115 protein-coding genes, 1 pseudogene and 1 riboswitch (2 of these 117 running past the window's edge) are annotated in these 115,343 nt (G+C 34.9%); of the genes and pseudogenes, 85 read left to right on the forward strand and 31 right to left on the reverse strand.

The features are described 5' to 3' along the window. Window positions 1-889: the 3' portion of an NAD(P)H-hydrate dehydratase gene (locus FHP05_RS06470; RefSeq protein ID WP_147666430.1), read on the forward strand. Its footprint begins 599 nt before the window's first position; the window shows 889 of its 1,488 coding nt (coding positions 600-1,488); its start codon lies off the left edge, out of view; it ends in the stop codon at window positions 887-889. A gap of 24 nt (window positions 890-913) precedes the next feature. Next, a complete protein-coding gene (locus tag FHP05_RS06475) occupies window positions 914-1,180 on the forward strand; it encodes a hypothetical protein (protein WP_147666431.1) in 267 nt (88 codons plus the stop codon). 22 nt (window positions 1,181-1,202) lie between these two features. On the opposite strand, the gene FHP05_RS06480 is transcribed toward FHP05_RS06475, so the two are convergent. After that, on the reverse strand, window positions 1,203-1,964 hold the full coding sequence (locus FHP05_RS06480) for a MerR family transcriptional regulator (RefSeq protein ID WP_147666432.1): 762 nt from the start codon (window positions 1,962-1,964) through the stop codon (window positions 1,203-1,205). A 132-nt stretch (window positions 1,965-2,096) separates the two neighbouring features. On the opposite strand from FHP05_RS06480, the gene FHP05_RS06485 reads away from it, so the two are divergent. Beyond that, window positions 2,097-2,651, forward strand: a complete 555-nt coding sequence (locus FHP05_RS06485) for a GNAT family N-acetyltransferase (protein ID WP_147666433.1) — start codon at window positions 2,097-2,099, stop codon at window positions 2,649-2,651. A gap of 245 nt (window positions 2,652-2,896) precedes the next feature. Here FHP05_RS06485 and FHP05_RS06490 read toward each other — a convergent pair whose 3' ends face one another. The 3 genes from FHP05_RS06490 to FHP05_RS06500 form a co-directional block, all read right to left on the reverse strand. Continuing rightward, window positions 2,897-3,457 (reverse strand): TetR/AcrR family transcriptional regulator, encoded by a 561-nt coding sequence (locus tag FHP05_RS06490; RefSeq protein ID WP_147666434.1) that lies wholly within the window; start codon window positions 3,455-3,457, stop codon window positions 2,897-2,899. A gap of 115 nt (window positions 3,458-3,572) precedes the next feature. Beyond that, complete coding sequence (locus FHP05_RS06495) at window positions 3,573-4,961, reverse strand: efflux RND transporter permease subunit (RefSeq protein WP_147666435.1); 1,389 nt, start codon at window positions 4,959-4,961, stop codon at window positions 3,573-3,575. Then, window positions 4,954-6,801, reverse strand: coding sequence for an MMPL family transporter (locus FHP05_RS06500; protein ID WP_191126273.1), 1,848 nt, complete (start codon window positions 6,799-6,801; stop codon window positions 4,954-4,956). Before FHP05_RS06500 ends, FHP05_RS06495 begins: the two co-directional genes overlap by 8 nt. A gap of 351 nt (window positions 6,802-7,152) precedes the next feature. Between FHP05_RS06500 and psiE the strand changes: the two genes are divergently transcribed. Beyond that, complete coding sequence (gene psiE / locus FHP05_RS06505) at window positions 7,153-7,599, forward strand: phosphate-starvation-inducible protein PsiE (protein ID WP_147666437.1); 447 nt, start codon at window positions 7,153-7,155, stop codon at window positions 7,597-7,599. 181 nt (window positions 7,600-7,780) lie between these two features. After that, a complete protein-coding gene (locus FHP05_RS06510) occupies window positions 7,781-8,344 on the forward strand; it encodes an LOG family protein (RefSeq protein WP_147666438.1) in 564 nt (187 codons plus the stop codon). A gap of 76 nt (window positions 8,345-8,420) precedes the next feature. On the opposite strand, the gene FHP05_RS06515 is transcribed toward FHP05_RS06510, so the two are convergent. Beyond that, complete coding sequence (locus tag FHP05_RS06515) at window positions 8,421-9,329, reverse strand: EamA family transporter (RefSeq protein ID WP_147666439.1); 909 nt, start codon at window positions 9,327-9,329, stop codon at window positions 8,421-8,423. Window positions 9,330-9,671: 342 nt separating this feature from the next. Here FHP05_RS06515 and FHP05_RS06520 point away from each other — a divergent pair, with 342 nt between their 5' ends. The 5 genes from FHP05_RS06520 to FHP05_RS06540 all read left to right on the forward strand — a co-directional run bounded on the left by FHP05_RS06520 (window position 9,672) and on the right by FHP05_RS06540 (window position 13,249). Beyond that, window positions 9,672-10,028, forward strand: coding sequence for a lmo0954 family membrane protein (locus tag FHP05_RS06520; RefSeq protein ID WP_147666440.1), 357 nt, complete (start codon window positions 9,672-9,674; stop codon window positions 10,026-10,028). A gap of 86 nt (window positions 10,029-10,114) precedes the next feature. Continuing rightward, complete coding sequence (locus FHP05_RS06525) at window positions 10,115-10,744, forward strand: PspA/IM30 family protein (protein WP_147666441.1); 630 nt, start codon at window positions 10,115-10,117, stop codon at window positions 10,742-10,744. 111 nt (window positions 10,745-10,855) lie between these two features. Then, window positions 10,856-11,584, forward strand: a complete 729-nt coding sequence (gene liaF, locus FHP05_RS06530) for a cell wall-active antibiotics response protein LiaF (RefSeq protein WP_147666442.1) — start codon at window positions 10,856-10,858, stop codon at window positions 11,582-11,584. After that, window positions 11,581-12,624 (forward strand): sensor histidine kinase, encoded by a 1,044-nt coding sequence (locus tag FHP05_RS06535; RefSeq protein ID WP_147666443.1) that lies wholly within the window; start codon window positions 11,581-11,583, stop codon window positions 12,622-12,624. The genes liaF and FHP05_RS06535 overlap by 4 nt, the downstream gene beginning before the upstream one ends. After that, complete coding sequence (locus tag FHP05_RS06540; protein ID WP_147666444.1) at window positions 12,617-13,249, forward strand: response regulator; 633 nt, start codon at window positions 12,617-12,619, stop codon at window positions 13,247-13,249. The genes FHP05_RS06535 and FHP05_RS06540 overlap by 8 nt, the downstream gene beginning before the upstream one ends. A 174-nt stretch (window positions 13,250-13,423) precedes the next feature. Here FHP05_RS06540 and FHP05_RS06545 read toward each other — a convergent pair whose 3' ends face one another. Further along, entirely contained in the window at window positions 13,424-13,669 is a 246-nt protein-coding gene (locus tag FHP05_RS06545) for a hypothetical protein (RefSeq protein WP_147666445.1), read from the reverse strand. Window positions 13,670-13,941: 272 nt separating this feature from the next. Here FHP05_RS06545 and FHP05_RS06550 point away from each other — a divergent pair, with 272 nt between their 5' ends. Further along, window positions 13,942-14,481, forward strand: coding sequence for a YkoP family protein (locus tag FHP05_RS06550; protein WP_147666446.1), 540 nt, complete (start codon window positions 13,942-13,944; stop codon window positions 14,479-14,481). 46 nt (window positions 14,482-14,527) lie between these two features. Here FHP05_RS06550 and FHP05_RS06555 read toward each other — a convergent pair whose 3' ends face one another. Beyond that, complete coding sequence (locus FHP05_RS06555; RefSeq protein ID WP_147666447.1) at window positions 14,528-15,337, reverse strand: metallophosphoesterase; 810 nt, start codon at window positions 15,335-15,337, stop codon at window positions 14,528-14,530. 89 nt (window positions 15,338-15,426) lie between these two features. On the opposite strand from FHP05_RS06555, the gene FHP05_RS06560 reads away from it, so the two are divergent. Beyond that, window positions 15,427-16,509: an MGDG synthase family glycosyltransferase gene (locus FHP05_RS06560; RefSeq protein WP_230973947.1), complete on the forward strand. Its 1,083-nt coding sequence runs from the start codon at window positions 15,427-15,429 to the stop codon at window positions 16,507-16,509. A gap of 31 nt (window positions 16,510-16,540) precedes the next feature. Here FHP05_RS06560 and FHP05_RS06565 read toward each other — a convergent pair whose 3' ends face one another. Genes FHP05_RS06565 through FHP05_RS06575 form a run of 3 tightly spaced genes read right to left on the reverse strand, consistent with a single transcriptional unit; the run spans window position 16,541 to window position 18,423 of the window. Further along, entirely contained in the window at window positions 16,541-17,764 is a 1,224-nt protein-coding gene (locus FHP05_RS06565; RefSeq protein ID WP_147666448.1) for an NAD(P)/FAD-dependent oxidoreductase, read from the reverse strand. A gap of 1 nt (window position 17,765) precedes the next feature. Further along, window positions 17,766-18,161: a (2Fe-2S)-binding protein gene (locus tag FHP05_RS06570; protein WP_147666449.1), complete on the reverse strand. Its 396-nt coding sequence runs from the start codon at window positions 18,159-18,161 to the stop codon at window positions 17,766-17,768. Next, the gene (locus FHP05_RS06575) at window positions 18,151-18,423 is read right to left on the reverse strand and encodes a (2Fe-2S)-binding protein (protein ID WP_147666450.1); all 273 of its coding nucleotides are present in this window, start codon (window positions 18,421-18,423) and stop codon (window positions 18,151-18,153) included. Before FHP05_RS06575 ends, FHP05_RS06570 begins: the two co-directional genes overlap by 11 nt. A 188-nt stretch (window positions 18,424-18,611) precedes the next feature. Between FHP05_RS06575 and FHP05_RS06580 the strand changes: the two genes are divergently transcribed. Beyond that, window positions 18,612-19,787, forward strand: coding sequence for an NAD(P)/FAD-dependent oxidoreductase (locus tag FHP05_RS06580; protein ID WP_147666451.1), 1,176 nt, complete (start codon window positions 18,612-18,614; stop codon window positions 19,785-19,787). A gap of 338 nt (window positions 19,788-20,125) precedes the next feature. Further along, window positions 20,126-21,601, forward strand: a complete 1,476-nt coding sequence (gene putP / locus FHP05_RS06585) for a sodium/proline symporter PutP (protein ID WP_147666452.1) — start codon at window positions 20,126-20,128, stop codon at window positions 21,599-21,601. A 74-nt stretch (window positions 21,602-21,675) separates the two neighbouring features. On the opposite strand, the gene FHP05_RS06590 is transcribed toward putP, so the two are convergent. Continuing rightward, on the reverse strand, window positions 21,676-21,984 hold the full coding sequence (locus tag FHP05_RS06590) for a hypothetical protein (RefSeq protein ID WP_147666453.1): 309 nt from the start codon (window positions 21,982-21,984) through the stop codon (window positions 21,676-21,678). 568 nt (window positions 21,985-22,552) lie between these two features. Between FHP05_RS06590 and FHP05_RS06595 the strand changes: the two genes are divergently transcribed. The 4 genes from FHP05_RS06595 to nagE all read left to right on the forward strand — a co-directional run bounded on the left by FHP05_RS06595 (window position 22,553) and on the right by nagE (window position 26,184). Continuing rightward, window positions 22,553-22,828, forward strand: a complete 276-nt coding sequence (locus tag FHP05_RS06595) for a GNAT family N-acetyltransferase (RefSeq protein ID WP_147666454.1) — start codon at window positions 22,553-22,555, stop codon at window positions 22,826-22,828. A 436-nt stretch (window positions 22,829-23,264) separates the two neighbouring features. Then, window positions 23,265-23,756: a PTS sugar transporter subunit IIA gene (locus FHP05_RS06600; RefSeq protein ID WP_147666455.1), complete on the forward strand. Its 492-nt coding sequence runs from the start codon at window positions 23,265-23,267 to the stop codon at window positions 23,754-23,756. A gap of 25 nt (window positions 23,757-23,781) precedes the next feature. Then, window positions 23,782-24,609, forward strand: a complete 828-nt coding sequence (locus FHP05_RS06605) for a PRD domain-containing protein (protein ID WP_147666456.1) — start codon at window positions 23,782-23,784, stop codon at window positions 24,607-24,609. 132 nt (window positions 24,610-24,741) lie between these two features. Beyond that, on the forward strand, window positions 24,742-26,184 hold the full coding sequence (gene nagE / locus FHP05_RS06610; protein ID WP_147666457.1) for an N-acetylglucosamine-specific PTS transporter subunit IIBC: 1,443 nt from the start codon (window positions 24,742-24,744) through the stop codon (window positions 26,182-26,184). A 116-nt stretch (window positions 26,185-26,300) separates the two neighbouring features. On the opposite strand, the gene FHP05_RS06615 is transcribed toward nagE, so the two are convergent. Further along, the gene (locus tag FHP05_RS06615) at window positions 26,301-27,287 is read right to left on the reverse strand and encodes a DmpA family aminopeptidase (RefSeq protein WP_147666458.1); all 987 of its coding nucleotides are present in this window, start codon (window positions 27,285-27,287) and stop codon (window positions 26,301-26,303) included. A gap of 357 nt (window positions 27,288-27,644) precedes the next feature. On the opposite strand from FHP05_RS06615, the gene FHP05_RS06620 reads away from it, so the two are divergent. Beyond that, window positions 27,645-28,103, forward strand: a complete 459-nt coding sequence (locus FHP05_RS06620) for a hydrolase (RefSeq protein WP_147666459.1) — start codon at window positions 27,645-27,647, stop codon at window positions 28,101-28,103. A 689-nt stretch (window positions 28,104-28,792) separates the two neighbouring features. On the opposite strand, the gene FHP05_RS06625 is transcribed toward FHP05_RS06620, so the two are convergent. Further along, window positions 28,793-29,311, reverse strand: coding sequence for a YusW family protein (locus tag FHP05_RS06625; protein ID WP_147666460.1), 519 nt, complete (start codon window positions 29,309-29,311; stop codon window positions 28,793-28,795). Window positions 29,312-29,628: 317 nt separating this feature from the next. Between FHP05_RS06625 and FHP05_RS15315 the strand changes: the two genes are divergently transcribed. The 28 genes from FHP05_RS15315 to FHP05_RS06765 all read left to right on the forward strand — a co-directional run bounded on the left by FHP05_RS15315 (window position 29,629) and on the right by FHP05_RS06765 (window position 62,599). Beyond that, the gene (locus FHP05_RS15315) at window positions 29,629-30,279 is read left to right on the forward strand and encodes a hypothetical protein (protein WP_191126274.1); all 651 of its coding nucleotides are present in this window, start codon (window positions 29,629-29,631) and stop codon (window positions 30,277-30,279) included. Further along, window positions 30,280-31,023 (forward strand): cytochrome c biogenesis CcdA family protein, encoded by a 744-nt coding sequence (locus FHP05_RS06635; RefSeq protein ID WP_147666461.1) that lies wholly within the window; start codon window positions 30,280-30,282, stop codon window positions 31,021-31,023. Window positions 31,024-31,038: 15 nt separating this feature from the next. Continuing rightward, complete coding sequence (locus tag FHP05_RS06640; protein WP_230973948.1) at window positions 31,039-31,665, forward strand: peroxiredoxin family protein; 627 nt, start codon at window positions 31,039-31,041, stop codon at window positions 31,663-31,665. A 51-nt stretch (window positions 31,666-31,716) separates the two neighbouring features. Then, complete coding sequence (locus tag FHP05_RS06645) at window positions 31,717-32,406, forward strand: response regulator transcription factor (RefSeq protein WP_147666558.1); 690 nt, start codon at window positions 31,717-31,719, stop codon at window positions 32,404-32,406. Then, complete coding sequence (locus FHP05_RS06650) at window positions 32,387-33,478, forward strand: sensor histidine kinase (RefSeq protein ID WP_147666462.1); 1,092 nt, start codon at window positions 32,387-32,389, stop codon at window positions 33,476-33,478. Before FHP05_RS06645 ends, FHP05_RS06650 begins: the two co-directional genes overlap by 20 nt. 131 nt (window positions 33,479-33,609) lie before the next feature. Beyond that, window positions 33,610-33,756, forward strand: a riboswitch (FMN riboswitch). 275 nt (window positions 33,757-34,031) lie between these two features. Next, entirely contained in the window at window positions 34,032-35,144 is a 1,113-nt protein-coding gene (ribD, locus tag FHP05_RS06655) for a bifunctional diaminohydroxyphosphoribosylaminopyrimidine deaminase/5-amino-6-(5-phosphoribosylamino)uracil reductase RibD (protein ID WP_147666463.1), read from the forward strand. Further along, window positions 35,125-35,775, forward strand: coding sequence for a riboflavin synthase (gene ribE, locus FHP05_RS06660; RefSeq protein WP_147666464.1), 651 nt, complete (start codon window positions 35,125-35,127; stop codon window positions 35,773-35,775). The genes ribD and ribE overlap by 20 nt, the downstream gene beginning before the upstream one ends. Before the next feature lie 13 nt (window positions 35,776-35,788). Next, a complete protein-coding gene (locus FHP05_RS06665; protein ID WP_147666465.1) occupies window positions 35,789-36,988 on the forward strand; it encodes a bifunctional 3,4-dihydroxy-2-butanone-4-phosphate synthase/GTP cyclohydrolase II in 1,200 nt (399 codons plus the stop codon). A gap of 11 nt (window positions 36,989-36,999) precedes the next feature. Next, complete coding sequence (gene ribH / locus FHP05_RS06670; protein ID WP_147666466.1) at window positions 37,000-37,470, forward strand: 6,7-dimethyl-8-ribityllumazine synthase; 471 nt, start codon at window positions 37,000-37,002, stop codon at window positions 37,468-37,470. A gap of 271 nt (window positions 37,471-37,741) precedes the next feature. Beyond that, the gene (locus tag FHP05_RS06675) at window positions 37,742-37,951 is read left to right on the forward strand and encodes a hypothetical protein (protein WP_147666467.1); all 210 of its coding nucleotides are present in this window, start codon (window positions 37,742-37,744) and stop codon (window positions 37,949-37,951) included. A gap of 21 nt (window positions 37,952-37,972) precedes the next feature. Then, complete coding sequence (locus FHP05_RS06680; RefSeq protein ID WP_147666468.1) at window positions 37,973-39,847, forward strand: ABC-F family ATP-binding cassette domain-containing protein; 1,875 nt, start codon at window positions 37,973-37,975, stop codon at window positions 39,845-39,847. A 171-nt stretch (window positions 39,848-40,018) separates the two neighbouring features. Next, window positions 40,019-41,065: a C45 family autoproteolytic acyltransferase/hydolase gene (locus FHP05_RS06685; RefSeq protein WP_147666469.1), complete on the forward strand. Its 1,047-nt coding sequence runs from the start codon at window positions 40,019-40,021 to the stop codon at window positions 41,063-41,065. A gap of 63 nt (window positions 41,066-41,128) precedes the next feature. After that, window positions 41,129-42,070, forward strand: a complete 942-nt coding sequence (locus FHP05_RS06690) for a DMT family transporter (RefSeq protein WP_210766927.1) — start codon at window positions 41,129-41,131, stop codon at window positions 42,068-42,070. Window positions 42,071-42,145: 75 nt separating this feature from the next. Beyond that, the gene (locus FHP05_RS06695; RefSeq protein WP_147666471.1) at window positions 42,146-42,727 is read left to right on the forward strand and encodes a DUF4256 domain-containing protein; all 582 of its coding nucleotides are present in this window, start codon (window positions 42,146-42,148) and stop codon (window positions 42,725-42,727) included. Window positions 42,728-42,873: 146 nt separating this feature from the next. After that, complete coding sequence (locus tag FHP05_RS06700; protein WP_191126275.1) at window positions 42,874-43,560, forward strand: TerC family protein; 687 nt, start codon at window positions 42,874-42,876, stop codon at window positions 43,558-43,560. Between the two features lie 286 nt (window positions 43,561-43,846). Beyond that, window positions 43,847-45,028: an LL-diaminopimelate aminotransferase gene (locus tag FHP05_RS06705; protein WP_147666472.1), complete on the forward strand. Its 1,182-nt coding sequence runs from the start codon at window positions 43,847-43,849 to the stop codon at window positions 45,026-45,028. Continuing rightward, complete coding sequence (locus tag FHP05_RS06710) at window positions 45,025-46,689, forward strand: thiamine pyrophosphate-binding protein (RefSeq protein WP_269144272.1); 1,665 nt, start codon at window positions 45,025-45,027, stop codon at window positions 46,687-46,689. The genes FHP05_RS06705 and FHP05_RS06710 overlap by 4 nt, the downstream gene beginning before the upstream one ends. Before the next feature lie 98 nt (window positions 46,690-46,787). After that, window positions 46,788-48,287 (forward strand): aldehyde dehydrogenase family protein, encoded by a 1,500-nt coding sequence (locus FHP05_RS06715; RefSeq protein WP_147666473.1) that lies wholly within the window; start codon window positions 46,788-46,790, stop codon window positions 48,285-48,287. Between the two features lie 159 nt (window positions 48,288-48,446). Then, window positions 48,447-49,628 carry a saccharopine dehydrogenase family protein gene (locus FHP05_RS06720; RefSeq protein WP_269144273.1) on the forward strand — a complete coding sequence of 394 codons (1,182 nt, stop codon included), beginning with the start codon at window positions 48,447-48,449 and terminating at the stop codon, window positions 49,626-49,628. Window positions 49,629-49,707: 79 nt separating this feature from the next. Continuing rightward, window positions 49,708-50,469, forward strand: coding sequence for an IclR family transcriptional regulator (locus tag FHP05_RS06725; RefSeq protein WP_147666475.1), 762 nt, complete (start codon window positions 49,708-49,710; stop codon window positions 50,467-50,469). Between the two features lie 103 nt (window positions 50,470-50,572). After that, entirely contained in the window at window positions 50,573-50,890 is a 318-nt protein-coding gene (locus tag FHP05_RS06730) for a DUF3870 domain-containing protein (RefSeq protein WP_147666476.1), read from the forward strand. A 336-nt stretch (window positions 50,891-51,226) separates the two neighbouring features. Next, window positions 51,227-53,254, forward strand: coding sequence for a hydantoinase/oxoprolinase family protein (locus FHP05_RS06735; RefSeq protein WP_147666477.1), 2,028 nt, complete (start codon window positions 51,227-51,229; stop codon window positions 53,252-53,254). A 349-nt stretch (window positions 53,255-53,603) separates the two neighbouring features. Then, window positions 53,604-55,568 carry a hydantoinase B/oxoprolinase family protein gene (locus tag FHP05_RS06740; protein WP_147666478.1) on the forward strand — a complete coding sequence of 655 codons (1,965 nt, stop codon included), beginning with the start codon at window positions 53,604-53,606 and terminating at the stop codon, window positions 55,566-55,568. Between the two features lie 307 nt (window positions 55,569-55,875). After that, window positions 55,876-57,324 (forward strand): APC family permease, encoded by a 1,449-nt coding sequence (locus FHP05_RS06745; protein WP_147666479.1) that lies wholly within the window; start codon window positions 55,876-55,878, stop codon window positions 57,322-57,324. Window positions 57,325-57,628: 304 nt separating this feature from the next. Then, window positions 57,629-58,561, forward strand: coding sequence for a glutarate dioxygenase GlaH (gene glaH / locus FHP05_RS06750; protein WP_147666480.1), 933 nt, complete (start codon window positions 57,629-57,631; stop codon window positions 58,559-58,561). An 89-nt stretch (window positions 58,562-58,650) separates the two neighbouring features. Continuing rightward, the gene (lhgO, locus tag FHP05_RS06755) at window positions 58,651-59,889 is read left to right on the forward strand and encodes an L-2-hydroxyglutarate oxidase (protein WP_147666481.1); all 1,239 of its coding nucleotides are present in this window, start codon (window positions 58,651-58,653) and stop codon (window positions 59,887-59,889) included. Further along, window positions 59,890-61,191 (forward strand): 4-aminobutyrate--2-oxoglutarate transaminase, encoded by a 1,302-nt coding sequence (gabT, locus tag FHP05_RS06760; protein WP_147666482.1) that lies wholly within the window; start codon window positions 59,890-59,892, stop codon window positions 61,189-61,191. A gap of 16 nt (window positions 61,192-61,207) precedes the next feature. Continuing rightward, a complete protein-coding gene (locus FHP05_RS06765; protein WP_147666483.1) occupies window positions 61,208-62,599 on the forward strand; it encodes an NAD-dependent succinate-semialdehyde dehydrogenase in 1,392 nt (463 codons plus the stop codon). A 160-nt stretch (window positions 62,600-62,759) separates the two neighbouring features. Here the strand turns inward: FHP05_RS06765 and FHP05_RS06770 are convergent, their stop codons facing one another. From FHP05_RS06770 to mreBH, 4 genes are all read right to left on the reverse strand, one after another. Beyond that, window positions 62,760-62,984 (reverse strand): hexameric tyrosine-coordinated heme protein, encoded by a 225-nt coding sequence (locus FHP05_RS06770; protein WP_147666484.1) that lies wholly within the window; start codon window positions 62,982-62,984, stop codon window positions 62,760-62,762. A 304-nt stretch (window positions 62,985-63,288) separates the two neighbouring features. After that, entirely contained in the window at window positions 63,289-64,494 is a 1,206-nt protein-coding gene (locus tag FHP05_RS06775) for an acyl-CoA dehydrogenase family protein (protein WP_147666485.1), read from the reverse strand. Window positions 64,495-64,713: 219 nt separating this feature from the next. Next, window positions 64,714-65,862: a CaiB/BaiF CoA transferase family protein gene (locus tag FHP05_RS06780; protein ID WP_147666486.1), complete on the reverse strand. Its 1,149-nt coding sequence runs from the start codon at window positions 65,860-65,862 to the stop codon at window positions 64,714-64,716. Between the two features lie 552 nt (window positions 65,863-66,414). Further along, complete coding sequence (gene mreBH, locus FHP05_RS06785; RefSeq protein ID WP_147666487.1) at window positions 66,415-67,422, reverse strand: rod-share determining protein MreBH; 1,008 nt, start codon at window positions 67,420-67,422, stop codon at window positions 66,415-66,417. Window positions 67,423-68,005: 583 nt separating this feature from the next. Between mreBH and FHP05_RS06790 the strand changes: the two genes are divergently transcribed. From FHP05_RS06790 to FHP05_RS06840, 11 genes are all read left to right on the forward strand, one after another. Beyond that, a complete protein-coding gene (locus FHP05_RS06790) occupies window positions 68,006-68,830 on the forward strand; it encodes a CAP domain-containing protein (RefSeq protein ID WP_147666488.1) in 825 nt (274 codons plus the stop codon). 169 nt (window positions 68,831-68,999) lie between these two features. After that, window positions 69,000-69,737: a lysophospholipid acyltransferase family protein gene (locus tag FHP05_RS06795; protein ID WP_147666489.1), complete on the forward strand. Its 738-nt coding sequence runs from the start codon at window positions 69,000-69,002 to the stop codon at window positions 69,735-69,737. A gap of 229 nt (window positions 69,738-69,966) precedes the next feature. Continuing rightward, window positions 69,967-71,208, forward strand: coding sequence for an ATP phosphoribosyltransferase regulatory subunit (gene hisZ / locus FHP05_RS06800; protein ID WP_147666490.1), 1,242 nt, complete (start codon window positions 69,967-69,969; stop codon window positions 71,206-71,208). A gap of 11 nt (window positions 71,209-71,219) precedes the next feature. After that, window positions 71,220-71,849 carry an ATP phosphoribosyltransferase gene (gene hisG / locus FHP05_RS06805; RefSeq protein WP_230973949.1) on the forward strand — a complete coding sequence of 210 codons (630 nt, stop codon included), beginning with the start codon at window positions 71,220-71,222 and terminating at the stop codon, window positions 71,847-71,849. Next, window positions 71,846-73,123 carry a histidinol dehydrogenase gene (gene hisD / locus FHP05_RS06810; protein WP_147666492.1) on the forward strand — a complete coding sequence of 426 codons (1,278 nt, stop codon included), beginning with the start codon at window positions 71,846-71,848 and terminating at the stop codon, window positions 73,121-73,123. Before hisG ends, hisD begins: the two co-directional genes overlap by 4 nt. Then, window positions 73,116-73,700, forward strand: coding sequence for an imidazoleglycerol-phosphate dehydratase HisB (gene hisB, locus FHP05_RS06815; protein ID WP_147666493.1), 585 nt, complete (start codon window positions 73,116-73,118; stop codon window positions 73,698-73,700). Before hisD ends, hisB begins: the two co-directional genes overlap by 8 nt. A gap of 32 nt (window positions 73,701-73,732) precedes the next feature. Then, window positions 73,733-74,455 (forward strand): 1-(5-phosphoribosyl)-5-[(5-phosphoribosylamino)methylideneamino]imidazole-4-carboxamide isomerase, encoded by a 723-nt coding sequence (gene hisA, locus FHP05_RS06820; protein ID WP_147666494.1) that lies wholly within the window; start codon window positions 73,733-73,735, stop codon window positions 74,453-74,455. Then, entirely contained in the window at window positions 74,445-75,197 is a 753-nt protein-coding gene (gene hisF, locus FHP05_RS06825; protein ID WP_147666495.1) for an imidazole glycerol phosphate synthase subunit HisF, read from the forward strand. The genes hisA and hisF overlap by 11 nt, the downstream gene beginning before the upstream one ends. Window positions 75,198-75,210: 13 nt before the next feature. Next, window positions 75,211-75,852: a bifunctional phosphoribosyl-AMP cyclohydrolase/phosphoribosyl-ATP diphosphatase HisIE gene (hisIE, locus tag FHP05_RS06830; protein ID WP_147666496.1), complete on the forward strand. Its 642-nt coding sequence runs from the start codon at window positions 75,211-75,213 to the stop codon at window positions 75,850-75,852. Continuing rightward, window positions 75,845-76,933, forward strand: coding sequence for a histidinol-phosphate transaminase (gene hisC / locus FHP05_RS06835; RefSeq protein ID WP_147666497.1), 1,089 nt, complete (start codon window positions 75,845-75,847; stop codon window positions 76,931-76,933). Before hisIE ends, hisC begins: the two co-directional genes overlap by 8 nt. A gap of 73 nt (window positions 76,934-77,006) precedes the next feature. Further along, a complete protein-coding gene (locus FHP05_RS06840) occupies window positions 77,007-77,672 on the forward strand; it encodes an SOS response-associated peptidase (protein WP_147666498.1) in 666 nt (221 codons plus the stop codon). 307 nt (window positions 77,673-77,979) lie between these two features. Here FHP05_RS06840 and FHP05_RS06845 read toward each other — a convergent pair whose 3' ends face one another. Beyond that, complete coding sequence (locus FHP05_RS06845; RefSeq protein WP_147666499.1) at window positions 77,980-79,341, reverse strand: alanine/glycine:cation symporter family protein; 1,362 nt, start codon at window positions 79,339-79,341, stop codon at window positions 77,980-77,982. Between the two features lie 218 nt (window positions 79,342-79,559). Here FHP05_RS06845 and FHP05_RS06850 point away from each other — a divergent pair, with 218 nt between their 5' ends. From FHP05_RS06850 to FHP05_RS06860, 3 genes are all read left to right on the forward strand, one after another. Next, complete coding sequence (locus FHP05_RS06850; protein WP_330998080.1) at window positions 79,560-80,024, forward strand: low molecular weight protein-tyrosine-phosphatase; 465 nt, start codon at window positions 79,560-79,562, stop codon at window positions 80,022-80,024. Window positions 80,025-80,038: 14 nt separating this feature from the next. Further along, window positions 80,039-80,332 carry a YtxH domain-containing protein gene (locus FHP05_RS06855; protein WP_147666501.1) on the forward strand — a complete coding sequence of 98 codons (294 nt, stop codon included), beginning with the start codon at window positions 80,039-80,041 and terminating at the stop codon, window positions 80,330-80,332. Window positions 80,333-80,467: 135 nt separating this feature from the next. Next, on the forward strand, window positions 80,468-81,295 hold the full coding sequence (locus tag FHP05_RS06860; RefSeq protein WP_147666502.1) for a YihY/virulence factor BrkB family protein: 828 nt from the start codon (window positions 80,468-80,470) through the stop codon (window positions 81,293-81,295). 454 nt (window positions 81,296-81,749) lie between these two features. Here FHP05_RS06860 and FHP05_RS06865 read toward each other — a convergent pair whose 3' ends face one another. Then, window positions 81,750-83,684, reverse strand: a complete 1,935-nt coding sequence (locus FHP05_RS06865) for a heavy metal translocating P-type ATPase (RefSeq protein ID WP_407923425.1) — start codon at window positions 83,682-83,684, stop codon at window positions 81,750-81,752. 285 nt (window positions 83,685-83,969) lie between these two features. Here FHP05_RS06865 and FHP05_RS06870 point away from each other — a divergent pair, with 285 nt between their 5' ends. The 15 genes and pseudogenes from FHP05_RS06870 to FHP05_RS06940 all read left to right on the forward strand — a co-directional run bounded on the left by FHP05_RS06870 (window position 83,970) and on the right by FHP05_RS06940 (window position 96,912). Continuing rightward, complete coding sequence (locus FHP05_RS06870; RefSeq protein ID WP_330998078.1) at window positions 83,970-84,368, forward strand: OsmC family protein; 399 nt, start codon at window positions 83,970-83,972, stop codon at window positions 84,366-84,368. Between the two features lie 142 nt (window positions 84,369-84,510). Beyond that, window positions 84,511-85,320: a YfkD famly protein gene (locus FHP05_RS06875; RefSeq protein ID WP_147666505.1), complete on the forward strand. Its 810-nt coding sequence runs from the start codon at window positions 84,511-84,513 to the stop codon at window positions 85,318-85,320. A 101-nt stretch (window positions 85,321-85,421) separates the two neighbouring features. Beyond that, on the forward strand, window positions 85,422-85,928 hold the full coding sequence (locus tag FHP05_RS06880) for a hypothetical protein (protein WP_147666506.1): 507 nt from the start codon (window positions 85,422-85,424) through the stop codon (window positions 85,926-85,928). A gap of 280 nt (window positions 85,929-86,208) precedes the next feature. Next, window positions 86,209-87,519: a Na+/H+ antiporter family protein gene (locus FHP05_RS06885; protein ID WP_147666507.1), complete on the forward strand. Its 1,311-nt coding sequence runs from the start codon at window positions 86,209-86,211 to the stop codon at window positions 87,517-87,519. Between the two features lie 170 nt (window positions 87,520-87,689). Continuing rightward, window positions 87,690-88,181 (forward strand): annotated as a pseudogene (locus FHP05_RS06890) (LUD domain-containing protein); the annotation flags it as partial. A 13-nt stretch (window positions 88,182-88,194) separates the two neighbouring features. Next, window positions 88,195-88,644, forward strand: a complete 450-nt coding sequence (locus FHP05_RS06895) for a LutC/YkgG family protein (protein WP_330998079.1) — start codon at window positions 88,195-88,197, stop codon at window positions 88,642-88,644. Window positions 88,645-88,921: 277 nt separating this feature from the next. Then, the gene (pdaA, locus tag FHP05_RS06900; protein ID WP_147666509.1) at window positions 88,922-89,710 is read left to right on the forward strand and encodes a delta-lactam-biosynthetic de-N-acetylase; all 789 of its coding nucleotides are present in this window, start codon (window positions 88,922-88,924) and stop codon (window positions 89,708-89,710) included. A 282-nt stretch (window positions 89,711-89,992) separates the two neighbouring features. Beyond that, on the forward strand, window positions 89,993-90,451 hold the full coding sequence (locus FHP05_RS06905; protein ID WP_147666510.1) for a c-type cytochrome: 459 nt from the start codon (window positions 89,993-89,995) through the stop codon (window positions 90,449-90,451). Between the two features lie 12 nt (window positions 90,452-90,463). Continuing rightward, entirely contained in the window at window positions 90,464-92,332 is a 1,869-nt protein-coding gene (gene nosZ / locus FHP05_RS06910; RefSeq protein WP_147666511.1) for a Sec-dependent nitrous-oxide reductase, read from the forward strand. Window positions 92,333-92,404: 72 nt separating this feature from the next. Beyond that, window positions 92,405-92,977 (forward strand): hypothetical protein, encoded by a 573-nt coding sequence (locus FHP05_RS06915; protein ID WP_191126276.1) that lies wholly within the window; start codon window positions 92,405-92,407, stop codon window positions 92,975-92,977. Next, window positions 92,974-94,305, forward strand: coding sequence for a nitrous oxide reductase family maturation protein NosD (nosD, locus tag FHP05_RS06920; RefSeq protein ID WP_147666512.1), 1,332 nt, complete (start codon window positions 92,974-92,976; stop codon window positions 94,303-94,305). The genes FHP05_RS06915 and nosD overlap by 4 nt, the downstream gene beginning before the upstream one ends. Beyond that, window positions 94,278-95,078, forward strand: coding sequence for an ABC transporter permease (locus FHP05_RS06925; RefSeq protein ID WP_147666513.1), 801 nt, complete (start codon window positions 94,278-94,280; stop codon window positions 95,076-95,078). The genes nosD and FHP05_RS06925 overlap by 28 nt, the downstream gene beginning before the upstream one ends. A gap of 36 nt (window positions 95,079-95,114) precedes the next feature. Then, window positions 95,115-95,786 (forward strand): ABC transporter ATP-binding protein, encoded by a 672-nt coding sequence (locus FHP05_RS06930; RefSeq protein ID WP_147666514.1) that lies wholly within the window; start codon window positions 95,115-95,117, stop codon window positions 95,784-95,786. 44 nt (window positions 95,787-95,830) lie between these two features. Then, the gene (locus FHP05_RS06935) at window positions 95,831-96,193 is read left to right on the forward strand and encodes a FixH family protein (protein WP_191126277.1); all 363 of its coding nucleotides are present in this window, start codon (window positions 95,831-95,833) and stop codon (window positions 96,191-96,193) included. Further along, window positions 96,190-96,912 (forward strand): hypothetical protein, encoded by a 723-nt coding sequence (locus tag FHP05_RS06940; RefSeq protein ID WP_147666516.1) that lies wholly within the window; start codon window positions 96,190-96,192, stop codon window positions 96,910-96,912. The genes FHP05_RS06935 and FHP05_RS06940 overlap by 4 nt, the downstream gene beginning before the upstream one ends. 119 nt (window positions 96,913-97,031) lie before the next feature. Here the strand turns inward: FHP05_RS06940 and FHP05_RS06945 are convergent, their stop codons facing one another. Genes FHP05_RS06945 through FHP05_RS06955 form a run of 3 tightly spaced genes read right to left on the reverse strand, consistent with a single transcriptional unit; the run spans window position 97,032 to window position 100,965 of the window. Next, the gene (locus tag FHP05_RS06945) at window positions 97,032-98,321 is read right to left on the reverse strand and encodes a sensor domain-containing diguanylate cyclase (protein ID WP_147666517.1); all 1,290 of its coding nucleotides are present in this window, start codon (window positions 98,319-98,321) and stop codon (window positions 97,032-97,034) included. A gap of 35 nt (window positions 98,322-98,356) precedes the next feature. After that, entirely contained in the window at window positions 98,357-99,637 is a 1,281-nt protein-coding gene (locus FHP05_RS06950; RefSeq protein ID WP_147666518.1) for an EAL domain-containing protein, read from the reverse strand. A gap of 38 nt (window positions 99,638-99,675) precedes the next feature. Further along, the gene (locus tag FHP05_RS06955; RefSeq protein ID WP_191126278.1) at window positions 99,676-100,965 is read right to left on the reverse strand and encodes a sensor domain-containing diguanylate cyclase; all 1,290 of its coding nucleotides are present in this window, start codon (window positions 100,963-100,965) and stop codon (window positions 99,676-99,678) included. Between the two features lie 155 nt (window positions 100,966-101,120). Here FHP05_RS06955 and mbcS point away from each other — a divergent pair, with 155 nt between their 5' ends. From mbcS to FHP05_RS06985, 6 genes are all read left to right on the forward strand, one after another. Next, window positions 101,121-102,698: an acyl-CoA synthetase MbcS gene (mbcS, locus tag FHP05_RS06960; protein ID WP_147666520.1), complete on the forward strand. Its 1,578-nt coding sequence runs from the start codon at window positions 101,121-101,123 to the stop codon at window positions 102,696-102,698. An 803-nt stretch (window positions 102,699-103,501) separates the two neighbouring features. Beyond that, a complete protein-coding gene (locus FHP05_RS06965; RefSeq protein ID WP_147666521.1) occupies window positions 103,502-105,643 on the forward strand; it encodes an ATP-dependent Clp protease ATP-binding subunit in 2,142 nt (713 codons plus the stop codon). Between the two features lie 451 nt (window positions 105,644-106,094). After that, window positions 106,095-106,970, forward strand: coding sequence for a ComEC/Rec2 family competence protein (locus tag FHP05_RS06970; RefSeq protein ID WP_230973950.1), 876 nt, complete (start codon window positions 106,095-106,097; stop codon window positions 106,968-106,970). Window positions 106,971-107,173: 203 nt separating this feature from the next. After that, complete coding sequence (locus FHP05_RS06975) at window positions 107,174-107,539, forward strand: GntR family transcriptional regulator (protein ID WP_147666523.1); 366 nt, start codon at window positions 107,174-107,176, stop codon at window positions 107,537-107,539. Window position 107,540: 1 nt separating this feature from the next. Then, a complete protein-coding gene (locus FHP05_RS06980) occupies window positions 107,541-108,398 on the forward strand; it encodes an ABC transporter ATP-binding protein (RefSeq protein ID WP_147666524.1) in 858 nt (285 codons plus the stop codon). Between the two features lie 2 nt (window positions 108,399-108,400). Then, entirely contained in the window at window positions 108,401-109,102 is a 702-nt protein-coding gene (locus tag FHP05_RS06985; protein ID WP_147666525.1) for a hypothetical protein, read from the forward strand. A gap of 35 nt (window positions 109,103-109,137) precedes the next feature. On the opposite strand, the gene FHP05_RS06990 is transcribed toward FHP05_RS06985, so the two are convergent. The 6 genes from FHP05_RS06990 to FHP05_RS15650 all read right to left on the reverse strand — a co-directional run bounded on the left by FHP05_RS06990 (window position 109,138) and on the right by FHP05_RS15650 (window position 112,752). After that, window positions 109,138-110,253: a DUF1648 domain-containing protein gene (locus FHP05_RS06990; RefSeq protein ID WP_147666526.1), complete on the reverse strand. Its 1,116-nt coding sequence runs from the start codon at window positions 110,251-110,253 to the stop codon at window positions 109,138-109,140. After that, window positions 110,250-110,648 carry a GntR family transcriptional regulator gene (locus FHP05_RS06995; protein ID WP_147666527.1) on the reverse strand — a complete coding sequence of 133 codons (399 nt, stop codon included), beginning with the start codon at window positions 110,646-110,648 and terminating at the stop codon, window positions 110,250-110,252. The genes FHP05_RS06990 and FHP05_RS06995 overlap by 4 nt, the downstream gene beginning before the upstream one ends. Before the next feature lie 121 nt (window positions 110,649-110,769). Further along, window positions 110,770-111,084 (reverse strand): DMT family transporter, encoded by a 315-nt coding sequence (locus FHP05_RS07000; protein ID WP_147666528.1) that lies wholly within the window; start codon window positions 111,082-111,084, stop codon window positions 110,770-110,772. A gap of 2 nt (window positions 111,085-111,086) precedes the next feature. Continuing rightward, a complete protein-coding gene (locus FHP05_RS07005; RefSeq protein WP_147666529.1) occupies window positions 111,087-111,437 on the reverse strand; it encodes a DMT family transporter in 351 nt (116 codons plus the stop codon). A gap of 255 nt (window positions 111,438-111,692) precedes the next feature. Beyond that, the gene (locus FHP05_RS07010) at window positions 111,693-112,244 is read right to left on the reverse strand and encodes a GNAT family N-acetyltransferase (protein WP_147666530.1); all 552 of its coding nucleotides are present in this window, start codon (window positions 112,242-112,244) and stop codon (window positions 111,693-111,695) included. Window positions 112,245-112,632: 388 nt separating this feature from the next. Further along, window positions 112,633-112,752 carry a DUF1731 domain-containing protein gene (locus FHP05_RS15650; protein WP_147666563.1) on the reverse strand — a complete coding sequence of 40 codons (120 nt, stop codon included), beginning with the start codon at window positions 112,750-112,752 and terminating at the stop codon, window positions 112,633-112,635. A gap of 163 nt (window positions 112,753-112,915) precedes the next feature. Between FHP05_RS15650 and recX the strand changes: the two genes are divergently transcribed. Beyond that, window positions 112,916-113,737, forward strand: coding sequence for a recombination regulator RecX (gene recX, locus FHP05_RS07020; RefSeq protein WP_147666531.1), 822 nt, complete (start codon window positions 112,916-112,918; stop codon window positions 113,735-113,737). 14 nt (window positions 113,738-113,751) lie between these two features. Here the strand turns inward: recX and FHP05_RS07025 are convergent, their stop codons facing one another. Continuing rightward, on the reverse strand, window positions 113,752-113,964 hold the full coding sequence (locus FHP05_RS07025) for a hypothetical protein (RefSeq protein ID WP_147666532.1): 213 nt from the start codon (window positions 113,962-113,964) through the stop codon (window positions 113,752-113,754). A gap of 28 nt (window positions 113,965-113,992) precedes the next feature. Between FHP05_RS07025 and FHP05_RS07030 the strand changes: the two genes are divergently transcribed. Beyond that, entirely contained in the window at window positions 113,993-114,202 is a 210-nt protein-coding gene (locus FHP05_RS07030) for a hypothetical protein (protein ID WP_147666533.1), read from the forward strand. On the opposite strand, the gene FHP05_RS07035 is transcribed toward FHP05_RS07030, so the two are convergent. Then, on the reverse strand, window positions 114,178-114,837 hold the full coding sequence (locus FHP05_RS07035) for an SDR family NAD(P)-dependent oxidoreductase (protein ID WP_147666534.1): 660 nt from the start codon (window positions 114,835-114,837) through the stop codon (window positions 114,178-114,180). The two genes, FHP05_RS07030 and FHP05_RS07035, sit on opposite strands and share 25 nt — an antisense overlap. Before the next feature lie 101 nt (window positions 114,838-114,938). On the opposite strand from FHP05_RS07035, the gene FHP05_RS07040 reads away from it, so the two are divergent. Further along, the gene (locus FHP05_RS07040; RefSeq protein ID WP_147666535.1) at window positions 114,939-115,286 is read left to right on the forward strand and encodes a YfhH family protein; all 348 of its coding nucleotides are present in this window, start codon (window positions 114,939-114,941) and stop codon (window positions 115,284-115,286) included. A gap of 41 nt (window positions 115,287-115,327) precedes the next feature. On the opposite strand, the gene FHP05_RS07045 is transcribed toward FHP05_RS07040, so the two are convergent. Next, window positions 115,328-115,343: the final stretch of a metal-dependent hydrolase gene (locus tag FHP05_RS07045; protein ID WP_147666536.1), read on the reverse strand. Its footprint extends 971 nt past the window's final position; only the last 16 of its 987 coding nucleotides appear in the window; its start codon lies beyond the right edge, outside the window; its stop codon occupies window positions 115,328-115,330.

Below are 115,343 nucleotides of genomic sequence, written 5' to 3' on the forward strand. Positions count from 1 at the left end.
AAAATACTTTGGGAAAACAGATGTTGTTTCTATTGGATTAAAACAGACAAGTAATGTGAATCTATTAACAGAAGAATCTGTATGGAAAACATTCCCTAAACGAAATGATGCAGCCCATAAAGGCACATTTGGAACAAGTTTACTTGTTGCAGGCAGTGACGAAATGCCTGGGAGTGCGGTCCTTGCAGCAATAGGAGCGATAAGAAGTGGAACAGGTAAATTAATCATGGCTACATCTCACCTAGCTGCAACAACCATTGCATCCAGGGTTCCAGAGGCGACATTCATGCTAAATGGATTAGAAACAATAAGTGAAGGAGAAGTGCCAGAAAAAATAATCGCAGCAGGGATTGGACCAGGAATAGCCGATATAACAAAGGCACAAAAAGCAGTGGATGAATTGATGAAATTAGATATTCCACTCGTGATTGATGCTGGTGCATTACGGGAACGAAAAGATTGGCATGCAAGAGGACCGGTTATCATCACACCTCATCCAGGTGAATTTAGTCGATTGACTGGAAGAAGTGTCAAAGAGATTCAAGCAAATCGAATCAAGTTAGCACGAAAATTTTCCAAAAAGTATGATCTGGCAGTTGTTTTGAAAGGTAAGTATTCTATTATTGCTTTTCCGAATGGAGAAACATTTGTAAATCCTACTGGAAATAGTGGTCTCGCAAAAGGTGGTAGTGGGGATGTACTAACAGGAATGCTTGTTAGTATGCTGGCAACACACGATAATTATCAAGACGCTGTAAAAAATGCTGTTTATATCCATGGGTTATGTGCAGATATTTGGATAGAAAAATATAGTGAAACAAGTATGGTTGCCAGTGATTTTGCTCAATTGTTACCAGAAGTGTTAGGCAAAATAGAAGGAAATCGTTAATACTTTTGTATTGGTAAGACTTTTGTGGCTAGGGATGCAACTTTTGCTGATGGATTTGTGTTTTGGGCGGTGTACTTTCTCAAGTTCACCGCCACAAACGCAAATCCTATAATCGTCCCCAATTCTGTAAAAAACGGCAAAACTGGGAATGAATATGGTTTAATCGTCCCCAATTCTGTAAAAAACGGCAAAACTGGGAATGAATATGGTTTAATCGTCCCCAATTCTGTGAAAAACAGCAAAATCGGGAACGAATATCATTTAATCGTCCCCGGTTCTGTAAAAAAATAGCAAACTCGGGCACGAATATTATTTAATCCATCCCTAAAAAATATAATATTGCATCCCGCAAAAATTCTGTTCCACCTCTCACATACTGGTCATAATGTGCAGTGAACCGTTCATCTGCTACATACATTTCAGCAAGGTTTGCGTGTGCTTCTTTCGTGTAATTCGGCCATGTGTACATAAGCCACTCTTTATGTTTTCTAGCGAGTTTTTGAGCAATATCACTAGTTGGGTCTTGTGTTTCATATGCTTTTGGTAGTAGTTCCCCGATTTCTTCTCCAATTTTTTCCCAATTAGCAAAATCTGCTTGCGATAGCCCCAACATTTTTGCGTTACTTGTATTCACTTGATCATCCCCGTATTTCTCACGAACTTCCTTACCATATTTCGCTTCATTTCTATCTATTAGTTGCTTTTTTAATCCGATAAACTTTTCGTTATCTTTCATCGAAATACCCCTTTCTTTATTCGAAATTGTTTTTTCCACGGTCGCAATAATCTTGTCAAGTCGGATACGTTTCTCTTTTAATTGATGATAATGTTGTTTTAAAGCGGAAACTTGATCAAAAGAAGGCACATGGACAATTTCCTTGATATCCTCTAAACGAACATCTAATTCCCGATAAAACAATATTTGTTGTAGTAAATCAACCTCTTGTTGACCATAAATACGATAACCAGATGAATTAACTCGTGTGGGTTTAAGTAATCCAATTTGGTCATAATAACGAAGTGTGCGACCAGAAACACCTGAAATTTTTGCTAATTGACTAACGGTATATTCCATTGTATCCCTCCTGACATATTCATCTTAAACCTATACGTAACGTAAAGGTCAAGGAATTTTCTAAAAAAATCTTGCCCAATAGCTATTTTTGCTATATTATAGTAGAAATTTACTTAAATGGGGGAGAAAGATATGGAGATTGAGGAAATTTATGGGAATTTACCGATACTAGAAACAGAGCGACTCATTTTAAGAAAAGTAACAGAAGCTGACACGGAAGCGATCTTTGAATACGGATCAAGTGAAGAAGTAACACGGCACGTACTTTGGAATCGACATGTAACAGTAGATGATACAAAAGCATTTATGGATTATATTCAAAAACGATACAAAGAAAAACAAGTAGCACCATGGGGAATGGAATATAAGGAAAATGGCAATTTCATTGGTACAATTGATTTTGTTTGGTGGAAGCCAGAGCATAAAGTAGCTGAAATTGGCTACGTACTGTCATCAGACTATTGGGGGAAAGGATTGACAACTGAAGCAGCGAAAGAAATCATCCAATTTGGATTTAAACAGATGGATTTAATACGCATTCAAGCAAAATGTTTTTCAGAAAATATCGCCTCTGAACGAGTGATGCAAAAATGTGGCATGTCATTGGAAGGGACGATGAGAAAAGCAATGTTCATTAAAGGAAAACACCAAGATTTAAAAATGTATTCGATAGTAAAGGATGAATAATCTATAACACTAGAAGACATTTATTTATTGCTCGGTTAGTTCAGCTAACAATCAGTGGGGATAAAAGAAAATCCCACTGATTGAAGCTTTATTTTATCTGAAATTATCCCATATTTTTACTTCAACGGTGAGAAAAGATAAGGGTCATAAAGGGAATTAGTATCTATTCCATGCGTATTCTGTAAAGGATGAAATTACCCCTTCTGGAATGGAAATGATGATAACTTCTAATAATAATTCCAGTCCTATAAAGTGGCAAGTATTGACTTTGCATGTTTTTTCGCTATTTCTTTTTTCTCTTGCGTTGTCAATTTATTAAAATCTTTGTTATTTGGCAGAACAATATAACTTAAAAATATTCCACCCAATTGTCTTGCACAAAAGTCTATATCAATCGGATGATTTATAAGTTTAAAATGGTAGTCCAAGCCTTTTTTTAAACTTGAAAAAATAATTTCTGGTAAATTAAGATCATTTCCCAAATTTCCCCTTAAATTTTCGGATAGAAGCATTTTTATTAAATCCTTATTTTTCTCTAAAAGATCTAATCTATTTTCTATAATATGAATGAGGAAAGTTTTGGTATCTGTTTCTTTTGCAATTTCCAAAATTTGGGAATCGAACTTTTTTTCTAGTACATTTCTAATTGCTGTAAAAAAAAGGTTTTCTTTAGTAGAATACCGGCGATATAAGGTTACTTCCGCGACATCTGCTTCCTTAGCAACTTCTTGGGTTGTCGCTTGTAATCCCTTTTTTATAAAAACAGAAATTGCTCCTTTAAGGATTCTATCTGTTGTATCACGCAAGCTTTTTCACCCCTGCTTCATTATTTTTATTCATCGATAGTAAATCCTGAGTGGTAGGGACTATTAAATAGTAAACTAAGAATAAAATTTTGTTAATGAGATATACCTAGTGTACCTATTCTATTTTGACAAATCTATCTAAGATAATCAAGATGGATGGCATAACAACGATTGTTGAAATCAACGCAAATGATATGTTGATTAAAGTCATTTTACCGAAATTATTTAAAATGACAAAATCAGATGCGAGTAGTGCACTGAAACCACCAATGGTAGTCAATGCGGATGTGAAAATTGCTTTACCAATTTTTTTATTCGTAATCCGAATAGCATCTATAGCTAGACGACCATTTCTTCTTTCCTCATAGAATCGTTCCATCACTAGTACAGTAAACTCTGTACCTATACCAATAATTAAGGCACCTAATGTAGCTGTTAATGGTGTGTAACTGATATCCAAAAAGTACATTGCTAAACCAGACCAACCAACAATAAACAGAATCGGTAGCAATGGAATAAAGGCTTTAATTGGGTGACGGTAAATGAATAGCAGACCGAAAAATACAAGCCCCATGCCAAGTAAAGTCATTTGATATCTACCAGTCGTTAATCCCTTAATCATCTCAATATCTAGAACAGATTTTCCTGTGATAATTGTTTCCATTTTATCCAATTTGTTTTTCTTAAGGAAAGTATCCAAATCATCTACAAAAAGCTGTAATTCTTCCGTTTCCAAGTGTTTGATGCCGACTGTAATAACTCCTTTTGTTTGGTCCTCGTTCATAAATAATTTTAACTGTTCTTCTGGTAAATCGGTGATTTGTTCATGAAAGGATTTCTGATCGGGTAGTTTCCCATCATTCATTTGTTTCACAACACTTGTAATAGATTTTGTATCAACAATGGCTTCCGGAAATTCAAGTGCAAGTGTTTCTGTCAGATTATCCACCCATGAGATGACTTTATCTGAAACAATATCGTTCCCATGATATACAATGGAGACTTGATCTGTTGACCCGACTACATCACGTAATTTGTGTATATCTTTTAATGCCTGTGTATCTTGAGGCATAAATGTTTCTACATCTGTTTCTACTCCAGCATCTATATCTAGCCAAATACCAAATACTGCCGCTACTAATGCTAATCCTATAATCAACCAACGAAAAGCAATTGTTTTCCTCGTAAACCAATCAAGAATTAAATCTACTTTTGAAGGTTTTCCTTCCTTTTCTTTCAGTTTGTTTTGTACCTTTTTGTTTGAACTACTAAAAAAGTAGTCTCTAGTAAATAGAAGTGGAATTAAGAAAAATATACCTAAAAAGAAACTGACTATTAAACCAATGGTTAACATTTTACCAAAATCCTGAATCATTGGTACAGGTGATGTATATAATGCAATAAATCCAAGTCCTGTAGCAACTAACGCAGTGAAAACGGCTGGAACCATCTTTATAATTGTTTGATATAAACTTTTTTTCACTCTATCCTTTTGATTACTCATTGATATCCTCCTTAGCCATTTCTTCTGCATAGCGATTTTGAAATTGAATGGCATAATCGATACCAAGCCCAATTAAAATTGGAAAAACAGCCATCGAAACCATTGTAATTGGTATTTGTAGCCAACCCATTAAACCTACCGTTCCAATAACCGCTATTAAAACAGTAACTAACGGCATTATGCGCCAACGAACCTTAAAGACGAAGAATAAAACAATCACCATAATCAATAACGCAAGTCCCATCATTTTTTGCATACTATTCTTCATCGATGATCGAATGGAATCATCAAGAACTGGCTTTCCCGATACAATTGTAGTTAAGTCGTCAGACTCCTCCATATTTAAATATGATTGAATGGTACGAACCAACTCACTTTTTGTAGCGTCATTTGTACCACCTTTAAATTTAATCATCATTAACATATGTTGTTCATCCACAACAACCTCATCAAATATAGAGCGAAGTTTCCCATCATCATAGATCATGTTATTCAGTGTAGCTTGTTTCTTAGGTAATCCTGGCGTCATAATATCCGAATATTCATGAATGGATTCCAAATTTTCACTAATCGTTTGTGTTTTTTCACCCATTTCCACTAAACCTTTACCGAGTGTAAGTAATTTTTCTTCTTGTTCTTCCTGCTTACCTTTCATCTTTTTTTGAAAATCTTGCATTTGTTTTTCTTTTTCAGCCTGTTGCGCAAGCATCTGTTCTTTCACCTGTGCTTCTTTCTGTGCTTGTTGTTCTTCCATTTTTTTCTTCATTTCTTCTTTCTTCGCTACTTGTTCCTCTTGAGTTTTTTGCTTTATCTGTTCTTCTTTCTTTTCCTGTTCTTTTTGCAATTTCTCCTTCATTTGTTCCTGAGTGTGCTTTTGCTTTTTTTGTATTTGTTCCTGTTGCTCATTTTGTTCTTTTATCTGTTCACTTAGTTTCTGTTGTATAGTTTCCAATCCATTAATCGTTTGGGAAGGAATCCCTGGAAGGGTGGAGGTGTCCTCAGATATCTGTGTCATTTGTTTGGAAAGTTGACTCAAACCTTTGCTAACTTCCTGTAACTGTTTTTTCTCGGGATTATCTTGTAATTGTTCGGCTAAAGCATGTAAATTTTCTCCCAACAACTTGGTCTCATTTCCAAATTTGGCATATCCATCGACAAGATTTTTTGTACCACCTTCCAAGTTTTTCTGAGCATCGATTATGTTTGAGAATCCCTTATTTAACTCAGTCATTTGTCCTTCCATATCTGGGAGATTGATTTCCTCAAATTCAGGAAGTTGTGTTCCTTCAAATTCGGGAAAGGCAAATTCGCCAGGCTCAGGAATTTCCGTCTTACCTAATTCGGGAGCCTGTAGGTTTACTTGTTCTGGAAAATCAATCGTTTGATTATTTTTTGCATTAACCTCAAGCTCCGCGCCAATCTCGGTTAGCTTACTTCCCATTTGATTTAATCCATCAATTATTTCTAATATACCTTCATTAAACCTACCCGACTGCTTATTAGCAATCTCTTCCACAAGGGTGACCGGACTCATAATACTGTAAATAGCATCATTTGTTTGTATGGCTTCTTCTAATCCTTTCATATGTGTCAAATTATTAGGGGTTAGTAAATTTTCTGACTCATATAGTACAATGATAGACTCTCCGCCAAATTCCTCTTCTAACATGACGTTATCCTTATATACATCTGTATTATTTTTTACCAATGTATCGTTTCCTGTAGCCATGTATACATATTGAGTACCAATTGCTAGTAGAATAATTATAATAAGTGTGACAAAGATTGACTTTACTGGGTATTTTTTCAATAGCTTGCTAAGCTTATTTAACATACTCATATAGTTCCTCCTCATACTACTGTTATATTGAAAGTTAGTAATAACTAACATATTAAATAAAAAAATTCTCTTATTTTATAGGAATATAATGTTTCTAATAATGTAAGTTATCACTAACACACATCATAACAGCGAATGTTTTTATTGTAAAGGAAACTTTATTATTAGTGGAGTTTCTTAAAGTGGAACCTCTACATCCTTATTCAAATTGTCATTATACAGATGAAACACATTCGAATTTGGTCTTTTGTTTCCGTAAAATTTATCATTCCAATCGTATTATTTACGACAAACATGTTATGATAAACTTGTTCAAAGATATAAATTTAATGACTGGGAGTGATACTGTCTATGGATCAATTAAAAAAACACTACCAAGTATTTATGCAACTATTGCCGAAACTCTTACAGATCATCTTAAATATCTCCTTAGTGTTTTTAGCTATGATCCTTTCATTTTTATTAATGAAAGAACTGCTTGATTTTAGTCAAATTCTTCTTGTTGATGAAAAAGCAAATTATCAATTATATTTAGCCAATATCCTCATTTTCTTTCTATACTTCGAGTTTATCGCGATGATTGTAAAGTATTTTAAAGAAGACTATCACTTTCCATTACGTTACTTCCTATATATTGGTATTACAGCCATGGTGCGTCTAATCATTGTTGAGCACGATGATGCATTGAAAACGTTATATTACTCCATTGTAATCCTCATTTTAATTATCGGTTATTTTATTATGAATCTGACTCCACGAGAACGGCCAGAGAGTAAGTGGTTTTTTCGGAGAGAGTGAATGATAAACGATGATATTTTCGATGAAAATTAGATTTTGAACTACTATTGACAAATAAGTATATGAATATAGAAATGTAATTTGGAAAGAAACGCTTTGTTTATTTGAGGTGTTTTTTTCTTTTTTTAATCTTATAAAACGATATAATGGACAAAGACATTTTAGTAGGGAGAGAATGATAATGAAGAGATTAGCAGTTTTTTGTGGTTCGCATAATGGGGTTTCAGATGTATATAGAGATGGAGCAATTGAGCTTGGAAAAGAATTAGCCAAGCGAGACATCACCTTGGTTTATGGTGGAGCAAGTGTGGGAATTATGGGGGTACTTGCCGATACCGTACTTAAAGAAGGTGGGCAAGTGATCGGTGTCATCCCAAGGGTTTTAGAGGAAAGGGAAATCTCACATTCACATTTAACTGAGCTTTACACCGTGGACACGATGCATGAACGAAAAGCGAAGATGGCAGAATTAGCGGATGGATTTATTACGTTACCAGGTGGACCAGGAACAATGGAAGAATTTTTTGAAGTATTCACTTGGGCACAAATCGGATTGCATCAAAAACCATGTGGCCTATTAAATATCAATCATTACTATGATTTGTTAATTTCCATGTTTGACCACATGATGGGGCAAGGATTTTTGCAAGAAAAGAACCGTTCCATCATCACTGTAGATTCTAATGCATCCGCCTTAATTGATAAATTTCAAACATATAAAGCGTCACCGATAAAGACATATTAATAATGACTTAAGAAACTAAAAATCTTCTATGTAGATTCATAGAAGATTTTTAGTTGACACTATATATATGTGAGTATCATAATTCCCCTGTTACTCCAAGTAAGATAATCCCTAGCATAACGACACCGACCATAATATACTGCCTTTTTGTTAGTACTTCTTTCAGGAAAATTCGCGAGAGAATGACCGAAAATATACCATGTGCAGCAATAAGTGGTGCTGCAATAATTGCATTACTGGCCATTGCAAAGACATAGAAGAATTGCCCGACCGTTTCTAAAATAGCAGCAAATCCTTTATCCTTTTCTTTAAAAATATCGAATTTCTGCTTTTTGATAAATTTCACATAGATATAAGCAAGAATCGCACAAATAAGGAAAGTAAACTCATAAGCTAGAAGTGCAGCATCTTCGCTAATCAGTTTTAATTCATCTAAGTAAATCCCGTCAGCGAAACTTCCTAATCCATCAATTAATGCGTAGAGAATTGGAAATGTAATTGCTAGAAAACTAATTTGATACTTTTTGTCAATAACGACATTTTGTGCATGTAACTCCTTTGTCTCTGCTTTTCTCTCCAACATCGCAAGTCCAATGACCCCAGCCGTTACAATAATAATCCCTAAAATATCTAAAGGATGCATTTCTCTTGGGAAAAAGATGAATAATAGGATGGCACTCACTGCACCTGCAGAGTTTTGCACTGGTGCTGCAATAGACAGTTCGATGTACCGTAACCCAATATATCCGATTGTCATCGATAAAATATACATTGCTGAGACTGGGAAATATCGAACCATATCAAATGGATCAAACGTAATATCTTTAACAATCATATAAGTGATTGCATGGACTCCCATGACAAGTCCAACCATTGTCACGATTTTCAAATGACTGTATGGATCATTACTATCTGTACCCTTTTTATAAAAGAGATTCGCTCCACCCCAGGCTAAAGCTGTAAGAATCGAAAATATAAACCACATATCATTGCTCCCTGTTCTTTAAAAAATAATTAATCAAGTTTCTATTATAAACGATGCAGGGTGATAACGGAATAGGGAGTAAAAATATTCCATCCTAAAATTTGCCTAAACCCATAAAATAATCTGATTTTCAAAGATAACTACTGCCTAAAGGTGTTAAAATTGTGTACTTCTCGCCCGGTGGAATCACCACGGGCGAGAAGCACACATCGCAAATTACTCGTCAATCCTAAAGTGAGAAAATACGTCTTAAGTCTTAGTCTGAAATATATCTGAAGCTCATTATAAAAATGCTAGATCCTCGTTACAATAAAGTTAAGCTTAAGAAAGGGGGACAAACACGTGAGGAAATTTTTATTATTTATTGCTGGTTTAGCAGCATTAATGATTTTGTTAATTAACCTTGGACCACTCGTCCTATTAGGTCTTGGGGTTTGGTTGTTGTATGTGGTGTTTAAGAAGTTTTTAAAGAGTGATTCGATAGTAGGTAAAATTGCTTGGGTGATTGTAGGTTTAATTGTCTTAAGTTTCACTGTGGTAAATGTGTATGCAGTTATTGGTATTGCCGCTGCCTATGTACTATATCTAATCTTTAAAAATTGGAGAACAGATCAAACAGACCCAGTCGTTAAAACCACAACAGAGGATGAGGATCCATTTACCAATTTTGAACGTCAATGGGCGGAATTAAATCGTTAATAGAAAATACGATACAAGAAATAAGTTGAACTGGACATAGCTTTAGGTGACTTAGAACATAAATATGATTAAAGGAGCGAAACATTATGGCAAATATTTTTACACGTATAAAAGATACCATTTCAGCAGATTTACATGATCTATTAGATAAAAAGGAGCAAAAAAATCCAATCGCATCATTAAATCATTACTTAAGACAAAGTGAACAAGAAACAGAAAAGGTGCGTAAGTTAATCAAAAGACAATATCGTTTAAAAGACGAGTTTACCAAGGAATTTCACCAAGCACAAGATATGGCGGACAAGCGTTTGAAACAAGCGACTATTGCTGAAAAAGCTAACGAAGAACAAATGCATGCTTTTGCAGTAAAAGAACATGAGGAATATCAACATCGTGCCGATCGAATGAAACAATCTCGTGAGGAAGCTGTACAACAATTAGAATTGTTAGAACAGAAATATGAAGAAATGAAGCATAAATTAAAGGACATGCATTTACGTCGAATGGAGTTAATGGGACGTGAAAATATCGCGCGTGCTAGTCATCAAATGAATCGTGTACTTCATGATACTGCCGACAAGCCATATGCACGTTTTTCCGAAATGGAAAGATATATTGAGGACTTAGAGTATAAAGTGAATAGTGCTTATTACCGGAGTACATTTGATAGTAAAATCGCGCAGCTAGAAAAAGAAATGGAAGCAAAAGAACAGTAAAATACACAATAATTAAGCGATGTAGCTAGAAGAAAAAAGTGATATACTAGACAGGCGTATATATAGGTACGTCTGTTTTTTACATCATCAAGAGTAAAGGAGGGCTATCTCTTGTTTCAACGACTTTCAACAGATACAGTAAACTGGATAATTATTATCGGAGTGATTCTCTTCGTTGTAGAGATAGCTTTTTTCCATGGTGGCATGTTAATTCCTGCGATGTTTTTTGGAGTGCTCGTTTACTTCGGTTGGAAGAAATACCATCGACTATGGGGAAAAATTTTATTCTGGATAGGAACGATTAGTCTCTTATTTGCTGTATTGAATTTAATGGCTGTGCGTTTTTTATTAGTAGTCAGTATACTTTTATTTTTATGGGATTATTTAAAAAAGAGAAATGAAACAATGTATATTCAGCCCAAGCCAATTCACGATGAAACATCTCAATCATCTTTAATCAAATTAACGCCGATTTTTAAACACCAATTATTTAAAGACCAAGAAACACCAGATGAAGCCTATCGGTGGACAGATATTAATATTCATTCTGCATTTGGTGATCAGGTAATTGATTTAAGTCAGACATTCTTACCAGATGATACAGCAATCATTTCGATTCGGCACTTAGTAGGAAATATAGAAGTGTATGTACCATATGAAGTAGAAGTATCGATTCACCATAGTTCTGTTTTTGGTAGGGTGCATATTTTCGATCAACATCATATTCGATTAGTGAATCAAACATTGTCATATGAAACAGAGGGGTACCAGACAGGAAACTTACGTGTCAAAATTATCACCTCGATTTTTTCTGGAGATATTGAGGTGAAGCGGATATGAAGATTATCTTAAAAAATATGATAACTTCTAGTATGTTGTACCTGTTGTTAATTCTCCTTACTCTTGGGGTTACCTTTTTTGCCTTTCCACTTGATGATTGGACAAAGCTTTGGAAACAAGAAGTGTATGATGTTCCTTTTTGGGTGTATATCATTAGTATTCCTGTTGTATTAGGGATGATTACTGGATTTACAGCAGGATTATTTTGGAGACAACGTTTTAAGTATGTTGAACGTCAACTAGAAACTTTAGTGAAAGAACAAAAGCTCCCATCTGTGAAGGCTAACTATAAAGAAGTAATAATGATTGAAAATTATATAGAAAAATTATATAGAAAATTACGTCATCAAGCAGAATTATCGCAAAAACTCGTTACCGAAAGAACAACGGAACGTGAGCAAAGCTTACAAGAAATCGTTGTCCAAGAACGAAATCGTTTAGCACGGGAATTACATGATTCGGTTAGTCAACAATTGTTTGCAGCATCAATGATGATGTCTGCTATCAATGAAACAAATCCACCTAAAAATGCAAATTTGAAAAAGCAATTATTCATGGTAGAAAAAATGATTCATCAATCCCAATTAGAAATGCGTGCACTTCTCTTACATTTACGTCCGGTTGCTTTAAAGGGAAAGTCACTACAAGAAGGTACAGAAGAATTACTCCATGAATTAACACAAAAAGTGCCAATTGAAATTGATTGGAAAGTGGAGGATTTTCATGCAGATAAAGGAGTAGAAGATCAACTGTTCCGGATTTTACAGGAATCAGTATCCAATACATTACGTCATGCAAATGCCTCTACATTATATGTATTATTGATTGAGCGTGATGATCATGTCATAATGCGTATTGTTGATAATGGAGCGGGTTTTGATGTACACAAAGTAAAAACAAGTTCATACGGTTTAACTAACATGCAAGAAAGAGCAGAAGAACTTGGTGGTATATTGAAGGTGATTAGTTTACCAGGTGAAGGAACTCGAATAGAAGTAAAAATTCCTGTTTTGCATAAAGAAGGTGATTTAAATAATTAAAATTTTATTTGCAGATGATCATGAAATGGTACGTATTGGTGTGTCTGCTTATTTATCCGCCCAAGCTGATATGGAAGTCATTGCAGAAGCAGATGATGGTACAGAGGCAGTGGAATTAGCATTACAATTAAAACCTGATATCGTCTTGATGGATTTGGTAATGAAAGAAATGGATGGTATCGAAGCAACGCGGCAGATAAAAGCAGCATGGCCAGAGGCAAAAATAATCGTTGTGACAAGTTTCTTGGATGATGATAAGGTATACCCTGCATTAGAAGCAGGTGCGACGAGTTATATGTTAAAAACATCCAAAGCAAATGAAATAGCTGAAGCCATTCGTAAAACATATAAAGGGCAATCCATCCTAGAGCCACAAGTAACAGGGAAAATTATGCATAAAATGCGCGAAAAGCCCATTGAACAACCACATGAACAATTGACAAAGCGGGAAACAGAAGTCTTACTCCTTATGGCACAAGGAAAAACAAATCAGGAAATAGCAGATCAGTTGTTTATCGCATTAAAAACAGTGAAAGTTCATGTCAGTAATATTTTAGGGAAATTAGAGGTTCAGGACCGAACACAGGCAGTTATTTATGCATTTCAGCATGAATTAGTGGAGTAGAAGGCATCCATAGTTGGGTGTCTTTTTTTAGGCTTTTCAGGAATGCATAAAAATGTATACTTTGTTTTTACATCTCCCTTTGATTCGGTTCTATTACTCACACTCCATATGATGACATTATTTTCTTTATAACTAACACTAAAAACACCCGATGTCTCCCATCGGGTGTTATATTTATTCCAAATTTTGCGCCATCGTTTGAGCTGATGATTGTGATGCATCCCCAGTACTGTCCTGGTTCATTGTACTAGCTAATGCACTTGTTACTTCTTGGACACCTTGATTATTAGTCATATTTTGTAGGGATTTTCCCATTTGTTGGAATGTCCCATTTTGCATACCTCTACGAATTCCATAAATAGCAGCACCTGCTGCACCAACTGCCATAAGCGTTGTCATCATTCCACGGTTGTTTGCCATTGTATTATCTCCTTTTAAGAAATTTTTAACAAGAAAAGAACCCTTGATACTGGTCAATCAGTATTAATATTTGTCTCATCAAAAAGAATATGCTTTATAATAATTTCCAATTACTCAATTGCTTGATATAAAATTGCCTTTACTTCTTCCATCCTGCCATGTTGTATATCAACGCCTTGTAAAATTAACATAACATCCTAAAATTCCCATTGATATTTCTTTAAGTAAATTACAAACTATAAATGTAATACAGAATGAAAGGAATCTTTGTGATGAGAAGTTATTTACTGAATCTGTGGAATATCATGGATCCTATATATTATCAATGTACACGACTATGTTATGTTCCTGGGATGGAAAGGGAAAATACAATATTTCGTGTGCGATTGACACGTTATAAAGGGGCTAGGGTTATCTTAGAGGATGGGACGGTAATAAAAAGAAATGACGTATTAATAAAAATTCATTTGCATAATGTGCGGTTGATTTCAGAAATCCAGTCGATAGACAATGAAGTAAAAAAGGCAATTCATTTGTACCGGAGCATTCGCCAAGCATTGGGAGGATTGGCAGTATTTTTAGAGGAAAATAAAAAGTACTGTAAGGCCAAAGGAATCCTTGGAATTACCATGTTAAATCAGGGGGCAATACGTTTAGGGTTCGAAATTGTTCCAATCAAGAATCCATTTTATCGTTCTTTTAAAAAATGGACTTTTTTCCTCATTAATATCTTAACGAATGCCTCCATTTCCGAGGAACCGATGTATTTATTTATGTCAAAGGAACAATTACAAAAGCACTATCTTTCGTAATGTTATGTATATGTAAAAGAAAAAAGGAGTGAATACTCCTTTTGGATTATGAAATAGATAAATTATGAAAGCTTATTTCCGGTCTGCTTCCAATACGAATATTGACTCCTGTTTGGCCCAATCCCTCATTAATATAAAATGGTGCACCATGGATAGTGTGTAGTCCTTTTATGATATTTTTTCGGGGTAATTTCCCCATTTTTGCAAGGTGATAAGCCTTAGGGTAACAGATTTGTCCCCCATGAAAATGCCCGGCCATCAAATAGTCAAAACGATAATCTTTCATTTCTAATACGATGTTCGGGTCATGTGTTAGAACGATATTTTTCCCTTCTTTTACATTTTTATATGCCAAAGGAATATTGCTTCGGTTGGTGCTGAAATCATCAATTCCAATAATATTGACTGTCTTATTGTTAATAGTTATCGAATGGCTAGCATTTTGTAATACATGACAATGATGTTGTTCTAATATATCAATTAGGTGCTGTAAATTTCCTTTTTTTAACACATAATCATGATTTCCTAATACAGCATATATTCCGTATTTCGGCTGTGTATTGTTTAAAACCTGTAAATAGGGAATTAATTTTGGAATGCTTCGTTTACGATCTAGGAAATCTCCAGTTAATGCAATGAAGTCAATTTTCTTTTCTTCAAGCTTTTTAGCTAATTGATGTGGTGTTAATGAAATATTTTCTAAATGAAAATCGGAAAGATGAAGGATGGATAATGAGGAATCTATATTTATATCGGAATCTAGATTAATATGATTGATTTGGATATCTGCTGTATTTTTATATGCTTTATATAAAATGATACCAATGATGATCAAACTAATCACAGCATAAATCATGTTATCACTCCTCTTTAAGGATTATAACATGGTAATAGAGCTGTTTCATTGGTAAATACAGGGTTTGAGTAAAGAAGGGGTGATAAAAATTGAATATTCTATTCCTACCATTTATGCAAATTTCGACTGGACATCATCAGGTAGCAGATACATTACGGTACATAGTGAAACAACAGTATGAAGGTTTTCATTATGAGAAAGTGGATATTTTATCTTATAGTTATGGAAAGCTTGAGCGAGTTATTTCTACAAGCTATCTTTTATGGATTCAACACTTTCCAACTTCCTACCATTTGATATATGATATATCTTCTGTCAGAGAACATGGAAATAGGAAGCGTAATTCATTTTATAGTATTTTTTTTTATTCCTTTTTTAAAAGATTAATAAAGGAAAAACATCCAGACATTCTTTTTTGTACCCATGCATTACCCTCTAGTCTTGCCAGTCGTTTAAAACAACAATCGAATTGGAATCCAATTGTTGTCAATGTATATACGGACTATTTTGTCAATCGAGTATGGGGGATAGACGGAATTGATTATCATTTTGCCCCGTCCATACTCGTGAAAAATGATTTATTAAAAAAAGGGGTAGCAAAGGATAAAATCTTTGTCACCGGAATTCCGATAAATCCGAAGTTCAAGCGAACAAGTGAGAGAAAAACTTCCAATAAGTCAATTAAAATTCTTGTTACAGGTGGTAATTTAGGGGTTGGGGATATGGGAAAAATCGTAAAACAAAGCACAGGTCGTGTTCATTTTTATATATTATGTGGAAAAAACAGAAAGCTTTTCAATAAGTTAAACACCTATCGAAAAGAAAATATCACTCCATTCCCATATATTTCTTCACGAGAAAAGATGAATCAATTATACGATGAAGTGGATGGTGTTTTAACGAAACCAGGTGGGGTGACAGTAAGTGAATGTCTTTATAAACGAAAACCTATTTTCGTATCCCATGTATTACCAGGACAAGAGAAATTGAATATGGAAGAGTTATTAAAATTAGGAGTTGTTATTCCCGTTCATGAAGAAAAAGGGAATATAGAACAGCAAATCATTCAATTTTTCCATAATGAAAATTTTCAACACAAGTACCGAAATAATGTAGAAAATTATCATTCCCATTTGGAAAATATCCCATTATCCATTCTAGACAAAAAATAAAGCTGCCTCACAAAAGAGGCAGCTTTAATATTTAAAGTGCAGTTTCTGTTTTTTTTGATTCACGAAAAACGTCTTCCATTTTGGTACGACCTTCTTCGATACCTGGATGGAATTGAATGCTTGCTTCATTTCGAGTTTTTCGAACATCATTCATTGCCTGTAATACTTTATATTCCAAATCAGCTATTCCCTTTAATTTTTCCCGGGCAATCGATAATCCTGCAACTTTCCCTTGTGCACGAGCTACTTTAGCACTTTCAATACCAGTAATATTTCCAGCTACAAATAGGCCGTCAATTGGTGTTTTCATTTCTTCATTATGGACTGGGATATGTCCGCCAAGTTCTTCTGAATAGTGGAATGGACATCCGGCAACAGCTGCTAATTCTGTTAGTGGATAAAGTCCACCAGCAATACAAACAAAATCAACTTCCACTCGTTTTTCAGTTCCCTTTTTCAATTTCCCATCAGCAGTTACATCAAACATGGTTACAGATTCTACATGATCTGTTCCATTAATTTGGGTGACAGCTTTTCGTAAATGGATGGGCATACCCCACATTTTCATTCCATTTCTTGGGTAAAATTGGGTAGCAAGTTTTCTTGCAATATTTGCCTTAGCAACTTTACCACCGAAACGAAGAAAAGCGGAAGGTGCTAAATGAGCAATACGACTCAATTTATCCATTACTTTTTTCGGATGAGCATGGTCTTTTGTTACAGGGTTCATTGCTGGTAATACCATGCTATGTAAATCAACACCAGCTAATTGCATTTCACGGGCAATAGCAGCTGATAAGACATTTATACCAATCACAATTCCTTTTTCTCCTACACGAACACGATGGACATTTGTCATTACTTGTGCTGCTCCAATCGACATAACTCCTGGAAGTGTCCAGCCTGGAACAGGTGCCGCTGATTCTGCTGCACCTGTTGCAATTAATAAACGAACCGATGCAAAATCTCCATGATTTGTATGTACTAAAAATCCATCATCTATTTTTTCTACATGATGAACAGAGATACCTAGGCGAATTTCTGTATTCAATTTACTAGCTGTCTCTGTTAATTGTTTGGTTTCTTCTATTCCATTCCACCACTCACCATTAGGCTCTTGGTGTAATTGACCAAGAAGTCTTCCACCAGCCTTAGGAAATTCATCGATGACAAGGACATTCATATCCCATTTACGACATTGAATGGCGGCAGATAAGCCAGCAGGTCCTGCTCCGACAATGATTACGTCATACATATTATTTATCTCCTTTCACTTTTTGCTTTTTTTCAAATTCAGCATATGTACGTGGAAAGTCTTGTACATTTTTAGATGCAAATGGCTGTGCTTCTGGTTTTCCACTTTCAATGACCATTCCATCTTTTATTTCTGTTAAACATGCACGAACACCAGATGTGCTATTAACTGTAACGCGGCATTCGAAACAGTGACCAATATTACAATAGATGCCGCGTGGCTTACCACTAGCTTCATGGACGCGTAATGTGCGAACACCATTTGCGAGGAGAGCTGAAGCAATCGTGTCTCCGGCTAAACCAGAATATTCTTTACCATCAAAAGTAAATGTAATAGAGTCTTTCTCTGGTAAACTTCCTAAGACTGGATGATCTACAATACGATGATTATTTTTCATTTTCTTTTCCCTCCAATGTAGATAAAGATACTGGGCGAACCGGTGGTTGTACTTTTAATGGAATATTATCCCCTGGCTTTTCACCTGTTACATGTTCCATAACGGTATCAACAATTGGCCTACATGTTCTTCCACCACAATAACCCATTCCAGCTCTTGTACGCAATTTGATTTCACGGGCTGTACAGTTGTATTTTTTTGCTGTGTTTTTGATGTCTTCTAATGTTACTTCTTCACATCTACAAATTGTGATATTATCCATTTACAAAATCCCCCTATTTATATATAATATGTTAAAATCAATGTAATGGCTTACATTTAAATTTTTTAAAGTATTGACTTTCCATTTAAAGCTATTTTAACATATATGATAGAATAGATTTAATATTTTAATATAAAAATGCTGGAAATTCGTAAATAACTTATTTTAGTCATAAAGGGGAAATGAATATGGCTCATAAAAATCATGCAGAAGTCGCTATTATTGGTGGCGGAATTATGGGGAGTGCCATTGCGTACTATGTTTCTAAAGCTGGCATGGATTGTATGTTAATTGAAAAGAATGATATTGCAAGTGGGACTTCATCTCGTTGTGATGGGAATGTTACCATCGTTGACAAGGATCCTGGATTTGATAGTAAAATGTCTCTTGTTAGTCAGGAGTTAACACTCGCTTTAAAAGATGATTTAAATATTCCATTCGAATATCGCGAGTTAGGTAGCATTTTAGTGTGCGATAACGATGAAGAAATGGAGGCAGCAACAGAATGGGTGAAAATCCAAAAAGAAGCTGGATTGAAATTTAATGTATTAGATCGTGAGGACATTCGTCAGGAATCTCCGTATTTTGCTGATGATATTCCTGGTGGTTTAGAATGTGAAACAGATTCTTTAATTAATCCATATTTATATTGTTATTCTTTGGTAGAACGTGCAAAACAGTATGGGTTAAAATTGCATACACAAACAGAAGTGAAAAATATAAAAAAACAAGATGATTTTATTATTGAAACAACAAATGGTACGTTTACAGCTGAAAAAGTTGTTAATGCTGCAGGTGTATGGGCCCCTTATATAGGAAAAATGCTCGACATTGATATCCCAATCATTCCACGTAAAGGACATATTATGGTTGGTTCACGTCAAAAGCCAGTCATGATGCGAAATGTAATGGAATTTGGCTACTTAATGAATAAATTTCAGCGTGAGAGAATTGCTGATCCGGAAACATTAAAACATGGGGTTGCATTAGTATTAGAACCAACAGAAAGTCAGAACTTTTTACTAGGAAGTAGCCGTGAATTTGCTGGTTTCGATGGAAGAGTTGATATCAATGTTGTGAAAACAATGGCAAAACGGGCACTTCGCTTTTTCCCAAAAATGAATGATTTCAATATGATTCGTGCATATACTGGTTTTCGCCCTTGGACTGAGGATCATTTACCAATTGTTTCATCTGTTGAAGAAGTACCAGGATTTTTCATCGCTGCTGGGCATGAAGGCGATGGAATCAGTCTTGCAACAGTAACAGGTAAGTTGATAGAAGAGTTAGTCGCAGAAAAAGAAACAATTATTCCGGTAGATCCGTTACGTTTTGATCGGTTTAAAAAGGTACCTACAGCATGATTGTAGGGGAGGATGAAGGGGATAAACAGGTTTCCCCTTCATTTTTTAACTATTAACAAGGAAAGCTGGCTAAATGGAAATAATGGATTAGAATAATGTGAAATGACTATTTCAATTTTTTGATTTTTTTTCTTGTTTCTTTTTTAAAATTGCATTTATTCCTATGAGAATAGTACATGGACATAGTTTTTCGCATGAGCACTTTGGCCGGTTGACCTTGAAAGTATCAGTAGGGCATGTTACGTTATATAACCGTTGACACATTTTACCTGCGCTTTTGGTGTGTGACATGTAAAATGAACTATAAAGGCGTACAAAATTAAAGAGGGAGCGGTTTGGTGGATTTTGAAGTATTTGTGTCGTTAGGTATTTATATGTTAGTGATGTTATTGATCGGTTTTTGGTCCTATCGAAAAACATCCAACTTATCAGACTATATGTTGGGTGGTCGTGAATTAGGTCCAGCAGTTACAGCATTATCAGCTGGAGCATCTGATATGAGTGGTTGGATGGTGATGGGATTACCAGGAGCAATGTATGTAACCGGAATTGCAAGTGCATGGTTAGCAATTGGTCTAACAGTTGGTGCGTATATTAATTATCTTGTATTAGCACCACGTTTAAGAACCTATACAGAAGTAGCGAATGATTCGATTACTATTCCAGATTATTTAGAAAACCGATTTTACGATTCATCTAATATTCTTCGGTTCGTATCAGGAATTGTTATATTAGTATTTTTTGCTTTATATGCCTCTGCTGGAATGGTTTCTGGCGGAAAATTATTTGAAAGCGCATTCGGTTTAGATTATAAAGTTGGGCTATTTGTTACAGTAGCTGTTATTGTTATATATACTCTTTTCGGTGGATTTCTAGCGGTAAGTATGACTGACTTTGTTCAAGGAATTATTATGTTTCTGGCTTTAATTATCGTTCCAATTGTTGCCTTAACCGATGTTGGGGGTACACAAACCGTATGGAATGATATAAAAAATATTGATCCCACCTTGCTAGATATGTTTAAAGGTACATCTGTTTTAGGAATTATATCTTTCTTAGCATGGGGATTAGGTTATTTTGGACAACCCCATATTATTGTTCGTTTTATGGCGATTAAATCTGTAAAAGAGTTAAAAGTTGCGCGTCGAATAGGGATTAGCTGGATGGCTATTTCATTAATAGGTACAATGTCTGCTGGCTTAATCGGGGTATCTTATTTTGCAGACAAGCCAGGACAATTGGGAGATCCGGAAACTGTGTTAATTGTTTTTGCGAATGTTTTATTTCATCCATATGTGACAGGATTCATTTTAGCTGCCATTTTAGCTGCTATAATGAGTACTGTATCATCCCAATTATTAGTAACATCCAGTTCTATTACAGAGGACTTTTATCGAACATTTTTTAGAAAGGAAGCAACTGATAAGGAGTTAGTGCTTATTGGTCGTATTTCTGTTTTAGTTGTTGCAATTGTTAGTTTGATAATGGCCTATACACCAAATGATACCATTTTAGGAATTGTAGGTAATGCATGGGCAGGTTTTGGTTCTGCATTTGGCCCAGTCATTTTATTAAGTGTTTACTGGAAGAGGATGACGAAGTGGGGCGCTCTTGCTGGAATGGTTGTTGGTGGATTGACTGTCATTATTTGGCTGATGATTCCTAACTTGTCCGACTTTTTATATGAAATTGTTCCAGGCTTTACCTTAAGCTTCATTGCGGTCATTATCGTTAGTTTATTAACAACAAATAAAAACCCGAACGTCGAGAAACAATTTAAAGAAATGGAGAAGCATTTGGGAAATAATAAATAATGAAGAGCCATCATAGGCATGAAGATTGCTATGATGGCTTTTTGTTTACCTTTTTTGGTGTTTTTTTAATTTCTTTATTCTATATACTCGGTTGGTTCTAAATCAAAGTGGTTTACGTCACATTTTTGTTTGGCATCCTCAACTGTATTGATTTTTCCGTCGGTCTTGGTTGGACATGTAATAAAGGTTTCAATCTTTTTTTCGTCATCTATATAATTAAATGATGTGTCGATTTCTTTAGAGCGCCTTTGCAATTCCTGAAGTAAACTGGCATGTTGTTTCCATTCCTTATCAGAATCTGCGAATGGTTTATTAATTGTAAAACTTACACTTAACAATGCATCTACTGTATCATATCGAGGAATGTATGGCCCTTTTACCATATCGATTTTTGTGTCAATTACATAATCTGTATCAAATAAGTGAATTTCTGGATAAATATCTTTGTAGAAGGCATCTATATCTTCGTTGAGTTGTTCCGCCCAAACAACACCAGGAAAGGTATCCTCATATTTGTTTTCACTATAACCTTCATCAGCGTTAAATTCTAAAGAAGGTTCATTTTTTAGGTAAAATATGCCACCATAACGCCCATCTTTAAAATTATAATACTTTTCTTTTAATATAAATTCTTGTTCATATTTCTTATCTAGATAATGCTCTAATTCTTTTGCGACTGCTACCTTTTTCCATGGTAGGCCTTGGAAAAAAAATATACAGTAATAATAAAGGCTATACCAGTATTAAAATAATCAACAGGAAAACTTTCCGCTTTTTCATCATTGATTTCCTCCGATATGGATTAGAATAGTTGCTAAATTTTAAGATGAATCTATAATACATGTAAGGAGTGAAAATAATCAATCAATTTTTGACAAATAGATAATCAGCATAGATGCTTTCACTCTTATGATTTATAGAGAAAACAATGATGGAAAGGGGATATCATACATGCATACGATTAAAAAAGGAACAAATCAACTTTACATTGGTGACACAGAAGAAGAGGCAATAGCAAAAATTACATTCATACCAGAAGGGGATAAATTGATTGCTAATCATACATTCGTTTCTGAACAGCTACGAGGGCAAGGAATTGCTAAAAAGTTAACAGAAGAATTGGTCGCACATGCAAAGGAAGAAAATAAAAAAATCGTTCCAGAATGTTCTTATGTAGAAGTATTTATGAAGCGATATAAAGAACATCAAGCTGTTTTTGTGAAATAATGTACAGTTAGTGTAGTATAGACGATGATTCATTCAACCGTATGACCATGGTGTGGCATATTGAAAAGCGGATAGAAATTTTTCTTGTTTTTCCGTTCATAAAATGTTTATAATTCAACATAAAATGTAAGCCCTTACATATTGAAATTTTAAGAAAGTAGTGCTATATTAAAGATAATTAAATATTGGTCACATGTTACTGACTTGAATCAGGCATGGAGATACTCTAGGAATCAATTCGCTTCTTTGGTATCCCATGCCTTTTTCTTTATAGTATTGATTATTTTTTTATCCAAGTAGTAGGAGGAGATTTAACCTCTTTGGAAATACAGAGAAAATATTCATTTGATTCAATTCTACCTCATCATAAAAAAGGACTTTTTGGAAAACATAGGTATAAAAGTTTGATGAGTCCATCGAGAAGGGACGGAATACGATGTTAAAAAGGTTATTTAAGAAGGAAAAAATAAAAACAATTCATGCACCATTATCAGGAAAGATTATTCCGTTAGAAGATGTTCCAGATCCCGTTTTTAGTCAAAAGATGATGGGGGAAGGAGTAGCCATTCAACCACATGAAGGAAAGGTATTATCACCTGTTGATGGTGAGGTAATTCAAGTAATTAAAACAAAGCATGCAATTGGTCTTCAAACAACAGATGGTGTGGAAGTGTTGATTCATATTGGACTAGAAACTGTGGATTTAAAAGGAGAAGGGTTTAACGTCCATGTTGCTACTGGGGATAAAGTGAAAGTAGGTCAATCCCTTATGGAATTTGATTTGGAGTTTATTCGTCAACATGCAAAGAGTATTATTACTCCAGTGGTTATCACGAATAGTAATGAAATAAATCAGTCTTTTACAGTGACAAACAATCAAGAGGTAAAAGCGATAGAGTCGATACTAATCACCCTTTCTAATCAATAGATTTAGATATAAGGATGTGGCTGTTATGAAGATTAATAAAATACTAAATAATAATGCAGTCATGGTGAAGGAGACTGATAAAGAGAAGATAGTGGTCGGGTCTGGTGTTGGTTTTCAGAAGCGAAAAAATGACCTAATCAATCCGAAAGCGATAGAGAAAATTTTTATACTCAAAGAAAATGAAAAGTTTGAACAGTTGCTGATGCGTATACCTGAAGTACACTTTATCCTTTCAGAGGAAATAATTTCCTATGCAGAAAACCAATTAGAAACAAGATTAAATGACCACATCCACTTAGCACTTACTGACCATCTCTCCTTTGCAATTGAAAGAGAAAGAAAAGGAATTTATTTAAAAAATAAATTATTGCCAGAAATTGAGGTGCTATACAAAGAAGAATTTGAAATAGGTCTTTGGGCCATTCAACATATCCAAGCAAATTTAGGTATTGAAATGTCGATAGATGAGGCAGCTTTCATCGCCCTTCATATTCATACAATGAAAATTAGGGGAGGTGATTTAAAAGAAACAGTCAAGCAAACAGCCGTAGTAAGAGAAATGGTGGATATGATTGAACAGTATTTGGAAAGGGAAATTTCAAGGTCAGGATTGGCCTACGAACGACTCGTCACCCATCTATATTATATGTTGGGTCGCGTGGGGCATCATGGTGCTCATGCATTAGATCAAGAAATGCTTGCGATGATTAAGAAGAAATATATCACATCTTATTCTTGTTCCCAACAAGTTACTAAAAAGGTAGCTAGTGTTTTTGGTATTGATTTTCCAGAAGAAGAATTAGGCTATATCACGCTCCATATTGAACGCTTAAGAATGAATTTATTGGAATGATTATTAAATTTAATTATGATGTAGGAAAATGAGTAACAGTTGTTATATCGGTATTTGGAACAATTATTTTTGGATGTTGCTTTTTCATTATGTTGTAGGCGAATATATTAAAAATGATAGGAGGAAAAGGAAATGATGAAAGCGCTACAAAGGCTAGGTCGAGCAATTATGTTACCTGTTGCTGTTTTACCAGCAGCAGCGATATTAGCTGGGATTGGAAACTGGATTTTGGGTTTTTGGGAAGGTAATGTTGCCGGTACTTTCCTATTAAATGCAGGAACCGCAATCCTTGGTCATTTAGGTATTATATTTGCTGTTGGTATTGCCATCGGATTATCTAAAGACAAACATGGTGCAGCAGGATTAAGTGGATTAACCGGATTCCTTGTTGTTACGTCATTAATCTCTGTTGATTCTGTTGCTAGTTTAACAGGTGTTGATCCAGAAACAGTTAATGCAGCATTTACACAAAATACAAATGTATTTATTGGAATTATAGCAGGTATTATCTCAGCGATGATGTATAACCGTTTCAGTGATGTACAGTTACCTGATGCGCTTGCTTTCTTTAGTGGAAAAAGGCTCGCGCCAATTATGTCAGCAGCTGCAATGGTTGTTGTTGCCGGTATTTTGTTCTTTGTTTGGCCCGTTATTTACTCCTGGCTAGTCTCATTCGGGACAGCAATCAGTGGTCTAGGTGCAGCTGGTGCTGGACTATATGGATTCTTTAACCGTCTTTTAATTCCTACTGGTTTACATCATGCCCTTAACTCTGTATTCTGGTTTGATGTTGCTGGAATCAATGATATAGGTAAATTCCTAGCAAGTGAAGGGGAGAAAGGGGTTACCGGTATGTACCAAGCTGGATTTTTCCCAATCATGATGTTTGGTTTACCTGCCGCAGCGCTTGCTATGTATCATACAGCTAAAACGAAACGCAAAAAACAAGCAGCATCTTTAATGTTAGCAGCTGCATTTGCCTCATTTTTTACTGGTGTTACAGAACCATTAGAGTTTTCATTCATGTTCCTAGCTCCAGCATTATATGTTGTTCATGCTTTACTAACAGGATTATCCTTATTTATAGCAGCAACATTCCAGTGGACATCCGGTTTTGGCTTTAGTGCCGGATTTGTGGATTATACATTAAGTTTCGCTAATGACATTGCAAATAAACCATATATGCTTATTGTGCAAGGACTTGTCTTTGCAGTTATTTACTACTTCTTGTTTCTTTTCTTGATTAGAGTATTTGATTTAAAAACACCAGGACGAGAGGATGAAGAACTTGTAGCAGAAACAGGACAAGGAAGAGAAGGTATAAAAGAAAACCGTTTCGAAGTTATGGCAGCCCAAATCTATGAAGGATTAGGGGGCGATGACAACGTTGTTTCTGTTGATTATTGTACATCCAGATTACGTGTTGAAGTAAAAGATATGAATAAAGTAGACGAAGCAAAAATTAAAGCAACCGGAGTTCCAGGAACAAACATTGTAGGAAAACATAATATTCAAGTTATTGTTGGAACAAATGTTCAATTTGTGGCAGATGAAATAAATAAAATTCGAAGTTAAAAATAAAAGAGATAGAAATGGTAAAAGGCTTGGATATTTCCAAGCCTTTTTGCACACATCTCCAGATCCTCAGCTAGTTCCATTTAATTCGCTCCTTATAGGAATCTGTCTGTGTTTTATAACGGCGCTTTTTCAACAATTCTTCCTTTTCTACCTTTTGTAGCTTTTGCATATTTTAATGAATGGATAATTGCATCCTCCGTTGATTCTACTACTGCTTGGAAAAGCTTTTCCATCAACGGATGAGCATCCCGAACATAAGTAAACGAATCAAATTTACAGTCCTGGGTGTGCTGTTCAAGGTTGGCATTCGAGAAAGCAATGGCGATATCTCCACTTCCATTTGCAATGACACTCCCAGTTCTGGCAAGACCTGCAGTTGCTCTTTTTGCTAGACGTTTTAATTGTCTATCATAAAGCGGTGCATCTGTCCCGATGATTATCATGATGGATCCGTCTGGTGTCTTCTGTTTAACACTACTCCAATCAGCAAACAATGCTTGCTCCCTTTTGCCAAAATTACTTAACACAAGTACGCCGACTGTATAATCTCCATCCTCGTCCAAAATAACTCGTGAGGCCGAACCAATTCCCCCTTTATAGCCATAACAAATCATACCCTTTCCAGCACCAACAGCACCTTGTTTAATTGGCTCATTTGAAGCATTTTCAATTGCTTGAATCGCGTGCTCTGGTTTTACAGCTTGTAATCGCATCGAATTTAAATAACTGTCATTACATTCTCCAACGACAATATTTAATGAACTTGCCGTGTCTCCAATGGCGGGATTCTTGTCTAACATATATGATAATGTTCCTTGTAAAACAGTTCCGACACTGAATGTGTTTGTCAGCATAATCGGGGATTCTAAGAAACCCAGCTCATCTACTTGAATAAGACCTGTCGTTTTACCGAATCCATTGATAATGTGAGAAGCTGCAGGTATTTTATTCGTAAATAAATTTCCACCATGGGGCAAAATAGCCGTTACCCCAGTACAAACTGTATCGACATCATTTAATTTTTCGTACAAAGTCACATGACCAACTCGAACCCCAGGGACATCGGTAATATCATTATGCTTTCCAGAAGGTAACTTCAATGGAAAAACCTCCTTTATATATTGGCGTTTCGGAATAATTTTGAAAATAATTTCTAATAGAATCGTACCATCATACGTGAAACAGAACTAGTCTTTTTAATGAAAATCATTCAAAATATTATGTATATATATAATATTTAGGAAGTCGGATATATTATCGAGTCCTGGATATATTGGAGGGGAGAGTAATGGGAAAGTGGAAAACGCTGCAATCTAATTATTCACGGTGAGCGCTTATTATATGATGAAAACTATAAAGTAAACAAAAATTGATACTTGTAAAATGGGGGAGCCTAGAATTTTTGTAAAGCTCCCGATGCGACAAATGAAAAAGAGGTATCCCATTTTTATGAAGGAGTGCATAGCGATTTTACACGAAGAATTTCCTATGATACATTCCTACGTAAATACACGATGACAAAATCAGCCGAATATTTTCTTGGGTATTACACACATTTAATTGCTGATGATTTGTGGTTGACTGGTTTTTACCTACCATGGTTAAAAAACCGGATGGAAAATGATAAACAAGTATTTACACGTTATCATAACGATTTTCGTTTATTAAATGGAAAATTATTACGATATTATCGAATGGGGTTAGAGTTAACAGACGGATTAGAACATGTTTTCATCCCTGACTTAGACGAAGTTCCAGCAAAAAATGTAAAAGCTTTTCTTCCACATTTAAAGCAAGATATGGAAAATAGCCAAAAAGATACAGACGAACCTCTGCAAGTATTTACATTAGAGCAGATAATTGGATATATTGAAACAAGTGTGGAAAAAGGGATTTTTTATGTTAATAAAGGTTGAAAAATATGCAGGTGATTTATCGCAGATTAACTGGCTGTAAGACTCCACTTTAAGAATTCGAGATACCCAAGAATTATAAGTGGAGGATCAACAGCCAGTAAAGGCCCGATTCGTTCAACTAACAATCAGTGGGAGATGAAGAAAACTCCCACTGATTGAAGTTTTACTTTATCAAAAAAAAGACATATTTTAAATTCTAGAAAAAAGAAGCTGAGACAAAATGATATGATCCATAAATAAAACCGAACGTTTTCGATGAACGTTCGGTTTTATTTCTATTTTACTTATTTCCTTTAATGGAACTTAAACATCTCTTAATATGTCAATTCTTCTCAAAACGGGTAAAAAATAGTACATAATCGTTCCCAGATTTACCATTTTTCTCAAAATAGGTAAAGATTAGAGCGTAATCGTTCCCAGATTTACCATTTTTCTCAAAATAGGTAAAGATTAGAGCGTAATCGTTCCCAGATTTACCATTTTTCTCAAAATAGGTAAAGATTAGAGCGTAATCATTCCCAAATTTACCATTTTCCTCAAAATAGGTAAAGATTAGAGCCAAACGTTCCCAGATTTACCGGTTCCCTCCAAATTTAGTGAAAATAAGAGCATAACATCTTTAATGTTCGGCTTATTCATTGCGTGGTCATAGTCCCTTTTCCATGAAGCTAGAACCATAAACATTCATTCTATCTCCTATATTCCTTTTCCACTCCATTTGTGTATTCAATGGATAATTCAATCCTGGCATTATCTGGAATATCGAAGGTTTTAATGACCAAATCCAGAACCTCATCATCAGCTGTACTTTCATCAATATTGAAATCGGCGAATATAGGATCTAACTTTTCCAAGGCCTTTTTACCTTTCAGATTGATATCTTGTAGCTGATCACTATAAGATGATTCCACTTCATTTTCCTCATGGTCATAATCTACTTCGATAACATCTTCTTTTCCATCATGGTCTACATCTAAATCGAATTCCTTAAAAGCATAAGGAGTTGCAGCGGATTCAGGAGTTGCTTTGTCATCTTTTGTTTTCTTCTCGTTTTCCTCTTGAGGTTGTTTGGTTAATTTTCCTTGTTCATCTTCAGGTAGAGATGAGTCCTTAGGTGGATTAGTCACCTTATCACCTGCTACACAAGCTGTTGTTACGAATAAAATGGACATACTTATAAAAATGCCACGTATGATATTACCTAACAAATCAAATCACTCCTTTGTATCTTAATATTCCCTTAGAAGCTAAAAATAATCAAAAAATCAGCGTGTGTCAAACAAAATCATGCTTCAGAATCGTATCCAATGCCAATCAAGAGAACCTATGATAAGATGAATGCAGATTTTATCTAAAAAGATATATAGGAACCTATTGAATGCGGGGATGGAATCCATTTTTGAAAAAATCCACCAAACAATTCTTCGGTTTACAAATAAAATTGCATCTTTTTTAGTACTTTCATCAAACTTTCACAAACAACTTGTATGATAGATAGTGATATGAGCAATTGGAGGAAAATGATATGACAGCAGCAATTTGGAAACTGGCTTCTATTGGGGTAATTGTAGCGGGCTTGATAGCAGGATGTGTGTTTTACTACATTATCAGCCCACTAAAAAAAGAAGTGAAGAAAAAGCAATTGGAGGAAGTTGTTTCCCTTTTAATTAATTTTGTTATTTTTATTTGGATAGGAAAAATAGTTATCAACTTTCCAGTGTTTGTAAGTGATCCACTAGCAATCTTAGCGTATCCAAGTAATTCAAAAGCATTTTACATAGCGGTTTTATTTCTCATAGTGAATATCTTTTACAAAATAAAAAAGAAAAACTTCAACTACTATCAATGGTTCGTAGCATTTGTTCCAATCTTTTTATTTAGCATATTTATCTATGAGTTTATTCAGGGAGCTTTCCTAGACAATAATCTTGGTTTTGTTAATTTAGGGTTCTACGCCATTTTGCTTATACTATTTATTTTTCTCCATGGGAAACACAAGCAAGAAACACTTGGCTTATCGTTCATGATGGTTTGGAGCTTAGGACAATTGCTGTTAGCATTTATTTTACCATTTGTTTCTTTATTCGGTTATTTAATGGCACCATGGTTTTTACTTTTGATGTTCCTATTATTTTTAGTCCAATTTATTTATTATCAGAAAAGGAAGGTGTCTTAATTGACAGCAGCAACTGATTTAACAATTTGGCTTGCATTTGGTGCAGGTGCATTATCATTTTTATCACCATGTACACTCCCTTTATTTCCTGCATATTTATCGTATATAACAGGAATGAGTGTGAAAGAATTAGAAGGGAAAAAAGAAATAAAAATCCGTAGTAAATTAATGCTTCATTCTATATTCTTTTTGTTAGGAGTTTCGACTGTTTTCATCGGTTTAGGTGTAGGGATTTCATTTCTCGGCTCATGGATTCAAGGAGTATTGATGGGGGATTCTGGGAAATTAATTCAACGACTTGCAGGTATATTTATTGTTGTCATGGGGCTCTTTGTAGCGGGTTGGATTAATATTAAACCATTTATGAAGGAAAAAAGAATGCAATTTACGAAAAAGCCTGTTGGTTATTTGGGAACAGTTTTTGTAGGAATGGGATTTGCGGCAGGTTGGACGCCATGTATTGGACCGATTTTCGCTTCCATCCTAGTTGTTGCAGCAGCAAACCCAACACAAGGAACAGTCTATACATTGGCATATGTACTGGGATTTGCTGTACCATTCTTAGTACTAGCATTTTTCATTGGTTCAACGAAATGGATTGTCCGTCACAGTGAAAAAATTATGAAATTCGGTGGTGGACTAATGGTCGTAATGGGGATCCTATTATTTACTGGTCAAATGACACAGATTTCTACATTCCTATTGAAATTTGTGGAAGATACATGGTTAATGAATTTAGGTTAATGGAGGGAAAATGAAGTGAAAAAAAAATGGATTCTGGCAGTAATTATTCTTGCCATGCTTGCATGGACAGTATATGATTTTGGATTTAAAGATAAAGCTTCTTCAACTCCTGATGATACATCTACACCTTCTGAGGAAAAAACAACAGAAGCAAGCAAGTCGGAAGATGAAACAAAAGATGAAGATAGTAATGAGAAAGATGGCAAGGCAATGGTAGAAGTAGGGCTAGAAAAAGGAAATATAGCCCCTGATTTTGAATTAGAGACATTGGATGGAGAAACAGTGTCTTTATCTGATTTTCGTGGAAAGCGTGTCATGTTAAATTTCTGGGCAACATGGTGTCCGCCTTGTCGTGCAGAGATGCCTGATATGCAGAAATTCCATGAAAATAAAGATGTAGTTATCTTGGCTGTGAATTTAACGGGTGAAAGAGATAGTCGAAAGAATGTTACAGAATTTGTGGATGATTATGGAATAACTTTCCGAATTTTGATGGATGAAGATTTGTCTGTGTCATACTTGTATCAAATTCAACCAATTCCAACATCATACCTCATTGACTCAAATGGAGTTATCCATAACAAAGCATTTGGTGCAATTAATTATGAATTGATGGTACAAGAATTTGAAAAGATGCAATAACCTGTTTGTTTGATATACAATTAAAGGTACAATAGTGATGAGGTGGTTTATATCAAACAAACGATTCTCATTGTAGAAGATGATCCAATGATTCGCCAATTGGTGCGGATTTATTTAGAAAAAAATGAGTATGATGTGGTAGAGGCTTCAGATGGAGAGACGGCTAAAGAAGCTTTTTTAACCTATCATCCATGTTTAATCATCCTTGATCTAATGCTTCCTAAGATAAGTGGGGAAGCATTTTTAGAATGGCTACAAGAGCAGGAAAATGATCATGTCTCTGTGATTATGCTTTCAGCAAAGGCACGAATAGAAGATAAAATTACCGGTTTAAAATTGGGTGCAGATGATTATATGACAAAACCATTTGACCCAGAAGAGTTAGTTGCCCATGTGGAAGCAGTACTACGTCGGACAGGGCAATTTTGTCAAAAGATAGTTCATAATGGATTATGTCTCATGCCACGGCGGGGAGAAGTTCTTTTATATGATGAACCGATTCACTTAACAAAGCATGAATTCAACCTCCTTTATTATTTCATGCAAAATCCGAATATCGTGTTATCACGCGAACAATTGGTCAACGAAATGTATCCATATGGTGAACAAGATGTTTCTGATCGTACAATTGATGCACATATAAAAAAATTACGCCGAAAAATTGAATCAAATCCTACGAACCCAATGCGGATCCAAACGGTACGAGGAATGGGGTATAAATTTGTCACGACGAAAACCTAAAAAAAGTCTTTTTCCAAAGGGATTCCTCTGGCGCCTTTCAGCGATTAATATATTAGTTATTGCCACAGCTATAGCCGTAAGTAGTTGGGCTGTATATCATACAGCATGTTTTCTTGTAGAGGGCATGGGGAATTTCGGTGAACTGCGTCAAAAACAATTTAATGCTACTTTATTTCAATATTTATGGATTTTCAGTGTTGTGATTATTACATTTGGTAGTATCCTTCACTTACATTTTGTGAAAAAGCTTATCCATCCCATCCATCAATTAATTGAATCAACACAACAGATGAAAAAGGGGAAATATCCAGAGCCAATCGATGGAACAAATGATGATGAAGTGGGAGAATTAGTGAATCATTTTAATGAACTGGTGCTGCAATTGAAACACAATGAAAAAGAGCGAAAGAAAATGGTTGCGGATATTTCCCATGAATTACGTACGCCATTAGCTAATCTCAATGGTTATTTAAAAGCACTAGAAAATGGCATGATTGATGGAAATCCAGATTTATATCATTCTCTTCTGAAGGAATCCGAACGAATGACATTGATGCTGAAACAATTGGAGCAATTGAAGGAGTGGGATCATGTAAATGTACGAAACTTTATCCAAAAAGAGTCCCTACGTGTAGAGAAAGTGATTGAACAAACCATTCGTATGTTTGATTGGTCTTTAAAACAGGAAAAAATCCCTTTAAATTTAGCTATTGAGAAACAAAGTGTTTTCATAAATGAAGAGGGATTTCAGCAAGTGCTTAGTAATCTATTAGATAATGCTATCCAGTATTATCAAGGTAGTGGGCCAATCATGGTAGTTGGAAAAGTCATTTCTGAAGATCGATATCGTGTTACAGTAACAGGTCCAAGCCAACCAATTACAGAAGAGGCGGAAAAGCGAATCTTTGATCGATTTTATCGGATAGATCCATCACGTAATCGAAAGACAGGTGGAAGCGGACTTGGTCTTGCGATTGCAAAGGAAATAGTTGAGCAACATGGCGGGAATATTGGTTTAATTCGTGGTGAAGAACAAAATAGTTTCTGGTTTGACGTAGAAATAGAACAATAGATTAGGATGTTTAAGAGAAACTTCTTCTATGGTTATCGCAATATCCCTGTTTTTAGTTATTTACTGTGTGAATTTTGCATCTTATACATTTTCGTGCTACACTAATAATGAAAAATAAATAAATTCATACGTAATTCCTTCGGGGCAGGGTGAAATTCCCGACCGACGGTGAAGAAGCTTGATGCTTCTAAGTCCGTGACCCGAGTGATTTTAAGTCATTCGGTGGATCTGGTGAAACTCCAGAGCCGACAGTAAAGTCTGGATGGGAGAAGGAATTTTGGCGGATACATATGATTTGAAATAAGGGACTAATGGATATCTATCGATTTTTCCTATGTATAAACATGATTTGTGTTTGTATATACTTTTTTAATACTTCGATAGAAATGAAAATAAATGAGTCTATTTTTTGGTGTATGTTTTCTTATTCCAAAAAGTATTATTTTGTGTACCCTTTATAAATAAAATGAGTATACCCGCGAAAATTCGAACCCAATGCCTCTGAAGCTAATTCAGGGGCTTTTTTGATGCAGAAAATAATGGAGGTGAAGAAATGATAGATGAAACGTATATGGAATTAGCCTTACAATTAGCCGAGAAAACGCTTGGGCAAACAAGCCCCAATCCTGTTGTTGGTGCGGTTGTTGTGAAAGATGGAAAAGTCGTTGGTCTTGGGGCACATTTACAACCTGGTGATGCACATGCAGAAGTGATTGCATTAGAGATGGCTAGTGAAAAAGCAAAAGATGCAACATTGTATGTGACACTTGAGCCTTGTAGTCATTACGGGAAAACGCCACCATGTGTAGAAAAAATTATAACAAATGGCTTGAAGCGTGTGGTGATTGCGACATTGGATCCACATGAAAAAGTCAATGGTCAAGGTGTAAAACGATTAATAGAAGCAGGTATTGATGTTAAAGTCGGTGTATTGGAAGAAAAGGCTGTTCTCTTAAATCAATTCTTTTTTCATTATATAAAGACAAACCTTCCCTATATTACGTTAAAGGCTGCAATGAGCTTAGATGGAAAAATAGCGACCAAGACTGGGGAAAGTAAATGGATTACAAATCAAGAAGCCCGTGAAGATGTACACCATTTACGAAAAACACATGATGCTATTTTAGTAGGAATCAACACAGTTTTGGAAGATAATCCGAGTTTAACAGCACGATTCCCAGATACGGGTAAACATCCAATCCGGATTATTTTAGATACCCATTTACGAACACCAATCGATTCAACCGTTGTCACAGACAATCAAGTAGAAACATGGATTTTTGTAGGAAAAGAAGTAAGAAGAGAACAAATGGAAAACTTCGCCGACTTTCAACAAGTAACCATTATTCAATTACCATCAGAAAAAATAGATATAAAAGAAATATTACACCAATTAGGGGAACGGGAGATAACGAGTTTATTTGTTGAAGGTGGAGCAGAAATACATGGAAGTTTTCTAAAAGAGGGTCTGTTTCAACAAGTAATGATGTATATTGCTCCGAAATTAATTGGTGGGAGAAACGCTCCAACTGTCTTTGGTGGAGAAGGTATTGAAAAAATGGCTGATGTATTTAATTTACAATTTACTGAAATAGAACAACTTGGAAAAGATTTAAAAATAATAGCAGTTAAAAAGGAGGACACGAATGTTTACGGGAATTGTTGAAGAGGTTGGGACAATTAAAGAAATAAAGAAAACATCTCCGAAAGCATGGAGTATAGCAATTCATGCGACGAAAGTATTAGATGATATCACAATCGGCGATAGCATTAGTGTAAATGGGATTTGTCTAACAGTAACTCATTTTGATTCTGATACCTTTCAAGTTGATGTTATGCCAGAGACTGTAAAAGCAACTTCCTTACAAGCATTAAAAAGTGGATCTGTCGTTAATTTAGAACGAGCAATGGCTGCTAATGGCCGTTTTGGTGGACATTTTGTCTCTGGGCATGTTGATACGATTGGAAAAATTACGAAGAAAACACCAGTGGAAAATGCAATTTATTATCATATTGAAGTGGCTCCCGAATGGATGAAGTATATTGTTCCAAAAGGATCAATTGCTGTGGATGGAACAAGTTTAACCATTTTTCACACAGATAAGAATCATTTTCAAATTTCGCTTATTCCTCACACAAGTAAGGAGACAGTTTTAGGAGAAAAGCAAGATGGGGATATCGTGAATTTAGAATGTGATGTGCTTGTTAAATCACTAGCCCATTTACTTCATCATGAACAACAAGATAACAGAAAGAGTATTGATATTTCATTTCTACAAGAAAACGGTTTTTATTGAGGAGGAATAGATAATGTTTCATACCATTGAAGAAGCACTTACAGATTTAAAAAATGGTAAGCCAATTATTGTTGTGGATGATGAAGACAGAGAAAATGAAGGAGATCTTGTTGCCTTAGCGGAAAAGACGACACCTGAAATGATTAATTTTATGATTACCCATGGAAAAGGTTTGGTATGTACATCGATTACAAAGAATGTCGCTGAAAAATTAGATTTTCCACCAATGACTTACAACAACTCGGATCCATTGGGAACAGCTTTTACAATCAGTATTGATCATCAAGATACAACAACAGGGATAAGTGCCTATGAACGCTCCCTTACGATTCAAGCATTATTAAAAAAAGATACAAAAGCAAAAGATTTTAAACGACCAGGGCATGTTTTTCCACTAATTGCAAAAGAAAATGGAGTATTAACAAGACCGGGTCATACAGAAGCATCTGTTGACTTAGCCCGTTTAAGTGGTACTTTTCCAGCAGGAGTTATCTGTGAAATTATTAAAGATGACGGAACAATGGCTAGATTACCTGAGTTAGTTAAGATGTCGCAAGCTCTGGATATAAAACTCATTAGTATTGAACATTTAATTGAGTATCGAAAACGCCATGAGACACATGTAAAACGTGAAGTAGAAACAGTCCTACCAACTAAATTTGGTAAATTCAATATTACAGGGTATTCCAATGATTTAGATGAGAAAGAACATATTGCCTTGGTAAAAGGGGATGTAACTGGAAAGCAAATTCCACTTGTACGAATGCATTCGGAATGTTTAACAGGTGATGTCTTCGGTTCAAAACGTTGTGATTGTGGACCACAACTAGAGAAAGCGATGCAGTCGATTGAAACGTATGGGAGTGGGGTCATTGTTTATTTACGGCAGGAAGGTAGAGGGATTGGCTTATTAAATAAATTGCGTGCCTATAAATTACAAGATGAAGGACTCGACACGATGGAGGCGAATAAGAAATTAGGGTTTGCTCCCGATTTACGAGAATATCATGTCGCAGCACAAATATTATTGGATCTAGATGTAAAACAGGTGAAACTGATGACAAATAATCCTGAAAAAATGGCTCTAATCGAAAGTTATGGCATTGAAGTAGTGGAACGGATTCCGATAGAAACCGGAATATGTCAAGAAAATATTCATTATTTACAAACAAAAAAAGAAAGATTTGGACATTTATTAGAAATGAAAGGGTAAAGGTGATAAAAATGGGACAAGTATTTGCAGGAAAAATGGTAGGAACAGATCAAAAAGTAGCGATTGTTGTTGGGAGATTTAATGAATTTATAACACAGAAATTATTAGATGGAGCGGTTGATACGTTAAAACGACATGGTGTAAAAGAAGAAAATATCGATATTGCTTGGGTACCAGGTGCTTTTGAAATTCCACTTATTGCGAAAAAACTAGCAGAAAAACCAAAATATGATGCTGTCATTACATTAGGTACGGTTATTCGTGGGGCAACACCGCATTTTGATTATGTGTGTAATGAGGCTGCAAAAGGGGTATCACATGCGTCTTTAACAACTGGTAAACCGGTCATCTTTGGTATTTTAACAACGGAAACGATTGAACAAGCAATCGAACGAGCAGGAACAAAAGCAGGGAATAAAGGAGCAGAAGCAGGACTTGCAGCAATTGAGATGGTTCATTTGTTAGGAGAAATTGTAGAATAATAAAGGAGACTAAATTCAGTTGGTGTTTTTATCCCATCTGAACTTAGTCTTTGTTATTTTCAAGTTGAATGACATGTTTTCTCGCATGAAAAGGCGAAAGTTTTTATATTTTTGTGGAGATAGAAATATATTACAAGTTTTTACAACAAAGATTCATCATTTCCTATATAATAGATTTACATAAAAAAGGGTAAATCTATTATATAGGATTTTTTTGGATGAAAAGGCTCGTATCCGTTAAACTAGAGATATATGCTAGGAGGAGAAATCAATGGATTTAAAGTTTTACATTTATCAAATTCTAGGTGTTGGTGTCATTTGGGCAGGGATGGCTTTTTTCTTTGACCAAATGGGTGAACCAAGTAAACTTATTTTTTATGCTGTGACATCTTGGTTATTATTTCTTATTGTTTTATTTGGTAAGAAAGTTTACCGTGATCGCCAAGCAAAGAAAGATAAAGGAGATAAGCAAGAGAAATAAACCTAGGATTGAGGAGATCTTATGCTAACATTTGAAAATATATCCAAAACATATGGAGATAAAGTATTATTTGACAATATATCCGCTGTCATCGAACCAACAGACCGGATTGGCCTTATTGGGGTAAATGGTACAGGAAAATCAACTCTCTTAAAAATCATTGCGGGTAAGGATACTGCAGAAACTGGAGAATTTCATCATAGAAAAGCGTATAAAATAGAATATTTAGCTCAAGACCCAGAGTTAGATGATACACTCACCGTTATGGAACAAATTTACTATGGGGATTCGACTATTATGAAAGCCATGCGTGCTTATGAAAAAGCATTATATCAATTAGAACAAGATCCAGCTAACGAAAATTATCAAGCTAATCTACTAGAAACACAAGAGAAAATGGATAAAGAGGCAGCGTGGGAAGCGAATACCGTCGCAAAGACGATTTTAAGTAAACTAGGTATTACTGAAATTGATAAAAATATATCAAGCTTATCTGGTGGACAAAGAAAACGTGTTGCCATCGCAAAATCCTTGATTCAACCTGCTGATTTACTAATTTTAGATGAGCCAACTAACCATTTAGATCATGATAGTGTGGAATGGTTAGAGAAGTATTTGAGAACGTATAAAGGAGCCATCTTACTTGTCACACATGATCGGTATTTTTTAAATCGCGTGACAAATCGAATATATGAACTAGACCATGGCAAGCTTTATCAATATGACGGGAATTATGAAACATTTTTAGAGAAAAAGGCAGAACGAGAAGCGCAAGAATTAGCAGCGGAACAGAAGCATGCTAATACATTACGCAGAGAACTTCAATGGTTAAAACGTGGTGCAAGAGCAAGGTCAACGAAACAAAAAGCACGTATTCAACGCGTAGATGAATTAAAACAACAAACATTTCAAACGAAAAAAGAACAATTAGAGTTTCAAGTCGGAAGTGCCCGATTAGGTAAGAAAGTATTAGAAGTAAAGAACATTACGAAGTCATTTGGCGATAAACAGGTAATTTCCAATTTTCATCATTTATTTATTCCAGGTGATCGTGTTGGAATAATTGGACCAAATGGTTCCGGAAAAACAACCTTACTAAATATCATGGCAAAACGACTGGCACCTGATTCGGGCGAAGTAGAAACTGGTAAAACAGTAAAAATTGGTTATTATACCCAAAGCGAAGAAGAACTTGATGGAGAACTTCGTGTGATTGATTATATAAAGGAAACAGCTGAAATTATTCATACGAAAGATGGAGAAGTCATTACAGCAGAACAAATGCTAGAACGCTTTTTATTTTCACGAAATCAGCAATATTCCTATATTCGAACACTCTCTGGTGGAGAAAAGCGCCGACTTTATTTATTGAAAATTTTAATGACAGAACCAAATGTCTTGTTCTTAGATGAGCCTACAAATGATCTTGATATTCAAACATTAAGTGTGTTAGAAGATTATTTACACTATTTTCCAGGTGTAGTAATTACTGTATCACATGATCGGTATTTCTTAGATCGAGTTGTGGAGCAATTACTTGTTTTTAAAGGAAATGGCAAAATTGATTTATTTTATGGAAATTATTCAGATCATGTCAGTCAAGAAGAACAGGAAATAACCGAAAAACCTATAAAATCACAAACTTCTAATAAGCCACAATCAAAAAAGAAAAAACTAAGTTATCTAGAGAAGAAAGAATGGGATGAAATTGAAGATGTCATTACTTCTTTAGAAGAAAAGGTAGAAGCTATTGAACAACAAATTGCGGATGCCGGAAGTGATATTGAACAAGTACAATCCCTTTATAAAGAACAACGAACAATCGAACAAAAATTGGAAGAAAAGATGGATCGTTGGGAAGAACTTTCCCTCCTGATAGAAGAAATATCTAATTAGTCCATTCAAAGAAACGAGTGGACTTTTTTATTTCTCCAATAAATGCACGAAACCAGGTAGAAACTGGATAATCACAATTAGTGAATAAACATATTTCTTTTTAAAATAGGTGGATTCCATTAGACTTATAGGGGAAATTGTATATGAACTTTAGAAAAATGAGGGATCATAATGAAACAAGTATATAGTGATATTATAGAGTTTAGAGGAAGTCATTATGAGTTAGGAAAAAGACAGGGACAGAAATTTAAAAATTCTATTATGATGAAAAACCGGGAAAAGGAATGGAGAAAAAGAAAGCCTCGATTTGTAATTGATATAAAAGAAACGAAACAAGCATTTCAAACATATGCACCACAAATTTGGGAGGAATTAATTGGTTTACAAGAAGCGTTGCAATGGCCAATAGAAAAAATCTTACAAAATTTTAGCGGCTATCGTTTGGATTATGTACGAAGTGGTTGTTCGATTTTTACTGGGAAAGATTATTTCGTTCGTAATTATGACTATAACCCAAAAACATATGATGGGCGCCTAGTTCTATTTCAACCAACAGATGGTGGACTGGCAACAATTGCACCATCATCAAGGGTAACCGGGAGAATGGATGGTATGAATGAGAAGGGTCTTGTGATGGGATATAACTTCATGCATCGAAAAAAGCCTGGTGTAGGATTTGTTTGCAATATGATTGGTCGAATGGTGCTAGAAAATTGTGAGACGGTAGAAGATGCGATACATTTCTTACAAGAAATTCCGCATCGTCATTCCTTCAGTTATACCGTATTTGATAAAAAGGGTGAAACATTTGTGGTAGAAGCAACGCCACGCGGAGTGAAGGTTAGAATGTCCAATCTATGCACAAACCATTTTGAGTTACTAACAGAAGAAAACCGGTATCATTTAGATGATTCATACCGCCGCATGGAAATCATGGAAAAGGATCAAGGAGAAATAACTCATCCGATGGAGGCATTTCATCTACTGAATGATCCTGAAAAAGGCGTTTTTTCAAAGGAATATCATAATTGGTCAGGAACTATTCATACAGCGATATATTTTCCAAAACAACGAAAGATGGGGTTTGCCCTTGGTTCGGTTAAACAACCCGAAATATTTGATTTTGAAAACTGGTTAAAAGGAGAGACAATCAACAAGAATCAAATAGATGGGGAACTAGATACAGATTTACCATTTGCTCAAATGGAAGAACATTAAATAGGTCATCATATCAACATGATTTTGAGACTAGTTTTAAAAATTTAGGAGATGTTAATAAAGATGAAAAAAATATTAACAACAAAATGGATTGTCATTAGTATTGCTGTCTTTTGTTCCATTTTATGGGGTAGTGCTTTTCCAGTATTAAAAATTAGTTATACGGAAATGCAGATGGCAGCGGATGACACCATTGCTAAGATTGTTTTAGCAGGAATGCGCTTTTTATTAGCAGGACTAATGCTACTCGTTGGTTTAATCATTTTTCAACGAAAAGCGCTGTCAGTTACCAAACGACAGGTACGATTTCTTGTTTTATTCGGTGTCATTCAAACAGCCCTACAATATTACTTTTTTTATAACGGACTAGCAAATACCTCTGGAATGCAAGGGGCAATCCTTGTATCTAGTGGTACATTTTTCACAGTGATTATTGCACATTTTTTCTATAAAAATGATCGCCTAGATATTGCGAAAACAATTGGATTAGTTGCTGGTTTTGCTGGAATTATTGTAGCCAATTGGGGCCAAGAATTACAATTCTCCTTCCAATTCAAGGGGGAAGGTTTTATGATTATCGCAGCACTTACTGGAGCAATTGGAACAATAATGGCAAAAGAGATGGCGGTAGGGATTCATCCTTTTGCTTTAACAGGGTATCAGTTAACAATTGGTTCTACTCTTATGCTTCTATTGGGATTACCACAAATGCAGGAAAATGCTATTGTATTTACACCTTTAGGCTGGGGATTACTAATCTATTCTGCTATTCTTTCAGCTGTTGCTTTCGCTTTATGGTATTCTATTTTAAAATATAATAAAGCAGGAGAAATTAGTATATATAAATTTATCACTCCTGTATCTGGTGCACTTTTGTCAGCGATGTTCATCCAAGGAGAGTCATTAAACATGTTTATTTTTGGAGGTTTAGCTTTAGTAGCTCTCGGAATTGTTTCGATTAACCGTAAGGATAAAAAAGTAGACAAGTTGAAAGGAACTTCATAAATACTAAGGAATCATAAAAGACCAATTTTTAAATAATTACTGTATATGAGTAAAAACAATAAGGGGAAAACTACAATGACAAAGAAAAATAAAGTCAGTAATAAAAAAGAGTTGTCACTAGAACAACGTGAAGAATTACTTAGAACATTGAAAGCCCGTTTTGAGAAAAACATGAATCGCCATGAAGGCCTTGAATGGGTTAAAGTGCAAACAAAGCTGGAAGCTAATACTGGAAAATTGTGGTCGCTCAATGAAATGGAAAGAACTGGCGGTGAACCGGATGTTGTTGGTCATGATAAGAAGAAGGACGAATACATTTTTTATGATTGTTCAGTAGAAAGTCCTAAAGGCCGCAGAAGTGTTTGTTACGACCGTGAAGCTCTGGAGTCAAGGAAAAAACACAAACCAGAAAATAACGCTATAGATATGGCAACTGCCATGGGTATTGAACTTTTAACAGAAGAACAATATCGAGCGTTGCAGGAGCTTGAAAATTTCGATAAGAAAACATCGAGTTGGGTGCAAACCCCTCCTGATATTAGAGCACTTGGTGGTGCCCTTTTTTGCGACTATCGCTTTGGACATGTCTTCGTATATCATAACGGTGCGTCCTCTTACTATAGTTCTAGAGGTTTCCGTGGTTCGTTAAAGGTATAAAGGTTTTTACACAGACGGCTAGGATTTGAATTTGAAAACGAAACACCTGGAGAAAGACTTTCATTTCATTTTTCAACTAATGGACGCTTTAAAACAGCTTAAAAAGACAACATCTAGAAACATTTTCTAGAAAGGTGGCAACAATCATGCTAGGAATTGAATTTACTGGAGAATCCATTATCGCTTTATTAACGATTATTGCAATTGATATTGTTCTTTCAGGAGACAATGCAATCGTAATCGCAATGGCAACAAGAAGATTGCCTGAAAAACAGCGAAACAAAGCAATCTTTATTGGGACAGGTGGAGCAGTTTTATTACGAATTCTCTTTGCAGCTATCATTGTGTACTTATTAAAAATCCCATATGTCCACTTAATTGGTGGATTATTATTATTGTGGATTGCTTATCATGTACTTGTGGAAGAAGATGAATCAGACGAATCAAAAAACATTCAGGCCTCTAGTTCTATGGCCAAAGCGATTATGACGATTATCATGGCAGATGCAGTTATGAGTTTAGATAATGTGGTTGCAGTAGCAGGGGCAGCGAAAGGACATGTTGGTTTAATTGTGATTGGTGTCATGATTAGTATCCCGATTATGATTTTTGGCTCAAAACTCATTGTTCGTTTTATGAACCGATTTCCATGGATTGGCTATATTGGAGCAGGAATATTAGCTTGGACAGCGGGTCAAATGATAACAGAAGATGCATTTGTTATTGAATTTCTAGAACTTGATAAAGCAGTTGAAATTTACGGATTTACAATCATATTAACAATTGCTGTACTAGCATTAGGTTATATGAAAAACAAAAAAACAGAGGCGTAAAAATCTCGTATTCCAGAATTTAATGAACTATCTCCAAAAAAGGGGATAGTTTTTTGTTTTGAAAAATAAATAGGAAACCCCGTGATGGAACTCTCAAACGCAAGGCAAAACAAATATAAAGCTCACGTGGCATACTTCCGCATTTGGAAGAAAGTGTCACACTGAAAATAATTTCCGTAAATAATTATCAGTTTATTAAAAAAACCATTGAAAATATAAAAAATGTACTATATAATAATATTGAATATTTGAAATAATATTTCATATAGTGAAATGAGGGATGATGGTGACAGTTGTTTCGGAAAAGGTAAGGCATTTGCCACCCTATTTATTTGCAAAATTCCAACAAAAGAAAAAGGAAAAGCAAAAACAAGGGATAGATGTTATTGATCTTGGAATTGGTGCACCTGATTTACCGACACCAGATTTTATTATTGAGAAATTCATAGAAGAAGTAAGAAAACCAGAGAACCATCGCTATTCTCCTTATAGTGGGTGTACAGAGTTTCGTGAAGCAGTTGCATTATTTTATGAGAAAAAATATGGGGTGAAATTAGACCCTGAAAAGGAAGTTCTTGCTTTAATTGGCTCGAAAGAAGGAATTGCGAATCTCATTCAAGCACTTATCAACCCTGGAGAATCTGTCCTCATTCCAAATCCTGGCTACCCAGTTTATAGGACAGCGGTACATTTAGCTGAAGGGAAAATAGTTGGCTTACCCCTTGACGAAAACAATGGTTATGTACCAAATTTTTCACAACTAAGTGAAACTACAAAACAACAAGCAAAACTCATGCTATTAAACTATCCAAGTAATCCGACCTCAGCAACTGTAGATTTATCCACATATTTGAAAACGGTATCATTCGCAAAAGAAAATGACATTCTCGTAGCAAATGATATGGCTTATGATTTAATCACCTTTGGAAATTACCAATCGCCAAGTATTTTACAAACTCCAGATGCAAAAGAATTTGCCGTAGAATTTGGATCATTATCAAAGAGTTTTAATATGACGGGTTGGCGAATAGGTTACGTAGTAGGAAATGAAGAAATTATTCATGCTCTGTCCTCATTGAAAAGCAATATCGACAGTAGTCAATTTCTAGCTACTCAAAAAGCTGCAGCATATGCATTATCAAGTGATTTGAAAGAAGTACAAAACCATTGTAAAATTTTCGAAGCGCGAATGGAGAAATTATATGATGCTTTAACAGGTATGGGATTTCATGTGGAAAAACCAAGAGGAACGATTTTTCTTTGGGTAAAAGTTCCACAAGGATTTACGTCTACCTCTTTTTCAGAAAAATTACTTGAAAAAATAGGAATTATTGTAACCCCAGGAATTGCATTCGGTTCTTTAGGGGAAGGGTATATTCGAATTTCACTCTCTGTATCAACAACAAGACTTGATGAAGTGATTAGTCGTCTAAAGTCAATTGATAGGAAAGGGGAAGACCCAATTTGAAAGCAAGTGTAGAAGAAGTAAAGAAACTTCATATTACTGCAGCAGAAGCCATTGTTACATGTCTTCAAATGGAAGAAATTGAAAAGGTGTTTTGTGTCCCAGGTGAAAGCTATTTACCAGTCTTGGATGCTTTATATGATGCCACGTTTATTCAAGTTATCTCAGCTCGACATGAAGGTGGTGCATCTTTTATGGCAGAAGGGTATGCAAAATCTACCTTGAAGCCTGGAGTTGTCTTTGCGACAAGGGGAGTAGGAGCAACGAATTTATCGATTGGAGTGCACACCGCTTATCAAGACTCCACACCAATGGTTGTTTTCCTAGGTCAAGTTCACAGTCAGTTTCGTGGACGGGAAGGTTTCCAGGAGATTGACTTAGAGAAGTATTTTGCCCCTATTACAAAATGGGCTGTTGAAGTAAAAGATGCGAAACGAATGCCTGAATTAGTACAACGTGCTTTTAAAATTGCAAAGTCGGGAAGACCTGGGCCAGTTATTGTATCTTTACCAGAAGACGTGTTGCCAATACAAGAAGAAATGATATTTCGTCCTGCAATGAATATTCCAAAACCAGCTCCATCCGAAACAGAAATAAATCACGTGAAACAATTACTAAATCAAACCGAGCACCCCTTAATTATTGCTGGCGGTGGTGTTAAAAATGCACAAGCAGAATTAGAATTACTTCATTTTGCCGAAAAATATTCTATTCCAGTTATGGCAAGTTTTAGGAGGCATGATGTATTTCCAAACGATCATAGGTTATATGTAGGACATCTTGGTTTAGGAGTGAATCACAATATATTAGAAACAGTGAAAGAAGCAGATCTCATTATTGCTTTAGGAACAAGATTATCTGAAGTAACAACGCAGGACTATAGTCTATTTGACAATAAACAAAAACTTATCCATATTGATATTTCCTTCGACACCCTCGGTAAAGTCTACACCCCAGAAATAGGAATTTTAGCAGATGCAAAAGAAGCATTAAAGGCACTTTTTTCACTTAAAATTCAAGATAAGTGGACAGAATGGGCAAGGAATCGAAGAAATGTATATGAAAAGGTTAGTAGATTAAGAGTTACAAAAACAGATGTAATTAACAAACACGTTATCGCTAAACTTGTTGAGAAACTACCGACTGATTCCTTACTTACAAATGATGCAGGAAATTTCGCAGGGTGGCTTCATTCTTTTTATCAATTTAAAGAAAAACATACGTATGTTGGCCCAACTTCTGGTGCAATGGGATATGGTATGCCGGCAGCATTAGGAGCAAAATTAGCCTATCCAGAAAAAACAGTTGTCTCCCTTTCAGGTGACGGTGGTTTTATGATGACTGTGCAAGAGTTAGAAACAGCTGTTCGCTATGATATTCCAATTATTGCTCTTGTATTTAATAATGAAATGTATGGAACGATTCGAATGCATCAAGAAATGCATTATCCTAACCGGGTGATGGCGACCGATTTAGGGGGTGTTTCTTTTTCTGGTATGGCAAAAGAGTTAGGAGCTAATGGCTATCAAGTTCATACGATAGAACAATTTGAATCTGCATTTCTAAAAGCTTTAACACATAGATATATTACTGTGATTGAAATTTTAACAGAGAAGGAGCAAATTTCGGTTACTTCTACGATAGAGGATATTAGGCAACGTTAATCATGGTTTATTCACCAAATATGATGCAAAAGCCTAGGAAGAACTGTCATGAAAATACAGTTTATTCATAGATATTTAAAAATATAGGAGGGGTTTTAATGACACAAGCATTACTGGATGTAAAAACATTAGCAAACTATATAAACGGAGAATGGGTGGATGTAGAAGGTAAGACAGTCCCTGTAAAAAATCCAGCAACAGGTGAAACTATTCTTGAAGTTCCTTTATCAGATAGAAAAGCAGTTGATCAAGCAGTAACTGCGGCAAAACAAGCTCAAAAAGAATGGGCACTTGTACCAGCTCCTAAACGAGCAGAAATTTTATACGAAGTAGGATATTTAATGAAAAAGCGTAAAGAAAGATTAGCACGTCTACTAACATTAGAAAATGGAAAAGTTCTAGAAGAAGCTCGTGGTGAAGTACAAGAAGGAATTGATATGGCCTTTTACATGGCTGGTGAGGGAAGAAGATTATTCGGTCAGACAACACCAGCAGAATTACAAAATAAATTTGCGATGAGTGTTCGAGCACCAATCGGAGTAGTTGGACTTATTACACCATGGAATTTCCCAATTGCAATTGCTACATGGAAGTCATTTCCAGCCATTGTGGCAGGAAATGCAGTTGTATGGAAACCAGCAACTGAAACACCAATTATGGCTTATGAGTTAGCGAAGATTTTCGAAGAAGCAGGCTTGCCAAAAGGTGTTGTCAATGTTGTCTTTGGTTCTGGTGGAACAGTTGGTGATGCAATGGTCCACCATAAAGACATTCGTGTAATTTCATTTACTGGTTCCAATGAAACAGGAAGAAATATTGCAGCAGAATGTGGTCGTGAGTTAAAGAAAGTATCCCTCGAAATGGGTGGGAAGAATGCTGTTATTGTCATGGATGATGCCGATTTAGATTTAGCTGCAGAGGGAATTATTTGGAGTGCATTTGGAACAAGTGGTCAGCGCTGTACAGCATGTAGTCGTGTAATTGTACATGAAGCTGTTAAAGAAAAATTAGAAGAACGCTTACTTGTTGCAATGGAAAAATTAATGATTGGTGATGGGACGAATGAAGACAATCAAGTTGGTCCAATCATTAATAAAGCGGGAATGGAAAAAATTAAGAAATATATTGATATTGGAAAAGAAGAAGGAGCAAAACTCCTTGCCGGTGGCTATGAACTAACAGATGGGGAGTATAAAAACGGTCATTATTTTGCACCAACATTATTTACAGATGCGACCATAGATATGCGAATTGCCCAAGAGGAGATTTTTGGCCCTGTTGTATCACTTATTCCAGTGAAAAGTTTTGAGGAAGCCATTGAAACAAATAATAGTGTCATCTATGGTTTATCTAGCTCCATTTTCACGAATGATGTGAATCGCGTTTTTCAAGCTCAACGTGATTTAGATACGGGAATTGTCTATGTAAATGCAGGAACAACAGGGGCAGAGATTCATCTACCATTCGGTGGAACAAAAGGAACAGGGAACGGGCACCGTGATTCTGGTGTGCAAGCATTAGATGTATTTACAGAGTGGAAGGCAGTTTATGTTGATTACAGTGGAAAATTACAGCGCGCCCAAATTGACACAGAATAAGTTCCAACAAATAAACGAAAAATCAACTAAGAGTGAATTTATTTTACTTAAATATTAGAGGAATGAAAGTAATTCCCCATCAAAATACTTTGGTGGGGAATTATAAACTATCATTTTTAAAGTAGTTTAAAATATTGGAGAAAAAGAGAAAATGAAGGAGTGGATACGATGAAAATAGGTGTATTAGGTTCAGGGTTAATGGGAAAGGAAGCGGCAAGAGACTTGGTAAAGAGTGATGGTGTAAAAGAAGTTGGTCTAGCCGATATTGATTTAGCACGTGCCGAAGCAGTGTGTAGCCAATTGGATTCTGATAAATTGACAGCCTACCAAGTGGATGCAAGTGATGAAATAGATTTAGCAAATTATATGCGCCAATTTGATTGTATTATTAATGCATTGTTTTATTCGTTTAATGAAGTGGTAGCGAAGACAGCGATTAAGGTAGGTGTTAGCTCGGTTGATTTGGGGGGGCATATAGGACATATTACAGATAAAGTATTGGAATTTAAAAAAGTAGCACAAGATGCAAATGTCACCATTATTCCAGATTTAGGTGTTGCTCCAGGTATGATCAATATATTATCAGGATATGGAGTAAGTAGATTAGACAAGACAGAATCCATTAAATTATATGTCGGTGGAATTCCTGTAAAACCAGAACCACCGTTAGAATATAATCACGTATTTTCAATGGAAGGCTTACTTGACCACTATACTGACCCATCGCTAATAATCCGAAATGGAATGAAATTAGAAGTACCGTCTTTATCAGAAATTGAAACGATTCACTTTGAAAAATTTGGCCCACTAGAAGCATTCCATACGTCTGGCGGAACTTCAACATTATCTTTATCTTATCCCCACTTAAAAACGTTGGAATACAAAACCATTCGTTATAGAGGGCATGCGGAAAAATTTCAGTTATTGGTCGATTTAAATCTAACTCGAAAAGATTATGAAATTGACCTTCGTGGTGATCAAGTTAATCCTCGTGAAGTGTTATTAAAGGTATTAGATCCTATTGTAGAATTAGGAGAAAAGGATGATGCTGTTTTACTTCGTGTTGTTGTCTCTGGACAAAAAGAAGGGAAACCTACGACATATGAATATGAAATGACAACATTTAAAAATAGAGAAAATCAAGTAACAGCAATGGCTCGTGCTACAGCTAACACTATTTCTGTTGTGGCACAAATGATTGCGAATGGGGATATCGAGAAAAAAGGAGTCTATCCACCAGAACAAATCGTCCCAGGAGATGTATATATGAAAAAAATGGCAGAACGTGGTGTTCATATTAAAGAGAGAATAGTAGGCAAACAATTATCTAATATCCATTAAGTGTAAGTACCCTCTGCTAAAGAAGTAGAGGGAAATTTTTCATCTATACGCGCATAATTATATGGAAAGAGGTATAAACATGAATCAAAGTGTACGGAAAGCACTAACTATTTTAGATTTATTTATCGATAACGAGGAATTGTCATTGCATGAGATTACCAAGAAAGCAAAATTATCAAAACCCACTACATATCGATTGTTATCCACATTAGAAACTGCTGGTTTACTATATAAGAAAAAAGATGGTCCACATGATAGCAGATACGGATTAGGATTAAAACTTTTAGAGTTAGGGGAACTTGTAGCAGACCGGTTGGAATTAAGAAAAATCGCTTTACCATATATGGAAAATCTAGCAAAAGAAGTAAACGAAGTTGTCCATTTGGTTATTATCAATCAACAGGAAGCTACTTATATTGAAAAAGTAAATAGTAGAAGAGCACTTAGTCTTCATACAAATATTGGTAGAAGTACTCCTTTGTATGTTGGCTCAGGTCCAAAAATGTTATTAGCTTTTTTGTCAAACGAAGAACAAGACATTATTATTGGAAACAAGCCATTAAAGACATTGAGATATGAACCAATAGAAAAGAGAAAATTAAAGGAAGAACTAAGAAATATTAAAGAAAATCATTACGCAATCAGTGTCGGCGAACAGGATGCAGATACAACAGGTGTATCATTTCCAATTTTTAACCATGAACATAAATTGGTGGCAGCACTTGCAGTTAGTGGTTTATCGACTCGCTTTATTGGAGAAAAGTTGGAAGTAATCAAACAGAAGGGGAAACAGAGCGCACTCGAAATTTCCAATCAATTAGGTTATAAATCTAATGTATAAATAATATTTTGATTGGATGTACTTAAAAAAATATAGAAAAATGGGGAATTTTATGTTATCTTAAAATTATAATTGTTTACGCTAACACAAAGGGGAATTAACTATGAGAACTATTTTAATAGCAGGACATGCTCGTTTACCAGCAGGTATGGCAGCACAAAGTGTATATGAAACAATTACTATTACAGCTGAAGTTGACAAAAAATATGGAGTCATTGTCAATGCTAGTTGTACACTAGCAACAGAACACGGTAGACGTTTTGTCCATGATATTTTAAAAGGGTATAGTTTACTAGATGGTGTTGATGAAGCTGTAACAGCATTAAAAGCACATTACTTAGGAAAAGCAGGAAGCGCATTGGCAACGGCTCTACGCGACTTGCAAAAGAGATTTTTAATCTTTAAAGATAAAAAATCATAAATGAAACAGGGAGGATTTATAATGACTAATGTTATTATAATCCTTTTTAATTTTCTAAAAAGAGAACTTGTAATTTTCTAAATAATATGTTAAATTATTCAACAAGCGTGAAAGCGTTTTATTTAACTAGAAATATTAAGCAATAAAATAGTGAACTGTCTAGTTTATCAACTATTCCTAATCGAATAGTTTCATAAACAAGGTCCAGTTTTAATGGCAATGAATGTTGTCTATTAAAACTGGATTTTTCTGTTTAAAGAGGGAGGGTGAGATAAAAATTATTACAGTAGTAAAGAAATGAAATGGTAGATGATTAAAATTTTGGAGGGATGATATATGTCAAAATACCGTGTTGCTGTAGATGTTGGTGGAACATTTACAGATGTATTTATTTTTGATGAACAAAATAAGAACGTACAAGTTGCTAAAACACCTTCTACTCCTTCAGAACCACAAAGAGGTGTCTTGAATGGAATAGAAAAGGCGGAAATAAAGGGTAATGATATTTTAATGTTTTCCCATGGAACTACAGTTGGAACAAATGCATTAATTGAAAGGAAATTACCTAGAACTACATTGATAACAACAAAAGGATTTAGAGATATTCCAGAGATTAGAAGAGGGACTAAATTAGATTTATGGGATGCTTATGAAGATGTAGCTGAATCATATATAAAGCGCCGTGATCGTTTTGAAATAGATGAACGGATCAACTACGCTGGTGAGATTTTAAAAGAAGTAGATGAAAAAGAAGTGCTTGAATTAGCACGGATATTAAAGAAACGCGATGTAAAATCAATTGCAATTGGTTTTATGAATGCGTATGTCAATGGAGAGAATGAAAGAAAAGTTAAGGAAATTTTAAAAAGCAAATTGCCAGGAGTTTATATCAGTTTATCGAGTGAGATTTTACCGGAAATATTTGAACATGAGCGATTAAGCACAACTGTAATCAATGCAGTTTTAGGACCGACAGTAGGGGATTATATAACGGAATTGGAAGCGGAAGTCGAAAGAACAGGCTATGATGGAGAAATTTTAGTACTTCATTCTGGTGGTGGTGTAATGACCGCTAAAACTGTTCCACAATATGCTTCACGTATCGCAAGTTCTGGAATTGCGGCTGGAGCTATTGCTAGTAAATATATTGCAGAATTATGCGGGTTTAAAAATGCCATTGGATTGGATATGGGAGGAACAAGTACAGATATTTCCCTAATGTATGATGGTGACTTAAAGGTGACAAAAGATTGGTACATTGAATATGGTTATCCAATTGGGTTTCCAAGCATCGAAGTATTGACAATTGGCGCTGGTGGAGGAAGTATTTCTTGGGTTGATGAGGGTGGGTCTTTGAGAAATGGCCCACAAAGTGCGGGAGCAGAGCCAGGTCCAGCATGTTATGGTGCAGGTGGTACAGAACCTACGAATACAGATGCGAATATCATTTTAGGAAGATTGGATACGAAGTTATTAGATGGTCAACTTATATTAGACAAAGAGAAATCAATGGAATCTGTACAGGAAATTTGCCAGACATTTAAGTTTACAGAATATGAAGCAGCCCAAGCAATATTACAAGTAGCAAATGCAAATATGGCAGATGCACTTCGTCTAATATCTGTTAGTAAAGGATATGATCCTAGGGACTTTGCTTTAGTTGCTTTTGGTGGTGCTGGTGCATTACATAGTGCCTATTTAGCAAAAGAGCTCGACATTCCTCATGTTATTATACCATCACAACCAGGTGTTGGTGGTGCACTAGGTTGTTTACTAGTTGATTTTAGGCATGATTTATCGCAAACATATGTTAAGCGAGTCAATGAAACAACAGAAGAAGAATTAGAAAAGAAATTTTTAGAAATGGAAGCGGAAGCAACTGACTTGTTAAAAAAAGAAGGAATTAAAGATGAAGACATGCAACTCATCCGGCATATTGAAATGCGCTATGAAGGGCAATGGAGATCTTTAGATGTTGTTGTTGGGAAACCACTATTTTCTTTAGAACAAGCTATGGCTAAATTTCACGATGAACATGAAAGAGCGTATGCTTTTTCCAATCCAAATATTAATGTTGAAATATATGGATTAGGAATAGAAGCAATTGGAACAGTTCCAAAACCAGAGTTTATAAAAACACATGTAGACGGTGAATTATCAGATGCAAGAAAAGGATTTAGAAATGTGTTCTTCAAGGAGACAAGAGGTTTTACAGAAACTCCTATATATGATAGGAAAAGACTCCCTACTGAAATAGAGTTTGTAGGACCTGCGATTGTAGAACAACTTGATTCAACGATTGTTATACCACCAGAATTCACTGCAAAAGTTGATGAATATAGAAATATTATTATAACTGTTTAAAAAAGACCTGCGGTAATATGTCAAGAGAAAAATAATTAAAGATTAAGTTATCAATGTACAAATATCTTAAAAAAATACAACACTTTATTTAGGGTCTTTACTTATTCATGAATTTATCTAAACCAAGTTACTTGGAACGGAAGGCGGCGACTCCTGCGGGAAAAGCATGAGACTTGAGACCCCGCAACGAGCGTTTTTTGCGAGTGAGGAGGCTCAAGCCATGCCCGCGGAAAGCGTCCGCCTGCAGTGGAAAGTAACGGTAGCACTAGCAGATACAATTTTATAAATTAGTTAGAATAAAATAGGCGGAAAAATAACGCCTAAACATAATATACGAGGAGTGTATGTGATGAGCGTTCAATTTAAGAGTAAATTAGATCCGGTAACTTTTGAAGTATTGAAAAATGGGTTTGTAAATTTAGTCGATCAAATGGCAGAACAAATTTTAAGAACCTGTTATTCCTTTGTTATATATAATCGTGATTTTAGTTGTGCATTATGTGATGCAAACGGAGATACTGTCATGCAAGGTACTCAAGATATTGCTGTTCATGTCGGTACATTACACTTAACCGCAAAAGCAGTAATTGAAGATTTTAAAGATGATATTCATCCTGGTGATGTTTTCTTAGTAAATGACCCATATCGTGGGGGGACACACTTTAATGATGTAAGGGTGATTCGTCCCGTTTTTTATGAAGGAAAATTAATTGCCTTTATGCAAGCAAATGGACACTGGTCTGATATGGGTGGATCTGTTCCAGGGTCATTTGATGTTGGGGCAAAAGATATTTATGGGGAAGGAGTCCGTATTCCACCTGTACGAATATGGGAAAAGGGTAAATATTTAGAGGATGTCGCAAATTTACTCGTATCGAATATGCGTGCACCAGAAGAACGTCTAGGAGATTTACGTGCACAATATGAAGCAACTGGTGTAGCGGAGGATGAATTAATAAGATTAGTGAAGAGATATGGTGTAGAAACAGTTGAAATGGCTTTCGCTGAATCACAGGATTATGTTGAACGTTTAACAAGAGCTAGGCTAAATGAATTACCAAATGGTACCTGGGAAACAACGGATTATATCGATATGGACCCTAACTTAGGAGATGGATTAATTCCAATAAAAGTAAAAATGACGATAGATGATGATCATATTCACTATGACCTAGAAGGAACGAACGATACGATAGGTTGCTTTTTAAACTCCACAATAGGTGCCGCGTTATCAGGGCTTTATGCTGGGACAAAAACATTTTTTCCAGATACACCATTGAATTCAGGATTTTATCGTGCAATTACAGCAAATATTCCAGAAGCATCTGTAGTTAATGCGAAGTATCCCGCTCCTGTTGCCGGTTTTTGTTCAGGTTCTTACGAGAAAATTATGAATTCATGTTTTGAATTATGGTCTCATGTGATGCCAGAAAGAGCCTTGGCTTGTTCTTTTAACCTAGAATATTTATTAATTGGTGGTTGGGATAAGCGAAAAAAAGATGAAGATCAGTATTTTATGTGGTATGACTGGATGGCAGGTGGTCATGGAGGTAGAAGTGACAGGGATGGTGCAAATACAATGTCACCTGTTTTCGGAATGGGACTTAGTGTTCAACCATGTGAAGGGCAGGAACGATTAACCCCAGTTGTTACATTAAATCATGAGATAATTACAGATTCAGGTGGTCCTGGAGAATTTCGCGGAGGATGTGGAATTCAAAAAGGAGGACTTTTAACCCAAGTAGAAGATACTGTTATATCTGTATGTTGTGATCGTTCTCGCTCTGTAACTTGGGGAATTAAAGGTGGATTGCCATCCATACCTCATGGAAATTGGCTGAATCCTGATACAGATAAGGAAGAATTCTTGGGAGCGTTTTTCTCTAATGTAAAAATAAAATCAGGGGATAAATTCACAAGACCATCAGCTGGAGGTGGAGGTTTAGGTGACCCATTAAAAAGAGATACAAGTGCAGTATTAGAGGACGTTATAGATGGGTATGTTTCAGTAGAACGTGCTGAAAAAGACTATGGAGTTGTTATTCGTGTCATTGATTCAGAATTAGATAAATTTGAAGTTGATAAAGAAGCAACAGAAAAAGTAAGAGAATATATTAGACAACACCGTAAAGCTTGGTTGGATGAACCCATTGAAAGTGTTTATGAAAAATATCAAAATGGAATAATTGATAAATTAGATTTAATTCGTCGTTATGGGGTAATTTTAGACTATGAAACAGATACTATTTTAGAAAAATCAACAAAACAGTATCGGACATCTATGAAAAAAAGAACCATTTCCTATTGGGATTAATTGATTGAAACATTAGATATTTCCCTAAAAATAATTAATTGGCTATGGTAATATTTAGAAGATTATGATATAGTAGGAAAATGTAAACGCTTTACAATGTTATTACAGTGGAAATATAAAAATGCTGTCTAGTTTATCAAATATTCTTAACCGAATAGTTTCATAAACAAGGTCCAGTTTTAATAGCAACGCTCATGTTGTCTATTAAAACTGGGTTTTTTTATTAAATGCTGGAGGCGTTGATAAAAATCTATTGTTATTTAAATCAAAAAAGATATAAAACGATGTAAATGAAAAGGAGAGTTATATGAAGGACGAGAAATTAGTAAAAATATTGGGAAATAAAGACGTTTTATCCCTGGCTTTCGGTGCAATGATTGGTTGGGGATGGGTTGTAACAGCAGGATTGTGGGTAACAGAAGCTGGTTCATTAGGGTCTATACTGGCTTTTATCATTGGAGGAGTTTTAGTTGTTTTGATTGGTCTTACATATGCAGAACTTGCTTCATCTATGCCTTTGGCTGGTGGAGAATTGATTTATAGTTTTAAGGCAATGGGACGGGTTGCTTCCTTTATTACGACATGGGCAATCATTTTAGGTTATGTTTCAGTGGTAGCCTTTGAGGCAGTGGCATTACCAACTGTATTTGAATATTTAATTCCTAATTATAGCAAGGGTTACATGTACACAATTGCTGATTGGGATGTTACAGCGACTTGGGTAGGTATTGGAATGTTAGGTTCAATCATTATTACTTGGGTTAACTACCGAGGAATTAAATTTTCCACCTCTATCATGTTTATTTTAACATTACTTATTGCTATCGCGGGAGTATTATTAATTACTGGAAGTAGTATTTCTGGAACAACTGAAAATATGCAACCATTTTTCACCAATGGTACTGCTGGTTTATTATCTGTTGTAATCATGACTCCCTTTATGTTCGTAGGATTTGATGTTATTCCTCAGGCTGCTGAGGAAATAAATTTACCGAAAAAACGAATCGGACAATTATTAATTTTTTCTGTTATTCTAGCGGTTATTTGGTATATTATGATTATTTTCGGTGTTTCTAGAATACTAACACCTGCAGAATTAGAAACATCAAACCTTGTTACTGCAGATGCGATGGCAAAAGCATTTGGTGATAGCAAGATGATGGGGAATATCTTAGTCTTAGGTGGAATTGGTGGAATATTGACGAGTTGGATTGGATTCTATGTAGGAGGAAGCAGGGCTATTTATGCACTTGCTCGTGCAGGAATGTTACCAAAAGCATTAGGAGATCTTCATCCGAAATATAAAACGCCACATAAGGCTATATTGTTAATTGGTGCTTTTTCAACTGTAGCACCACTATTTGGACGACCAGCATTAGTTTGGTTAGTTGATGCAGGTGGGCTAGGACTGGTGGTAGCTTGGCTGATGGTTGCAATATCATTTTTAATCTTGCGTAAAAGAGAGCCAAAAATGCATCGACCGTTTTATTTAAAGGGTGGTCCTGTTATTGGATGGATTGCGATTATTATGTCCATAGGAGTTGCTATTTTATATATGCCAGGTATGCCATCAGCGTTGATATGGCCATATGAATGGATTATTATCATTTCTTGGTCAATTCTTGGAGTTATTTTGTATCGATTAACAATGACGAAAGAAAAAAGACAACAAACAGATGACCACTTAAATAAAGAACTTTCTAGGGTTTTGGAGTATAAAGATGAGGAAGATACTAATATAGGAAAAGTCAGATAGTATCAAATATTCCGATAAGGGTCTTGACATATTTATTGAATCATGATAAATTTCTCATAAGTAAAAATATTATATTCACCTTTGAAGCACTCCACTTTAAATCCGTGAATAATTATTTTTGATAAATGAATGTTCTTAAATAAAATAGTAAACTGCTATATATACTGTGACTCTATTCTTTACAATAGAGCAGATAAGGTATTTATAGGCCAGTTACATCAACAATCGAATCTAGATTGTTAATATGTAACTGGTCTTTTTATTTAAACGTTCTGAATCATAATTTTAAAGGAGGAGTACTTTTATGAGTACGCTAGTGAAGGAATCTTTTCTTCAAGTTAATACGAACTATGCAGTAAAGGAGCATCCACAGACAGAAAGACTTTATCATATTGAAATTAGAGGGGAAGCTATACGAAACTTTTTGGAAGAAGTGAAAGATAAGGATATTTCTGTTCAGCGCTTAGAGTACACACCATATGAAAGATTAATAGTAGCAAGTATGCTAGACGATCATATTGGTGATAATTTTGGGCAAGTGATTCGTGGGATTATTCATGACCGAGAGACAGGAGGATTTACTCTAGGGCTTGAAGGTGTGTCGAAGGATACCGATGATTATGTTATTTTTGCAACAGCAATATCTTACCATATTGGTTCATCAAATTTTGATGCTATGTCTGGTAAATACTATGCTCGTTTTACAGTAAAGGACACAGATAACAGTGACTCATATTTGCGCCAAGCCTATCGTTTATTCACATTACACACAGATGGTACCTTTGTGGATGAACCAACAGATTGGTTGTTAATGATGAAAATGGTGGAAGAAAATGCAGTAGGTGGCGAATCCAGATTGCTCCATTTAGACGATTGGAAAGAACTAGATAAATTTTATCACCATCCTTTAGCAAAACATACATTTACCTATACGGCACCACCAAGTAAGAATGTTACACAAACAGTTGATCGTACAACATTTTTTAAACAAAATGATAAACCATGTATTTGTTATATTGATCAATTTGCTTACCCTGAAACGATAGAAGAAGCAAAATATTTAAGTGATTTATCTGAATCAATGGAAACAGATGAGGCTGTGATTGAATTGGAACTACCTGTTGGAGACTTAGTTGTCATTAATAACTTATTTTGGCTACACGGTCGGGCAGCGTTTGAAAAGCACCCAGATTTAAACCGTGAATTAATGCGTCAAAGAGGTCGTTTTGTTAATTAATGATAGATAAGGCCTCTGGGGTTTTCATGAGCACCTTATATAAAAAAATGAGGTGCTCTTTTACATACTGAGTTAAAGGAGGCATACGAATGAAATATGATGCAGTAATTATTGGCGGTGGGATTGTCGGGTTATCGACAGGAATGGCTATTTATGAACGTTACCCAGATGCCAAAATTGCAGTAATAGAAAAAGAAAAAGATGTAGCACTGCATCAAACAGGAAATAATAGTGGTGTTATTCATTCGGGTATCTATTATACTCCGGGAAGTTTTAAAGCGCGATTTGCTAAGCAAGGCAGTAAAGACATGCAAAAGTTTTGTAAAAAGCATCATATAAACTATGATATGTGCGGGAAGGTAATCGTTGCTACAACGGAAGAAGAACTTCCATTATTGGATAACTTATACCAACGCGGCTTAGAGAATAACTTAACAATTGAAAAAATAGATGCTACTAGATTAAAAGAAATTGAGCCACATGTTAGAGGTCTGGCTGCAATTCATGTACCCCAAGCAGGAATTGTAGATTATCGGGAAGTAAGTAGGAAGTTTGCAGAAATTATTACTAATAAAGGTGGAGATCTATTTTTAAATACCGAATTTATTAGTATGCATGAAGCACGTGAACAAGTAACTGTAAAAACAAATAAGGGAAGCCTGAAAGCTAAATTAGTTATTAATTGTGCAGGATTACATAGTGATCGGGTGGCTGAAGCTGCAGGTTATTTAACAGATATGAAAATAGTTCCTTTTAGAGGGGAATATTTTTCTCTAAAACCTGAAAAGCAAGATTTAGTAAAAACTTTAATTTATCCAGTACCAAATCCTAAATTTCCATTTCTGGGTGTACATTTTACGAAAATGATTGATGGAACCGTAGAGGCTGGACCGAATGCAGTATTAGGGTTTAAACGGGAAGCCTATAAGAAAACAGATATTAGTTTAAAAGATACAGTAGAAAGCCTGAAATTTCCAGGTTTATGGAAATTAGGAAGTAAGTTTTTAAAAGAAGGTATTGCAGAGTATACACGTTCATTAAGTAAAACACAGTTTACTAAGAGCTTGCAGGCTTTAGTACCTGAAATTGAAAAAGATGACCTAATTTCTGCACCAGCTGGAGTACGAGCACAAGCACTAACGAGGGATGGCGTGATGGTTGATGATTTTCAAATTATTGATGGAAAACGATCTATTCATGTTTGCAATGCACCATCACCAGCGGCAACTGCCTCCATTGGAATAGGAAAAGAAGTTGCAAGACGAGTAGAATTATATTTTAATATAAAGAATATAGATAATGAGGAAAAAAGGATAGGGGTGTTATAAATGAATGCGATTACAGATGGAGTCCAAGCAAAAAGAGATGAATTTGTTACACGAGCAATAAGTAATGGAAACCGAAACATTGCCAAAGAGGCAAAAGGAGCTACAATAATCGATGTCGAGGGGAGAGAGTGGATTGATTTTGCTGCAGGTATTGGTATTTTAAATGTAGGGCATAGTCACCCAAAAGTAGTAACAGCTATTAAAAATCAAGTAGATAAATTTATTCATCCAGGTTTTAATGTAATGATGTATGAAAATTATATCGAATTAGCTGAAAAGTTATGCTCCTTAATTCCTGTAGAGTATAAAGCAAGTGCCGGGTTTTTTAACACTGGAGCAGAGGCGGTTGAAAATGCTGTGAAAATGGCAAGAAAATATACGAAACGCAATGCAGTCGTATCGTTTACAAGAGCTTTTCATGGACGTACCAATTTAACAATGGGAATGACGAGCAAGGTCAAGCCGTATAAAAATGGCTTTGGTCCATTTGCTGGAGAATTATATCAAGCTCCATTTCCATATATGTATCGGAAGCCTGGAAGCATGTCTGATGAAGAATATATTGATTATTCCATTAAAGCGTTTAAGGACGTTTTTATTACAACAGTTGACCCAGAAGAAGTTGCTTGTGTTGTGATGGAGCCTGTTCAAGGTGAGGGGGGATTTGTCATTCCTCCAAAGCGATTCGTACAAGAAGTTCATGCATTCTGTAAAGAACATGGTATCGTCTTTGTTGCAGATGAAATTCAGACAGGATTTGGCCGAACAGGTACATTATTTGCAATTGAACAATTTGATGTTGAGCCCGATTTAATGCTTTTATCAAAATCAATTGCAGCTGGCTTGCCGTTAAGTGCGGTAGTTGGAAGAAATGAAATTGTTAATGCAGCAGAACCAGGTCAGTTAGGCGGAACGTTCTCAGGTAGTCCTGTATCTTGTGAAGCAGCACTTAGCGTACTGGAGGTCATTGAAGAAGAAAATTTAGTTGTTAAAGCAGAGTTAGTCGGTGAAAAGATTGAAGAAAAATTAAAAGAATTGGAAGAAAAGTACTCCTTCGTAGGGGATATCCGCAGGCTAGGTGCAATGGTTGCAGTGGAGCTTGTTGAATCAAAAGAGAGTAAAAACCCCCATCCGGAAGCGACAAGTGCAATCGCACAATATGCAAATAACTCTGGCTTATTATTATTAACTGCCGGAACATATGGAAATGTGATTCGTTTTCTAACACCTCTTGTCATTACAGATGAGGAATTAGAAAAAGGATTTGCAATCTTAGAAAAAGCTTTTGAATCTGTGAAATAAGAAGGGAGTTTTTTTAATGAGTGAAAAAGTAATCGTAACAAACCCGGCAACTGGAGATGAAATACAAGAAATCACATTAGATTCAAATGATCAAATTAATGAAAAAATCAACGCAGCTGAGCAGGCATTTTTATCTTTTAAATCTACCACTGCTTATCATCGAGCTGATTTATTAGAAAAATGGCATGCGAAAATCTTAGAAAATAAAGAACGTGCTGCGGAAATTATTACATCAGAAAACGGAAAACCACTAGCAGAAGCTAAAGGGGAAATTGATTCGGCTCTAAGTTATATAAAGTGGTATGCAGAAGAAGCAAAGCGAATTTACGGAAGAACGGTTCCAGCACATGTAGAAGATAAGCGAATCATTGTAACAGAAGCTCCAATTGGCGTAGTTGCAGCTATTACACCGTGGAATTTTCCAGGATCAATGATGGTAAGAAAAGCAGCACCCGCTTTAGCAGCAGGATGTACATTTATAGTGAAACCAGCACTTGAAACACCTTTAACCACGATGTATTTAATTGATTTAGCTTATGAAGCGGGTTTTTCTAAGGATGTTATTCAATATGTAAATACTCGGGGAAGGAATGCAGGAGAATTATTTAGTTCTCATAAGGCAATTAAAAAGATTACCTTTACTGGATCTACAGAAGTAGGGAAACAACTTATCCGTCAAGGAGCAGACACGGTGAAGAGTTTAACAATGGAGTTAGGTGGTCATGCTCCTGTAATTGTGTGTCAGGATGCCGATCTTGATGATGCCGTGCAACAAACATTAATGACTAAATTTAGAAATGCTGGTCAAACTTGTATTTGTGCAAATAGAGTAATTGTTCATGAATCCATCATGGATGAATTTTCTCGAAAACTAGCTCAAAAGGCAAATGAACTAGTAGTTGGAAATGGTTTGAAAGATGACACGATGGTAGGCCCTATAATCAATCAATCTAGTTATGAAAAAATTCATGGACAGATTAAAGATGCGGTAGAAAAGGGAGCAACCATGTTAACCAAACCACTACAGGATGAGAAACCAGAAGGATCTTACTTTATTGCACCGACAGTTTTAAAAGATGTTACAGATGATATGAATATTATGCATGAAGAAACATTCGGCCCTGTTGCGCCCTTAACAAGCTTCCAATCTATTGATGAAGCCATTGCCATTGCTAATAATACAGAGTATGGATTAGCCGCTTATTTCTTTACAAACGATTATCGGACAGGAATCTATATACATGATCATTTAGAATACGGTATTATTGGCTGGAATGATGGAGCGCCAACCGCGGCTCAAGCACCTTTTGGTGGTATGAAAGAAAGTGGACTAGGAAGAGAAGGTGGAATTGAAGGAATTAAACCTTATTTAGAAACGAAATATTTATCAATTGGTAGAACCCAATAAATAGATCATAATACTATCCCCCATATATATAAATCGGCAGTGAAACTCTAGGAGATCCACTGCTACTTTTTTTGCCTTCAAACAATGAGATAGGAATTGATTATAAGTAAATGGTATTTTTTCTTAAGGCTGTTCATTGCTATATATTTATAAGATGCACTTATTTCCAATAATTATTTGCTGCTGCAACTGTTTGGAAGTGGACAGCAATTACTTGTGATGCAAATGTTAGGCTATCTGCATTTTCTTCATATTCTGGACGTAACTTCTTTCTAACTTCGGCTGAAGGTTGGGTATAACCTACCCCTTTTCTAGCTAGAGTAATCGCCAATTCAAATCCTTCTTGAGGTGTTTCTGTTTTTAAACTTATAAGCCAGTCACTCATAAAACTCATCCTCCTTTAAGTGAATTGTATATTCCCTTTCAATATAAATGAATAAAGTGGAAAAGACAAATAATTGTGTAAATTGTTCAAGGAGGTATAATTATGAAGGATTTTCCTTCTTAAGGTAAAATATACAACTAAAAAAGGAACCTTGTGATAGGCTCCTTTATTCTTGGATTTATGAATCAACATCAATTAAAACAAATTTCAATTCTAGAAAGGTGAATCCATTTTCACCATTCTCTATCGATGAAAATACTTTTTATTCAATCATCAAACAGGGGGAGTTCATTTGTGTTCAGCCTTACACAGTTCCCATTTTTTCCCCTTCCCAAGCAGGTAGCATTTTGTTTAATGCTTTGTCTTCTCGATAACCTAACACATATTCTGCCTGTAAAACGGTGTGGATTTCACGCGTACCTTCGTAAATAACAGGTGCTTTGGAGTTACGTAGGTAACGTTCAACTGGATATTCATTTGAAAATCCATAGGCACCATGGATTTGAACAGCATCGTCTGCAGCCTTATTTGCAAAGTCACATGCTTGCCATTTAGCAAGTGATGTTTCTCTTGTATTTCGTTTTCCTTGATTCTTTAATTCACCAGCACGATACACTAATAGGCGACTCATTTGTAACCCCGCTTCCATATTAGCAAGCATTTGTTGAACGAGTTGATGTTTTCCAATTGATTTTCCAAATGTATCGCGTTCATGGCAATATTTAACACTTGCTTCGATACAGGCAATAATTTGGCCAACTGCTCCGGCAGCAACAGTAAAGCGTCCGTTATCTAAGGCAGACATTGCAATTTTAAAACCTTCACCTTCTTTCCCGAGTAAATTTTCTTTTGGTACTTTTACATTATCAAAGAATAACTCACCCGTATTTCCAGCACGAATGCCAAGTTTTCCTTTGATGGCTTTTGAGGAAAAGCCTTCCCAATCCCTTTCTACAATAAAAGCGGAAATTCCATGATGTTTCTTTGATTTATCTGTATAGGCAAATACGATGAAATAGTCTGCGACGTCACATAGAGAAATCCATGTTTTTTGGCCGTTTAAAATATAATAATCTCCATCTTTAACAGCAGTTGATTGCAGGGAAGACACATCTGAACCAGCAGCAGGCTCGGTTAAACCAAAAGCACCGATTTTTTTACCTTTAGCTTGTGGAACGAGATATTTTTGCTTTTGCTCCTCATTTCCCCACTGTAATAATGTCATACTACTTAACCCAGTATGAACTGATACAGCGGTACGAAAGGCAGTATCTCCACGCTCTAATTCCTCACAAACAATAGCTAGGGCATTATAGTCCATACCACTTCCACCATACTTCTCCGGAATACATACTCCCATTAGTCCTAAATCAGCTAGCTGATCCATAGTGGATGTTGGGAATTCTCCCTTTTGATCCCATTCAGAGATGTACGGCATAATCTCTTTGTCTACAAAGTTTCTAACTGTTTGACGTAACATCTTTTGTTCTTCCGTAAATTCAAAATTCATGATACATTCTCCTCTTTTTATATTTTTAGTGGCAGTATGGAAATATCTGTATTTTAAGTGCCACGACATTGGATTTCCGATAGGTTTAAAAGTGAGTTAGTCATTTTTTAAAACACTTTAAAAATTTCATGAGAAAATTTATCGAAATAGGTTGGTACATGATGGATAACAATTTGTCTTAAAGTTAAATTCGTCAAACTTCTTTATCACTTGAATAATTCATAATTTTTTTTGGCTTATGGATAGAATGTCTTCATTATGTTCGCCAATTTCTGGTGGGTGATGTCTAACGGAAACTGGTGTCCGCGATAGTTTCAAAGGACTGCCAATCATTTTAATCAATCCCGCAACTGGATGTTTTTGTTCGATAAACATATTTCTCGCTTGTAATTGTGGATCATGTGTAATTTCTTCTAAGTTTTGAATCGGTCCACAAGGAATTTTCTTTTCTTCACATTTCTGTTGCCAGTGAGCTGTTGATTTTGTTGATAAAATTTTTTGTAATAAGGGGGTTAATATGTCACGATGTTTTACTCTATCAGGATTTGTGTGAAAACGCTCATCTGTGGCATATTCTGGTTTTCCTAACACACTGCACAGTGCTTTAAATTGATGATCATTTCCGACAGCAATTACCATTTCGCCATCATTTGTTTGGAAAGTTTGGTATGGCACAATATTGGCATGTTGATTACCAAGAGGCTTTGGATTATGGCCAGACATTAAATAGTTACTTCCAATATTGACAAGCGAACTAACTGCGGCATCATATAAAGAAATATCAATCTTCTGCCCTTTACCAGATTGTGTTCTTTCGAGTAAGGCACTCTGAATGCCAATACAAGCATAAAGACCAGTAAGAATATCTGTAATTGCTACACCCAGCTTTTGGGGACCAGATGTAGAATCACCGGTAATACTCATTAATCCACTCATCGCTTGAATGATAAAGTCATAGCCTGGTTTGTGTTGGTATGGACCAGATTCGCCAAAACCAGTAATTGAACAAAAAACAATTTGCGGATTAATTTTCTGAAGTACATCGTAATCAAGGCCAAACCGTTTCATTGTTCCGGTTTTGAAATTGTGTATTACTACATCACTTGTCTTTACTAATTCTTTAATGGTGTTGACACCTTTTTCTGATTTTAAATCCACTGTAATACTGCGCTTGTTTCGATTAGCAGATAAGTAATATGCGCTTACACCATTTTTAAAAGGAGGTCCCCATTTCCTTGTGTCATCACTTCCACCAGGAGCTTCCACTTTAATAATGTCTGCACCCAAATCACCGAGAATCATCGTGCAATAAGGACCTGCTAATACACGTGAAAGGTCAAGAACCTTTATATGCTGTAATGCACCCATGCAATCCCTCCTTTATTAATGAATATGGAGTTTTAGTGAAAATAGTAATGTATCTTTAGAAAAATGGGATTTCCCAGCAAAATAAAAAGCCAGCTCAAATTGAATTGCGAAAAGACATGCAAAACAACTTAAACTGGCTATATAATATCTGTGTTATTCGCCTGGCATGGACGTAGAACAGATTTGGCAGTTTTTTATTCAATTATAAACCATCTGAAAGAAATCCCAAAACTGATCTTGTGGAATGGACCTGTTTGTCTCAACAAGATTCATTAACGTTAGTATAATATATTCTGACTCTTTTGTAAACAGATATTAGGAAATTAATTATTTAAATAATATAATGCATTGAAATGGATGGTGATCTAATGATGAAAAAAATTCAAACCATCGTAGGGACAAATATATAACTTGTGCTAGATAAAATTAAAAATAAAATGATACAAAATAGATAGTAATGGTAAAAGGCTTGGTTTATCCAAGCTTTTTACCGCACATCCCGCATGAAGGAAAAATGCTTAGAAACAATTCCAAGCATTTTTTCAATATCTATTATTTTGCACTTTTTTGTAGTTTACTTATCATTCCAACCGCACGTCCTGTACCAATGGCAACTGCTTCTAATGGATTTGGAGCTAAATTAACTGGTACTAAGAGTTCGTTAGATAGCCATTCCTGCATACCGTGCAGTAAAGCACCACCACCTGTAAGGACTATCCCGCGATCAACGATATCACCGCTTAATTCTGGTGGACAATCTTCTAGTGTAGATTTAATAGCGTCTAATATTTGCTCTAAGGATTCTTTTAATGCGGAATAAATTTCTGTAGATGTAATGGTAATTGTTTTTGGCAAACCTGTTACAAGGTCGCGTCCACGAACATCCATTGTTGCTTCTTCGTGATTTGGATGGGCATAACCAATTTCCATTTTCACTCGTTCTGCTGTTCTTTCTCCAATTAAAACATTGTATTTTTTTCGAATAAATTGTGTGACTTCTTCATCAATTCGATCTCCACCTACACGTACTGATGTAGAGGAAACGACACCACCAAATGAGATAATTCCAACCTCACATGTACCTCCACCAATATCAACAACAACATTTGCAATTGGTTCTTCAACTGGTAAATCTGCGCCGATAGCGGCAGCAACTGGTTCTTCGATAATATGAACAGATTTCACACCAGAACTAGCAATTGCATTATGAATGGCACGTTTTTCTACTTCTGTACTTCCTGTTGGTGTACATACAACAACAGTTGGTTTACGTAAGGACACGCCAACTTTTTTACTTATTTTTTTCAAGAATGCTTTAAGCATCTGGGCAGTAATATCAAAGTCTGCAATAACGCCATCTTTTAACGGGCGAATCGGGATAATATTTTTTGGCGTTTTACCGACCATGTCTTTTGCTTCTGTACCCACTGCAATAACATCTTTTGTATATATATCAATAGCGACAACAGCCGGCTCGTTTAATACGACTCCTTTTGATTTTGCATAAATTAAAACATTTGCAGTTCCTAAGTCAATTCCAATTTCAGCGTTTGAAAACATATTCGTTTCCTCCAATGATGAATTTTTATCAGATTAAAAATTACCTATATAAATAGGAGATTTTTTATTACTGAATTTCAATAATAAGTATGACTAAGAGCTAAATGGAGTGGTAAATATCCATTTAAATCAAGTCTTCATTATATATTTAGTAATTTCATGTGAGTAGGGCGGATTCTAACTATTTTGACAACATTCTACAATTAAAAATCCAATCTAGTCTATATTCATTTAATAAAAGACTACCTATAATAATACCACATGTACTATTAAAGATAAGAAAAAATGACCAAAAAGACAAGTAACAATTACATTACAAAAAATCTCAGCTTGTAACATAACATACCCTTTTTTGATGATGTCAATAGCAAAACAGTGGAAATTTACACCAAAGGGATAAAAATTTGTCTGTTTTTCCGATTATACCCGGGATTCGATTTAAAGTAGGATAAGGATTTAAAGGAATTAGAGAATTAATCAAAGCAATTGGAAAATCAGACCAGCATTATTACAAAAAACACATGGTATATTTATTTTGTCGAAGGGGACATAAAAAAAAACAAACAAGGAGCGTGTATTATACGTGTTAAAAAAAATAACAACTGTAACTGCATTGAGTGCAGCAATTTTATTTGGAGGGACTGTTTCAACAGCAGACGCATCTGCTACTTCTCCTAATGTAGAAAATAATCATAACTATACAAAGGTTTATTATAAAATTGGTGGAAAATGGCAATCAATCTCAGAAAAAAATACAAAAACAACATTACAAAAGCATTTTCCAAATTGTAATTGGTCATTGATTAATTGGGAAAAGGAAGAAAAACCGGAAAGAAATGAAGAAACAAAACAAGAACAAAATGAAGAAGAAAAACCCGAACAAAAGGATACTACTCCTAATAAGCCAGAAGAACAAAAACCAGAGCAAGATAAACCGGTTCAAGAAAAACCTGAGGTACAAAAACCAGTACAAGAAGAAGCAGATAAACAAGCAGAAGAACAAACAGAAGATAAAAAACAAGGAAATGAATTAAATCAATTTGAACAACAAGTTGTAGAGTTAACAAACCAAGAAAGAACAAAACGTGGACTTAAAGCTTTTAAAATAAATAATGAGTTAAGTAAAGTAGCACGTGAAAAATCTCGTGATATGGCTGTGAATGGTTATTTCTCACATAACAGCCCAACTTATGGATCACCATTTGATATGATGAAAAAATACGGAATCACTTACCGTACAGCAGGGGAAAATATTGCAAAAGGACAACGTACGCCACAACGTGTTGTACAAGCATGGATGAACAGTGAAGGACATAGAAAAAATATTTTGAATCCAAATTTCACAGAAATCGGCGTAGGATATATCGAACAAGGAAACGTTTGGACACAACAATTCATTGGAAAATAAGCAAAAAAAGGAGCTTTTTTAAAAGGCTCCTTTTTTGTGTGCATGAACTCCCAAAATCCATACCACATGTCTATATCCTAATAATTCCTTTTTATTTTCCTAGCAAAAATCCGACAATTTTCGTCATTTTTCGGTATAATCTATATGCGAATGTGAAGGAGGGAACATGATGATTCGAACGATAGGAATTTATTTATATGCAGCAATATTAGTAATAGGTAGTATTTTTAAATTACAGAAAGCAAAAAAATTATCTTCAAAAGCAAATCAACCCGAGATACAAAAGGAAATTTTTCAAACGCCAAGTGTTGTTTCGCAAAAAGTAATTAAAAAAACAGGGACAAAAATATATGTGAATGGTAAGGAAAATATACCAGATGGTCCAGCTCTTTATGTGGCAAATCATCAAGGGTTATTTGATATACTGGCACTATTAGGCTATTTAGGAAAGCCAGTTGGATTTATTGCGAAAAAGGAAATAGATAAATTACCGATTATTCCAAAGTGGATGGAATTATTGGCTTGTGTCTTTATTGATCGAAGTGACCGAAGACAGTCAGTAAGGGCGATACAAAAAGGAACGAAAAATATTAAAAATGGACATTCCATCGTTATTTTTCCTGAGGGAACAAGGAGCAAGGATGGTCAAGTTAGCTCATTTAAAGCTGGAAGTTTCCGTCTTGGAACAAAAGCAAAGGTGCCAATTGTGCCGATTGCAATAGATGGTACACGAGAAATGTATGAAGAAAATAATAATCGAGTGAAACCATCAGTCATTCAACTTGTAGTAGGGAAACCAATTACACCAGAAGAATATGAAGGAATGAAAGGAAAAGAGCTTGCAGCGTACACCGAAAAGAAGGTGTCTCAACAATTGGAGCAAATAAGAAAGACTAATACAAACTAGGCTATCATAGTATTGATTCATACGGCAAACAAAAATCCTGAAGAGATTACAAGAAGTTAATCTTTTCAGGATTTTATTATTTAAAAACTAAATTTAATCCCCCTCTTTATTCTTCATTGTTTTTAAAAACAACGGATATGTAGTTGACAGTCTTTCGTTAATCGACTACAATACTATATAACTTTACCACATTAAAGTAATGCAGGAATAAAGTAGAGGAGGGGAGAAAATGATATATGTTCAACCAAATCAAGTATTGAAAACAAATACTTCCACTTGTGAAAAAAAGAATGTATTTATGTCATTACTGGAAAATCGTTTTCAAACGTATGGATATAAAGAAGTGAAAACGCCAATGTTTGAGCCGTATGATTTATATTCCACGGTAGACGGGTTAATTCAGCAGAAAGATATGATAAAGGTTATTGATTCAACAGGTAAAGTACTTGTGTTACGGCCTGATGCTACTATTCCGCTTGCGCGAATGATGGCACAGTATACAGAAGATAAATTGAAAACAAGTCGTTATTTTTATATGATGGACGTTTTTCGTCAAACAGAAAGTAAAACAAATAACTATAACCATATGCAAGCTGGAATAGAATGTTTTGGAAATGCGTCTCCTGGTATTGATGCAGAAGTACTAGCTCTTAGTAAGCATGTATTTCAGGATATTGGCTTTCCGGATTTCACATTAGAGATTGGCCATGCGGGTTTTATAGAGGAAGTATTGAGTAAGCTTTCCTTCCAAGAAATGGAATGGAAACAGTTGAAAACGTATCTTCAAGCAAAAAACAAAAATGATTTACAAACCTTTCTTATTGATAAAGAAATAGACAATTCAATGAAGGAAATTTTATTAGCCATTCCAGATTTGTATGGAACTCCAGAATCTATCATTCCAAAAGTTAAGGAGCTCTCTTTAACAAATCAAATGAAAAAAGCAGTTGTTCATCTAGAAACTATATATCAACAATTGGAGCTTTATGATATGGCAGACCATATTGTCATTAATTTTGGATTATTGAATCAAATGACATATTACTCCGATATTATTTTTCAAGGATTTATCAAAGGTGTAGGAAAACCAGTTCTTATGGGTGGAAGATATGACACATTAACAGAACAGTTTGGTATGGAAATACCAGCAATTGGTTTTGCCTGTGATATCGATTTGATATTAAACATGTGGGAAAACTCTTGTCCAAAAGAAAAAAACAAAGATGTAGTTATCCATTATGATGATCAAATGAAATCAATCAAAAATGCCTACCGTTTAGCAAATGAATTACGAAGGGCGAATTGGAATGTCTTGTGTGAACATGAAAATGAAGAAACATCTATTGGAAATAATACGAATTATATTGTTTGTATACAGGATAAGTTCATTTTTCAGAATAAAAATAAAAGAGAAATTTTTCCTGCAATACAGGACATATTAAAAAAGCTTACACAATCTAATGAAATTTAAGGAGGGATATGATGCTAACAATCGCACTTGCAAAAGGCCGAACAGTCAAAGACGCTATACAAATATTACGAGAAGTGGGATATGAATTTCCTGATTTCCACGAAGAATCTCGGAAACTCATTTTCTATGATGAACAACAACAATTAAAAATGCTTTTTGTAAAAGCTGTAGATGTGCCTACATATGTAGAAAAGGGTGCTGCAGATATAGGGATTGTTGGAAAAGACCATATTTTGGAGGCAAAAGCGGATGTTTATGAATTATTGGATTTGAAATTTGGCAAATGTAAAATTTCTGTTGCTGGTTTGAAAGATTCTCATTCCTATCCAATGGAAAATGTAACTGTTGCATCTAAATATCCAACCATTGCTCGGCAGTTTTTTATGAGAAAAAACATTCCTATAGAAACAATTAAATTAAATGGCTCCGTTGAATTGGCGCCTTTAATTGGTCTATCGGATATTATTGTCGATATCGTTGAAACAGGTAAGACATTGCAAGAAAATAATCTGATGGTTCTTGATGATATAGCAAAAATTAGTACAAGATTAATTGCAAATAAAGCAAGTTTTGCTATCCAAACAGAAGTAATCCAACTGTTTATTCAAAAAATCCAATCTGTATTAGAGGTGAAACAATGAAAATAGTGGATTCTAAACAATTTTTACTAGAAAAATCAAAACGAACAAAAGAAGATGTTGACTTTGATCAATCCGTACTTGCTATTATTCGAGAGATTCAAAAAAATGGGGATGTTGCATTGAAATCTTTTACAGAGCAGTTTGATGGTGTCTCTCTGGATTCTTTTCAAGTAACCAAAGAAGAAATAGAGGAAGCAAATCAAATAGTTGATGAAACTTTCATCCATGCAGTAAAAAATGTGAAAAAGCAATTAATCGACTTCCATGAAAAACAAGTAGAAACATCTTGGTTTATGGAACAATCGGAAGGCGTTGTGCTTGGGCAAAAAGTAACCCCAATTGAAAAAGTGGGGGTATATATTCCAGGTGGAAAAGCATCTTATCCATCAACTGTTTTAATGAATGTGATTCCAGCCAAATTAGCAGGGGTTAGTTCTATTACGATGGTTACACCTCCAGATGAAACAGGAAAAGTAGATCCACAAGTATTAATAGCAGCTAAGGTTGCAGGTGTTGATCAAATCTATAAAATTGGTGGAGCTCAAGCAATTGCTGCCCTTGCCTATGGAACAGAGACTATTGAGAAGGTAGATAAAATTGTCGGACCAGGTAATCGCTATGTTGCCGAAGCAAAGAAATGGGTATATGGACAAGTTGGAATCGATATGATTGCCGGTCCTAGTGAAATCTGTGTTATCGCGGATGAAACAGCTTCACCAAAATATGTTGCTGCAGATTTACTATCACAAGCAGAGCACGATGAAGATGCGACAGCCGTTTGTATTACAATAAACGAACAACTTGCTCAAAACATTCAAGCCGAGGTAGCAAAACAGTTACAGACATTAGACAGACAAACAATTATTCAAACGTCATTAGAGAGAAATGGCAGAATCATCATTGTTGAATCATTATCGAAAGCTATTGATTTGGCAAATGAAATTGCACCAGAGCACCTTGAACTAATGATAGAAAAACCTACGGAATATTTACCTTTTATTAAGCATGCAGGTGCAATCTTCCTAGGTGAATATGCACCAGAAGCATTGGGAGATTATTTTGCAGGTCCAAATCATACTCTTCCAACAAATGGAACGGCGACTTTTTCCTCTCCATTAGGAGTCTATGATTTTATGAAAAAATCAAGCATTATTCACTATACTAAATCAGCCTTAATGAAAGCTGCTCCTTTTATCACCACATTGGCAAATGCAGAAGGGCTATCAGCACATGCGAAATCTATCACTATTAGAAAGGATGAAGAAGATGCGTAGGAAAAAACTGACTAGAGAAACGAACGAAACATCGATTGAATTAGAACTGTTAATTGATGGTAGTGGTGTAGCAGAGATTGACACTGGTGTTGGTTTTTTTAATCATATGTTAGACGCTTGTACTCGGCATGGTCGATTAGATTTGAAAGTGACGTGTGAAGGGGATCTTGATGTGGATCAACATCATACGATAGAAGATGTTGGCATTGTTTTTGGAAAGGCATTTCAAGACGCTCTAGGTGATAAAAAAGGCATCAAGCGCTATGCCACTACAGTTACCCCAATGGATGAGGTATTATCAGAAGTTTCGATTGATATTAGCGGACGTCCAATGCTTGTGTACAATGTTGAAGGATTAAAGGATAAAATCGGCACATTTGATACAGAACTGGTGGAGGAGTTTTTTCGTGGTTTTGTCAATCATGCCCAAGTGACATTACATATTAATGTACGATACGGGAAAAACAGCCATCATATGGTGGAATCTATATTTAAAGGATTTGGCCGTGCTTTATTACAAGCTGTGGAGATAGACCCAGCAGTTAAAGGGGTACCATCTACAAAAGGAATGTTATAAAACACGAATTTAATAAAAAAGGGGAAGATACGATGATTCTATTTCCAGCAATTGATATTTTAGATGGAAAATGTGTTCGCCTGAAACAAGGTGATTATGATGAGCAAACGATTTACCATGAGTCACCACTTGAAATGGCTAAAATTTGGAAGAATAAGGGGGCAGAATTTTTACATATCGTTGATTTAGACGCGGCCAGGACAAACGAAGTGCGAAATAAAACATTGATTCAATCAATTACTAAACAGATTGATATTCCGATTCAAGTTGGTGGTGGGATTCGAACGATGAAACGAATAAAAACATATCTTTCATCAGGAGTAAACCGAGTCATCATCGGAACTGCCGCAATTAATAATCCACAATTTTTAAAGGAAGCAGTGACAACATATAAAGAGAAAATTGCTGTATCCCTTGATGCACGTAACGGTTTTATTGCAACAGAAGGATGGGAAAAGACAAGTACCGTTAAAGCTATCGATTTTGTAAAAAAGTTAGAGAAATTAGGTGTTAGAACTATTATTTATACAGATATTGCAAAAGATGGAATGCTGCAAGGGCCTAATTTTAAAGAATTACAGGAAATAAATGAAAAGACTTCCATGGATGTGATTGCTTCAGGTGGAGTTACCAGTAAAAAGGATATTCAAGCATTACAACAAATGAATTTATACGGTGCAATTATCGGAAAAGCACTTTATGATGGGAATTTAGAATTAGAAGCAGCATTGGAGGTTACATCTAATGAAAACTAAACAAAAGCGGATTATTCCTTGTTTAGATGTTGATCGTGGGCGAGTGGTCAAAGGAAAACAATTTAAAAATATACAAGATGTTGCTAATCCAATTGATCTAGCAAAACGGTATAACGAAGCAGGTGCGGATGAACTTGTATTCTATGATATTACTGCAACAAATGAAGGGCGATCGATTTTCTTAAACGTTGTAAAGCAAGTTTCCGAAATCATTTCGATTCCCTTTACAGTTGGTGGAGGGATTCGTTCGTTACAAGATATGGAAAAAGTCCTAGAAGCAGGTGCTGATAAAATTTCTATCAATAGTGCAGCAATAAAAAATCCTGATTTGATTCGAGAAGGAGCAAAACAATTCGGGAAAGACAGGATTGTCTTATCCATGGATGTAAAAAAAATAGCACAGCAAAAATGGCAAGTTTTTATTAATGGCGGAAGACAAGCAACAGAATTCACTGCTGAAACATGGGCAAAGCAAGGGGAAGAATTTGGTGCTGGAGAACTAGTATTGAATGGTATTAGTGATGATGGTGTGCAACAAGGATATGATTTACAGTTAATCGAATCCATTCGAAATACAGTTAGTATCCCGATTATTGCAAGTGGTGGAGCAGGAGTGAAGGAACATTTTAAGACAGCATTTGAACACGGTGCAGATGGTGCACTTGCTGCTTCTGTTTTTCATTCGGAGGATATAACGATACAAGAGTTAAAAGCATATTTAACAAAAGAAAACATTTTCTAAGGAGAATCCAATCATGACAATTGATATTTCTAACATACAATTTGGAGAAAACGGACTTATTCCGGCAATTATTCAAGATGCACAAACACAGGAAGTACTCATGTTGGCATATATGAATAAGGAATCACTAAGAAAAACAATGAAAACAAAAGAAACATGGTTTTACAGCCGATCCCGTCAAGAATTATGGAATAAAGGTGCAACATCTGGTAATAAACAAATAGTTGAGCAGCTGTTCTATGATTGTGATGGAGACACATTACTCATACAAGTAAAACCACTTGGCCCTGCTTGCCATACTGGTTCTACTTCATGCTTTTTTAATACTAGTATGGAACAAAGGGTTCAACCAACTGAGCTTTTAAATAAACTTGTGTCTACGATTCAAGAGAGAAGAAAACAGATTGATTCAGATTCCTATACTGCTTATTTATTTCGCGAAGGGTTAGATAAAATTTTAAAGAAAATTGGCGAAGAAGCAAGCGAAGTCATTATTGGTGCTAAAAACAGAGATAAACAAGAAGTGATTTGGGAGATTTCTGACTTAACATACCACACACTTGTGTTAATGGAGCTGTTAGAAGTAGATGTGTACGACATCACGGAGGAGTTAATGAAACGTCATATTGAAAAAAAGGTGAATAAAAATGAGTAAATTTTGGAGTAATCTAGCAAAACAAGCAACTCCCTATGTTCCTGGTGAACAAATAGATGATGAAGAAATATTGAAATTAAATACGAATGAAAATCCGTATGCACCATCATCTTATGTGCTAGAGGCTATTTCACAAGAACTTGGTGGGAATTTACGGTTATATCCATCCCCGACTGTTGATCAATTACGCGAAGTAATGGGGGAATACTATCAATTAGAAAAAGAATGTATATTTGTAGGGAATGGTTCAGATGAAGTACTTGCTCTTTCTTTTATGGCTTTTTTTAATCCGGGTCAAATGATTCGTTTCCCAAATATAACATATAGCTTTTATCCTGTTTATGCTCAGCAGTTTCAAATTCCTTATGAAGAAGTACCAATAAAAGACGACTTCACATTAAATCCAATAGACTTTTATGAGTCAGAGGGTGGAGTTATTTTCCCTAATCCGAATGCACCTACAAGTCTGGCATTACCAATCGAAGAAGTAGAGAATATAGTAAAAAATAACCCAAACAATGTCGTCATTATTGATGAAGCATATGTTGATTTTGCCAAACAAACAGCAGTTCCACTAATCAAAAAATATCCCAATATATTGATTGTCCAAACAACATCTAAATCCCGCTCTTTAGCAGGACTAAGGGTTGGTTATGCCTTAGGAAATCCAAATTTGATTCAAGCACTAAACCGGATGAAAGATTCATTTAATTCATATACAATGGATCGGCTTGCAATAGCAGGAGCCATTGCCTCTTTTCAAGATGATTTAACAATCAAAGAAAATGTAACAAAAATCATAAATACAAGAAAATGGGTGACAGAAGCACTGCGTGAACTGGGCTTTCAGGTACTCCCATCCGAGACTAATTTTATTTTTGCGACACATCCGAAGTATTTAGCTAAAACTCTTTATGAAAGATTAAAGCAGGCAAAAATTTTAACACGTCATTTTCCTAATCCACTTATTTCCCATTATTTACGAGTATCCATTGGTACAAATCAAGAAATGGAACAATTTTTAAATCAACTACAAGAAATAATGGAAAATTTATCACCAATAAATGAAAAGAAACAGTAGAATGACATGATAAATGTATATAAAAAAGAATGTCCATACATGCTATAATAGGAGTAAAAATGGGGTGACAAGGATGTGTGGACGTTTTACATTATTGGCAGATGAGGAAGAAATTCTTCAAACATTTGATATAAAACAGCCGATTACTGATTACCAACCAAGCTTTAATATTGCACCAGGACAATCGGTTTTAACGATTATTCATGATGGGAAAGAAAAGCGCGCAGGTTATATTCGCTGGGGGCTTGTTCCATCATGGGCAAAAGATGAGAAGATCGGATATAAAATGATCAACGCAAGAAATGAAACAGCTCATGAAAAGCCAAGTTTTAAAAAACTAATGGCTAAAAAGCGATGCCTCATTATTGCAGATAGTTTTTATGAATGGCAACAAGATGCACAACAAAAACAACCAAAGCGAATTCAAGTAAAAGATCGTGAACTATTTGCATTTGCAGGTCTATGGGACAAATGGGAATATGCTGGTAAAAAACTGTTTACATGTACGATGTTAACTACAGAGGCAAATGATTTTATGCAAAAAATTCATCATCGAATGCCAATAATCTTACCAAAAGAAAAGCAAGATGAATGGATACAGCCGAATACCTTACACCCAAAAGAGGCCAAGCAATTTATTGACTCCATTCAAATGGATCAACTAACAGCTTATGATGTCTCCACATATGTTAATACAGCGAAGAATAATGATAAAAATTGTATTGCTCCACTTGTGTAAGTTTGCTTTCTAAAAGATCATTATGTTTGAAGGTATACGACTTTTCCAGTGTTTCCCTTAATAAGGATTTTGTTGTAGGAGAAAGCTCATGCGGGCTGTTTCCACATGCCTGAAATGTAGAAATTACAGAACTTGCAACTATTTGTGAGTTAAGAAAATCATAGGAATTTATGGACTAAACACAATTTACCGAGTATGAACGTAATTTTAATATTGATTGAGACATAAAAATTTGACATTCTCATTACCAAAAGGTGCAAAAACAAGAAGGAATATAATACCCCTTCTTGTTTTTATAGTGAAAATATTATGCAGCTGCTTTTTTCTTTTCCTTCTCTTGTCTCTGTTCTTCTTTGGCAACTTTTAAGAATCTTTTTGTTTCATAGGCGACAACTCCAGAGAGTCCGAGTAAACCAATTAAGTTTGGAAAAGCCATTAATGCGTTCATAATATCTGAAATACCCCAAACAATATTTAACTTTGCCACTGCACCGAACGCAATAGCTAGTACAAAAACAACACGGTAATATGGAATTGCTTTGTCACTGAAAAGATATGCAAAGCATTTTTCTCCATAATATGACCAACCGATTAGTGTAGAAAATGCAAATAGAACGATTCCAATTGTAACAATCATTCCACCTGTATCACCTAAATAGTGAGAAAATGCTGCTGCTGTTAAATCCCCACCTTCAGGGCCAGTTCCGGCTAGTCCAGACATAACAATAGTAATCCCTGTTATAGAACACACAATAATAGTATCAATAAGAACTTGTGTCATGGATACAAGAGCTTGTCTTCCTGGGTAGTCTGTTTTAGCTGCTGCTGCAGCAATTGGAGCAGAACCAAGTCCAGCCTCATTGGAGAAAACACCACGAGCAACCCCGTATCGAATTACTGTACCTAATACTCCACCACCGAGAGCACTTCCAGTAAATGCGTCAGTGAAAATTAACTTTATAACTCCAGGTACAACGTCAATATTAATAATCATAATGATAGCCCCACCGAGAACATAGATAAGCGCCATAATTGGTACAAATAATGCTGTTACTTTACCAATGGATTTAATTCCTCCGAGGATAACGAGTCCAGCTAAGACAGTAAGAATTACCCCTGTTGCCCAACTAGGAATACTAAAAGAACGAGCTAGAGCATCGGAAACAGAGTTAGACTGAACCATATTTCCTATTCCAAAAGCAGCGACAGATCCGAAAATAGCAAATAGAACCCCAAGCCATTTTGCATTCAAACCTCGTTCTAAATAATACATCGGTCCACCTGACATTTCTCCTTTACTATTTTCCACCCGATATTTTACAGCTAAAATAGCTTCTGCATATTTTGTGGCCATTCCAAATAAAGCGGAGATCCACATCCAAAAAATAGCACCTGGTCCACCGAGAACAACTGCTGTTGCAACACCAACAATATTTCCGGTCCCTATTGTTGCAGCCATAGCAGTTGTTAATGCTTGATAATGCGTAATGTCACCTTTTGAATTTTTATCCTGTTTAGCTGGACTGAAGGCGAGTTTTAATGCGTAAGGTAGTGTACGAAATTGAAGAAAACCTAAACGAAATGTGAGGTATAATCCAGTTCCAACAATTAAAATTAATGTAATAGGACCCCAGACAAAATCACTAATCTTTCCAATAACATCTTCCATCATAATCCCCCTCTGTTATATAATAGTTTATTGATAGTTACTATTGTGCTGAAAAATTGCAAAAATGTCAATACTTTTTCGAAAATAATTAGAATATTTTAGGTAGTGAAAAAGATATAAAAAATATCCAAGAAAAGATAAATACTTACTAACTTGTAAAAAATTCGTTATACTAATATATAAGTAAAAGTTAGGTGGGGGATGATCTTTTGGTACAGGTGTTATTTGTTTGTTTAGGAAATATTTGTCGTTCACCAATGGCAGAAGCGATTTTTCGTAAAATGGTCCATACAGAAAATCTTCAAAATGAAATACGGATTGATTCAGCTGGAACAGGCTCTTGGCACATTGGTTCCGTACCACACGAAGGAACAAGAAATGTATTGGATCAAAAAGAGATTTCTTACGAAGGACAACAAGCAAGACAAGTGAAAAAAGAAGATTGGAATACATTTGATTATATTATTGCAATGGATGAACAAAATATAGAAGATTTGCAAAAGATTGGACAAAAAAATAGGAATACTATTGTTGCAAAATTGATGGATTTTATTGATAATCCAAAGGAGACCAATGTACCAGATCCGTATTTCACTGGAGATTTTGATTATACATATGAATTGGTTTCAGAAGGCTGTAAAAATTTATTACACCATATAAAAAATGAACATCATATCGATTAAAGGAGAGATTCTTCATGGGAAAACGCAAATTATTAGTAGGAATGATTGGTGGAGCAGTTATTGGAGGAATCGTTACGCTATTCGATTCAGAAACACGTGGATATGCAAAACAAAAGCTAATGGAAGTAAAAGATACATCTAGTGAAGCATTAAAAAATCCATCTACTACAATTCGTAATTTCCAAACATCATTTGATGAATTTGGTCAAAAGCTTAATTATCAAGCTAAAAATGCCATTAATGCATTGGAACAAGTAGAAAACACATTAGAAAAGGTATCACGTAAAACCAAAAAAATAGAAGACTAATCATCAGAGAGAGCCGGTAAACCAAGTTAGAAAACGGATTTACCGGTTTATATTTGAATAATAATACAAGTACTTACATATAACGGGTAAGAGTAGTATGAATCCTGAGCTTTTTTGCAAAAGGAATGTGATGTAATGGAGAAAATACTGTCATTTTTGAAACAATTATATGAACGAATCATAGAGGGGGACGTTTTTGGACTTGCAGCACAATTGGCTTACTTTTTTTTATTATCCATGTTTCCTTTACTTATTTTATTGATCACATTAATTGGATATTTACCAATTGATAAACAGACTTTGATGGAGTCACTTGCTTCTGTTGCTCCTGGAGATACGATGGAGTTAATTGATTCGAATCTAAGTATGTTATTAGAACAACAGAATACAGGTTTATTATCTATCGGTATTATTGGAACATTATGGTCTGCTTCTAATGGAGTCAATGCCATTATGAGAGCTTTAAACAGGGCATACAAGGTAGAGGAGAATCGACCATTTTATTTATCACGGTTGATCGCAATTATTATGATGATCGCAATGGTTATTGTAATTGTTGTTGCACTTCTATTACCAATACTTGGACGAATGATTGGTATTTATATTTTTTCTTTTGTCGGATTGTCTGATGATTTTATTGAGTTCTGGAATACATTCCGTTGGGTGATTTCCTCTATCGTGTTTTTTATTGTTTTTTTAGCCTTGTATTGGTTTGCACCAAATAGAAAAATTAGATTAAGTAATGCCATTCCAGGTGCATTATTTACTACATTTAGCTGGCAACTTGTTTCTCTTGCTTTTTCTTTTTATGTGGAAACAATTGGTAATTATTCAGCAACGTATGGAAGTCTTGGAGCTGTTATTGTATTAATGATCTGGTTTTATATATCTGGAATTATTATTATTATTGGTGGAACCATTAATGCAGTTGTTCAAGAATGGACTGAACGGAAAGAAAAATGAAAAAAGCTGTCTAACTCCAGACAGCTTTTTGTTTAAGATATTATATATTATTTCGGTTGTATGAATTTCCAGGTTCACTGGATTTCCGGGAACGATTACTCTCTATTCGATTACTTCTTGTGAGAGGCGGGACAAGGTGAAAAGTGAGTTAGGGTGTGTATTCATGGTGGTAAACATTGAGAATGTATACTGCCTAAAACATAAATCCAACAACAGGGTAACGTAAATAATCCAAATCAAAGTGGCTCCAATCATCGTTTTTTAATGATTGGAGCCTTTATTAAGATCTTTCGGCTAAGTTATGTCCAGCCTTTTTGTTTAAGATATTTTATATTATTTTTTGACTTGTATTCTACGGGTTCTCTTCTTGCTCATTTCTCGGAAAAAATCCCTGTATATGTCAACTGTAAATTTTTTTATATATTATTCTCCTAATAAACTTTTGGGAACAATCCTATTTTAAAAGACGCAATCCATTGAGGATAACTAAAATGGTACTTCCCTCATGACCAATGACACCGAGTGGCAAGTCAATGATTTGGAAAAAGTTTGAAATAATTAAGATCCCAATGACAGATAAGGAAAAGATTATATTTTGTTTGACTACACGATTCATCCGGGAAGATAGATCAATGGCACTTGTGATTTTCTCAAGGTCATTTTTCATTAAGACTACATCAGCTGTTTCTAAAGCAACGTCTGTTCCTTCTCCCATTGCTATACCCGTATTTGCTGTTGCAAGGGCTGGGGCATCATTAATCCCATCTCCAACCATTGCTACATTTCCATGTTTTTCTTCGAGTTTTTTAATATAATTTACCTTTTCTTCAGGAAGACAGCTTGCAATATAACGGTCTATTCCAGCTTCCTCTGCTATAGCTTTAGCTGTTAGTTCATTGTCTCCTGTAAGCATGACAGGTTCAATGCCTTTGTTCTTTAATAATTCGATAGCTTTTTTGGCTGACTCTCGAACTGTATCTTTTAAAGCGAAGACAGCAACAATTTCTTCATTTGCTTTTGCGCAAACAATTGTTTTTCCTTCATTCGCCAAATCTTGGGCAATTCCATTATGAAAATCTTTTGCCAAATCTTCACCAACAAAATTCATATTTCCAATTTCCCATTTGACTCCGTCTACAAATCCTGTAACACCTTTTCCACTGACGGTTTTCATATCATCTACAAAGATATTTTCTTGATTAAGTGCTTTTTCACCGTATGCTGTTATAGCAAGTGCTAATGGATGTGTTGATTCCTTCTCAATTGCAGCAACCGTTGCTATAATCTCATCTTCTGCCATTTTCTCTGTAAAATACGCATCCGTTACTACTGGTGTTCCGTTTGTTAATGTTCCTGTTTTATCAAAAGCAATGGCTTTTAGGTTTCCTAAATTTTCAATGTGTACGCCACCTTTGAATAAAACACCGTGTTTGGCACTATTTGAAATGGCTGATAAAGTTGCGGGCATGATGGATGCTACCAATGCACATGGTGATGCTACAACAAGTAATACCATTGCACGATAAATACTTTCACTTAACGTCCACCCAAATAGAAAATAAGGTAGAAACATCATAATCGCTACAACAAGTAGCACTATCTTTACGTAAGTACCTTCAAAACGCTCGATAAATAATTGTGATGGAGATTTCTCATCTTGTGCAGATTGAACCATATTAATGATTTTTTGGAATAATGTCTCACTTGCTGGTTTTGTAATCTTAACAGTAATCGTTCCATCTAACGCGACTGTACTTGCATATACATCTTCATTTGTTTGCCTTTGTACAGGGATAGATTCCCCTGTAATGGCACGTTCATCAATAGAAGTAGCCCCTCTAATAATGGTTCCATCAGCAGGGATACGCTCACTTGCTCGTACAAGAATTATGTCATCAACTGATAATTCGGAAGCTGGAATGATTTGTTCTTTGCCATCTTTAATTAATGTGGCATGCTCTGGTTGTAAGTCCATTAATGATGAAATTTCTTTATTACTTTTATTTAATGTATATGTTTCTAATGCACCAGATAAAGCAAAGATGAAGATCAGAACAGCGCCTTCTGTCCAATAACCTATAACGGCTGAACCAATTGCTGCAAGAATCATTAATAATTCGACATTTAATTCTTTATCAGCAATCGTATCTTCAATCCCTTCTTTAGCCTTAGCAAATCCACCAATCACAAAGGCTGCTAAGTGTAGAATAACGAATAAAGAATGCGGAATACTTCCTTTGTATAACCAAGCAATTAATACAATCAATCCACTTAATAAAGCTGCAATTAATTCTAGGTGTGGCTGTATTCTTTCGAAAAAACTGTTTCTATTTTCTTGCCCTTGAGAATTCTCAGGTACAAACTCACATGTTTTGATTTCCATTATCAATACCTCCATTTTAAATGATAATAATAATTGTTATCATTTAGCTTAATTTTCTGCAAAACACTGATAATATTGTTTTTGACTAAATGATAATCTTTATCATTTAGATTATAATCATTATAAATTACTACTCATTATTATAAAGTGTTTAAATGAAATGTCAAGCTAAACTCCTTAAAATCTGTGTCAGTTGTGTTAGAAGGTCTGTGAGGTTTAGTGTAATTTACATGTAGCCTCTTTATGAAAAAGTAGATATAATTTACATTAACCAATCATTGAAAGGAGAGAATGACTTTGGAGTTTAAATCAGAAGAAAATGGGATGAGTATTGAGTTAGAATATGGAAAGCTAAATATTTCTGGAAATGCTGATAATGGATTCCGTCCTTTTCAGTTACTTGTTGCTTCAATTGCAAGCTGTAGTGCAATGGTATTTCGGAAAATTTTAACAAAGCAACGTATTTCAATCGATGACTTAAAAGTTACAGCCGAAGTGGAAAGAAATGAGGAAGAGGCAAATCGAGTGGAACGAATGACCCTATCATTTGTTGTTTATGGTAACCAATTAAATGAAAAAAGGTTGCAGAAGAACTTAATGCTTGCTCGGAAAAACTGTGCTATGATTCGTTCTGTTGAAGGAAGTATTGATATCCAAGAAACGCTCCTAATTGTAAACACAACAAATTAACACCCAGTCTGGATTAAAAGAAGCAATTCTCAATCTAAATTTTCCACGTTCAAAGGTGTAAAATCGAAATTACTTTAAATAGAAAAGTGTATAAAAGTTTACTTTTAGAAGAAGATAAAGGCAAAAAGAGAGGGTTGTATAAATGAAAAAATACATTCGTTTTGGAATTGCTCTTTTTGCCTTTTTATTTGTTTTATTTTCTCAAAATCATTTCCTTGTAGAAGCAAAAGAAAAAAAGCAAAAAGCGGCAAATGAATATACAGTACCAAATCATGTTTTAAATATCTCAAAGGAAAATACATTTCCAAATACAAGCGAAGATCAAGAGATTGTCGAACCAAGCGAAGCAACAAAGAAATTAATAAAAGAAGCAAAAATTTCAATCGAGAATCCAGATTTAATTAAGATGCTTAATGAGACAACCATAAAACCATCACCAATTGCTATAGGATATAGGGGAATGGTTTTTTTAGGAAGATGGGCATTAAATTATGATTCAAAAGAGACCTCGACCAATTGGGAATACCAAAAAATAAATAAAAATGAATTAAATAACCAAGGTAGTGATGAATCCCAAAAAATTAGTTATCACCAAGAAGAGCAAAAAGAAATCAAAGGGGCACTGACTAATAAAATTGCAAAACCTGAACAAATTAAGCAAATGATGCTATTAAAAGCAAAAGAAAAAACAAAGCTCCCTCTTTCCTATCAAACGACAATCGGAAAAGGAACAAAAAAAGACCAAACATATGCAGTTCCTACCGATAAATATGGCTATTTACATGCATATTCCCCAGCAATAAGTGAAAAAGGGCAAGTAACGTTTGGAGAAGTATATATCCAATTAAAAGGATCGAAAAAGAAAATCATTATAAAAAATGTTACAAAACAAGGAATCGGAGCGTGGATACCAATTCAAGATCATGTATCCTTTTCATTTCAATTAAGATAATCGAAAGGCATATTCCATTTTCTAATATAGGAATATGCCTTTTTAAATACTTACAAGTTTTTTGATAAACGAAACAGAGGAAATTTGCAAAAACGGTAACGGTGGGGCTTCCCGCGTGCCCGAAACAGAGTAAATTTGCAAAAACGGTAACGGTGGGGCTTCCCGCGTGCCCGAAACAGAGGAAAATCCCAAGAACGGTAACGCTGGAATCCCCAGCGTGCCCGAAACAGAGGAAATTTGCAAAAACGGTAACGCTGGAATCTCCCGCGTGCCCGAAACAGAGTAAATTTGCAAAAACGGTAACGCTGGAATCTCCCGCGTGCCCGAAACAGAGTAAATTTGCAAAAACGGTAACGCTGGCTTCCCGCGTGCCCGAAACAGAGAGAAATCCCAAAAACGGTAACGGTGGGGCTTCCCGCGTGCCCGAAACAGAGGAAAATCCCAAGAACGGTAACGCTGGAATCTCCCGCATGCCCGAAACAGAGGAAATTTGCAAAAACGGTAACGCTGGAATCCCCAGCGTGCCCGAAACAGAGAGAAATTCCAAAAACGGTAACGCTGGAATCTCCCGCGTGCCCGAAGCAGAAAGAAATCCCAAAAAACGGTAACGCGGCAATTCCCGCGTGCCCGAAACAGAGAGAAATCCCAAAAACGGTAACGCTGGAATCCCCAGCGTGCCCGAAACAGAGAGAAATTCCAAAAACGGTTACACGCGGCTACTTCTCTGAGCACATTTATCATACAAGATAATAAAATTGTTTGTTTAAATGCCACTAAAATTAGATAACCCGCTTTAATTTTAAAACATTATTGACAATCATCCTTTAATACTTTATCATATTAAAGTAACAGAGAAAAAGAGAGCAAGATTTTTAGGGGGAGAAAATAATGGAATGGGTTGTCATCATATCTGTTTTAGTTATGACCATATTAAGTTTGTTACGGGTTAATGTTATTATATCTATTATTATTGCGGCCCTTACAGCAGGGTTGATGTCTGGATTATCACTTGTAGAGTCCATTGATATGCTTGTCGGTGGAATGGGAGGACAGGCAAATACGGCACTTAGTTATATTTTACTTGGTGCATTTGCCGTTGCAATTAGTTACACAGGAATTACTACGATTTTAGTAAATTATTTAATTCGAATGTTAACTGGAAAAAAGACGATGCTTGTTTTAACTTTAGCAGGTGTTGCCTCGCTTTCACAAAACTTAGTTCCTGTTCATATTGCATTTATTCCCATTTTGATTCCACCATTATTAAAGGTTTTTGATGAAATGCGTTTAGACCGACGTGCAGTGGCAACAGCTTTGACCTTTGGGCTTAAAACACCATATATGGTTGTTCCAGCAGGGTTTGGTTTAATTTTCCACGAAACGATTGTAAATGGAATGACTCAAAATGGAGTAGATTTTTCCATGAAAGAAGCAGCCTTATCCATGATTATCCCAGGTGTTGGAATGCTTGTTGGACTATTAATTGCTGTATTTATTACCTATCGAAAAGATCGTGATGCAATACCTGGAGCAGGTGGTGCGGCTAGCACGATAAATATAGATGAAACAAAAGAAATAACGTTTAATCGCCAACATGCGTTTACAATTATTGCAATTATTGCTGCTTTAGTTGTACAAATTATTACTGAAAATTTAATTGCTGGAGCATTGACTGGACTCATTTTCATGTTTTTATTTATTGTTGTACCATTTAAAGACGGAGACAGAATCGTTGCTGAAGGTGTAGCAATGATGGGAACAATTGCTTTTGTGATGTTAGTTGCTAGCGGATTTGGTGATATTTTAAAAGAAACAGGTGCTGTTACCGCTCTAGTTGAGGCATCAGCAGGCCTATTGGATGGCAATAAAGCAATCATTTCACTCATTCTTTTATTGGTTGGTTTAGTAATTACAATTGGAATTGGTTCATCATTTGGAACAATCCCAATCATAGCAGCTTTATTTGTGCCTATTTTAACAACTGCGGGTTTCTCACCACTGGCAACTGCAACATTAATCGGAACAGCCGGAGCATTAGGGGATGCAGGTTCACCAGCATCCGATAGTACACTTGGTCCGACATCAGGTTTAAATGCGGATGGTAAACATAATCATATTTGGGATACTTGTGTACCTACATTTATTCACTTTAATATTCCATTATTTATATTTGGTTGGATTGCATCGTTAATATTATAAATCGATGAACACTCACCTTTTTCTGTTTTTTATAGAAAAGGGTGATTTTTTTGGTTGAAATACAAATTTATTTTTTTATCTTAGAACAGAGATTCAGCTAGAATCACTCTGAAAATTGTTCACTGATATTATTTTTAGAATCCCATAATGCTGCCTATTACTAGATTCAAGCAGATGAGCTTGGCAATTGGGAAGATTGGCGAACATTAGGAGAAGAAATTCGTACACATACATTAAATAATATTGATTTTTATTTGGAACAATTAAGTGAACAGGTGGCAAAAAGGGGTGGGCATGTATTTTTTGCTCAAACGGCTGAAGATGCCAATCAATATATCCAAAATATAGTTAAAGAAAAAGAGGCAAAAAAGATAGTAAAATCAAAATCCATGGTGACAGAAGAGATTGGTTTAAATAAAGCATTACAAGAAGTAGGAGCAGAAGTAGTTGAATCTGATTTAGGAGAATGGATTTTACAATTAGATGAAGACCCACCATCTCATATTGTTACACCAGCTCTCCATAAAAACAAAGAACAAATCCGAGAAACGTTTTCCCAAAAACGAAACTATAAAAACTCAGAGAAGCCAGAAGAACTTGCTTTGTTTGCGCGCGAACAGTTGCGACAGGACTTTTTATCATGTGATATTGGAATTACAGGGTGGAAACTCTGTCGTGGCATCCAATGATGAGAGAAATGAACAGTATCATTTAACGGATTTTTATCAAAAATTGCAAAAAAATGGACATGAAGTTCATCTCTGGAACGAAAAGGACGGAAAAGGTAATCAAATATTCGCTGAAAGGGCAGATGTTGGAATTTCCTTTAGTGATATTACACTTGCTGAATCAGGTACGGTTACTTTGTTTATCGATAAGTATCATGGACGTTCTATCAGTCTTATGCCTAAAGCATATATAGCGATAATTCCTAAAAGTACAATTGTACCGAGAATGACTCAAGCAACAAAGGCAATTCATGAAAAACAGCAACACGAAAATAACGTACCATCCTGTGTTAGTTTTGTCACAGGGCCAAGCAACAGTGCTGATATTGAAATGAATCTAATTGTAGGTGTTCATGGTCCAATTCATGTGACATATATTGTTGTGACAGATGCTTAAGTGATAAACATGATTACTAAATCAATTAGAATGGATGAATGAAAATGCTAAATGGGGAAATAAAAGCTAAATTAGTGGATATTGTTGGGAAAGAAAATGTGGAAGATAATAATGCTAGTTTATTGGCCTATTCCTAAATTATTAAAAGCAATTGATGGTGTGGAATATGTAGTTATGGTAACTCACCCTAACCTAGATAAAGAAGGGTGAGTATTTTTATGCTCTATTGTATAAATCCATCAACAAAGGGAAACGTAAGAAAAAATAGAGAGGACAGATGATTTTGCAAATACGAAGATTCTTGTTATTTTTTACTTTATTTGTCTTTCTACTTCCTCAAGATATGACATATGCATATGGTTGGGGATACAAGAAAAATACAGATCATACGGTACCTGATGTTGGTAAATACGGGGATATCATTAAGGATTATAACGCATATTATGCAGACCACTCTGGTGAAAAAAATATATACGTAACCTTTGATAATGGCTATGAACAAGGGTATACAGATGCTATTTTGGATATATTGAAAAAGGAAAAAGTACCGGCCACTTTCTTTGTTACTGGGCATTATGTTGAAAGTGCGCCAGAACTCATTCAACGGATGGCAAATGAAGGCCATATTATAGGGAATCATTCCTATACACACCCTGACTTTACAACAATGTCCAAACAAACAATAAAAAAAGAATTAGATACATTAGAAAAAGCGGTACAAGAAATAACAAATACGGATTATCAAATGCAATACTTACGTCCACCACGTGGGACATTTAATGATAATACATTAAAATGGTCATCAGAGTTAGGGTATATTCATGTTTTTTGGTCAATTGCTTTTAAAGATTGGCATACAGAGGGGCAGAAAGGATGGAAATATGCTTATAAAGAAGTAATGGATCAAATTCATCCCGGAGCAATTCTTCTTCTTCATGCTGTATCCTCTGATAACGCAGAAGCACTCGAACAAATTATAAAAGATTTAAAAGAACAAGGCTATACATTTAAAAGTTTAGATGATTTAGTTATAAAGGATCAATTACCTCATTTTATGAATTGGTAGATAATATTATTCAAGTGAAAGGAATATCTGATAATTCAAATATTTTATCAGATATTCCTTTTTTTAAAGCTTCAATAAGGAATCAAAAGCCCTATTAACAAGCTGTTTCTAGTATAAATGTTCACCAATTCACAAATAATTCATAAACCGTAAAAAATACCGTTCCAGGTGTGATTTAAATCACTTATAAAAACTTTCCAGTCAGTAAGATAAAAGTATACCTAAATATTTAAGGTATATGGTTGAAGACATGTTTTCAAAAACTTAAGGGAGGTTAAGTCATTGAAGAAAAACGGTATTATCTTTGTAATCGCATTTTTAGTAGCTTTTGCAGGAGGATATTTTATCTTTTCGAGTGGAGGAGATGCCCCTGAAAAAGACACTTCTACAGCCACATCAGAGAAACAAGATAAAAAAGATGATGCATCTGATGAAGAAACGGCTAAAGAAGATAGTTCCGATGAGGCTACAGTACCAGCAGAAGCAGAAGCATTACAAGCAAATAATTGCTTGAGTTGCCATGCTGTTGAATCATTGGGAGCGGAAGGTGGAGCATCAGGACCTGACTTATCAGATGCTTATAAGAATGTAAAGGGTAAGCATGGAAAAGAGCTTGATGAATTTTTACAAGAACCAACATCACAAGTAATGTCAGGTGTTATCGAAGGGAATCCACTTTCAGACGAAGAACGTGAACAAATCGTAGAAGCATTAAAAAAAGCATCAGAGAATAATGAATAGGGGGTACATCTCATGAATGCACAGCGGATTATATCTGCAGTTGTTGGTATTGCAGCTGGACTACTAGTCGCTTTTGTTTTCTTCGGTGATTTTGGAAATGAAGACACGGCAACATCAGCTGACAATAAATCAAAGGCTGAAAAAGTATTTGTGCCATATGGTGAACTAGATGATTATTATATGCTCGCTTCTGGAGGACATTCTGGACAATTATTCGTTTATGGTGTTCCATCAATGAGAAAAATTCGTACAGTTCCAGTATTCACACCAGATCCAGCAACAGGTTACGGATATGACAAAGAATCAAAAGAAATGTTAGGAGATTATACATGGGGAGATTTCCACCACCCAGCTGTTTCAGAAACAGAGGGAGATTATGATGGGGAATTCCTATTTGCAAATGATGTGGGAAATAACCGTGTTGCAGCAGTTGATTTAGGTATTTTCCATACGGTAGATATTATGGATCTGCCAAACATGGGTGGACCGCACGCAGGAGTATTTCTAACATCTAATACAGAATATATTGCTCTACCAACAAGATTTGCTCGTCCATTAGGTGGAGAATATGCATCATTAGATAAGTATGAAGAGGAGTATAAAGGTGTCGTATCGATGACAACCTTTGACAAAAAGAAAAAAGAATTTGATCTAGCATTCCAAATCGTTCTTCCACCATGGTCTTACGATTTGTCAGATGCAGGTAAAAAAGATTCATCTGATTGGATTGTTATGACAACCTATAATACAGAATTTGCAACAACAAACTTAGAAATCAATGCATCACAAAATGATCGTGATTATATTGTAATGATTAACTGGAAAAAGCTTGAAAAAGCAGTTGCTGATGGAAAGTATGATGATGTAAATGGAGCGAAAATGGTTGACCCTCGTGATGTAAAGGGCGCTATTTATGCTGTACCAGTAGCCAAATCTCCACACGGTGTAGACGTTACCCCAGATGGAACTCGCTTTATTGCATCTGGTAAATTAGCACCATTAATGACTGTATTTTCATTTGAAAAAGCATTTGATGCGATTGAAAAAGGGGACTTCGATGATGAAAAATTCGGAATTCCAATTCTTCCTTATGAAGATGTAATGGAAAGAGAAGTTGACCCACCAGGAGCACTAGGACCATTGCATACACAATTTGATGACAAAGGTCATGCTTATAACACGATGTTTATTTCATCAGAAGTTGTTAAGTGGAAAGTCGATACAGGAGAAGTTATAGACCGAAAACCTTCTTACTATTCACCTGGACACGCTTCAGCTGCTGAAGGTGATACAGTTGATCCAGATGGAAAATGGCTTGTTGCATTAAACAAAATTGCGAAAGATAACTTCCTTTCTGTTGGGCCATCTCACCCAGAATCAATGGATTTATATGATATTTCTGGGGAGGAAATGGAGCATATTATGGCAGCACCAGTAGACCCTGAGCCACACTATGCACAAATTATTCATCGCGATAAAATTAAACCGAAGAAGTTATACGAAAAAGATGAAGATAGACCAAATTCTGTCTGGTCAGTAGATGATGCTCATATTGAACGTAAAGGTGATGAAGTCCATGTTTACGGGGTAGCTCTTCGTTCACGTTTTGTCTTTGACGCAAAAGCAGAACGTCCAGATGCTGTAACCGTTAAGCAAGGTGACAAAGTGTTCTTCCATATGACTAATATTGACCTTGACCAGGATATTACTCATGGATTCGGTATTAACGATTACAACTTGAACTTTGAGGTTCAACCAGGTCAAACAAGTACATTAGAATTTGTAGCAGATAAAGCTGGAACATATCCAATTTATTGTACAAATTTCTGTTCTGCACTACACCAAGAAATGAGCGGTTATTTATTAGTTGAACCGAAATAAATATTTTCAACTAGGTAGGAACAAAGGGAGCGATCTCCTCATTGAAGGAGATCCCCCCTATTCATTTAGGAGATGACTATAGTGAAGAAAAAACTATCAAAAGTATCTATGTTTAGTCTAATAGCAGCAGCAATTATCATCTTCATAACACTTTTTGTACCTTGGTGGGGAATGGAATTTTATGCACCACAATATCCAGAAGGCTTAGACATTATCGTTTATCCAACAACACTTGCAGGTGATATTGATGTGGTGAATGGGTTAAACCATTATATTGGTATGAAGGAATTTAGTAATGAATCATTCCCTGAATTACAATTTATGCCGTATATTGTTGCGGGAATAGCTGTACTTACATTAATCGTTGCTTTTTTAAGGAGAAAATCACTTCTCTATGGATTAATTGCATTATTTGCACTTGGAGGTGCAGTTGGAATCTTAGATATGCGCCGTTGGCTTAAAAAATTTGGTACTGAATTAGACCCAAATGCTCCGATTGATTTAGAACCATTTGTACCGCCTATTATAGGAGAAAATACAATTGCTAACTTTGTAACAAATAGTTACTTCACATGGGGTGCCTTTCTATTAGGTCTTGCTTTTATATTAATGATTTTTCCATTATGGAAGGATAGAGGAAAATGAAACGAATGATAACGGGCATTACCCTTATCATCATGGCCATTCTTGGAGCACAGTCTGTACAAGCGGCAGAAACAAATGAATTACAAGAGCTCATTGATAATACACCAGAAAAAGGTGTACTAGAACTTGAAGCGAAAACATATGAAGGAAATGTTGTTATAAAAAAGCCGATGACCATGAAAGGACAAAAAGGTACTAAAATTCATGGCGATAAAAAAGCAAATGTCGTTGAAATAGAAAGTGATCATGTCACATTAGATAATATGGAAATTAGATACAGTGGGATGAGTCGTAGTTCAGATGAAGAATATTCAGGTGTCCGTGTCATGGGCAATCATACAACATTAAAAAACTTAACGATTTCAGATAGTTATCATGGGATATATTTAAATAGAACAAAGGAAAATACGATTCAAGGAAATAAAATTACTGGACATGGAACAGAAGTATTAGGAAATCAAGGTTATGGTATTTTTATTAATCGTGCAGGACGTAATATGGTTAAAGATAATTATATTGAAAAAACTCGTGATGGAATTTATGTAGAATATGCCGATAATAACGAGATTGTGAATAATACTGCAGTGGAGACCAGATATGGCCTCCATTACATGTATTCTAATTATAATATATTTGAAGGAAATCATTTCAATCGAAATGTAGGTGGAGCAGCCATCATGCATTCCGACCACATTACATTGAAAGACAACACATTTTCTTATAATCAAGGATCACGTGCATTTGGATTAATTATTCAAACAAGCCGTGATATTCACGTCCTGCAGAATGAATTTCACTTAAATCAACGAGGTCTTTATTTAGAACAATCCACAAGTAATTTAATAGAAAAAAATGATTTTTTTCATAATCAGATTGGCGTAGAAGTCTGGGCTTCAGCTACAGCACATACATTTATCAAGAATGCGTTTTATAAAAATAATACAAATGTTCTGGCTGTAGGAGGGGAGTCGAATAATGAATGGTTTAAGGGTGGTGTTGGAAACTATTGGAACACCCCAATGCTTGATTTAAACGATGACAAGATCGGTGACTCACCTTTTGAAAATACATCATCATTAAGCACATTAGTTGAAGAAAATGAATTAGCTTATCTTTTTCTTGATAGCCCTGCCATTACCATCTATGAAAAAACAAATGAATTATTAAGTAATGATCAAGTAATGGCAATAGATAAGCATCCACTAATGTCTAAAGAAAAACAAATCAAACCGATTGTTATATTCATTTCAATTATCATTGCAGGGACTCTCATATTTTTATACAGAAAGGGAAAATTACCATGGCTTACATTTGGAAAGAAGGATTAGAACAAGCTCGTGGAAAAGGATTATGGCTTGGCTTAGGTGTACTTATGCTTGCATCGATTTTTATAATTGCAGAGGCACGTTCTTTTCCAGCAGATTTAGGTTTTGAAGCGATGTTATTATCTTTATTTGATACAAATATGTACCTTGTTCCATTGTTTTCCCTGTTCTTAGCCTCATTTTCCATGTTTCAAGAAAAAGAAATGAAAACAGCGATGATTTTATTAACAAAAAAAGAATCAAATTGGACATATATTTTAAAGAAGTCGCTTGCGGTACAAATCGTTATTACATCAGCATTTATTGGAGCTTATTTTGTTCTAGCTTTATTTATGAAGGGATTTTTAGCTTTTCATTTACAAAGCTTCCTCCACTTTTTATTAATAACCATTGTATTTCTTCTTATTTTTAATCAGATTGGCGTGTTTCTAGGTACAGTATGTAAAACGAAAATGCAATTAGTTGGTGCAAATATTTTAATATGGTTTGTAATTGTGTTTTTAGTTGATCTTGTATTTTTATACTTTTTACCTGCTATTACTTTTGATAATTTACGGTTATTTTCATGGATTTACTTTCTAGATCCCATCCATACGATGCGTTTTTATTTAGAGACAAAGCTAAATCTGTTTGGTTTATCTCATATGTCCCGTTTAATGGAGAAGTTCGTATTTATGGCCCCGTGGAAATTCTTAGCAATTAATGCATTTCTATGGCCAACCTTGTTTTATTTCTTATCAGTATTTATTAAAAGCGGGGGAACGAGACAAAATTAAGATGTACAAAAATATGGTTATTCAAGAGGTGTAATTATGATACAGATAAAAAATGTGTCCCAATCCTTTCAAAAGAAAAAAGTATTAGATGATGTTCATTTATCTGTTGATAAATATGAGCGCTGTGCATTAGTAGGGCGAAATGGTGCGGGAAAATCAACTTTAATTCATACACTCCTTGGCTTATTACCTTTAAAACAAGGAACCATCACCCTTGATGGGCAATCAAATAAAAAACAAACATGGAAAAAGAATGTCTCCTACTTGCCTGAAAAATTCCATCTATATCAAAATTTAACCGGGATAGAAAACATGCAGTTTTTTGCAAGTTTACAATCCAAAAAAATGAATGATGAAAAAATCGAAGAAAAATTACGTATGGTTTCTTTATGGGAAGACAGATCTAAACAAATTAGCAATTATTCAAAAGGAATGTTACAACGTCTAGGGCTTGCGGTTGTTTTATACTTTGATTCTGAAATTATTATCCTAGATGAACCAACGAGTGGCCTTGATCCAATCGGTAGGAATGAAATATTGAGTATTATTAAATCTCTAACAAACAAAACAATTTTAATGGCCTCCCATCATTTTGAGGAAATTCGCAAAGTGTGTACACATGTTGCTTATTTAGAAGATGGAAAAATTACAAAATATACGACAGATGAATTCTTGGAAAAATATGCAAGTATGGAAAACTTCGTATAGAGCATGTGGAGCAAATAGCTATAATAATGAAGAGGGGTTTTAAAATGAAGAAAATTTATCTTGCACTACTTACAATATTAGTCATCTTATTAACAGCATGTGGGGCAGAGGAAATCGAATGGACAGTAAAACAGGCACCTGTTTTCAAACCGGAAGTAGCATCCGAAATGATTATTGAAGCAAAAAAAGAGGGGGAAGCTCTAACAGGTTTAGAAATATCTGGACTTTTAGAGATGGAACGAATGGACCATGGTATTATTGAGATTGTTTTTACGGATAATGGCGATGGTACGTATTCAGGAGAAGTGGAATTGCCGATGGGTGGAGAATGGATTATTGACTTACAAGCTCAAGAGGGCGATACAACCTATGAAGATGTCATAACATTTGATGTTGATGAAGGGTGATAAATCATGAAAAAAATTATCCATTTATTTTCATCCTCGTGCTTATTACAATGCTTATTATAAGCGGCTGTGCAAAAGAGGAACAAGAAAAGAAAGATAAAACGAGTAATGAAGAAACAACAGAAAATGAAGTAAGTAAACAAAAAACAGATGACAAGAAAGATGTCGAAGTTGTTACCATTAATGATAGTATACTTTATGAAGAAGACCTTGAATTTTATACCCTTGTTGAAAAAATAAAAATAGAATTGAACCGTTCCAGTGATAAAAAGTCATTATCAAAAGAAGATTTTGAAGACAAAAACATTTATTGGGATGAACAATTAGAGACTCTTGAAAATATCAATGTTCAATTAAATAATCTCATTGAAATCTATACGATGTCCCTTTTAGCAGAGGAGAAACATTACTTTATTCCAGATGAAGATTTAAATGAATCAGTAGATAATTTTATTAAGAAAGTTAAAAAAGACAACTCTGCAAATAAATTAATAGATACGTATGGGGAAAAGAAATTCAAACGAAATATGAATGAATATATGAGGCAATCGATGTTACGTGATCGTGTTGCGGAAGACCTTGAAAAGGAATTGAAAAAGGAAAAACCAAAAGCAACGGAACAGGAGATTAATTTTGAACTTCATAAAGATTTTGAAGAACTTTATATGGATCAACTAAAAAGTCTTAAAATAAAGATTCATGAAATACATGAATCTTGATAAATATGATTCTAGTGGATAGCTTTCTATTACTAACTAGAAAATAAATAGAGCTAAGGTTCAGCTAGAATGCATTGTTTGAACCTTAGTCTTTTTTATTCCATAATTTTATATTTATTTTAATCTGTTTCCTTAATTACAGAAGAACCACGTTGTCTCTTTTTCGCCTCATATAATGCAATATCAGCAGATCTTAGAACATTGGATTTTCTTGCTTGATTGGTAGATTCTACTGTAATACCCAGACTAGCTGTCACTTGAATCGTGTGTCCATCTATATGCCAGTCTTTCTTCATTGCTTGCTGGATATTTTTTATGATTATTTTTGCTTCTTCTAGTGTTGTATTAGGTAGGAGCAACACAAACTCGTCTCCACCAAGTCGGGCAATAAAATCGTCTTTTCGTATGGTCTTTGTTACTCTACTTGCGAATTCTTCTATTACTTGATCACCAATGTCATGTCCTAATTCATCATTAATAGATTTAAAATGGTCAATATCCATCATAATCACAGCTAATGGTTGTTCATTTTTTAGTTCTACGGTGAGTCGTTTATTTAAATATCGACGATTGGGTAAACCGGTTAAGGAGTCATGAAAAGCAAAAAAGTTCATTTTTGCCTCATAATTTTTTTGTAAGGTAATATCCATGATTGTGGCGACCATATGCATAAGGTTTCCATTTTCATCATACACCGGTGTACCCCGTAATTCAGACCAAATCCATCCCTTCCTATAATGGATTTGACGGAACTGTATTCTACATGATTTCTGATAAGCGATTGCTTGTTGACAAGCACCCACTATCATTTCTCTATCTTCAGGATGGACATGCTCGACAATAGAAGTATCAATATAATGTTTATAACTATAACCTAATACTCTTTGGCAAGAAGGAGAAATATAATTGATTTCCTTTTTATTATTAATTAAAACAATTACATCGTAAGAATTTTCAGCAATAATCCGAAAGCGTTTTTCATTTTCATATAGTTTTTTTAAAGTTTTCTCTTTATGAAGCTTCGTTTTCTTTCTTTCAGTAATATCTTTTACAATGGCGACAATATGTGTACAATCATTTGTTTCATTAAATAAGGGTGTCAAAGTTGTTTCGGAATATAGTACTTTTTTATTCGATGATATATTTTTGTTACATGATGTATACCTATCTTCATAAATAACTGTATTTTTTATATTTAGGACGGATTGGTACTGACGATGAATATAGTTTCCTTCTATATTTGGATATACTTCTCTTAATGTTTTTCCAATCACCTCTGTTGTTAATCCAGTGCCATCCATGGCTGCCTGATTGATAAATTCATATCTAAATACATCGCCATTTTCTACTTTCATAACAAAAACCATATCTTGAATACCATCCATTAATACATGATATAAATTTCCCATTGTTCGTAATTTTCCACTCCGCTCTGTTGTCTGTATTAAACTGTTTTGAAGTATAAATGTGCAGTTTCATGTACAAATTCTGTATTCGGAATTTCTTTATTTTGCTTCTGTAAGACTGTCAATTGATTAATTATTCTAGCTAAGCTATCCCTTTCATTTTCTTTCGTATCAAATTCAATTCCATAATAAAATATATCTCCTATGGCCTCATTCTTCCAAATAATATTACCGGGTAAAGTGAATTCCATCTCCATCACTGTAAAACAAAATTTAAATTTCATATTTGAATGAATAGGTAATTTTAATGTTGACATTATTTTTATTCCACCAATACTTATATTTTCAATTAAAATTGGTGCAGTACCTAAATTTACTTTTCGATTATTAATTTCGCTAACTGCTAATTGGGCTGGTAAAAAGTTCGGAAGAATTAAGCGATAATACCGTCTGCGTTCTTCTTTTGGTACGTATTTTGCTTTTTTCTTAGGATATAAATATCCCGTTTTCATCATTTTTTTAAATTTTTTTAGAGGAACGGGTTTTGAAAATAAATACCCCTGAATCAAGTCACATTCTTTTTGTTTTAAAAACTGCAATTGTTCGTATGTTTCTACTCCCTCTCCGACAACTGTAATACCTAAGCCTTTTGCCAAATGAATGAGAGAAGCAACGATGGAAGCATCCTTATCATTTACATCATCGATACTTTGAATAAACATTTGGTCAATCTTAATCATATCCACATCAAAATCATGTAAATATTGAACAGACGTATAACCTGTCCCATAATCATCGATAGCAATTTTTATTCCTATGTTACGTAATTTTGTTAATATTAGTTTTGCATTCTCTCTTTCTGTCAGTGCCTTATTTTCCGTAATTTCGAATACAATATATTTTGGGGATATTTGTGTTGTAGCTAATTGTTGTTTTACAGAATCTACAAATTCATCCTGTAGGAAGCAAATGGGTGAAATATTTATGGAAATCGGCCTCAATGTATAACCCTCTGTCTTCCATGTTTGTAATTGCTGACAAACCTCACCTATGATCCAATTTGTTAAGTCAAAAATCAAATGATTTTTCTCTGCTATTGATATAAATTCACCTGGAGAAACCAAACCCCATTCTTCATGATTCCAACGAATTAAAGCTTCTGCCCCTTTAATAATTCCATCATTTGCATCTATTTGTGGCTGGTAATATAATTCAAATTTATTATGTTGTATTGCTCTTCGTAAATCTTGCTCCAACATAAACTTTTTATAGGCAGAAATATCCTTAGAAAAAGAGTATATTTGATAGCGACTACTCATATGGTTTTTTGCATGATAAAGAGCCGCATAGGCCCGCTCTAAAAGTGCTCTTTATTATCACCATCTTCCGGGAAAAAACTGATTCCAATACTAATGTTTATGTGGAAATTATACTCGTTTATGGTAATTGGGTGTTCAAATAGATTAATAATATCTTCTGCAAATGTATGGACAGTTTTTTTTGTTGAGTAATTTTGTAAAGTAATTAGGAATGTGTGACTACTCGTACGAGCAAGATATCCCTTTTCGGGGAGGATTTTTTTCAATTGTTTGGCAGTATAGATTAAAAGCTTATCACCTAATTTATATCCTAGTGCATGATTCAATTGTTGAAAATCATCGATATGAATACATAATACGGCAAAGTGATTACTGTACTCACATAAGTGTATTAATTTATTACGTAGATTTCGGTGATTCGGTAAGTTTGTTAAGGCATCGTAATTAGCTAGGTAGGTAAGTTGTTCTTGTGTTTCAATATCAAGGGTTATGTCTTTAATCATACCGAATAAGTGGGTTAATTCTCCTTTTTTATTATAATATGGAATTGCCTCATCAGTTACCCATTTTAACGTGCCATCGCCACTAATAATTCGATATCTATGCTGGACTATGTTCCCTTTATAAAGTTCCTTTAGTCTAGATTGAACAATTTCTTCATCATCGGGATGAATCATTTTTTCCCATATGTGGAAATTTTGATACATTGTTTCTCTAGGAATAGAAAATATCTCCTCCATGCCCTTAGAAACATACATGACTTTTCCGGTTGAAAGCTCTGTTTTCCAAATTCCAATATGTAAATGATCAATCATAGATTGGTAGCTATCACTCGTGTTTTCTAAGGCATGTTCTAATTTTTTTCGCTCAGCATATACATTTTTATATGTTGTGAGATTGCGGACGATAATACAAACCCCAACCAAATCATGTTTGTCTTTTAATACAGGAATAAAAGAAATTGATAAATTGATGATTTCCTGTTGTTTATTCCAAATAGCTACGTCATGTTGTATATGTTCCCTATTTAAGGCTTTGCGAAACGCCTCCCGAAGTAGACGATATGAATCCCTTGGTATTATTTTTTTTATATTAATTTCCTCAATTGTTTTATATCCTATTAAATGATAAAGGTTTGTTTTATTTTGTGATAGTATTTTTCCTTTTGGTGAAAATAATAATAATAAATCTGGATGATATTTTGCCAAAGAACCAAAGTAGTTTTGTAGATAATCATCTTTAATTGCCTTGTTAGTATGTTCTTCCATAAGAACTACCTGCTGTAGATCAGAAAAAAATTGCTTTACAATATTTGGTAGTTTTGACATAGGACTCATTCCTTCCAAAAATATAATAGCCAATATATTATAGCTCAAAAGACCTATGTAGAGAAATGATTTTTATCACATAATTCAAATAAAAAAAGGTTTTAAATTTCATAACATTTGATATAATAAAATGAAAATTAAAAGGAGTGATGAATTTGAAAAGGGAAGATTTAATAGCTCCACATGATTACAACATAGTAGATGAAATTGAGAAATTTAGTGAAGATACAGAAAGAAAAGCACTGATTTGGCAAGATGATGCAGGTAATAAGAAAGAAGTAACATACAAGGATTTAATGAGTAATGTAAACAAAATTGGAAACGCTTTCTTGGGAAAAGGACTAAAAAAAGGAGATAAGTTGCTTGTTATGATGCCTCGTCTAATAGAGGCTTACGAAGTTTATTTAGCTGCTTTAAAAACAGGAATCATCATTATCCCTAGTTCCGACATGCTAAAAACGAATGATCTACAATATCGTATTCACCATGGAGAGGTCAATGGGATTGTAAGTTTTCATCCATTTGTTGACCAATATAAAAAAGTAGATGAATATGATTCACTGACCAAATTCGTTGTTGGAAAACAAGTAACAGATTGGCACTTCTTAGATGAATTAAAGCATCAAGCTTCTCCTACATTATCAGGTGGAAGAACAACAAGTGATGATATCGCATTTTTACCATATACGTCAGGAACAACGAGCCAACCAAAAGGTGTGGTACATACACATGCATGGGGATATGCACACCTTCGTACAATGGCTGAGAGTTGGTTAGGTATCCAAGAGGGAAGTAAAGTATGGGCAACAGCAGGGCCTGGTTGGCAAAAATGGATTTGGAGTCCGTTTTTAGCTGTATTAGGTTCTGGTGCAACAGGATTCGTATATAACGGAAAGTTTGATCCAAAAGTCTATTTACAATTACTACAAGAGGAGGAAATTCAAGTATTATGTTGTACACCTACAGAATATCGTCTAATGGCAAAGGTAGATGGTCTAGGGAAATATAATTTACCTAAATTAGAAAGTGCTGTATCTGCAGGTGAGCCATTAAATGTGGAAGTAATTGATACATTTAAAAAATATTTCAATATAGATGTGCGTGATGGCTATGGTCAAACAGAAAACACATTACTATTAGGAATCACAAAAGACATGGAATTGAAACCTGGTTCAATGGGAAAGCCAACACCAGGTAATGAGGTAGAAATTATTGATCAATTAGGAGAAATTGTTGATGTTGGTGAAGTAGGAGATATTGCTGTAAAACTCAGTAGTCCAGCATTATTTAAAAGGTATTATAAAGATACTGAAAGAACAAAAATAGCAAGAAGAGGAGAATATTACGTAACAGGAGATAGAGCATATAAAGATGAAGATGGCTATTTCTGGTTTGAAGGTCGAAGCGATGATATTATTATTAGTTCCGGTTACACCATTGGGCCATTTGAAGTTGAAGATGCTCTAGTGAAACACCCTGCTGTTCAAGAGTGTGCAGTAGTGGCGAGTCCAGATGAAATTCGTGGTGCAGTCGTAAAGGCATATATCGTTTTAAAAGAAGAAAAAGAATATGATGAAACGAAATTAATTCAAGAACTGCAAGAATTTGTAAAGGCAAAAACAGCACCATATAAATATCCACGTAAAATTGAATTTATTAAAGAACTACCTAAAACAACATCAGGAAAAATTCGCCGTGTTGAACTACGTCAAAATGAAAAAGTAAAAAATTAATACATTCTCGAATGAAGGATATACCAGCTATATCCTTTTTTTGTTTTTTAAAAGTTTTTTTTGCTTCTTACTTTGTTGCTTCTGCCGTCGTAGTTGAAAACACTACGGGCATGCGTAATCGTGCCCTGTAATCGTAAACTCACGTAAAGCGGTAACGAATAAGAGTTAATCGTGCCCTGGAATCGTAAATTCACGTAAAGTGATAATGAATAAGAGTTAATCGTGCCCTGTAATCGTAAACTCACGTAAAGCGGTAACGAATAAGAGTTAATCGTGCCCTGTAATCGTAAACTCACGTAAAGTGGTAACGAATAAGAGTTAATCGTGCCCTGGAATCGTAAACTCACGTAAAGTGGTAACGAATAAGAGTTAATCGTGCCCTGTAATCGTAAACTCACGTAAAGCGGTAACGAATAAGAGTTAATCGTGCCTTGGAATCGTAAATTCACGTAAAGCGGTAACGAATAAAAGTTAATCATGCCCAGAAAATCATGAAACAGCAGAAATGGTCACGAATATCGAACAAATCACAATTCTCCCCCACATTAATTAACATATACAAAATGGATTTGTATTTTAGATGTCTTTCTGTATCTGTACTTTAACGGCTGACTTTTGTTTAACTCTCGATACTAAAGTCTGGCCTTTCGCAGTAATTTTTAAGAAATTTGATCAAAATACTTGAAAGTCAAAGAAGGTCAGAGTATAATAAAAGTCAGAAGGTCAAAGATAGTCAAAGTCAAAATTAAATAAATAACAAAATTATATTCATAAAATAATAAAAATCAAGGAGGAATAACATTATGAAATGTCAAAAATGTGGTATTAACGAAGCAAATGTCAATATGGCGATGCAGATGAATCAAGAACGTACACAACTCCATCTTTGTCATTCCTGTTTTAAAGAAATTCAAGGTAAAATGATGAATCCAAACTCCTTTTTCTCTGATTCCTTCTTTGACGGAAATACAAATGATTTTGCAAATTCATTTTTCCAAGGGAATGGATCACAAAAAGCAGCTGGTACAAGAACAAGAGAACGCAAAAATCACGGAAATGGTCTACTAGACCAACTCGGTAAAAACTTAACACATGACGCAAGAGCAAACAAAATTGATCCAGTTATTGGCCGTGACCAAGAAGTAAAACGTGTAATTGAAACATTAAATAGAAGAAATAAAAACAATCCAGTTCTTATTGGAGAACCTGGTGTTGGTAAGACAGCTATTGCAGAAGGGTTAGCAGTGAAGATTGCAGAAGGAGATGTTCCTGCTAAACTGATTAATAAGGAAGTATATATTCTCGATGTTGCTTCCCTTGTGGCCAATACAGGTGTTCGTGGTCAGTTTGAAGAACGAATGAAACAATTAATTCAAGAAGTCCAAACAAGAAAAGAAGTTATTTTATTTGTTGATGAAATCCATCTACTTGTTGGTGCAGGTACAGCAGAAGGCTCTCAAATGGATGCTGGAAACATTTTAAAACCAGCACTTGCTCGTGGTGAAATGCAATTAATTGGTGCAACAACATTAAAAGAATACCGTCAAATCGAAAAAGATGCAGCACTAGAACGCCGTTTGCAACCAATTATGGTAGAAGAACCATCAACAGAAGAGGCAATACAGATTTTAAATGGAATTAAAGACCGTTATGAAGACTTCCATGAAGTGAAATATTCAGATGAAGCTATTCGTGCTTTTGTTACATTGTCAGAACGCTATATTCAAGATCGCTTCTTACCAGATAAAGCAATTGACTTAATGGATGAAGTAGGTTCACGCTTGAATTTGGATAATGCAGGAAAAGACTCTAACCAGATTCAAAATCGTCTAACAGAAATTAAGGAGAAAAAAGAAGCTGCAGCAGAACGAGAAGATTATGAGCAAGCTGCACATTTAAGATATCAAGAAATTCAACTTGAAAAACAATTAGAAAAGGCAAAAGGAACAGAACAAGTGATTGATGTCGATATTTCTGATATTCAATTACTAGTTGAAGAAAAAACAGGTATTCCTGTAACAAAACTACAAGCAGATGAACAAGAACAAATGAAGAATTTAGCAGAAAATCTTGGTAAAAAGGTAGTTGGCCAAGAAGAGGCGGTAGTGAAAATTGCGAAGGCTATTCGTCGTAGTCGTGCAGGTTTAAAAGCGAAAGATCGCCCAACAGGTTCTTTCCTTTTCGTTGGACCAACTGGTGTTGGTAAAACTGAATTAACAAAAGTACTTGCAGAAGAATTATTTGGAACACGTGATGCCTATATTCGCCTAGATATGAGTGAATATATGGAGAAACATGCGGTATCTAAAATTATCGGTTCCCCACCAGGATATGTTGGTCATGAGGAAGCAGGGCAATTGACAGAGAAAGTTCGTCATAATCCATATTCCATTGTATTGTTGGATGAAATTGAAAAAGCACATCCTGATGTACAAAATATGTTCCTACAAATCATGGAAGATGGTCATTTGACAGACTCACAAGGGCGTACCGTTAGTTTTAAAGATACAGTGATTATTATGACAAGTAATGCCGGAACAGGTGTTAAAGAAATTAATGTAGGTTTTAATAGTAAAAGCCACGACTCCATCTCTACATTAGAAAATTTAAGTAATTACTTTAAACCAGAATTCTTGAACCGTTTCGATTCCATCATTGAATTTAATGTGTTGAAAGAGGGACACCTTGTTCAAATTGTCGATCTTATGTTGGCAGAATTACAAGAACGTATCGAAGAACAACAAATCACATTTACCATCACAGATGAAGCAAAACAAAAACTAGCACAACTTGGGTATGACGAACGTTTTGGTGCAAGACCACTTCGTCGTGTAATCCAGGACAAAATCGAAGACCCATTAACTGATTTAATTTTGGAATATGGTACAGTTGAGAATGTGAAAATCGACGTAGTGAATGAAGATATTGTTGTTGATAAAGCATAATAAAATAGATATCCAATAAAATAAGGTGGGGAAATTCATTTGTGAATTTTCCCACCTTTTTTATCGCAGATTAACTAGCTGTAAAACCACCACTGATTGGATCCACTTTATGTTGATTTATAACATATTAGGACTGAAGGAGGATTCATACATAAAAAGTGAACGAACTGTTCTTTATTAGATATTAATAATTCGTTAAAAAAAGGATACAACTAAAGAGAAAATATTTTTTATTTGAGAAGTTATTTTATCACAGGTTAATCGGCTATAAGATCCTCACTTCAAAAATTTAAGAGAAACCAAGAATTCTAAGTGGAGGATGGGTAACCAATAAATACCCGAGTCGTTCAAGGGCCTTGATTATCATACTCTTGTGGTGCTAATAATCAGTGGAGGATGAAAGAAACCCAACTGATTGAAGTTTTACTTTATTTGAAAAGGAAGTTAAATGATGCGTCGATTTTATTTTTCTCTTTTCTGTTGTTTTATTCTTTGGATGGGTTCCGCCATTCATATTGGAGAAGCTGAACAGAAGAAGTTCCCCTTAAAAGTACATTTTATTGATGTTGGTCAAGGGGATAGCATTTTTATTCAAACACCAAATCGAAAAACAATTCTTATTGATGGTGGGCCACCAGAAGCTGGAAAAACAGTTATTCACTATTTACAAAAACAAGGAGTAACAGAGATTGATTTAATTATTGCTACACATCCTGATATTGATCATATTGGCGGATTACTACATGTATTGGAGAAGATTCCAGTGAAATTCATAGTAGATTCTGGGAAATTCCATGCAACAAAAACCTATTTTCAATATGTAACTCAAATTCGTGAGCAAATGATTCCAGTTCAGGTCGCTAAAGAAAAGGAAAAAATATCTATAGACCCTTTATTAGATATCAAAGTACTTAATACAACAGGAAAAATAAAAACAAACAATCAGTCTTCCATTGTCCTCCATATTAAATATGATGATAGTGAATTATTGCTCACGGGTGATATCGATCGTTTTCAAGAAAAAAGGATACGTAAGAAATATAATATAAAATCTGATATTTTAAAAGTTGCTCACCATGGTTCGAAAACAAGTAGTACCATGTCATTCTTAAAAGAAGTCGATCCCCAAATTACTATACTAACATATGATATAGGAAATGATTTCGGTCATCCTCATAAAAAAGTTATTCAGAATTTGAATAAAATAGACACCACAATCTACTCTACAGCAGTATATGGAAATATTATTTTATATACAGAGGGAAGCGAATATATGATTGATATCGAAAAAAGTCCAGTAGAAGCATTACAAGAAAAGACAAATTAATGTTTAAAACGGGTTTGTGGGAAAAGTAACCGACCCGTTTTTTTGTGCACAAGGAACTTTTAGTGATAGGGAACGGATGCAAGTATTAGACGAATGACTCAAGAGGGGAATTTTCTAATAATTCATCAAAAAATATTGACAAAAATTCAAGTTGGTTATATAGTTAGTTACATAAGTAATGAACCAAACAACAAGGTGATGAAATGAAAAATGCATTAGATGACACGAGACCTATTTATATACAAATAAAAGAGCAATTAGAAGACTCCATTGTAGCTGGTCGCTTACAAGCGGGAGAGAGGGTTCCTTCAACAAATGAATTTGCTAGCTTTTATAAAATAAATCCAGCTACAGCAGCTAAAGGTATTAATGAGCTTGTAACAGAAGAAATCCTATATAAACGAAGGGGTGTTGGAATGTTTGTAACCGACAATGCACGAGTTATGTTGATTGAAAAGAGAAAACAATCGTTTTATGAACATTTCATATTACCCTTACAAGATGAAGCAAAGAAATTAAATATTAGTGAAGAAGAGATTATCAATATGGTGAAGGGAGAGAATCAATAACATGAAAATTGAAGTAAAACAATTAACAAAAGTATATAAAGATAAGAAGGCTTTAAATAATATTTCTTTTTCATTAGAAGAACCAAAGATTTATGGGTTATTGGGAAGAAATGGTGCAGGAAAAACAACATTTATGGAAATTTTATCAGGTCATATTTTACCAACAAATGGGAAAATATTAATTAATGGGGAAAATCCATTTGATAATCAAAAATTAACAGAATCAATTTGTCTGATTAAGGAAGGAAATAATTTTAAAGGAGATTTGAAGATTAAAGAAATCTTACGTATTTATTCTTATTTTTATCCAACATGGGATCAAACATTAGCAGAAGAATTAGTGTCATTATATAACTTGAAACAAAATGCTAAAGTCAAATCACTGTCAAAAGGAATGGAATCTGCATTGGGAATTATTGTAGGACTTGCAAGTAAAGCACCAATAACGATTTTTGATGAACCATATATTGGTTTAGATGCTGCAGCAAGAAAATTATTTTATGAAATTTTATTAGAACAATATGAACAAGAGAAGCGGATGATTATTTTTTCAACCCATTTAATTGATGAAGTAAGTTTATTATTTGAAGAAGTACTTATTATGCAGGATGGAAAATTACTCATGAAGGAAGATACAGATCAATTACGTGATCGAACATATGCAATAACTGGAACAAGGGAAGCAGTAGAGGGCTTTATTCATGACAAGCAAATTATTTCGAAAAAAGGTTTGGCTGGGATGATGACTGCATATGTATATGGGGACCGTAAACAGGCAAGAAAGAATGATTTTCAAGTCGAAGGAATTCCAATACAAGAGTTGATGATTCATTTAACGGAAGAACAGAGGGGGGCATAGGAATGTGGAGACAAATAAAGGGACTATTGTATTTTTATTCGACAGATATTAGATCGACACTCATTATTTTCTGGTCGATTTTGATAAGTACAACAATCGGTTCTATTATTATTTCTGCTTTAATCAAAAATTCAGAGATAAATATGATATTTAGCTTATCATTTGCATTATATATTTTCTTTATTATTTTTGGGTTTAATGCTGTAAAAAAATTGATACCTTTCTCCATAAAAATTGGTGCAACAAGAAAAAATATATTTCTTAGTGTAGGCATTTTTCTTTTCGGTTTTGCTTTAAGTCAAGCAATTTTAGTAAATATAGCTCAAACAATATTTACTAAAGTGATTGATTTTCTGGATTTACAAACCTATTCTTTCGTTCATCCAGGAGAAATGTTATTAACAGACACATGGATCAACCGAGTAATTATTGATACTGGGATTATGTTCTTTATGGCAATTACCATGTATGTTTTTGGGCTTCTCTTTTATAAGTATGGACTCCTTGGAGGTGGAAGTGCTTCTGGTGTTCTTGTTTTATTATTCATGGTGGGACTTACGACAGGTTGGGTTACTAACACGATGAAGCAGTTGTTTCAGACTATGGATAGTATGTTTTTTGTTCAAATGACAGGAATTGCATTGATTATTTATGTATTTACATGGGTGTTCATGAATAAACTGACATTGGAAAAAGAAGTGTAAAGGGATGGATTTTCCATCCCTTTTATGATTGAAGATTATTTCATAAGGAAAAACGGGATGCCAAACGCCAGTAAAAGAATTCCGATGATAATCAACCATGAAACAGGGTGTGCCCAATTATTTGTCCAACCAACACCAAATCTTTTTTCAAGGAAAATTGCAGGGTCATTTTTATTAAAGTAAAAGATTCCCAATTTCCAATATTTATCATCATCACGATTCATTACGTTTTTGCTTGTTTGTCCAGTTTTGATATTTTTACCTTTCAATCTGCTACCACCCTGCCCAACTGTAAATGATAGAATAATTGCCCAACCTAATAAAAAGATGGTAAAAGCAATGATTAATCCCATCAGTAACTGCTCGGAAATGGATAAAAACAAATTCATTTGGCTAAGGGATAGAAGAAAAATAAATCCAGTTCCAGTTACAATGATAAAACGAGACCATTTTCTTCTAAAAATAATATTACGTTGTAAGGATTCATCTGGATTGTTAGCATCTATTTGCTGCTTTGCTTTACGGATCACCGTGTTGACAAATAAAAATATTAGCACGAGATAAAATTGCAAAATCGGAAACAAAAGAGCCGATCGATATGATTTATCTACCCATTTTGTAACTTCACCTGTTAAATTATATTGTATTGGTATTTTATTCGGTATATGTGGATAAGCAATAAGTGTCATAACTATTGTTATAAGGGTAAATATAAAAGGTAAAATAAACCACTTATTCGAATAGGTTATTCCTTGTTGGCGGAAACGAGTATTTATTGTTATAACATTTGGGTCTGCATGCCATTTCGGATGATTATCTTTCCAATCACGCATTTTTTGGTGAAAAGGTATATAAATAAACATACTGCCAACAATGTACATAACAATTAGAAGTGGAAAAAGAATCCCCGCAGTAAGTTCATCACCGATATATGAGGTATAGACAAAAATCAATGTGATAATGAAGGCAAATGACCCGGAGACAAGGACATAATTTTTACGTAAATTTTTAATATTAGGATGATTGTACACTTCTTCAGGTATGGTAACCCCAAAACTCTCCGTCTTTCTGGTCCAAAAAGGGATACAAATAACAGATATAAAGACAGGAAGTAAAGATATAAATAATAAAACTATTAAGGTTAATTTCATTTGGAAGATTCTCCTTTCTTTTGAAATGATGAAAAAATTTCCTGGCATTTTTTGGTGAAAGATACTTCATCCATCCCGCGGCAAATTGATTCAGCAATAATAGGACGAAGGGAAGCTGTTAATTTTTCTTGATATGCCTTGTTTGCTTTTGGGATTCCATCAGGATGAATGAATGCTCCCTTTTGTCGTTGAATGAGGATAAAGCCATTTTGTTCTAGTTGTTTATATGCTTTATTTACAGTATGAAGATTTATCCCTAAATCTTGAGCAAGAGAACGGACAGATGGGAGGTTTTCTCCTGGATGAAGCTCTTTTTGTGCAATTCCTTCTATAATTTGATTTACTAATTGGCTATAAAGCGGCTCCTTTGATTCCATGGATAATTTAATAAACATCTACATCATCCTTTGAAAATATGTAATAACTGTTATATACATTGTATAACAGATGTCTAATGAATACAATAAGAAAATAGTCTATATAAAAAGGATGATCCAAAAAAGATGAACCATCCTGTTACTCGATTATTTTTAAGCCAACAGCGCCAATAATAATACAAAATAGAAAAGCTATTCGCTTCCAATCAGCAGATTCTTTGAAAAAAAGAATCCCCATAATGACAGCTCCTGCAGCACCTAAACCAGTCCACACAGCGTATGCCGTTCCAAGTGGAATTCCTTTCATTGCAAGTCGTAAAAATAAAAATCCAAAGCTAAAGGTAAGTACTATAAGGAGTAATCGATAGCCTGTTTTTTTCTTTAAATAGAGATTAATGCTTGCGACACCAAAAATCTCCCCAAAACTTGCTATGACAAGATAAATCCAGTACATACTTATCTACCTCCCGCTACCGTATCTTGATTATTTTCACTTGGTTCATCTGATGTAAGTTTAATTCCAATGACTCCAAAAATAATCAGGCTGATAAATAATAGTTGAAAGATTGAGAAATTACCCTGAAAGAAAATCATATCAATTACCACAATGACTGCTGCACCAGAACCAGTAAACACGGCATAAACCGTACCAGATGGAAGGACTTCACAAGCCTTAATAATGAAATAAAAACTAAGAATAATTGCTATAATGGTACCAGTCCATTCCAATGCATTTACAGAAAAGCGTAAACCAAGCACCCATATTACTTCAATAATTGCCGCAAATAATACATACATCCAGCCCATTGATATTTCCCCCTTTAAGTCACTACTGTATCACACGTTAAGATAACGGGCGAATGATTCCTGTTTGTTAATTTAATTTCATTCTATAATTAATTATTTCTTCACAACGACCTATGCGCAAGGTTATTCCAAGTTATTCTTACTGGTGGATAGAGTGTATAATCGAAAATAAAAAACAAAGATTGTGTCCTGTTCACACTAACTCTGTTTTTCTATAAAAATTTCTAAATAACTGTTCAGAAATGGAAATCTCCTTTAAGTAGCTGTTAATGGAGAAGTAGCAGTTTGGGCAATTTGTTGGTAAGACATGTAATCATCTTTTGTAATAACAAATAAATTATAATGATATTCGCCAAGATTGATTTCTGTATATTGTTTTGGAAAAAGCAGGTTTGCATGTTTTACATAGGGTAATTTCTGTACTGCTCTTTGAGAACGTGTATTTGTGCTTCGGATTTTTAATAAAATCTTTTCAATATGCGTTTCTGTAAATAATTCATTAAAAAACTGTGTTTTCGCAAGGCTATTATAACCTTTACCAAAATAGGGTTTGCCGATCCAGGTAGCTAGAAAACCGTAATCATCCACAATATCGAATAGATTAATGGTACCGATCGGCTGGTACTGTTCATCCAATATGGTCCTCGATATTAATTCCCCTCGTTCTTCAGCTTCTATCGTTTGCTTCGTAATAAAATAAAACTCATCTGATGTCTCAGCTTTGTGTCGCACATAAGGAAAAACTTCAGGATGTGACATTAATTCAAATAATACTGGTACTTCATGAAGATCACGTTTTTTTAGCATTAAAAAACCCTCCCTTATTTTTTTGCGGGTGGGTTTACATGCTAAACGTAAGGAACAATGGTAACCCCACACCGCGAATTTTTATTAAACTTCAAACAAAAATTCGGGGTAGGAATCGAACCTACTAGAACCAATGAAAATTGGTGGCGCACCATTTGCCTTCCCTTTTTACAAACAAATGAACAGTCGTCTGTAAAGTAATTCTTTCGTTGTTATATAATTTTTTTGAAACAAAATGCTTAAAACATCTCCTCTACTTTTATTTTACTATGTTCTTCCAGAAAAATAAATCCTTTTATAAAAATATTTATGACAAATTTTAAAGGTTTGAAAAGCAAAATTTACGGGAAAAGAGTCTTCCAAAAGGGCTGGTTTATTTCAAATATAACTATCGCAATGCATCCTCTAAAGTGGGATACATAAATTGATACCCATTATCGATTGCTTTCTTTGGTATTACATATTGCCCTTCTAAGACGAGCTGGCTCCTTTCACCTGCTAGGTTGATGACATATGGATTGGAGGTAGTTTGGAAAAGTCATCCGAATAAGAAATATTTTTTAAGAAGCCATAAAACTATTTGTTTGCAATTCAAGAAATTATTTAACCTTATTATAATAGATGTTGCGTTATTTTACAGTAAGGATAAGATAAAATAAGGGGGAATTCCTATGTCAATTATTTCACGAATTACTGTACAGAAAAAAAATCAATCACGTTATAATATTTTTTTGAAAAAGGACAATCAATCGAAAGAGACATACGGCTTTAGTGTGGATGAAGATTTGCTTGTTTCACATCGTCTATATAAAGGGGTAGAGCTAGATGAGTTGATGATTAAAAATCTACAAAAACAAGACGATATTCATAAATCTTACCAAAAGGCACTTCGATTTTTAAGTTATCGAATGCGTACGAAACAAGAAATCTATGAATATTTAATCAAAAAAGAAGTAGAACCTGAACATCTTGCACCTGTTTTAGATAAATTAAAAACAGAAGGATTTATAGATGATCAAGCATTTGGAGATAGTTATATTCGAACAAAAATGAAGACAAGTAATAAAGGACCGCTCTTATTAAAAAATGAATTAATTCAAAAAGGTGTTACTGAAAATGTTGCCCAACAATCACTTTCTGAATATCCGTGGGAATTACAATTAGAAAATGCGAAAAAATGGGCAGAAAAAAAAATAAAGACATCGAATAAGCGCTCTTTTAAAATGGAGCTGAATCGAGTGAAAGCTGGGCTCATTCGGAAAGGTTTCTCAAATGACATTATTCAGGAAGTGATGGAGGATATTAGTGGAGAACAAGATGCCGTAGTAGAATGGGAAGCACTTGTATTTCAAGGAGAAAAACTTTGGAGAAAATATGCTAAAAAGCACGACGGTTTTATGTTGAAAAATAAAGTGAAAGAAGGATTATATCGAAAGGGTTTTTCCTTTGAGGGAATCCAAAGGTTTATTGATGAGTATAAAATAGAAGAGTGAATAACAATCCTGTTTTATGGGTCTTGGTATGTTCCCGCGTTCCCGAAAAGGATGAAAATCGAAAATTTGGTCACGCGGCAGGCTCCCGCGTTCCCGAAAAGGATGGAAAATGAAAAAGTGGTCACGCGGCAGGTTCCCGCGTTCCCGAAAAGGATGAAAATCGAAAATTTGGTCACGCGGCAGGTTCCCGCATGCATGGAATGAATGGGAATTGAAGTTTGTGTCACGCGGCGCGCTCCCGCATGCCCGGAATGAATGGGAATTGAAATTTTGGTAACGCGGCGCGCAGCCGTATGCCCGGAAAGAATGGGAATTGAAAATTTGGGCACGCGGCGCACTCCCGCGTGCCCGAAAAGAATGGAAAACGAAAAAATGGTCACGCGGCGCGCTCCCGCATGCATGGAATCACGCAGAATCGAAATACATGGCTGGCAAGCATTTTATCTGTCAATAAATATGGCATGACGTCCGTCATCTTCTGTATAAATTTGTTTCGCTACGTCAGTTGGATCTTTTAAGTGAGAAGCATCCTTTACATGTGTGGAATGATCCCAAAAAGGTGTATTCATACCCCCCATATAAACAGCTGTAATGGAGATTGGTTCATCTTTCCATTCCTTTTGTAAACTTTCCGTAAATCCTCTTACAGCAAATTTACTTGCACAATAAATAGATTCATTTACTTTTCCACGTAAACCAGCAGTAGAAATAATCGTTAATATTCTCCCTTTATTTTCACGAATGATTGGTAGAGCATATTGCACCGTTTGAATCGTTCCTTTTACATTTGTATCTAATGTTTTTTCAATTTCTTCATTTGTATATTTTTCTACAGGACCGAAAATTCCAATTCCAGCATTATTAATAAAGACATCTAGTTCTCCGATTTGCTGAAAGGCGATACTGATTGAGGCAAATTGACTAACATCACAAAGAACAATTTCAGCAAAGCCATTATTTTCCATAATTTCATGTTTTACGGTATAGAGTTTTTCTCCATCTCTTCCCATTAAAAAAACGGTATATCCATGATTCGCATATTCTAACGCTAATGCCCGTCCAAGTCCACTGCCTGCTCCTGTTATTGCTACTGTAGGCATATTAACACTTCCTTTATATTAAAAACATGTAAGATAATTCATTTCTATTGTCCTATGTGGTAGGGAAAATGTAAAATGAAAAGGAGAAAGGAGAATCATACATGCATCAAACAAATTTTAGATATAGTGATTACTCAATCGAACAACTACGTGAAATGGTAGGAAAATTAAAAGAACAACTTATGAAAGCAGAACAACAAGGAAATGTAAGTGAATTTCAAATTATTGAGCGAAAAATGCAAGTTGCTTTAGCATATATGCTTAACCCGGAAGATTTTAAGTCAGGTGAAATGTATGAAATGAATGGTGATCCTGGACATCGCTTTATTATTGATTATATTGATGGTGTCTTCGCATGGGGAAAACGAATAAACTTATTAGATGAAGTGTATGAAAAACAAGAAGCAATTCCCATTTCTGTTTTAGGAGATAAAATAGAGGGAAAATAGACAAGCAGCAGGAACTCCTGCTGCTTTTTATAATAAAATAATTAAAGAGGCGAATCA

The sequence above is a fragment of the Cerasibacillus terrae genome (assembly GCF_008039555.1).
GTDB classification, from domain to species: Bacteria; Bacillota; Bacilli; order Bacillales; family Amphibacillaceae; genus Cerasibacillus; species Cerasibacillus terrae.

What these genes read in the sequence shown, in the direction of transcription:
- FHP05_RS06480 (WP_147666432.1), bottom strand. Translation starts at nt 1,964, where the DNA reads ATGGAATATACCGTTAGTCAATTAGCAAAAATTTCAGGTGTTTCTGGT.
- FHP05_RS06485 (WP_147666433.1), top strand. Translation starts at nt 2,097, where the DNA reads ATGGAGATTGAGGAAATTTATGGGAATTTACCGATACTAGAAACAGAG.
- FHP05_RS06495 (WP_147666435.1), bottom strand. Translation starts at nt 4,961, where the DNA reads ATGAGTAATCAAAAGGATAGAGTGAAAAAAAGTTTATATCAAACAATT.
- FHP05_RS06500 (WP_191126273.1), bottom strand. Translation starts at nt 6,801, where the DNA reads ATGAGTATGTTAAATAAGCTTAGCAAGCTATTGAAAAAATACCCAGTA.
- psiE (WP_147666437.1), top strand. Translation starts at nt 7,153, where the DNA reads ATGGATCAATTAAAAAAACACTACCAAGTATTTATGCAACTATTGCCG.
- FHP05_RS06510 (WP_147666438.1), top strand. Translation starts at nt 7,781, where the DNA reads ATGAAGAGATTAGCAGTTTTTTGTGGTTCGCATAATGGGGTTTCAGAT.
- FHP05_RS06515 (WP_147666439.1), bottom strand. Translation starts at nt 9,329, where the DNA reads ATGTGGTTTATATTTTCGATTCTTACAGCTTTAGCCTGGGGTGGAGCG.
- FHP05_RS06525 (WP_147666441.1), top strand. Translation starts at nt 10,115, where the DNA reads ATGGCAAATATTTTTACACGTATAAAAGATACCATTTCAGCAGATTTA.
- FHP05_RS06535 (WP_147666443.1), top strand. Translation starts at nt 11,581, where the DNA reads ATGAAGATTATCTTAAAAAATATGATAACTTCTAGTATGTTGTACCTG.
- FHP05_RS06545 (WP_147666445.1), bottom strand. Translation starts at nt 13,669, where the DNA reads ATGGCAAACAACCGTGGAATGATGACAACGCTTATGGCAGTTGGTGCA.
- FHP05_RS06550 (WP_147666446.1), top strand. Translation starts at nt 13,942, where the DNA reads ATGAGAAGTTATTTACTGAATCTGTGGAATATCATGGATCCTATATAT.
- FHP05_RS06555 (WP_147666447.1), bottom strand. Translation starts at nt 15,337, where the DNA reads ATGATTTATGCTGTGATTAGTTTGATCATCATTGGTATCATTTTATAT.
- FHP05_RS06565 (WP_147666448.1), bottom strand. Translation starts at nt 17,764, where the DNA reads ATGTATGACGTAATCATTGTCGGAGCAGGACCTGCTGGCTTATCTGCC.
- FHP05_RS06570 (WP_147666449.1), bottom strand. Translation starts at nt 18,161, where the DNA reads ATGAAAAATAATCATCGTATTGTAGATCATCCAGTCTTAGGAAGTTTA.
- FHP05_RS06575 (WP_147666450.1), bottom strand. Translation starts at nt 18,423, where the DNA reads ATGGATAATATCACAATTTGTAGATGTGAAGAAGTAACATTAGAAGAC.
- FHP05_RS06580 (WP_147666451.1), top strand. Translation starts at nt 18,612, where the DNA reads ATGGCTCATAAAAATCATGCAGAAGTCGCTATTATTGGTGGCGGAATT.
- FHP05_RS06590 (WP_147666453.1), bottom strand. Translation starts at nt 21,984, where the DNA reads ATGGTAAAAGGGCCATACATTCCTCGATATGATACAGTAGATGCATTG.
- FHP05_RS06595 (WP_147666454.1), top strand. Translation starts at nt 22,553, where the DNA reads ATGCATACGATTAAAAAAGGAACAAATCAACTTTACATTGGTGACACA.
- FHP05_RS06600 (WP_147666455.1), top strand. Translation starts at nt 23,265, where the DNA reads ATGTTAAAAAGGTTATTTAAGAAGGAAAAAATAAAAACAATTCATGCA.
- FHP05_RS06605 (WP_147666456.1), top strand. Translation starts at nt 23,782, where the DNA reads ATGAAGATTAATAAAATACTAAATAATAATGCAGTCATGGTGAAGGAG.
- nagE (WP_147666457.1), top strand. Translation starts at nt 24,742, where the DNA reads ATGATGAAAGCGCTACAAAGGCTAGGTCGAGCAATTATGTTACCTGTT.
- FHP05_RS15315 (WP_191126274.1), top strand. Translation starts at nt 29,629, where the DNA reads ATGACAGCAGCAATTTGGAAACTGGCTTCTATTGGGGTAATTGTAGCG.
- ribD (WP_147666463.1), top strand. Translation starts at nt 34,032, where the DNA reads ATGATAGATGAAACGTATATGGAATTAGCCTTACAATTAGCCGAGAAA.
- ribE (WP_147666464.1), top strand. Translation starts at nt 35,125, where the DNA reads ATGTTTACGGGAATTGTTGAAGAGGTTGGGACAATTAAAGAAATAAAG.
- FHP05_RS06665 (WP_147666465.1), top strand. Translation starts at nt 35,789, where the DNA reads ATGTTTCATACCATTGAAGAAGCACTTACAGATTTAAAAAATGGTAAG.
- ribH (WP_147666466.1), top strand. Translation starts at nt 37,000, where the DNA reads ATGGGACAAGTATTTGCAGGAAAAATGGTAGGAACAGATCAAAAAGTA.
- FHP05_RS06675 (WP_147666467.1), top strand. Translation starts at nt 37,742, where the DNA reads ATGGATTTAAAGTTTTACATTTATCAAATTCTAGGTGTTGGTGTCATT.
- FHP05_RS06680 (WP_147666468.1), top strand. Translation starts at nt 37,973, where the DNA reads ATGCTAACATTTGAAAATATATCCAAAACATATGGAGATAAAGTATTA.
- FHP05_RS06685 (WP_147666469.1), top strand. Translation starts at nt 40,019, where the DNA reads ATGAAACAAGTATATAGTGATATTATAGAGTTTAGAGGAAGTCATTAT.
- FHP05_RS06690 (WP_210766927.1), top strand. Translation starts at nt 41,129, where the DNA reads ATGAAAAAAATATTAACAACAAAATGGATTGTCATTAGTATTGCTGTC.
- FHP05_RS06695 (WP_147666471.1), top strand. Translation starts at nt 42,146, where the DNA reads ATGACAAAGAAAAATAAAGTCAGTAATAAAAAAGAGTTGTCACTAGAA.
- FHP05_RS06700 (WP_191126275.1), top strand. Translation starts at nt 42,874, where the DNA reads ATGCTAGGAATTGAATTTACTGGAGAATCCATTATCGCTTTATTAACG.
- FHP05_RS06715 (WP_147666473.1), top strand. Translation starts at nt 46,788, where the DNA reads ATGACACAAGCATTACTGGATGTAAAAACATTAGCAAACTATATAAAC.
- FHP05_RS06725 (WP_147666475.1), top strand. Translation starts at nt 49,708, where the DNA reads ATGAATCAAAGTGTACGGAAAGCACTAACTATTTTAGATTTATTTATC.
- FHP05_RS06730 (WP_147666476.1), top strand. Translation starts at nt 50,573, where the DNA reads ATGAGAACTATTTTAATAGCAGGACATGCTCGTTTACCAGCAGGTATG.
- FHP05_RS06735 (WP_147666477.1), top strand. Translation starts at nt 51,227, where the DNA reads ATGTCAAAATACCGTGTTGCTGTAGATGTTGGTGGAACATTTACAGAT.
- FHP05_RS06740 (WP_147666478.1), top strand. Translation starts at nt 53,604, where the DNA reads ATGAGCGTTCAATTTAAGAGTAAATTAGATCCGGTAACTTTTGAAGTA.
- FHP05_RS06745 (WP_147666479.1), top strand. Translation starts at nt 55,876, where the DNA reads ATGAAGGACGAGAAATTAGTAAAAATATTGGGAAATAAAGACGTTTTA.
- glaH (WP_147666480.1), top strand. Translation starts at nt 57,629, where the DNA reads ATGAGTACGCTAGTGAAGGAATCTTTTCTTCAAGTTAATACGAACTAT.
- lhgO (WP_147666481.1), top strand. Translation starts at nt 58,651, where the DNA reads ATGAAATATGATGCAGTAATTATTGGCGGTGGGATTGTCGGGTTATCG.
- gabT (WP_147666482.1), top strand. Translation starts at nt 59,890, where the DNA reads ATGAATGCGATTACAGATGGAGTCCAAGCAAAAAGAGATGAATTTGTT.
- FHP05_RS06765 (WP_147666483.1), top strand. Translation starts at nt 61,208, where the DNA reads ATGAGTGAAAAAGTAATCGTAACAAACCCGGCAACTGGAGATGAAATA.
- FHP05_RS06770 (WP_147666484.1), bottom strand. Translation starts at nt 62,984, where the DNA reads ATGAGTGACTGGCTTATAAGTTTAAAAACAGAAACACCTCAAGAAGGA.
- FHP05_RS06775 (WP_147666485.1), bottom strand. Translation starts at nt 64,494, where the DNA reads ATGAATTTTGAATTTACGGAAGAACAAAAGATGTTACGTCAAACAGTT.
- FHP05_RS06780 (WP_147666486.1), bottom strand. Translation starts at nt 65,862, where the DNA reads ATGGGTGCATTACAGCATATAAAGGTTCTTGACCTTTCACGTGTATTA.
- mreBH (WP_147666487.1), bottom strand. Translation starts at nt 67,422, where the DNA reads ATGTTTTCAAACGCTGAAATTGGAATTGACTTAGGAACTGCAAATGTT.
- FHP05_RS06795 (WP_147666489.1), top strand. Translation starts at nt 69,000, where the DNA reads ATGATTCGAACGATAGGAATTTATTTATATGCAGCAATATTAGTAATA.
- hisZ (WP_147666490.1), top strand. Translation starts at nt 69,967, where the DNA reads ATGATATATGTTCAACCAAATCAAGTATTGAAAACAAATACTTCCACT.
- hisG (WP_230973949.1), top strand. Translation starts at nt 71,220, where the DNA reads ATGCTAACAATCGCACTTGCAAAAGGCCGAACAGTCAAAGACGCTATA.
- hisD (WP_147666492.1), top strand. Translation starts at nt 71,846, where the DNA reads ATGAAAATAGTGGATTCTAAACAATTTTTACTAGAAAAATCAAAACGA.
- hisB (WP_147666493.1), top strand. Translation starts at nt 73,116, where the DNA reads ATGCGTAGGAAAAAACTGACTAGAGAAACGAACGAAACATCGATTGAA.
- hisA (WP_147666494.1), top strand. Translation starts at nt 73,733, where the DNA reads ATGATTCTATTTCCAGCAATTGATATTTTAGATGGAAAATGTGTTCGC.
- hisF (WP_147666495.1), top strand. Translation starts at nt 74,445, where the DNA reads ATGAAAACTAAACAAAAGCGGATTATTCCTTGTTTAGATGTTGATCGT.
- hisIE (WP_147666496.1), top strand. Translation starts at nt 75,211, where the DNA reads ATGACAATTGATATTTCTAACATACAATTTGGAGAAAACGGACTTATT.
- hisC (WP_147666497.1), top strand. Translation starts at nt 75,845, where the DNA reads ATGAGTAAATTTTGGAGTAATCTAGCAAAACAAGCAACTCCCTATGTT.
- FHP05_RS06840 (WP_147666498.1), top strand. Translation starts at nt 77,007, where the DNA reads ATGTGTGGACGTTTTACATTATTGGCAGATGAGGAAGAAATTCTTCAA.
- FHP05_RS06845 (WP_147666499.1), bottom strand. Translation starts at nt 79,341, where the DNA reads ATGGAAGATGTTATTGGAAAGATTAGTGATTTTGTCTGGGGTCCTATT.
- FHP05_RS06855 (WP_147666501.1), top strand. Translation starts at nt 80,039, where the DNA reads ATGGGAAAACGCAAATTATTAGTAGGAATGATTGGTGGAGCAGTTATT.
- FHP05_RS06860 (WP_147666502.1), top strand. Translation starts at nt 80,468, where the DNA reads ATGGAGAAAATACTGTCATTTTTGAAACAATTATATGAACGAATCATA.
- FHP05_RS06870 (WP_330998078.1), top strand. Translation starts at nt 83,970, where the DNA reads ATGACTTTGGAGTTTAAATCAGAAGAAAATGGGATGAGTATTGAGTTA.
- FHP05_RS06875 (WP_147666505.1), top strand. Translation starts at nt 84,511, where the DNA reads ATGAAAAAATACATTCGTTTTGGAATTGCTCTTTTTGCCTTTTTATTT.
- FHP05_RS06885 (WP_147666507.1), top strand. Translation starts at nt 86,209, where the DNA reads ATGGAATGGGTTGTCATCATATCTGTTTTAGTTATGACCATATTAAGT.
- pdaA (WP_147666509.1), top strand. Translation starts at nt 88,922, where the DNA reads ATGATTTTGCAAATACGAAGATTCTTGTTATTTTTTACTTTATTTGTC.
- nosZ (WP_147666511.1), top strand. Translation starts at nt 90,464, where the DNA reads ATGAATGCACAGCGGATTATATCTGCAGTTGTTGGTATTGCAGCTGGA.
- FHP05_RS06915 (WP_191126276.1), top strand. Translation starts at nt 92,405, where the DNA reads ATGACTATAGTGAAGAAAAAACTATCAAAAGTATCTATGTTTAGTCTA.
- nosD (WP_147666512.1), top strand. Translation starts at nt 92,974, where the DNA reads ATGAAACGAATGATAACGGGCATTACCCTTATCATCATGGCCATTCTT.
- FHP05_RS06925 (WP_147666513.1), top strand. Translation starts at nt 94,278, where the DNA reads ATGGCTTACATTTGGAAAGAAGGATTAGAACAAGCTCGTGGAAAAGGA.
- FHP05_RS06930 (WP_147666514.1), top strand. Translation starts at nt 95,115, where the DNA reads ATGATACAGATAAAAAATGTGTCCCAATCCTTTCAAAAGAAAAAAGTA.
- FHP05_RS06935 (WP_191126277.1), top strand. Translation starts at nt 95,831, where the DNA reads ATGAAGAAAATTTATCTTGCACTACTTACAATATTAGTCATCTTATTA.
- FHP05_RS06945 (WP_147666517.1), bottom strand. Translation starts at nt 98,321, where the DNA reads ATGGGAAATTTATATCATGTATTAATGGATGGTATTCAAGATATGGTT.
- FHP05_RS06950 (WP_147666518.1), bottom strand. Translation starts at nt 99,637, where the DNA reads ATGAGTAGTCGCTATCAAATATACTCTTTTTCTAAGGATATTTCTGCC.
- FHP05_RS06955 (WP_191126278.1), bottom strand. Translation starts at nt 100,965, where the DNA reads ATGTCAAAACTACCAAATATTGTAAAGCAATTTTTTTCTGATCTACAG.
- FHP05_RS06965 (WP_147666521.1), top strand. Translation starts at nt 103,502, where the DNA reads ATGAAATGTCAAAAATGTGGTATTAACGAAGCAAATGTCAATATGGCG.
- FHP05_RS06970 (WP_230973950.1), top strand. Translation starts at nt 106,095, where the DNA reads ATGCGTCGATTTTATTTTTCTCTTTTCTGTTGTTTTATTCTTTGGATG.
- FHP05_RS06975 (WP_147666523.1), top strand. Translation starts at nt 107,174, where the DNA reads ATGAAAAATGCATTAGATGACACGAGACCTATTTATATACAAATAAAA.
- FHP05_RS06980 (WP_147666524.1), top strand. Translation starts at nt 107,541, where the DNA reads ATGAAAATTGAAGTAAAACAATTAACAAAAGTATATAAAGATAAGAAG.
- FHP05_RS06985 (WP_147666525.1), top strand. Translation starts at nt 108,401, where the DNA reads ATGTGGAGACAAATAAAGGGACTATTGTATTTTTATTCGACAGATATT.
- FHP05_RS06990 (WP_147666526.1), bottom strand. Translation starts at nt 110,253, where the DNA reads ATGAAATTAACCTTAATAGTTTTATTATTTATATCTTTACTTCCTGTC.
- FHP05_RS06995 (WP_147666527.1), bottom strand. Translation starts at nt 110,648, where the DNA reads ATGTTTATTAAATTATCCATGGAATCAAAGGAGCCGCTTTATAGCCAA.
- FHP05_RS07000 (WP_147666528.1), bottom strand. Translation starts at nt 111,084, where the DNA reads ATGTACTGGATTTATCTTGTCATAGCAAGTTTTGGGGAGATTTTTGGT.
- FHP05_RS07005 (WP_147666529.1), bottom strand. Translation starts at nt 111,437, where the DNA reads ATGGGCTGGATGTATGTATTATTTGCGGCAATTATTGAAGTAATATGG.
- FHP05_RS07010 (WP_147666530.1), bottom strand. Translation starts at nt 112,244, where the DNA reads ATGCTAAAAAAACGTGATCTTCATGAAGTACCAGTATTATTTGAATTA.
- recX (WP_147666531.1), top strand. Translation starts at nt 112,916, where the DNA reads ATGTCAATTATTTCACGAATTACTGTACAGAAAAAAAATCAATCACGT.
- FHP05_RS07030 (WP_147666533.1), top strand. Translation starts at nt 113,993, where the DNA reads ATGGGAATTGAAATTTTGGTAACGCGGCGCGCAGCCGTATGCCCGGAA.
- FHP05_RS07035 (WP_147666534.1), bottom strand. Translation starts at nt 114,837, where the DNA reads ATGCCTACAGTAGCAATAACAGGAGCAGGCAGTGGACTTGGACGGGCA.
- FHP05_RS07040 (WP_147666535.1), top strand. Translation starts at nt 114,939, where the DNA reads ATGCATCAAACAAATTTTAGATATAGTGATTACTCAATCGAACAACTA.